Source organism: Microbacterium sp. ZW T2_14 (assembly GCF_044987405.1).
In the GTDB taxonomy this organism is placed as follows: Bacteria; Actinomycetota; Actinomycetes; order Actinomycetales; family Microbacteriaceae; genus Microbacterium.
This window is the reverse complement of the sequence record NZ_JBJDRK010000009.1, coordinates 1-99,072: the sequence shown is the minus strand read 5'-3', so window position 1 is coordinate 99,072 and position 99,072 is coordinate 1. Positions and strand designations below refer to the sequence as shown.

The window sequence follows — 99,072 nt, the reverse complement described above, 5'->3', positions numbered from 1 at the left end:
ACCGGCTGCGCGGCCAGGACCGTTGATCGCTGCCGCCGCGTGACAGGCCGCGGAGGGCAGCGGCAGCGATCAACGGTCCTGGCCGCGCAGCCGGTCGATCTCGCGGCGCTCCCGCTTGGTCGGCCGGCCCGCGCCGCGGTCTCGCTGTGCCATGATCGGCGTCGGATCGCGCGGAGGCGTGCGGTCCTCCATGGCGGTCGCGACGAGGGGAGCGCCGACGCGCTTCGAGATCGGCTGACGCACCACGAGCATCCGGTCGAACCCGTCGATGCGCACGCGCACCTCGTCACCGATGCGCAGCTGCTGGGCCGCCTTCGCGCGCTCGCCGCCGACCCGGACGTGCCCTGCACGGCACGCCGTCGTCGCCGCCGAGCGGGTCTTGTAGATCCGCACGGCCCAGAGCCAGGCATCCACACGCACCGTCTTGCCGGGGGTGAAGGGGTCTGTCATGCCGTCACCGCCGGGGTGGGGAGCGGTCGGCGCGCCCGGACGCCGGCGAGCACGCCGGCGGCGATGAGTCCCTGGCCGAGGCAGTAGGTCAGCATGACGAGGGGGCTCGTCCAGTCCGGCATGGCGTCGGGCAGGAACAGCCGGAACGCGAGCACCGAATCGGAGGTGAGGAAGAACACGCCGCCCCATACGACCAGAGGATGGCAGCGGGATGCCGCGACCGCCGTGCCGCCCAGCACCAGGCCGTAGAGCGCGACCGCGACGGTGAGGCCGCCGAGATGGGGCCACAGCACCGCCAGGAGCACGATCCACCACACAGCGAAGACGGCCGCCCACGGCGGCACGCGCCGGACGGCGAGCATGCGCCAGAACAGCCAGATGTAGCAGAGGTGTGCGAGTCCGAAGAAGAGCAGCATGGCGGGCACGGTGGGCAGCCACGGGAAGAACGCGCCCGCACCGTCACCGAGCCACGACAGCCCGAGCGCGACGACGAGCAGCGTCTGAGCGGTCGTCCAGGCGGAGCCGCGCGAGCCCCAGACGACGGCGACGGCGAGCAGCGGCATCAGCGCCAGCTTGGTGGGCGCAGCGACGGCGGTCGCGTCCGCGGCGAGAGCCGCGACGTGCGCGAGCGACACCGCGATATACGGCACGAAGCCGATCCACAGCCGACGCATGGTCCTCCTCGAGATGCAGGCCGACCCTCATCGTCGCATGCCCGAGGCGACCCCGAGTCTCCACGCCAGCGGTCGTCAGCCGGCCAGGTCGAGCGAGACGATCGCGAGGTGGGGCTGCGGGCGAGCGACCTCACGGAAGCCGGCAGCTTCGAAGGTCGACACCACGCCGTGGTAGAGGTCGTTGACCGGGATCTTCTTGCCTGCGTCGGGGTCGAACGGGTAGGCCTCGATGACGCGTGCCCCGCTCGCGCGGGCGTAGTCGATCGCGGCGTCGAGCAGTCGCGCGTTGAGACCTTGGCCGCGATGCTGCTTGCGCACGACGAAGCAGCTGACGGTCCAGACCGACTCGTCGTCCCACGGTTCTTGCGAGTTCGGCGCCAGCTTGCGCGTGCGCCCGAGCCGCACCTGCCGGTGGCGGGGTCCGACCCGCACCCAGCCTGCGGCTTCGCCGTCGACGTATGCGATGAGAGCCGGCGGTGGCCCGACGTCGAACTCGGCGCGCAGCATGCCCTCGCGCTGCTCTCTCGTCGTCCGATCCCACTCGCTGTTGGGCATCATCCACCACTGGCACTGGCAGCCGTACCCGTCGCCGCCGCCGCTCAGCGCGTGCTCGGCGTCGTCGAAGCGATCCGCGGTGGCCGGTTCGATGGTGATGTGCGCCATGCGGTGAACCTAGTGCGCGCCGCCGACACCGGCAAGGCGCAGATCGATGCCGCGCCCGGGCGCATGCCGGTTCGCGAGGCCTCCGCGGAGCGGGTAGGATGGGGGAGTTGTCCGCGCGGAAGCGGGGCCGACGGGATGTGGCGCAGCTTGGTAGCGCACTTGACTGGGGGTCAAGGGGTCGCAGGTTCAAATCCTGTCATCCCGACAGAGAGTCCCGGGAACCTCAGGGTTCCCGGGACTTCGTCGTTGGTGCGATGTGACCACGTCATCGAAGAGCTGCCGGGTCGACTCGCAGCACGGTGATTCGCCTCGATGGTCACTGCTCGTCAGGTTTGCCTGTGGACCAGAGCCGGCCCTCGGGCGGTGCTGAGTATCGAGCGGGTCGCCGAACTCGGACTCTGAGTCAGTCGCGCGGCGGGAAGGCACCATCGATCGCGATGCACCAGTTCAACACCAGGTACGGCTGCATGTTGTCGTGTGGCTGGGCGTCTCCGCCGCCCCCGATCATCGCTGGATCCATGATCAGGTCGTCTGTGGTGCCGTAGGAAGCTCCGGCGCCGGTGACGGCCGGCGTTGCGCCCGACGGGTTCTTGGTCGAAGCGCTGGATGATGCAGCGACGGTGTGGCTATGCGGCGGCAGTGCCGGAGCGGTGAGGGTCACCACCTCAGCTCCACCGGCGTCGCCCTCGTTCCGGGGGGTGAGGCCCGGTGCTGCCCCGGCCCCGAGCGAGGCGCGCCCCCGCAGGTCGGGGAGGGCGAAGGTGGTGGCCCCATCGCCCCCATACATGGTGCCGAGCAGCGAGAAAAGGGCGCTGTTCTGCGAGATCGACATCAGCTGGCCCTCGCAAGCCAGCCACCCCCGAGGGGCGAAGTTGAAGCCGAAGCAGCGAATCTCGCCGATATAGGGATCCACGGGTGCTCCTCGGAAGACGCCGAATAGCCCCGGGGTCCAGAACGGGGCGAGGTCTGTACAAGGACCCTCCGCAGTCATAGTGTGCCGTCAGACAACAGAGTCCGCCAGCCCCTCGCCCGCCGGCAGCACAGCGACGCGGATCCCGACAGGGAGTGGCGATTTCCATGGCCAGATCCGACGCCCACCGCTCCGCTGCTGCACCCGGGCGTCTGCCAAGACGCGGAGTCGCGGCATCCATCGCCCTCCTCCTCGCTCTCTTCGGCACCATGGTCGCCTCGCCCGCTCGCGCCGACGGGCCCACGACCTTCACGAATGCCGCGTCCATCGCCATCCCCGCCACCGGGTCGGCCGACCAGGTGGGTGCGGCGAGCCCGTATCCGTCGCCGATCACGGTCTCGGGCTTGGCGGGAACCGTGTCGTCGGTGCGCGTCGTCTTCAACGGCCTGACACACTCGGCTCTCAACGACCTCGACGCCATGGTCGTCGCGCCGAGCGGCGAGAACCTCGTTCTGCTCTCCGACATCGGGGATCCGACGAGCACTCTCGCATTCGCCACCGGCGCCACGCTCACCTTCGACGATGCGGCCGCCGGTGGAGTTCCGACTGGGAATGTCCCCACCGGCACGTACCGCCCCACCAACAACGTCGCGGGAGACTCCTTCCTCGCGCCGGCACCGGCTCCCTCGGCGCAGACGACCCTCGCCGGCGCCTTCACCGGCATCGATGCGAACGGCACATGGCAGCTGTTCATCGTGGATGACACCACCGGAGATCTGGGGCAGATGGCCGGGGGCTGGAGCCTCGTCATCACCACGCAGGTCACTGCCGCACCCACCGTCACCACTGTCACCACGTCCGGAACTCCCTCGGTCACCGGCGCCCCGGTGACGATCACCGCGTCGGTGAATGCGGCAGGCGTCCCCGTGACCGTCGGCACCGTGTCCTTCACCCTGGACGGCGCGCCGGTCGCCCCCGTCTTCCTGTCCGCCTCCGGCACAGCATCCATCACGCTGGGTTCCCCCTCCGAAGGCACGCATGCCATAACGGCGACCTACTCCGGAGCACCCGGCTTCCTGACGAGCAACGGCTCCGTATCGCAACGGGTCGACAACGCGACGGTGGTCACGGGCACGACCTACTGCAACCCCGGCGCATTCGCCATCCCCTCGAACGGCACGGCATCGCCGTACCCGTCGAACATCACCGTCTCCGGACTCACGGCGCCCGTCTCCAAGGTCACCGCGACACTCAACGGCGTCTCGCACGCAGTGCCCGTCGATCTCGACGTGCTCCTGTCCGGTCCGGTCCCGACCACCAATGTGCTGCTGATGAGCGACGTCGGGGGCACCTCCCCGGTCAACGGGGCGACGATCGTGTTGGACGATGCCGCCGCGGGGCCGGTGCCCACGCCGCTTGTGACGGGAACCTTCCGGCCGACGGATGACGACGCCGATGCGGCGGATACGGCCTTCCCCGCACCGGCGCCGGCACCCAGCGGGGCCACCGCACTGGCGGCCTTCAACGGCGTGAACGGCAACGGGGTGTGGAGTCTCTGGGTGCTGGATGACGCCACCGGCGACGCCGGATCCATCAGCGGCGGCTGGTGCCTCACCTTCACCACCGCGAGTCCCACCACGACGCTTCTCACCTCGAGCCCGAGCCCCTCGTCCGTCGGCCAGCCGGTGACGTTCACGGCCATCGTCACCTCCGGTCCCACACCGGTCAGCACGGGCTCGGTGTCGTTCTCGGAGGGAGGCATCCCCCTCGCGTCGGGCGTCGTGGTCGATGCAAGCGGCAGGGCGACACTCGTGACGAGCGATCTCGGCGCCGGCAGCCACGTGATCACGGCCACCTATTCGGGTGCTCCGGCCTACGCAGGCAGCGGGGGCAACCTGCTGCAGGTCGTGCAACAGCCCGCACCGGTCGCGGTTGCGGGGGGACCATATTCCGTGGCGGAGGGCGGCAGCCTGTCGCTCGACGGGTCAGGATCGACCCCAGGAGCCACGTACCAGTGGGATGTCGACGGTGACGGCGCCTTCACGGACGCATCGGGGCCATCGCCCACGCTGACTTGGGCGCAGCTGGAGGCGCTCGGTATCACCGACGGCCCTTCGGTGCACACGGTCGCCATCCGCGTCGATCTGGGGAACCAGGCCGTCACCGACACCGCCGAGCTGGCGGTGACCAATGCGTCACCGACCGCCGTCGTGACGGGCGCCGCCGCGGCGACCGCCGACGTTCCCTTCACGATGAAGGTCGGCGCAGAGGACCCGTCGTCTGCCGACATGGCGTCGCTCTTCACGTACACAATCGACTGGGGCGACGGCACACCCGTCGTCAGTCTCTCCGGCCCCGCGGATCCACCGGTCACCCACGTCTACGCCGCCGCCGGCGTCTACACCGCGTCAGTCACGGCCACCGACAAGGACGGCGCGACAAGCGCGCAGTTCGGCGTGGCAGTGTTCGTCGCCGCGGCACCGGCCCCGACGACGCCACCACCCCCACCGGGCGCGGCGGCCCTGCCCGCGACCGGCGCGGACCCGATGTCAGCCGCTGTCGTCGCCGGCGTCCTGCTTCTCCTCGGCGGGTCCCTTGTCGCGACCCGGAGGAACGGCACATCGCGTCGCCATATCCAGCGGGCCGCAGCACCTCGCTGATTCCTCACCCGGCGGCTCGGCGCGTCGTGCGTCGGGTCTGCGCGATGTCATCGGCGAGCAGGTCGAGGTTGATCGAACCTCCCACGAGCGTTCCGAGGCCCAGCGAGACGGAGACGTTCGAACGCGGATTGACCACGTTGCCGACGGCGTACACGCCTCGCACGCTGGTCTGGCCGTCGTCGTCGACCGTGATCCAACTCCCGGTCTCGTCCTCGGTGGCGGTCGCACCGACGGCGCGCAGCAGAGAGTCATGGGGTCTCAGCCGGGTGCCGACGAAGATCACACCGACCGAGACCACGCGGTCGCCGAGATCAACGCCGGTCACTTGATCTCCATCGATACGGAGTCCTGCGACGTCTCCGAGTTCGATTCGGATGCCCCGATCGGCGAGCGCAGCCGCGTCCTCGGAGTCTGGTTCGCCGAAGGCGCCCGGGAAGTAGACGACGCGTTCGGACCACTGGCGCAGCAGCTGTGCCTGCTCGACGCTGCGCGGAGAGGTCGCGATCACGCCGACCACATCGAGGCGGTGCTCCCAGCCGTCGCAGTACGGACAGACGACGACTCCGCGTCCCCACTGATCGCGGAGGCCCGGGATGTCGGGCAGCTCATCGGTCAGGCCGGTCGCCACCAGCACGCGACGTGCACGCAAGCGCGTCTCCGTCGTGGTCATCGACACCTCGACCGCATCGTCCCGCACGGTCAGCGCCGACGCGGTGCCCTGTTCGAATCGGCCGCCGTATCCGCTGATCTCCTGACTGCCGAGCTCGAGCAGTCGCCGCGGGGGGAGGCCGTCGTGCCCGAGGACGCCGTGCATGTGTGCGGCATACGCGTTGCGCGGCCGGCCGTCGTCGATGACGACGACCCGGCGCCGCGCTCGACTCAGCAGAAGGGCTGCGCTGAGGCCCGCCGGCCCACCGCCCACCACGATGACGTCGACAGCGTCCGTTGAATGCTCCATGCCTGCGACGGTCGCAGTCGTGTGGGTAGAGTCGCAACCAGATTTGCCAAGTTGACAACAAACCGCGCAGAGACGACCACGACGGACTCCGATGCGGGAGCGAGGACGAGGAGGGACCCGGCCGTGGAGCGAGACGCCGCCTTCGCAGGACTCGGTGCGCGCCTCCGCTCAATCAGGGAGTCGCGGCGTCTCACCCTCGCCACCGTGAGCGAGGCGAGCGGCATCTCGATCAGCACTCTGTCGCGACTCGAGTCCGGCTCGAGGCGACCGCATCTCAATCTTCTGCTTCCCCTTGCGCGCGTCTACCGATTGACGCTCGATGACCTGGTCGATGCTCCCGCTCTGGGCGACCCGCGCATTCGTCCACGGCCACGGGTGCGCGAGGGAATCGTGACGGTGCCCCTGTCCGGCGGAGACGGCCCGTGGGAAGCCTTCAAACAGGTCCACCCGCCCGCTCCGGATGCCGACATCCGCCAGTGGGTGCATCCCGGCTGGGATTGGATCTATGTGATCTCCGGGCGCATGCGCCTGCTGCTGGCAGACGATGACCTGATCGTGGAGGCGGGTGCCGCGGTGGAGTTCGACACCCGCGTTCCGCACGGGTTCAGCAATCCCGGTCCGGGCGTGCTCGAGGTGCTGTGCCTGTTCAACGCCGCCGGTGCGCGTCTTCACACGCGGGCTGTAGGGGACGACGACCGCCGGGTCAGCGATTGAGGCGTAGGGCGCCGCCTCGCCGTGGCTGGGTCTCCCGCCTCGCGGGGTCAGAGCACGCTGACCAGCTGGTCGAGATCGTCGTTCGGCAGTTCGTCGGCCACGGCGGTGACAGAGACGCTCTGGAGTTCCGCCCGCCCCGACAGGACGTTGAGGAACGCCGTGTCGGCGGCATCCCTTCCCGTGGCGATCCGCACCAGCGTCGAACGTGGGGCGAGTGTGGTCGCGTCGACCGCCCGCCAGGCGCCATCCACCCACGCCTCGGCGACCGCGTGGAAGTCCATCGGGTCGAGCCCGGGCGCGTACACGGCGACCGAGCGGGCCGGGACTCCCCGGGCGCGCAGCAGCGCGACGCAGAGGTGCGAGTAGTCGCGGCAGACGCCGCTGCGGGCGAGCAGGGTGCGCACCGCCCCGTCGGTCGGGAGGGAGGAGCCCGGGATGTAGCTCAGCCGTGTGCCGACCCACGACGAGACCGCCGTGAGGAGCTCGGCTCCACCCTGGATGCCGCGGAACTCGGCGGCAGACGTCTCGGCGAGCGCGTCCGACTCGGCATACCTGCTGGGGCGCAGGTACGTCAGGAGCTCCACGTCGTCGCGTGCCGTCGGCGTCGCCGTGCCCTCAATGGTGGCGGTGTAGCTCATCACGAGCTCGCCGATGCCGCTCTGAACCCGATGGAGCCGCGTGGAGTGGACGTCGGTCAGCTCGGCGATCGAGACCGGCGCGCCGTCCAGAGTCGCGGTGACATACTCGGTGCTCATGTCGTAGACGCCGGCCGCCGCGATCGAGAAGACCAGGTCGGCGGGCTCGGTGACGGTGAGGACGATGGTGCTGCTGACCGTGCGCTGCATTGCCCAAGCCTGCCCTGAACGCGCCGATAAAGCGAAAGCCGGGCCGAAAGCGGTCAGGTCCAGGCGGTCTCGATGGGGATGTCGTGCCCCAGCACGCGCGATGCTGCGCGGTGGCCGGAGCACATCGCCGCCGTGACGGTGGCAGGGTCGTCCGTCCAGGTCGCCTCGCCGGCGAGATGGAGGACGCCCCCGATCGGCGTCGCGAGGTCGTCGTGGTCGGACGTCGCCGACCCCACCGTCATGTAGGCGTAGGAGCCGTGCGACCACGGGTCGTCCTGCCAGTCGGTGACGTGCACCGCCGTCGGCTTCTCCACGCGATCGCCGTACAGGCGCCGCAGCTGCACGAGGATCGAATCGACGATCTCCTCCTCGGTCCAGTCGCGCGTCTCGACGGCTGCGGGTCCGGCGGCGAACGTCAGCAGGGTGGGCGTGTCGTGGAGCGCGGTGAGGTCGTACCACGAGTGCCACCAGCGGCTCTCCGGTCCCTGCTGCCGGATCGCGTAGACCCCGTCGTCCCAGAAACGGGTTCGGAACCGCAGGAACACCTTCTCGAAGGCGTTCATGCTCACCCTGCTCAGCGCACCGGCGACCGGGTCGGGAAGCGCCGGCTCGATGACGAACTCCTCGGACTGCAGCACCCCGACCGGGACGGTGACGACGGCCGTGTCGGCCGAGAAGGCGCCGTGGTCGGTCGTGACGACGACCCCCTGCTCTGACCACTGCACCCGGGAGACGACATGGATCAGTCGGATGTCGAGGCCCTCCGCCAGCCGTCGCGGAAGGCGGTCGTAGCCGTCGGGGAACACGACCTCGTCGCCCTCGATCGCGTCGTCGTCGAGGCCGTGGGCCGCGAGGTCCTCGATCCAGGCACCGTACTGCTCCTCGGAGCGGTGCTCCAGAAACTCGCGCACCCGCGCCGTGCGCTCGGCGTCCCATCCCTGGGCAGCCAGCGCCGCGTCGGTGACGTCGCGGTATGACGCGTCGGGCGCGGAGGTCGCGATCACCTCGAGCAGGGCGGCGTCCACGGAGTGGATGTCCTCGACGAACGCCTGGGCCGCGGCATCCGTCAATCGACGACCATCGGGGCCGTAGTACGCGATCGGACGGCTGTCGGGCTGGTACCCGCCGACGGTGAACTCGACCATGCGCATGCCGAACGCCTCCGCGGCGGCGGCCACGGGGGAGTCGGTGATGCCGTGGATCCACGACGCGCCCATGTCGGTGACCAGCCCGAAACGGCGGTCGGTGGAGATGCGGCCGCCGACGCGGTCGCGGCCCTCCAGCACGACGACGTCTCGTCCGGCCTCGACGAGCAGTCGCGCCGCGGTGAGCCCCGCGACCCCCGCGCCCACGACGATGGTGTCGAAATGATCCATGTGCACCGTCCTCCTGCGCGCAGCACCGCGCGCTCCGACGCTATCGCAGGCGGTGCGGGGCGAAGCGAGATCGGCCGGACCGACGCTCTTTCGTCCAGCGAAGGCGAGTGGGACGATGAGCCATGGCGACTGGGGTCGACGAGGGGGCGGGCGCGTCCGAGCGCGCCGGTGAGAACGCCCATGCCGCCGACGTGCTCAGCGATGCGGCACTCGCCCGCCGGCTGCAGATCCTCGCGACCGAGCACTGGGGGCTGCTCGCGGCGCGCAGCACGGCCCAGAGCGAAGTGCTCACGCGGATCACGATCTACCTCACGCTCGTCTCCGCGGGCCTCGTCACCATCGGACTCCTCGGGCAGGCGACGAGGTTCGGATCCTGGTTTCCCACCGCGGCGCTGGCGATCCTCGGCTTTCTGACCGTGGTCGGCCTCCTCACGCTGATCCGCATGCTGACGATCTCCGAAGAGGACATGATGTTCGTGCTGGCGATGAATCGCATCCGCGGTGGATACGCGGACGTCGATCCGACGGCGACCGAGTACTTCCTCGCTTCTCCCCATGACGACGACATCGGCATGACGGTCACCTACTCGTTCCTGCGCTATCGCGGGGGTCTCGAGCAGGTGCTCGGGTCGTCGCTGATCATGAGCGCCCTCGTCACGGGATCGGTGGGTGGGATGTTCGCCGGCGGTCTCTGCACGGCACTCGGTATGCCGGGCGGCGGGCCGGTCGCCGTAGGCGTGGTCGTGGGGCTCGCGATCGTCGCGACCACCGCGGGGTACGGCGGATTCCGATTCACCCAGGTGTGGAAGACGTACACCCCGCGACGCCCCAGCGCGGGGCCGCCGGCGCAGTGGGGGCCGCGGTAACGCCGCGCTCGCCGCGCTCGCCGCGGCCTGAGGGGTACGGCGCCGCTGAGGCGGTGTGGCACGGGGATGTATCACCGCGCCGTCGGCGTGCTCTGAAGTGACATCGCTCCGACGACTCTGGGGGAATCATGCGTCTCGCATACCGCATCATCTCGTTCACCATCTGCGCGCTCGTCGCGCTGCAGGCGGCGTCCCACGCGTGGGCGTCCGCCGGGCTCGGCCTCTATATCGCGGAGGGGGGCGTGGTCGACGCGTCGGCCCAGGAGGGACCGCCGCCGTTCCCCGAGGCGCTGGGCTTCATGATCCACGGCATGAACGGCATGATGGTCATCCCGGTCCTCGCGCTGGCCCTCGTGATCGTGTCGTTCTTCGCCAAGGTCCCGCGCGGCATCGCCTTCGCAGTCGGCGTGCTCGCGCTGGTCGTGCTCCAGGTGACCCTCGGCCTGCTGGGCCACGGCATCCCGATGCTGGGCTTCCTGCACGGCGTCAACGCGCTGCTGCTGTTCGCGACCGCCCTGATCGCGGGGCTGCGCGCGTCGAAGACCCGGGTGCCGTCGGCCGCGGCGTCGACAGCCACCACAGCCGGTGCCGCGGTCTGAGGCCGCGCGGGCCGAGAGCACGCCGTCGAGAACGGCTCCGGCGGCGAGCCGGTGGGCGTGGTTCGCCCGCCGGCTCGCGCTGGTGGTCGTCGCGACCGCGTTGGTGGCATTCGGATGGGCGTGGTGGGCCAGCGTCCTTCCGGGGACCTACTTCGCCATGGACATGGGCGTGCCCGACTACGGCGGCGGACCCGGCGGCGGCTCAGGCTCCGCTGCGGCGCATGCAGCGGTGCACGACGACACGTCGGTCGGGGCCACGGCAGCGATCGGCTCGGGCACGACGAGTGTGACCGATCTTGTGGCCGATCCCGACCGGCCCGCGGACGTCCACGTGGAGCTCGTCGCACGCGCCGAGCGCATCACGCCGGACGGCGGCGAGCCGTTCGACGGATTCACGCTCAACGGCCAGTCGCCCGGTCCCGCCATCCGGGCCAGGCAGGGCGAACTCGTCGAGGTGGTTGTGCGCAACGATGATGTGGCCGACGGCGTCACGCTCCACTGGCACGGGGTCGATGTCCCGGCGGCGATGGACGGCGTCGCGGGCGTCACGCAGGATGCGGTGCGGCCCGGCGAGAGCTTCACATACCGGTTCGTCGCCGAGCAGGCGGGCACGTTCTGGTATCACTCGCATCAGGCGTCGCACCCGCAGGTGGTCGGAGGTCTGTTCGGCGCGCTCGTCCTCGAGCCCGCAGAAGAGGGAACGGATGCCGCAGCCGACGCGCTCGCGGCGATCCACACGTATCCGGGCGGTCAGCGGACGATCAACGGCGCCGTCGGCGACGCGCACCGTCGTGCGGCGCCGGGTGAGACGGTGCGGGTGCGGCTGATCAACACGGACAGCACGCCCACATCGGCGTGGGTCACCGGCTCGGACTTCCGCGTGCTCGCGATCGACGGACAGGATCTCAATCGTCCCGGTCAGGTGGAGGGGCAGGCGGTCGAGCTCACCGCAGGTGCCCGCGCCGACCTCGAGGTGCAGGTGCCGGCACAGGGCGCGGTGCGGGTGCAGGTGCCGGGGGCGTCGCTCGTCGTCGGACCCGACGGTGCGGAAGCCGACACATCGTCGGCGCCGCGGGAATCCGTCGACCTGCTCACGTACGGGGAGCCGGCCGCCGTCGGGCTGGACCCCGCCGCCGCCGATCGCACCTTCGCGTACGACATCGGCCGGTGGCCGGGCTTCCTCGACGGGCGCCCGGGCTACTGGTGGACGATCAACGGCGGCATCCTGCCCGCCGTACCGATGTACATGGTGGACGAGGGCGACATCGTCGTGATGCGCATCGCGAACAACAGCGGCGAGGTGCATCCGATGCATCTCCACGGTCACCATCTGCTCGTGCTGTCCCGGGACGGGCAGCCGTCGTCGGGCAGTCCGTGGTGGGTCGATTCCCTGGACGTCGAGCACGGCGAGTCGTACGAGGTGGCCTTCGTCGCCGATAACCCCGGCATCTGGATGGACCACTGCCACAATCTGCCTCACGCGTCGGAGGGTCTCATGACCCATGTCGCGTACTCCGGCGTCACGACCCCGTTCCGGCTCGGCCGCGACTCGGGCAACGACCCGGAGTGAGGGCACCGCGCGCGTGGCGCGGGCAGGAGAGCCCGGCGGTCAGCCTCCCGTGGACCCCAGCGGCTGCGGGATGCCGCCTCCCGCAGGCCGGAGCGTGCGCGCGTAGTCCTCCTTGAGGACGGCGAGGTGGAACCAGGCTTCGACGTTCGCCACGCCGGGGATCGCCCGGATGCGCTCGAGGCTGGCATACAGGGCCCCGGCCGACGGCTCGACCAGCGTGGTGACGACGTCGAACCGCCCCAGTGTGCGCGCCGCGAAGTCCACGCCACGCCAGGTGCGCAGAGCCTCGGTCACGGGCACGTCCGCGCCGGCGAGGTTGAGGCCGACGCCCATGGAGAGCTGTCGATGTGCGAGGCCCCGCGCCTCGACGGCGCTGATCTTGATCACCCCGCCATCGACGAGTCGCTGCACCCGGGTCGTCACGGCGGAGGGCGACAGGCGCACGGCCTCGCCGAGGGCGCGGTAGCTCCTGCGGCCGTCGCGCTGCAGCTCCTCGATGAGCGCGGTGTCGATGGCGTCGATGGTGATGTCGCCGTGATACTCCGAGACGAAGAAGCCCTTGACCACGTCCGTGTAGATGAGCGTGTTGATGTCGGCCACCCCGGGAAGCGCGCGGATCTCGGCGAGCAGGTCGTGCAGGGCCGGCATCGACCCGAGCCGGACCTCGGTGACGAGGTCGTGGGCGCCGCCGACGGCCGACACCAGCACCGTCTCGCTGAGTCCGCGCAGGTGCTGCGCGACGGGCTCGACGCCGCCGCGTGTGCGGATCGAGACATGCGCGAGCACGTGCTGGCCGAGGAACACGGGATCGACGGCGGCGACGACCCGTACCGTACCGTCGGACAGCATCGCGTTCAGGCGCGATGAGACCGCGGCGCGCGACTGACCCAAGCGGCCCGCCAGGGAGTGGATGCTGGCGCGGCCGTCGATCTGCAGCTCGCGGATGAGTTCGGCGTCGAAATCCATCCCGATCCTCGATTCGTCGATTTTCCCGAGATCGCCGGTGGCGGCGTACAGAAATCAAGTGTATGCCGAGCATCGCCGGACGGGACGCGTTGAGAATGCGCGCAAAAGCATTCACAACGCCAGCGGGGCGGCATCGAGGCTGGAGTTCTGCCCTTGCCCACGGCATCCGTCGTCCCTAGCATCGCTCCCATCCCGACACATCCGCAAAGGAGCGGTCATGACAACCACCACCAGCAGGGCGCGGCGCGCCGGCATCGCCGCCTTCGTGGGGACCACCATCGAGTGGTACGACTTCTACGTCTACGCGACCGCCGCCGCGCTCGTGTTCGGACCTCTGTTCTTCCCCAGCGGCGACCCGCTCGCCGAGACGGCTGCGGCGTTCGCGACCTTCGCGGTCGCGTTCCTCGTCCGCCCGCTCGGCGGCATCATCTTCGGGCACATCGGCGACAAGCTCGGCCGCCGCGTCTCGCTCGTGATCACGCTCCTGCTGATGGGCATCTCGACGGTGCTCGTGGGCTGCCTGCCGACGTACGAGACGATCGGCATCGTCGCTCCGATCCTGCTGATCCTGTTGCGGGCGATGCAGGGCCTCGCCGTCGGCGGCGAGTGGGGCGGTGCGGTGCTGATGAGCGTCGAGCACGCGCCCGAGGGCAAGAAGACCTTCTACGGCGGCTTCACGCAGCTCGGCAACCCCGCCGGCGCGCTGCTGGCGTCGGGCATGTTCGCCATCATGTCGCGCTGGGGCGAGGACTTCATCATGAACGGCGGCTGGCGCATCCCGTTCCTGCTGTCGATCGTGCTCGTCGCCGTCGGGTTCTGGGTGCGCTACCGCGTCGAGGAGTCGCCGGTGTTCGAGCAGAAGGTGGAAGGCCGCAAGCAGAGCATGCCGCTCGCCTTCGCACTGCGCGTCAACTGGAAGCCGATCCTGCTCGGCATCGGCCTGCTGCCGATCTCGACCGGCGGCTACTACCTGGCGACGACGTTCGCGACCGCCTATGCGACGGGCGAGCCGATCAGCATGAGCCCGCAGCTGATCCTCGACGCCATGACGATCGCGTCGTTCATCGAGTTCGTGGTGACGCTGCCGGTCGCATGGCTCGGCGACAAGTGGGGCCGCAAGAACGTCATGTACATCGGTCTGGTGACCTCGGTGCTCACCTTCGTGCCGTTCATGCTGGTGCTGCCCGGCAAGGTCGAGCCGGTCATCTTCCTGCTCGCCTCGCTCGTGCGCATCGCGATGAGCTTCACGTACGCGCCGATCGCCGCGATCCTGGCGCAGATGTTCCGCCCGCAGGCCCGCTACACGTCGATCGCGCTCTCCTACGGCGTGGGTGCAGCCATCTGGGCCGGCTTCTCGCCCTGGTTCGCGACGCAGCTGATCGCGTGGACGGGCAGCGTCTGGTCGGTGCTCGCGATGTTCACCGGCATGGCGCTGATCGCCGGCCTCTGCACGTGGCTCGCGCCACAGCACTCCGACGAGGCGCCGGTGACGGACACCTTCACCCCGCGCACCGACACGACGACCGCGCGCACGGCCTGACCCCCCGCGTCGCCCGGCACGACCCCGATCACCGAGGAAGACATGCGAAAGCTCGCCCCGTTCGACCGTCCCGCGCAGCAGACCCCGCGTCTGCTGACGGCGGCCGCCATCCACACCGTCGACGCGCTCGACCGCACGGCCACCGCGATGCTGATCGATCGCGGGCGGATCGTCGCGGTCGGCACGGCGGACGAGGTGCGGGATGCCGCGGCCGCCGCGGGCCTCGCCCCGGAGCTGGTCGACCTCGGCGATGCGGTGGTCGTGCCGGGGTTCGTCGACGCGCACGCCCACCCGCTGATGTACGGGCAGCTGATGACCTGGGTCGACTGCGGACCGGAGAAGGCGGCCAGCATCCCCGAGATCGTGGCGCTGCTGCAAGCCGCCGCCGCGGACCTGCCGGCAGGGCGCCCGGTGCGCGGGTACGGCTACGAGCACCGCAATCTGGCCGAGCAGCGGCATCCCACCCGGTTCGAGCTCGACGAGGTCGCGAGCGATCGCGAGGTCTACCTCATGAATGCGTCGGGCCACGGCGGGGTGGTGAACTCGTACACGTTCGCGCAGAGCGGCGTCGACCGCGACACCCCGAACCCCGACGGCGGCGAGTACTTCCGAGACGCGGACGGCGAGCTCACCGGCGAGATCTCGGATGCCGCGTGCAACATGCTCACGGGCGTGCACGGCGTGAAGATCGGCCACCATGGACCGAACTTCCACCTCGCCGACGAGCCGGAGGAGCACCTGCGGCAGCTGGATGCCGCGACGCAGCGCTTCCTCGCCGGGGGAGTGACGACGCTCGGCGATGCGCAGGTCTCGCGGCGCGAGTTCGACATGTACCTGCGGCTCGCCGAAGCCGGGCGGCTCGAACTGCGGGTGTCGATGTACCTGCTCTCGCATCTGCTCGACGAGGCGCTCGAGATGGGGCTCGTCGGCCAGTTCGGCAACGCGCACCTCAGCTTCGCCGGCATCAAGCTGTACGCGGACGGCACGCTCGGCGGCTGGACGGCGTACTTCCCCGACGGGTACGTCGGCGACCCCTGCCGCACCGGTCAGCTGTACCACGAGCCCGCCGAATACGCCGAGCTCATCCGCAAGGCGCACAGCGCAGGCCTGCAGACGGCGACGCACGCGCAGTCGCCGACGGCGATCGAGATGGTGGTGTCGGCGATCGAGGCGGCGCTCGCGGAGAGGCCGGACGACGATGCGCGACACCGCATCGAGCACTGCGGGCTGCCGACACCCGAGCAGATCCGCCGCATGGCGGCAGCCGGCATCCGTCCGGTCAACCAGACGCAGCACTACTTCAACTGGGGCGAGGGTGTGGAACAGGCCATCGGGACGCCGGGGGAGCGGTTCAACCCGCTCGGCGAGTTCGCGGCCGCCGGCGTGCCGTTCACGATCTCGTCGGACGCGCCGGTCGCCGAGCCGATCCCGCTGGAGGCGATCCAGACCGCTGTCACGCGCGTCACGCGCCGCGGCCACAGGCTCGGGCCGGACGACCTGCGCGTGTCGGCACGCGCCGCGCTGCGCGCGCACACGTACGAGGGCGCCGTGTCGCTCGGCCGCGAGGACGACCTCGGCTCGCTCGAGCCGGGCAAGTACGCCGACTTCGCGGTGCTCGGCGGCGACCCCCTCGGGGTCGAGGCAGCGGCCATCTCGCAGATCCCGGTGCTCGAGACGTGGGTCGGCGGCGTACGCCGGTTCGCGGCATCCTGAGGCGAGGGGGAGACATGGACACGAACGACACCGGGGCCGCGCCGTACGCCGACACGACCGGCCGGGCGGTGCTCGAGACGGTGCGCAACTACGGCGTGACGGCCGTCTTCGGCATTCCCGGCACGCACAACCTCGAGCTGTACCGGCCGCTCGCCGACCTCGGCATCCGCGCCGTCACCAACCGGCATGAGCAGGGATCGGGGTACGGCGCCGACGGGTGGGCACAGCAGACGGGTCTGCCGGGCGTCGTGATCACCACCTCCGGGCCGGGGCTGCAGAACGCGATGAGCGCGATCGGCACGGCGTTCTGCGAGTCGCGGCCGCTGGTGGTGATCTCGCCGGGTGTGGCGCTCGGCGCGGAGTTCCGCGACGTCGGCACCCTCCACGAGACGAAGGACGCCACCGCGATGGTCGGGGCGATCGCGGAGTGGTCGCGCCGCGTGACGAGCGGGGCGGATGCCGTCGACGCGGTGCACGACGCGTTCGCGCTGTTCCGCACCGGCCGTCCGCGACCGGTGCACATCGAGATCCCGCTGGACGTTCTCGAGTCCGCGGCGGACGTGCCCGCCGCCGCCCGCGCGGCCCGGCCCGAGCCGGCTCCCGCGCGCGGCGATGCGGCGGCGGTGGAGGCAGCGGTTGCGCTCCTCTCCCGCGCCGAGCGCCCCGTGATCGTCGCGGGGGGTGGTGCGACTGGGGCCGGCCGCGTTCTCACCGCGCTCGCCGAACGTCTCGGTGCGCCCGTGCTCACGACGCTCAACGGCAAGGCGGCCGTCGACGAGAATCATCCGCTGTCGCTGGGGTCGAACCTGCGCCTCGCGGCCGCCCGGGCGGTCGCCGAGGACGCCGATGTGCTGCTCGTGCTCGGATCGAAGCTGGGCGAGGCCGAGCTGTGGGCGCCCGCGCTCGACGCACGCGGGGCCGTCGTACGCGTCGACATCTCTGCCGCGCAGCTGCACAAGAACCTCGACGCGACGGTGGGGATCGCGGGGGACTGTGCCGCCGTGGTGGAGGATCTGCTGGCCGCGCTGCCCACCGCGGCGCCCCCGGTGCGCGACCGCGCGGCGGACCTCGACGCCGCCCGGGCAGCGATCGCCGACGAGACCCGGGCGATCCTCCCCGAGACCGTGGCGCTCGCCGAGACGATCGCTGCGGCGCTGCCGCGCGATGCGATCGTGGCCGGCGACTCCTCGCAGATCGTCTACATGGCGCTGGCGAACGTGCTGCGTCAGTCGCGTCCGCACTCGCTGCTGTACACGCCGACGTACGCGACCCTCGGCTACGGCCTTCCCGCCGCGATCGGCGCCCGCGTCGCACAGCCGGCCGACGACGGCCGCCATGTCGTCGCGGTGGTCGGCGACGGTGCGCTCATGTTCTGCGTCAACGAGCTGGCGACGGCGGTCGAGCAGCGCCTCGATCTCACCGTCGTGTGCGTCGACAACGGCGGATACGCCGAGATCAAGCAGAACGAGGTGGACCGCGGCATCCGTCCCATCGGCGTCGATCTCGTACAGCCCGACTGGGTCGCGCTCGCGAACGCGTTCGGGGCGACAGGCCGACGCGCCGAGACACCGGACGAGGTCGAGCCCGCGCTCGTCGCGGCGATCGCGGCCGGGGGCGTGCAGCTGGTGCACCTCCCTCAGACCATCGGCGCGCAGAGCGCCGGCCCCGCCACTCCGAGAGATGAGTCATGACTGCGCAAGACGACAACACACAGCCCCACGAGCCGGTCGGTCCGGTCGACGCCTCGGTGAACCCCCGCTACGCGGGCATCGCGACGTTCGCACGGCTGCCGCGCATCGAAGACGTGCCGCGTGCCGACATCGCGATCGTGGGCATCCCGTTCGACACCGGCGTCAGCTACCGCCCCGGCGCGCGCTTCGGCCCGTCGCACGTGCGCGAGTCGTCGCGGCTGCTGCGTCCGTACAATCCCGCACAGGACGTGTCGCCGTTCGCCGAGGCGCAGGTCGTCGACGCCGGCGACATCCCGGCGAATCCGTTCGACATCGGTGCTGCCGTCGCCGAGATCGAGCAGGCCGCCGTCGACCTGGGCTCGCGGGTCGAGCGGATCGTCACCGTCGGCGGCGATCACACGATCGCGCTGCCGCTGCTGCGTGCGGTGAACCAGAAGCACGGACCCGTCGCCGTGCTGCACTTCGACGCGCACCTCGACACGTGGGACACGTACTTCGGCGCGCCCATCACCCACGGCACGCCGTTCCGGCGCGCGAGCGAGGAGGGCCTGATCGACCTCACCGCGAGTTGCCATGTCGGCACGCGCGGGCCGCTCTACTCGAAGCAGGATCTCGACGACGATGAGCGCCTGGGGTTCTCGATCGTCTCGAGCGTCGACATCGAGGAGCGCGGCATCGAGGCGGCGATCGAGCGGGTGCGGCGGCGCGTCAGCGACCGGCCGCTGTACATCTCCATCGACATCGACGTGCTCGACCCCGCGCACGCCCCCGGCACCGGAACGCCCGAGGCCGGCGGCATGACGAGCCGGGAACTGCTCCGGATGCTGCGTGCCCTGAGCGACCTCGATGTCGTGGGCGCGGACGTGGTCGAGGTGTCGCCCGCGTACGATCACGCGCAGCTGACGGGCATCGCCGCGAGTCATGTCGTCTACGAGCTCGTCACGCTCATGGCCGCCCGGATCGGAGCGGCCCGGAGCGGCGGAGAGCGGGGCTAGCGCGGTCCACTCTCGTCTGCAACCCCCTGCACGCGCCGCTGTGCGCGCCCCAGGGTGGGAGGACATGCAGAGGAGGACGCCATGAGCGGCTATGCAGAGGATCCGCGGAACCCGGGGCAGACGACCGCCGGGGACGCGATGACCGGCGCGGGCACGGGTGCGACGCGAGATGCGACGAGCGGTGTCACGCCCGGTGAGACGCCGACGGCGATGTCTGGCGCGATGTCGGGCGCGACGACGGAGGCGCACGAGTACACCGCCACGACGGATCACGACGTGATCCGCAGATGGGCCGAAGACCGCCACGCGACCCCGGCGACCGTCGGCGGCGAGGACGGCGACGGCATCGTCGGCGAGCTGCGTCTGGACTTCGACTTCGGAAACGACCTGGAAGACCTGCGGGCCGTGACCTGGGACGAGTGGTTCGCGGCGTTCGACGAGCGCGGAGACCAGTTCGTCTACCAGGAGACCACGCGCCCCGACGGGTCGCGCTCGAACGACTTCCACCTGGAGGAACGGGGAGCGCGCTGATCAGAATCGGCCGGCAGCGCGGTGCGCGAGACTGGACGCATGGGTTTCACGCGCGCCGAGCTGCAGTCGTACCGCGGCCGGAGCATCCCCGATCTGATGCCGCCGCATCCGCGGCTCGTGTTCGTGGGGATCAACCCTGGGCTGTGGACGGCGGCGACGGGTGTGCCGTTCGCGCATCCGGGTAATCGCTTCTATCCGGCGCTCGTCGCGGCCGGCATCATTCCGCGGACGCCGCAGATCGACGCCGACGGCATGGCAGAGGCCGACCGGCGGATGATCCTGGACGCCGGCATCGGCATCTCGAGCGTCGTCCGCCGGGCCACCGCCCGCGCGGACGAACTCAGCCGCGCCGAACTCCGCGAGGGTGCGGAGCGGCTGGCACGGGATGTCGGGGACTGGCACGCCCGCGTCGTCGCCGTTGCCGGCCTCACCGCCTACCGGCAGGGTTTCGAGCGCCCCCGCGCGGTCGCCGGCCGTCAGCCGGAGCGCCTCGGCGGTGCCGAGCTGTGGGTGGTGCCCAACCCGAGCGGCCTCAACGCGCACGCCACGGTCGCCACCCTCGCGGCGGCGTATGCAGAGCCCGCCCGGGCGGCGGGGGTCATCGCGTGAGCGCGCAGGAGCAGATCGGCACGCGCGCGCCGTCGAGCGTTCCCCGCAGGGTGACAGCGGGCGTGCTGCTGATCCTCACGGTCGCGGCCGGTCTGCTCGTGCATGGCGCGCTGCCGGATTCGGCTGCCACCGACATCGCCGGCGACGCTCTTTACGCCGTCGCCGCTTATCTGGCCGTGGTGCTGATCGCGCCGCGGCTGCCGCCCATCACTGCGGGAGTGATCGCTGCGGTGTGGTGCACGGCCGTCGAGCTCTTCCAGGTGACCGGCCTGCCGCTCGCGTGGGGCGCGCGGTTCCCGCCGGTCATGCTCGTGCTCGGCACGGTCTTCGATATGCGGGATCTCGCCGTGTATCTCGCCACCATCGCGCTCGCCGCGGCCCTGGACGCCGGCATCCGCGCGATCCTGCACCGCCGCTGAGGCTCAGGATGCGGCATCCGTCTTCGCTGCGGCCGCACGGGCTCGGGCGACGACGATTCCGCGCTGCGACGTGGGGAAGCGGTCGAGCATGGCGCGCAGCTCTTCCGCATCGACGTCGGCGCCGAAGGCTTCGGCCCCCGGTTCCAGCATGATGCCCGCCGCCAGGGGACCGGCGTGCACCGCATCGAAGCCGAGATCGTCGACGAGACTCATAGCGGCGGCCACGCCGGCCGCGTCGTCGCCCGCCACGGCGATGGCCTTGCGCCCGGGGGAGCCCGCGGGGCGCGCCTCTTCGTCGAGATCGCGGTAGCCCATGTGGTTGAAGGCCTTCACCACTCGCGCCCGCGGCAGGAATCGCTGCACCGTCTCGCTCGTCGAGGTGCGCAGGTCGCCGAGGTCGGCGCGCAGTCCGTCGACCTCCCACCAGTAGTTCATCGCGTCGATCACGAGCTTTCCGTTGAGCGCCTCGACGGGCAGCGTGCGGTGCTGCGGCAGCGGCAGCGCGAGCACGACGGCATCGGCGTCACGTGCGACGACGGATGCCTCGGCCGCGACGGCCCCCGGAGCCACCGCCCCGATCGTCGCGGCCACGCGGGCGGGATCTCCCGAACCGGCGATGAGTACCCGGTATCCGGCGGCGGTCGCCAGGCGCGCCAGCACCTGGCCGACGCGACCGGCGCCGATGATGCCGAGCACCCGGATCGGGGGACGGGTCTCCTCATCGGTGCTCACCGCCTCAGGCTAACGACCGGCGTGCGGTTGCGGCATCCGCCCTCGACACCGACGATGGGGGAATGGGGGATGCCGAGACAGACGGCTCTGGTGCGGTCGAGCCCGACGCGCCGCAGCCGCAGGCGCAGTCGCGTCGTCCGCGGCGCGCGTGGCTGTTCGGGGTGATCGCCGCTGTCCTGATCGCGGGCGGTCTCGCGGCGGTGTGGCTGCTGCAGCCGCCGGTGACCGAGGCATCCGCTCCTTCGCCGTCGCCGACCCGCTCGGTGACGGCGGCACCCAGCGCCACGCCCACCCCGACGCCCACGCCGACCCCCACGCCGACCGGGTTCGCCGCGAACACCACCGCCTACGACGTGGCGACGCTGCCGCAGGTGAACGTGTTCGCGGTGGTTCCCGGCCTGCCGGTCGACGATGCCGCGTTCACGACGCCGCTGCCCGAGCAGGCTGTCGCGCTCGGTATCGGAGCGCCGATCTGGGCCGACCCGACCGGGCAGCCGGTGGCGTACCTCCCGCACGAGTTCCCGTACGACGGCACCGCGGTGCCGGTCGTCGAGGAGCAGGAGCACTGGGTGAGGGTGCTCCTCACCGGCCGCCAGGCGGTGCCGTCGCAGGGAAACCCCGCCCAGGTCACCGGCTGGCTGCGCAAGGGCGATGTGCAGCTCGCACCGAGTGACGCGAGCGTCGTGGTGAGCATCTCCGCCCGCACGATCGACATCGTCCGCGCGGGCGTGGCTGAGCGGATCGCGACCGACTTCGGGTGGGGTCAGGAGGGCACGCCGACGCCGCTCGGGCGCTCGTTCATCATGACGACGCGGGTGGTGCCCGAGTACGGGTACACGCGGGGGCACCCCATCGTCTATCTGTCGGTGCAGTCGCCGACCCTCGACGGCTTCGGGGGAGCGGATGCCGCGGTCGTGGCCTTCCACTATCACGACGCCCGTTCGGGGCCGATCTCGAACGGGTGCCTCCGGGTCGACCCGACGGCCATCACGAAGCTCTCGGAGCTGCCGCTCGGAACGCCCGTGATCGTCAACCCCTGAGAACTGCGAGCCCGCAGATCGCGGGCGTGTGGTGACCCCGACGTCGATCCCGCTCAGACGAACGGTCGAGTGACGTCGATGATGCGGCGCAGGCACAGCTCGACCGCTGCGCCCGCCGCCAGCTCGGTACGGCTGCCGGCCGCGGGGGTGCCCAGCGCGGTCTGGTACTCGGCGAGGGCCTCACTCGCGCCGCGGAAGCGGTCCGATGCTCCCGGGTCGCCGAGCGGAGTGGCGATGAGGTCGGCGGACTCCCGGATCGCGTGGGCGAGGCGGTCGCGCACGGTATCGGTCAACGTGACGTCGTCGGAGGCCTGCAGCTCGACCAGCAGGTCGATGAGCTCACGGGTGAGGAAAGCCGTGCGCTCGAGAGCGGCCATGCGGCGCGCGTTCTCCTCCCGCTCCTCCTGGTGGCGCCGGCGGCGAGGATTCGCGCGAGCGCTCTCGTCGGCTTCGTCGACCACCTCGGTCACCGCCGATCGCGTGCGGCCGAGATCGTCTAGCGCGGCACGGAAGCGGTCGGGATCCAGCCGGTCGTCGGCCACCGCCTCGGCGGCGTCCCGCAGCAGCGTCGTGACGGCGTCGCGCAGCGCCGAGAGCCGCTCGCTCGCGCGGCGGAGGTACAGGGGAGGCACGACGATGAGGTTCACCGCGATGCCCACCACGACGCCGAACGCCGTCGTGCCGAGGTACGAGATCGAGAACCCCTCGGGATCGCCCCCGGCCGCGAGCAGCACGAACAGTGCCGCCAGCGCCACCCAGTCGGCGCCGGCGCCGAGCACCCGCCAGCCGCCGAGCAGCACGCCGACGCCGATCACGACACCGAGCACGACGCCGCCCGGAACCCCCAGTCGGAGCGCCGCGATGCCGCACAGGCTGAGCGCGATGCCCAGGGCGAGTCCCGCCAGGACCTGCACGCCCACCTGCGCGGAGCGGGCGATCGTCGGGTGCATCGTGACGAGAGCGCCGAGGGGTGCGTAGTAGGAGTACTGGTCCTCGGTGAACGGGATGAGCGGCGCCAGATACCACGCCAGCACCGCCGCCAGAGAGGTCTTGATGGCCAGCAGCAGGCGCGGCTGATCGGCGAGTCGCGCGGTGTACGAGACGGCGCGGCGCAGCCGCGGAGTGTGCTCGGCGATGGCGGCCTCCAGAGGTGGGTCGCAGGCAAAAGTACCCGCTGCCCTGACGGTGCGTACCGGACTTGCGCGGACCGGCGCCTGCCGGTAGCCGGTAGAGCTCGTCGCCGGGCTCATCGCCGGCAGCGTCGGCGTCGGCGTGCCGTGGGATGCTGGAATCACCCTCGCTCCGCACTCGAAGGATCCTCATGCAGCAGCGCGCACTCGGCCGTACCGGACGCTCGGTCTCGGCCATCGGCCTCGGCACCTGGCAGCTCGGCGCCGACTGGGGCGCGGTGTCGGAGGAGGACGCGACCGCGGTGCTCGCGGCATCCGTCGACAACGGCGTCACCCTGTTCGACACCGCCGATGTCTACGGCGACGGGCGGAGCGAGTCGATCATCGGCCGGTTCCTCGCCGCACGTCCGGATCACGGCATCACCGTCGCGACCAAGATGGGCCGGCGCCTGGCGCAGGAGCCCGAGAACTACACGCCCGAGAACTTCCGCGCGTGGACCGACCGCTCGCGCACCAACCTGGGCGTCGACACGCTCGATCTCGTGCAGCTGCACTGCCCGCCGACCGCGGTGATCGAGGCCGACGCGACGTACGACGCCCTCGACGCCCTCGTCGCCTCCGGAGCCATCGCCGCGTACGGCGTGTCGGTCGAGACCTGCGCGCAGGCGCTCGCCGCGATCGCCCGGCCGAACGTCACGAACGTGCAGATCATCTTCAACCCGTTCCGCCTCAAGCCGCTCGATGAGGTGCTGCCGGCAGCCGAAGCGGCGGGCGTCGCCATCTTCGCTCGGGTGCCGCTCGCGTCGGGGCTGCTCTCCGGCAAGTACACGGCGCAGACGACGTTCGCCGCCGACGACCACCGCACGTACAACCGTCACGGCGAGGCGTTCGACCGCGGCGAGACCTTCTCGGGCGTCGACTTCGAGACCGGTGTCGCCGCGGCGGCCGAGCTCGCGGCTGCGCTGCCCGACGGAGTTCCGCTGCCCGCCGCCACCCTCGCCTGGATCGCGGCGCAGCCCGGCGTGACGAGCGTCATCCCCGGCGCGCGCAACGTGCGCCAGGCCGCGGCGAACGCCGACGCCGCCGCGCTGCTCGACGATTCCCTTGCGGAGACGGGCTTCGACCTCGCCGCGTTCGACCGCCTCGTGCGCGCTGTCTACGACCGCGACCTGCGTGAGGCCATCCACCCGCTCTGGTGATCCTGCTCGGATGACGGATGCCCCGGCTCGGCGTGACTCGCCGGGCCGAGGCATCCGTGCGCCATCCGGCCCTTCCTGAGCGTCAGGTGCGCTTCATCTCCCGCCCGTGGACGATGAGCGCGAAGATCACGATGATGTCCAGCAGGATCATGATGAGGGACCACAGCGGCTGCACCGCGAGGAGGCCCAGCTGGCTGATCGCGTTGATCGAGACCAGCACGACGCCGACGATGCGCGCCCAGGTGGCGCCCCGCAGCACGAAGATGCCGACCAGGACGATGGCGGCGCCGATGATCAGGTGCCACCAGCCCCAGCCGGCTGCGTCGAGCAGGATCACTGCTTCATCCGTGACGAACAGGTACTCGTTCGAAGGCAGCAGGATCGCGGTCAATCCCAGGAGGGCGTCGAACGCGCCCGCGATGATCATGACGATCCCGCCGAACATCACCCATCCGGTCCAGCTCTGCTCTTCCACAGCGGCCATGGCGTTCTCCGTTCCCGAAGGCCCGCGCGACGCTGCGTGGGCGTTGCTCGAATGGTAGATCCGATCCGCCGCGCCGCACAGGATGACGGATGCCCCGACCCCGCGTGTCGCGTGGGCCGAGGCATCCGTTGTCCACGCACTAGGGCAGCGGGTAGTCCACGACGAACTGCGGCGTGCCGGTGTTGCCGCTGTCGGCCTGACCGCCGACCCCGTTCACGACGTGCTCGATCGTGCCGGCCGACAGGTTCACCGTCATGATGTGATGAAGCTGCACGCCCGGCGTCTCCGGCACCTCGAACCCGTTGGCCGTGAGGATCGACGGGTTGTTCTGGTTGAAGACGTACACGCCGGCGCCGTCGAGCCGGTGCGTCGTGACGTCGTCGGCGACCTTGTAGCCGGGGTAGCCCAGCGTGCCGTTCGGCTGCGTCCAGTCGGCCTGTGTCGGCGGGTCGTACGGCAGCTCGTTCTGGTAGAGCACGACGCGGCCGTTCTCGCCGTTCCAGAGCGTGTTGTACGTCTGGAAGTGCTCGACGAACAGACCGGTCGCCGTGACGTCGTCGCCGTTGACGATGACGCCGTTCGTGCCGGTGTTGGTCTGCCACCGGTCGGTGTCGCCGTTGACGCCGTTCGTGAACCCCTCGACGCCGTGGTCGCCGCGCCACACCCACGTATGGTCGATCAGCACGTCGTCGGCGTTCACCTCGAGCGCCGTCGTGGCCTTGCCGATGTGCGGCCCGCCGACGCGGAAGTACACGTCGCTGAGCGTGATCGGGTTCGCCGGGTCGAGCACCTTGTCGCTGTCGGCGGCGCCGACGCGCAGCAGCGCCGGAGACAGCTCGGTGCCGGCGTCGATCGTGACGCCCGCGACCACGATGCCGTCGGCATCCTTCACCTCCAGCGGCACCGCACCGCCCACGGCGGTGAGGGTCGCGTGCCCGAGTCCGAGCACCACGGTGTTCGCGCGCTTGACCTTGATGGTCTGGGCGATGTCGTACACGCCGGGCGTCAGGATCAGGTGCTGGCCGCGCGCGAGGGCGTTGTTGATGTCCTTCACCGAGTCGGCCGGGGTGGCGATGTAGAAGTCCGTGATCGGGATGCTGCGACCCGCCGTCTCGCCATCGGCCCAGCTGACGCCGCGTGAGTCGTGCTGCGCGGCCGGCACGCGGACGTTGTAGCGCCCGTCGTCGTCGACGTACAGGAACGGCTTCTCGCGGCTGACCGGCGTCGTGTCGAGCGTCGTGTACGGCGGGTCGGGGAACGCCGCGTCGTCGGGGGCGCCGACGACACCGGCGAACACCTGGTTCCAGACCGCGTTCGTCCAGTTCGCGACCTCGCTGTTGCGGATGAGCCACTGCTGCTGCGAGCCGTTGATCACGGTGGGCAGCCGCGAGCCCGCGATGAACCCGCCGCTCGCGTACTGGGGGCCGGCGGTGCAGTAGTCCATCAGCGACAGGTTGCCGCCCGAGACGTCGAGGCGCCGCATGGAGACGGCCTGCGACACGGCCCAGAAGTCGGCGCCGCTGCGGCAGCCGCGGTCTGCGGCCTGGATGTCGATCGACAGGTTCGCGATCGTGCGCCAGAAGTTGACGAGCGCGAGGCAGTTGCCGGTACCGCCGTCGGCGAGGCACCGGTTGTACACCTCGACGGCGCCGTGGACGGTGACGTCTTCGGGCGAGGCGCCGAGGCCCGCGATCTCGGTGTAGTAGCCGACCTTCACCTGCAGGGGATCGGCCGCCGAGCCGTAGTCGCCAGGCAGGAAGTAGACCGCCTGGCGCTCCGTGCTCATCTCGGCGTCGACCTGCTGCGCGTGCAGGGCGTCGAGATCGGCTCGGATGTCGGCGACCGGGGTGTCGGGGGAGTAGATGGTGACGTTCGGACCGAAGTCCGGGTGGAACGCGTCGACCGCGCGGGGCGGGGCCGCTTCGGCGGGGGCGGCGAGCAGTGCGGTCGCGATGAGCGCCGTGCCGGTGGCGAGGGCGGCCATGCGCGCGGTGCGGCGGCGAGGGGAGGAACCGGAGGGCCCGGAGCGCCCGGAACGGGCGCCGGGCACGAGGAGGCGGGGAACGGGGGCGGGCATGGGAGAGTCCTCTCCGTTGAGGGATGACCGCGGCGGCTGCCGCTCACTTACCGGACTGTAACCAAACGTGGGAGCGGTCTCAAGCCTCAATGTCAGGAGAGCGGTTGCCGGGTCGTCAGAAGTCGAGCCGCACCACGAGTCGCCGCTTCGTCGGATGCGACACCTCGCGGAAGCCGGCCGCCAGGAACGGTCCGACGGGTCCGACGTTGAGTTCGTCCCAGCTGACATTGCCGCCGCCGGTCAGCAGCGGGTAGCCCTCGACGGCCGATGCGCCGCGGGAGCGCGCGTGCTCCGCCGCCGCGGCCACGAGCGGATACGTGAGGCCCTGATGGCGGTAGCCCCTGCGCACGATCATGCAGGGGATGGCCCAGACAGTGTCATCGTCGGGGTCTTCCTCACGTCCCTGCCACGGAACCGGCGACCCCCGGACGCGTCCGTAGACGCCGCGCCGGTCCACCGCGCACCAGGCGACCGGCTCGTCGTCCTGATAGGCGACGATGCCGATCGTCTCCGTCGACCGCGGGTCGTCGCAGTGGGTCTCCGCGCGCAGGATGGCGCCGCGTTCCGATTCGGGCATGTACCACCAGTCGCGATCACCCAGGCGCTGACGCTGGCATTGGCAGCGCCCGGCGACGCCCGTGAGGACGGCCTGCAGGTCGTCCCACGACGCCTCATTGGCGGGTACGACGCGCAGTCCGTCCATGTCGGCAGGCTAGCGCCGCCCGCCGACAGCGCGGGAGTAGGGTGACGATGTGCCCCTCGCCCCTCGCGTCGCCGTGGTCATCCCGTGCCGGAATGATGCGGAGTATCTCGAAGCGTGCCTGGCTGCGCTCGCCGCGCAGACGCACCCGGCCGACGTCGTGATCGTCGTGGACAACGCCAGCACGGATGCCTCCGCCGCCGTCGCCGGCTCTCACGACGCGGTCGTCCTGCACGAGTCGTCGGTCGGCATCTGGCCGGCAGCCGCGCGCGGCTACGACGAGGCCCTCGAGCGAGCCGACATCATCGCGCGTCTCGACGCGGACTCGCGCCCGCACCCCGACTGGATCGCGCGGCTGGTGCGCGCGTTCGTCTCCGACCCGACGCTGGGCGTCCTCACCGGCGGCGCCGAGTTCTACGGCGGCACGCCGCTGCAGAACTACCTCGGCGAGCGCTGGTACATCGGCGGCGGGCACTACTGGATCAAGAAGTGGCTCGGCATCCCGCTGGTGTTCGGATCGAACTTCGCCATGCGGGCACGCGTATGGGAGCGGGTGCGCGAGCACGTCGACCGGCAGAACGCCCGCATCCACGACGACCTCGATCTGACCATCCGCCTGCGGCCGTCCGACGGTGTGCGCTACGATCCGCAGTTGCGGATGCCGGTATCGGCTCGCCCGGTGCAGACCCTGTCGGGCCTGTCGCGCCGGGTGTTCAAGGTCGCCTCGACCTTCGCGGTGAGCTGGCCGGAGGGCGCCAAGTGGCGCCGTGCAGAGCCGTCGGCGGGTACGGCATCCTCGGCCGAGTGGGTTCCCGACGGCGACGACTGGGCGGCCGGGTACGGCCGTTGACCTGACGGCGGAGTGCGGGCACTGACGCAGCGGGTGCGGGTCGGGCTGACGCCGCGGGTGCGGGCCGGGCTGACGCCGCGGCTGCGGGCCGGCGCGGACGCAGCGGGTGCGGGCCGGGCTGACGCCGCAGCTGCGGGCCGGCGTGGACGCAGCGGGTGCGGACCGGGGCTGACGCCGCGGCTGCCGGCCGGCGCTGACATGGCGGCAGGGCTCGCGGGTTGATGCCGTCGCAACAGTCTGCTCCCCGCGCTATGCCCAGCGCGGTCGGCGCACGTTTGTCAACCCCCGGCCGTCGCCGCTCGGTACGGCCTTAGCCTCCGGGTGGGAGGGGTTTTCGGCGATGACGAATCCACCCCGACGCGAGAAGGAACGGCGACCCGAGGGTGGAGTAACCCGAATACCCCGCCCCCGGGTCGCTTCTCGCGACGGCGCGGAGAAATCGCCGGCGGGTGGTGTCAGAACAGGGGCGGGCCGGCGACGACGTACACGGCCGCGGCGAGCACGAGGATGTTCACTGCGACCGTGCCCCAGAACGCCCGGCGGAACGAGCGCTTGCGCGTCTTGTGTCGGAAGAGCTGCTGCGCGACGAGCCCTCCGGGCCAGCCGCCGATGAGTCCGAGCAGCAGCAGGGTCTGCTCCGGGACGCGCCCTGCACTGCGGCGGGCGGCGGACTTGTCGATCCCGTACGCGGCGAACGTCACGAGGCTCATGGCGCCATAGAGTGCCGGCACCCACCACGCGAGCCCGAACACGAAGCAGGTGACCGCGAACGCTGCGGCGAAGACGAGGAGCGTGATCCAGCTGAGCGCCGGCGGAAGCGGCTTCGACAGGTCGCGGCCGGGGCGGTCCGGCGTAGCGAGGGGTGGCCGGGGGCGCGCGTTCGACATGCGCTTGATCCTATGGGGGAGCCTCGGCGTACGGTGTCAGCATGCACGAGCTCACCGAAGAGGCGCTGGTCGCGGCATCCGTCGATGTCGTGTGGCGGGAGTTCACGCTCGCCGACCTGCTCGCCGAATGGTTCTGGCCACCCCGCTTCGAGACCACCGCCGTCGTCGAGCTGCGCGAGCTGGGCCGCTGGGAGGTGAGGTCGGTGCCTGCCGACCTCGCCGTCGAGGCGACGGTGCTCACGTTCGAAGCGCCGCGCAGCTTGCGGCTGGCCTGGCGATGGGCAGGGGAGGAGCACGCGACCGACGTCGAGATCGACCTGCAGCCGGCAGCGGATGCCGCGACCCGCGTGATCGTGCGGCACTCCGGCTTCGCGAGCGGCGAGGAGCGCGACCAGCACGTCGACGGCTGGTCGAGCTGCCTGCAGCGCCTTGTGGATCGGCACGGCGGGCCGCCGGGGGAGCATCTGTGAGGGGTGTCGCAGACGGAGGGTAGCGTCGCAGGGTGATCATCGAGTTCGACAGCGACGTGTTCCGCTGGGCGGCGCGGGCAGACTCCTCATGGTTCTTCACCGCCGTCCCGCCCGAACTGGGCGCGGAGATCCGCGAGATCCCGCGCCCGTATCGCGGATTCGGGTCGGTGCGCGTCCGCGCGCGCATCGGCGGCAGCGAGTGGAGCACGTCGATCTTCCCGCTGGCGGAGACGGAGTCGTACGTGCTACCCCTCAAGAAGGCCGTGCGGGATGCCGAGCAGCTCGTCGACGGCGGCCCGGTGACTGTCCGGCTCGAGGTGCTGGACGGCTGAGTCCGGTCAGCAGGCGCGGGTGCCGTTGCGTGCCGCTCAGAAGGCGGGGTTCGACGACGATCTCGAACGGCTGCTCGGAAGGGCAGGTTCGACGACGACCCGAACGGCCGCTCAGAGCGGCGGGCTCGACGACGACCCTGAACGGCCTCTCCGAAGGGGCGGCTCGACGACGACCCTGAACGACCGCTCAGAAGGGGCGGCTCGACGACGACCCTGAACGGCCGCGCGGAAGGACCGGAGTCGACGACGGCTGGTTCGAGTGACAGCTCAGAACGGCGCAGGTTCGACGGCGACCTCGAGTCCGGTGGGGGTCATCCACCATTTGGCGCCGGTCTTCTCGTCGCGGTAGAGCCTCATCCTGCTCTTGGTCTTGATCACGTGGTGTGGTCTGCAGAGCGGATCGTTGTTGGCGTCGGAGGTGGTGCCGCCATACTGCCAATCCAGCCGATGATCGATGTCGCATTCCGGGGCGAGCCGCGTGCAACCGGGTGCGATGCACACCGGTTGTCGCACTCCGAGCCACCGCCTCAGCGCTTTCGGAACCCGGTAGGTGGTGCGGTCGACGTCGAGAACGGTCCCGGTGATCGGGTGGGTGAGGATCCGGACCCAGCTGGACGCCTCGCCCGCGAATCGCCTGGCCGTGTCGGTGTCGATCGGACCGTAGCCGTGGAGGGTGGCGGGCTCGTCGCTCTGGCCGAGGAGCGTCAGGACAGGGACGGTGACCGCGACCGAAGCGCGGCCGCGCGGGCCGGTCCCGGCAGTGAGGGCCGTCTCGCCGTTGATCAGGAGCTCGACCGCGACGTCGGCGCGCAGCTGCGCGAGGGTGCGCTCTTCGCCGGATTGTGCGCGCAGGTGCCGGGCGTGTGCGTCGATGCGGCGATCGACCGAGTGGAGGTCTGCGGCGCGACCGTAGATCGTGTAGGTCGCCATGCCGTCTGGATCGTTGGTCAGCCAGGTGGTGCGGTCGTCGGCTGCGCGCTGATGGCGCTCGTCGATGTGCTCGGGGTGCACACGCTCACGCACCACGCGGGCACGGAGGCGGAACTTGCCCGGCGTGAGCGTCTGCGCCGCGGTGGCGAGCATCTCGTCGAACCGCGCCCAGCTGTCGGGGCTGCGGTCGGGGAGCGTCGCCGCCTGCTGTGCCGCGGTGACCGCGTTCTGCTCGGATACGCCTCCGGCGCGGAATGCCGCCCACAGCCGGGGGCAACGGTCGCGAAGGGTGTCGGCATAGGCGGCGCGATTGCGGATCATCTGCTCCGACAGACCGAGCCGGATCGAGAGGTCGAGCGCCGCGGAGCGCACAGCGATCTCGGAGCGCTCGGCACGGACTGCTGAGATCGAACGATCCTGGGGGTCACGCCACGCGGGATCCAGGGTGGGATCGGCCCCGACCCACGGGTCGGGGCAGGCCGCGGCATCCGTCAACACCATCGAGATGGCGTGATACTGATCGGCGATCAGCATGCGCGTGCGCACCGTCAACGCCTCGAGCTCGGCGACTGCGACCGTGTGAGCCTCGCCACTCGCCGCGAGGGCTGCCAGAGCGATCTGAGGGTCGGTTTCGGCGAAGTCCCGGGGATCTGGTGCGAAGCGCCAGTCGTCGGAGTGTTCGGCGCGCCACTCCAGATCGGGATCGACATCCGAAGAAACATTCACAAGTCGAGCTTACCGGATCCGGCCCGAATATAGAACATAAATACGAGAAACGGTCGCGAACTCCGCTGGCCGCACCCGATGACTTCGAGCCGGCATGACGGATGCCGTCGCCCATGGTGGTGCCTTGACCAACCGCCCGATCGCGATCAGTCAAGGACGTCGGGCAGGTCGTAGTGCCGATGCAAGCCGTCGTCCAGGAATCGCATGATCGACGCGATCGCCGTGCCATCGGCGGATGGCGTGATCACGAGCAGACCTCGCGCTCGTTTCTGCAGGTAGCAGACGAAGGCCGGCCGTCCGGCCGCGGAGGTTTCCACGAGTTCGTATCGGCCGCCCGGTCGTCCCGCCGCACTGGCGCGCAGGAACGCACCGATGGCCGCCCGCCCGACGTAGCATTCCGTCGCCGGCGGCATCGCCAGCCAGCTCTCGTCGGTGAGCAGGCTGATGACCCCGTCCACGTCGTCCTGGGCGTAGGCCACGGCGAACCTCCGAGCGACATCCCGGTCCGCAGCCGTGGCATCCCTCGATTCGAACGGGGCCGCGGACGCGCGCGCACGCTGCAGCAGACCCTTCGCGGCAGTGGGGCTGGTGGTCAGGATGCCGGCCGCCTCGCGGAGGGGAAAATCCAGGACATCGCAGAGGATGAGCGCAGCCGTCTGGCGAGGTGGCATGCGCTGAAGAGCGGTCACGAACGCGAGCTCGATGCTCTCGCGAGCCGCTGCCCGGTGGGACGGATCGAGCTCGTCGATCAGCGCGTCAGGATAGGGCTGCAGGTGCGGCACGTCGAACGCCTTCGACGGCGTGGGCGGGTCGAAGGGCGGGACGGGCTCGAGTCGCGGACGACGGGCATGGCCCCGAACCGTGTTGAGGCAGCGCGTGGTGGCGATCCGGTACAGCCACGTTCGCACCGAGGAGCGCCCCTCGAAGCCGGGCAGGCCTTTCCATGCGGCGAGCAGCACCTCCTGCATCGCGTCGTCGGCGTCGTCCAGCGACCCGAGGATGCGATAGCAGTGCAGGTGCAGCTCTCGTCGATACGGCTCGACGAGGGCGGCGAAGGCTTCCCCGTCGCCCGCCTGGGCGGCGATCAACGTCGCCGAAGTCACGCGGCCCATCTTGGCAGGATCGACGCCGTGCGTTCCGATCCGGTGCAGCGCGGTGTCTATATCCATGACGCCGGCTGTGGCGTCCCCGTCGAAAGGAAAGTCTCATGACCGAGACCAGCCACTCCGCCGTCGACACGGCGCTCGACTACCACCGCGCCTGGACCGCCGGCGACCTCGAGGCAGCTATGTCTCGCGTGGCCGAGGACGTGATGTGCCATGCGCCCGCCGGCGCGATGTGCGGCGTCGAAGCCCTGCGCGCCTTCATGGGGCCGTTCGCCGGTTCGCTCACAGGGTCGCAGGTGCTCGCGTGCTACGGAACAGACGTCGAGGCGCTCCTTATGTACGACACCTCCACCGCGACGATTGCGAGCGCCCCGGGCGCGGAGCTCTACCGGGTGGAGCAGGGCAGGATCGTCGAGCTCCGCATCGTCTTCGACCGGTTGCCGTTCGCCCTGGCCCGGCGCGATGTCGTTCCGGCGGCACCGTGATTTTTCCCGTCCGCAAGTCGTCGACCGGACCCGCGGCGGACACCTGGCCACCGGGAGCGAGACCTACTCGCAGGCCAGGCCGTCGCCCTCACCGTCGCCGTTGTTGCCGGTGCGATTCGCGAACCAGTCGTACGCCTCCGCCTGGGCGGGGTCGTCGCGATTGAATGGGCCGATCGGGTCGCCGAGCCCGTTGTTCTTGAGCTTCGTGCACGACGTGTACTTCTCCCACCACCGGTTGTCGGCCGGCGGTGCCACCGCCGAGGGCGGCGCGACAGCTGCTGGTGGTGCGACAAGGGGTGCGGCCGCAACGTCGCAGCCCAGCGCGATGACGGTGCCGTCCGGCCCGAGCGAGGCGAGCTGCGCCGCGTGATAGTCGGCCTCCTGCGGATGCGCGGGGTATCCGTCGGACGAGTCGTACCTCGCGACGGCGTTGCCCGCCTGCACCTGCATCAATCCGAGGTCGACGCCGGCGTCAGTGCTCACATACCGCAGCAGCCGCCCGTGCTGGTCCTGATCGTTCTCGCCCTCAGGAAGCTGCAGCGTGATCGAGGCGCCGTTGGAGAGCAGCGTCCCGATGGCGACGGATGCCTCGTCATGACCGCATTCGCCCCGCTCCGGCGCGTCGATCCCGATGATGCGCACGGTGCCCGCACTGGTCTCGATCGTGTCGCCATCGACGACGGACACGAAGGTGACGCCGGCGGCCTCGGTCGTGTCCGCCGGCGGGTTCGGCGGAACGCCGGAACCCTCGGGCGACGATGCGAGTTGTGGCGCGCACGCGGAGAGTGCGACGAACGCGAGCAGCGCGAGAGCTGCCGCGGGTAGGCGGAGGCGCAACATCGTCATCCTGATTCCCCGTTTCTCGTTGCGGCGCGGCTACATCTGGAGCTCACGCACCGCTGCCCCGGCGGACTCCGCCGCGAAGCCGGTTCCCTGCAACAGGAGCGCCTGTACACCGAGACGAATCACCCGACCACCCCCGGCACTGGGATTCGCCCATGTCTGGCGATAGCTTTCCCGAGGAACGCCGACGCGGACACCCGAACGGGGCGCTGGTGTGTTGTCCTGAGGCTTTCTTAGGGGAACGCTGCATGCGCGCGCATTGACGTCGCAGGTCGGCGCGGTCATGCTCGAGAGCGGGAGGGGATTCGTGCTTGGGCGCGTGTCTCGAACCCAGCTCTGACGGAGTCTGGGAGTTCGTTACTGGGGTTACATGTGAACCGGTACTTGCTGTGCCGGCCGGTCGGAGCTGACCTTTCATTTCACACACTGGGGAGACACTGCGCCATGCGTGCATTCATCAAGAACTACATCGAGGCTGAGAAGGCCCGCCGCGAGGAGGAGGGCCGCGAGGCCGGCTTCTCGCTCATCGAGCTCATCGTCGTCGTCGTCATCCTCGGCGTCCTGGTTGCCATCGCCATTCCGGTCTTTGGCAGCATTCAGGCCACGGCCGAGGAGAACGCGACCAAGGCGGTTGCAGCATCCGCCGCGACGCAGTGGACTGCCCAGCTGGCCAACAACGAGCCTGTGACTCCGTACAAGACTGGCGACGCAAAGATCACGCTGACGGGTCAGCCTGCGACCGGAGCCGCCATCAGTTCCGTCTGCGCAGTGGCAACGTTCGATCGCGCGACCGACTACTCAGCAAGCTCCGGGCCGGCCTGCTAATCAGCCGCAGCCATGACAGGGCCGGGACGACAGCCCCGGCCCTGTCATGGCATCATTGCATGCGGGGTTCTGCCACTTGGGGAGGTGAGCGGATGAGGGGTCGTAGCGCGGACGCTTCGGGGTTCAGTCTCGTCGAAGTGGTTATCGCGATGTTCCTATTGGGCATCATTGCGGTAGCGATTCTTCCCGCCCTCTGGCAGGGAGTCGTCTTGTCGTCGCAGCAGGCGTCGACTGCGACAGCCACGCGGTACATGAACTCGATCATCGACGACGCCCGAGCGACTCCAACTTGTCCATATCTCGGAGCGATCGCCTCGCGCCCCGCGGCGACCGATGGCCGGGGAGTATCAATCTCCGCGTCTACAAGCACGGTTACCGGCTGCAATCCCGGTGCAACCGCCAGACTCACCGTCAACATCGTCGGCGAGGGTCGCACTCTCGCTACGAGCACCGCGCTCATCTACATCCCATGACTCCACGCGCCCGCACGAACGACGACGGACTCGGTCTGATCGAGCTGATCGTCGCCTTTGTTGTAAGCGGCATTGTCGTCATCGCGATCGCGACCATCTTCGTAAACTCGTGGCGAACGCAGGAGCAAGTGACCAGCGTGACCCAGGCCACGAATCGCGGCCAATTGGTCTCGTCGACGATCGAGCGCGCAATGCGGAACGCGCTCTACTTCGAGGTGACCGAGAGCGGCACGGTGCTGCGGGTGAGCACCTCGCTCGGAGGCAACCTGAAATGCCAGGGCTTTCGCCTCACCGACCCCGGAGCGCAGTTCACCACAGCTCCCGGGATCCTCACGTCCCCGAATACCGCGTGGCCAAGTTGGCAGACGGGGATCACGAAGCAGGGGTCCACGCCCTATTTCGTGCGCACGGCGGCCAACTCACTGACGTACACGTTCACGATCACGACCGATGCGGCGCCGGTTAGTTTTGCTGCCGACATCGCGCCAAGGTCGATCCAAGACACAGGGAGCGCCGGATGCTGGTGAATGACCGGCTGCGCAGGACTCAGCAGCGCAAGGGTGCACGCCCCGAGGACGACGGCGCGGTGCTCGTCACCGTAGTGGTCGTCATGTTCATCGGCTTCATCGTCGCTGCGACCATCGCCGCCTCCGTCGTCTTCACGATCGGTGCGAACGCCGACAACAAGGACCGCACCCAGGCCTTCATCGCCGCGGAGTCTGGACGAGACGTCGCCGTCGCCTCCCTGAAGGGTGCGATCTCGACCACTGGGCTGAACTGTGGCGCCGTCGCGATGTCGGCAAGCACCCCCCCTGGCTCCAGCCCGAAGTACTCCTACTCCATCCGCTCCACGGACCTCGCCGTTCGACCGGCTGCCTGGGACTCGGCGGGCGTCACCGCCACGTGCCCCAGTGCAACGACGAAATGGGTCTTCATCCGGTCCACGGGCACCGGGACCGACGACGCTGAAGCAACCATCGACGCCGTCTACCCGTGGTACCACGGGCCTGCCACAACTCCGTCCGGCACCGTTGCATTCTTCGAGGGTGCGTTCAAGGCCACAAAGTCGACCTACACCGGTGACCTCGTCATTCGCGAAGGCGACTACCAGTGCAACAACGGGGCGACAGGGGCCATCGACGGCGATCTGTGGGTGCTGCGCGGAGGCCTGACGATCACCGACGATTGCACCGTGACGGGCAGCGTGTACACGCGCGACACGATCGAGATCAAGAACAAGAAGTTCACGGTCGGCGGTGACGTCATCTCGGTGACGGGTCAGATCAAGCTCAACGTCAACGGCATCACGGTCGGCGGCGACGTCTACGCGGCCGGCAACATCGACACCAAGAACGGCAAGGGCACCGTGAACGGGTCCTTCCGCACCCATCTCGCAATGGTGGACCACGTTCCGGCCGATTGGCGAAGGCTCGACGGCGTCACGGCGGTGCCCGTTATCACCGGAGAGCCGACGCCGGTGATCTCGCCGACACTCGCTCAGGTCTTCGATGCAACGGCGTGGATCGAGTTGACCGCAGGTACGTCATGGAGTTCTACGGCGCTCCCTGTGGTTGCGCCCCCCGCGGGGACGGTGTGCACAACCACGCAACTCCAGGCTGTTCTCAGCGTTAGCGGGACCCGTGCGGTCATCGACATGACGGGCTGCCCTGCAGGGGGAAGCGGCATCAAGGTGGCGCCCGGTAACGTCACGCTGGCGCGCGACGTGGTCATCCTCGTTCCCGCCAGCGAGAAGATGGACCTGGAGCTCACCGATACGATCTCGCGGCCCGTCACTACGACGATGGCCACGGGACCGCAACTGATGGTCGTGCACCTCGACCCGAATGGCAGTGACGGAAGGCCGCCGGCCTGCTCGTCATCGTCGCTGGACAAGTTCACCGCGGGGACGACGATCAACGTGCGGACGCTCATATACAGCGCGTGCGGAATCGGGACCACCATGTCGCTGACCATGTCGGGTCAGTTGTACATGGGCAGCGACGGACTCCACCTCAATGGCGGCACCTTCACGTGCATGCCGATGTCGTGGGCGCCGACGCTCCCGACGATCAGCTGCGGAATCAAGGGCACGGGCGGCATCTTCGACCCTTCGAACACCGTGACACGTCTCGACAACCTCTTCTTCCAGACAGAGCGCTAGCGGATGACGTCACTCGCCCTCTTCCTCGCCGTCGTCGCTGGGATCTTCGGCCTCCTCATCGGGTCGTTCCTCAACGTCGTGGCCTACCGCGTGCCGGCGCGCATCTCGCTGATGCGCGAGAGCCGCTGCCCGCACTGCGACGCGGCCATCAAGCCCTGGCACAACGTGCCGGTGTTCGGATGGATCGCCCTGCGCGGCAAGTGCGCGAACTGCAAGGCGCCCATCTCGCCGCGGTATCCGATCGTCGAGGCTCTCACCGGCCTCGCGTTCGCGGTCGTCACTTGGTGGGGCGTCGCGGTGTACCGCGGCCCCGGGGGCGAGACGCTGGTGACGCACCTCGCCTCACCGCAGTGGGACGGCGTCGTCGAACCCGCCCGCGTGTGGGCGTATGCGCTCGTCATCGTCGCGTTCCTGTACTTCGCGGCCATCTCGATCGTGCTCACACTGATCGACCTCGACACGCATCGGCTGCCGAACAGCATCGTGCTGCCGAGCTACCTGGTGGCCGGCATCCTGTTCACCATCGTCGCGTGGCTCACCGACGAATGGGATCTGCTGCTGCGCGCCGGCATCGGCATGGCCGTGCTGTACGTGTTCTACTTCCTGCTGCGATCGGTGCGACGCGGCGGGATGGGTGGGGGAGACGTCAAGCTCGCCGGTGTCATCGGCATCTATCTGGGGTGGCTGGGCTGGGGAGCCCTGGCCGTGGGCGCGTTCGCCGCGTTCCTGTATGGGGGAGTGTTCGGCATCGCACTGCTGCTCCTGCGGCGCGCCGGACGCAAGACCGCCATCCCGTTCGGCCCGTGGATGATCCTCGGCGCCTGGACGGGAGTGTTCGCCGGCGAAGCCGTCGGCCGGTGGTACGTGAATCTTTTCGTCGGCGCCTGAGCGCCGACGCTCTTGGGGAAGGGAACATCATGGCGAAGACGATCGTGGGGCTGGAGGTGACCGAAGAGAGCGTGCGCGCTGCAGAGCTCTCACTCGGTCGCAAACCCCAGCTCATCGCATACGGCGAGGTGCCGCTGCCACCCGACGCGGCGAAAGACTCCGAGGTGCTCGACCCGGGCGCCGTCGCCGTCGCACTGCGGCAGCTGTGGACCGGCGCGAAATTCCGAAGCAAGGATGCCGTGCTCGGCGTCGCCAGCCGCCGCATCCTGGTGCGCGAATACACGACGCAGGCGATGCGACCCGACCTCCTGCGCGAAGCGCTGCCCTACCAGGTGCAGGACCTGCTGCCGGTGCCCGCCAGTCAGGCCGTGCTCGACTTCTTCCCGCTCTCGCAGCAGGGCGACCAGGTCTCGGGACTGCTCGTGGCCGCCGTGTCGGAGAGCATCGAGCAGATCATCTCAACCCTCGCCAAGGTAAAGGTCCGCGCGCAGGGCGTCGACCTCGCCGCCTTCGGACTCGCCCGCGCCACCGCGTCGCTCGCGGCGCCCGACGAGCTCGTGGCGACCGTCAACATCGGCGACCACACGACGCAGGTCGTCATCTCGCGCGGCGGCGTGCCGCTCTTCGTGCGCCTCCTGCCGATCGACGTCGCGACGGCCGCGACCCGCCGCCACAACGCCGAGCTCGTCGAACCCGAGCTCGAACTCGCGGCTGCCGCTACCGCCGCCACGGCGGGCAACGGCCTCGGCTCCCTGGACGCAGGAGCCGCGACACCGCCCGGCAGCGCAGGCACCGGCATCGCCGCCCCCGGCCGCACCCGTGGCGCGATGCGCGCAGCGACGCCGCCCGGAGCCACCGACCTCGCCGCCCGCGTCCGCAGCACGCTGGCGTTCTTCGGCAGCCGCGCGGGCGCCGCGCCGCTGACCCGCCTGTTCGTCACCGGCGCCGGCGCCGCCGTGGAAGGCGTGATGTCGGCGCTCACCGCCGCCATCGACACGCCGATGACCATCGTGTCCGCCGGCGACGTCGTGTCGATGGTGACGCCGCCGCCCGCCGGCGACGTCTCGCTGAACCTCGTCGGCACCATCGGCATCGCACTCGGGGAGGCCGGCCGATGACCGCCATCCCGGCCCCGTTCGCGGGAGTGCCCCGTGTCAATCTCATGCCGCGCACCGAGGTCGTACGCCGCGAGCGCGACAAGCTCGTGCGCCGCTGGGTGTGGATCGTGCTCGGCGCCATCGTCGTCGCCTTCCTCATCATCGCCGGCGCGTTCGCGTTCAAGTTCCTCGCCGACCAGCGCCTCGCCGCCGAGCAGACCCAGACCAGTGTCCTCCTCACGGAGATCGCCTCGCTCTCAGAGGTGAGTCAGGCGCTCGCGACCGAGTCGGAACTCACCGACTACCGCACCGAGGCCATGGCCGCCGACCTCGCCTGGACGCCCGTGATCGCCAAGATCTCCGGCATCCTGCCCGCAGAGACGACCCTCACCGGCTTCGACCTCACCGTCGGCGGCGCCGCTCAGGGCGACGACCCGACGGCCGAGCAGGGCATCGTGGGCACGGTCACCATCGACAGCCCGACGCCGCTCGACATCGTGGCGATCATCCGGTCGCTGCGCGCCGTCGAAGGCGTGCTCTACGCCGACGGCCAGTCGGTGACCTCGAGCCAGGTCTCGGCCGACCGCTTCTCGTACCTGCTGAACGTCGAGTTCGACCAGACCGTCTACTCGAATGAGTACGCGGCCGAAGAAGGGAGCGAGTGATGCCCAAGCAGCTCGTCACCGCGCTCGGACTCATCGTCTCGCTCGGCGTCATCGCGCTCGGCGTGTTCCTGGTCGCCATGCCGCTGTACTTCCAGGCGGTGGGCGTCGACGCGCAGACCGCGACCGTCGCGAACACCAACGCGATCTACCAGGCGCAGGTCGACCACCTCACCGAGGAGCAGGAGAACCTCGACCAGATCAACGCCGACGTCGCCGAACTCCGCTCGCAGCTGCCTGCCACGGGTCAGCTGGACGACGTCTTCGAGGTCGTCGCACAGGCGGCCGAGGCATCCGGAGTCTCCCTCACCGCCGTCACCGCCGGCGAGCAGGTCGCGTTCGTTCCCCGCACCGGCGTGACCGACGGCGACGCCGCTGCCGTGGCCCCGGCGCCCGCCCCGACGCCGGAGGCGACGGAAGGTGCGACCGACACCACGACAGGAACGACGACGGATGCCGCAGCCGCCGGTCCCGCAGTCGGAGACGCTGCCGCCGCCGCGGGTCGCCAGCAGGTCGACTTCGTGATCAGCGCCACCGCCGGCGACATGGCGCAGGTGACCGCCTTCCTCGACGCCCTCCGCTCCGGACCGCGCCTGCTCAACAGCATCACGGCGACCACGACGCAGTCGGGTGAGGGCACGTTCGACGTGCAGATCTCGGCGCTGACCTTCGTGGACGCGGAAGGGTGACGGCCATGGACGACCTGGACTTCGAGACGCTCCTCGCACGAGGCGCGCGCCACCGGGCATCGGACGTGCACATCACCGCCGGTGCGCCGCCGCTGCTGCGCGTCGACGGCGACCTGGTGCCGGTGCCTGGCTACCCCGACGCGCTGTCGGAGGAGTGGGTGGAGCGCACCGCGTTCGCGCTCATGGGCGACGGGCAGCGGGAGGAGTTCCTCCAGCACGGCGAGGTCGACCTCGCTCACGCCACCGCCGGGATCGGGCGCTTCCGCACGAACGTCTACCGTCAGCTCGGGTCGATCGCGATCGCCCTCCGCTACATCCCCGACCGCGTCTACACGCTCGAGGAGCTCGGCGCTCCCGCCATCGCGCGCGACCTCGCGCTGCGGCCCCGCGGGCTCGTGCTGCTGACGGGCCCGACCGGATCCGGCAAGTCGACCACGCTGACGGCGATGGTCGACATCGTCAATCAGCTGGTCGCCGCGCACATCATCACGATCGAAGACCCGATCGAGTTCCACCACCAGTCAAAGCGCGCGCTCATCCACCAGCGCGAGGTCGGCCGCGACACCAACTCGTTCGCCGAGGCGCTCCGCCGCGTGCTGCGCCAGGACCCCGATGTGATCCTCATCGGCGAGCTGCGCGACCCCGAGTCGATCTCGACCGCCCTGTCGGCGGCCGAGACCGGCCACCTCGTGCTCTCGACCCTGCACACGCAGGGCGCGGCCAAGAGCATCAACCGCATCATCGACGTGTTCCCCGCCGACCAGCAGCACCAGATCCGCACGCAGTTGGGCGACACCCTGCAGGGCATCATCAGCCAGACGCTGCTGCCGCTCGCGCAGACCAACGGCCGCACGATCGCCACCGAGGTGCTCATCAACACCCCGGCGGTGGCGAACATGATCCGCGAGGGTCAGGTCGCGCAGATCTACTCGGCCATGCAGGCCGGCTCGGAGGTCGGCATGCACACGCTCGACCAGGATCTCCGCCGCCTCGTGTCCGACGGGACCATCGCGCGCAACGTGGCGATGGACTTCGCGGTCGATCCGAAGAGCCTCGACGGCGTGTACGTCAAGCCGCGCGATCTCGATGCCGAGGAGTGGGCGCACCACGCCGGCGAATGGCGGCAGGCGGATGCCGCGGCATCCGTTCCCGCGAATGCCGCCGCCGGAACGGGCATCGGCATGGGCTCGCGCTTCGGGTCACCGACCGTCGGCGGCCGGGTCGACCCGACCGCGCGGGACGTGGACTGGGGCGGCGTCGACGACCTCGAAGCGTGGACCACCGCGAACGAGGAGGCCTGACATGGCCGTTGTGCAGGAGTTCGTCTACCGGGCCGTCGATCCGCGCGGCGGATCGGTCGTCAAGGGCACGATCGAGGCCGCCAGCGAGTCGGCGGTCACCGGCAAGCTCAAGGCGCAGGGGCTCACGCCCCTCGAGGTCACGCTCAAGTCCAACACCGGACTGAACCGCGACATCAAGCTGCCCGGCGCCACCAAGACCGTGTCGGCGCGCACCCTCGCGGTGTTCTCGCGGCAGATGGCCGGTCTCATCAACGCCGGCCTGCCGCTCATGCGCACGCTCGCCATCCTCATCGAGCAGACCGACGACAAGCGCCTGCAGCCGGCGCTCGTGCAGGTGCAGGCCGATGTGGAATCGGGCTCGTCGTTCTCGGCGGCGCTCGCGCGGCATCCGCAGACCTTCCCGCCGCTCATGCTCAGCATCGTGAAGGTGGGCGAGGCGGGCGGCTTCCTCGGCAGCGCCCTCGGCTCGATCGCCGACAACTACCAGCGCGACGCCGAACTGCAGAACAAGATCCGCGCCGCCGTCACCTACCCGGCGATCGTGCTCGTGATCGCGATCCTCGGCGTGCTGGTGATGGTGACGTTCGTCGTGCCGGTCTTCGAGCGCATGTTCAAAGGACTTGGAAGTGCGCTCCCCCTGCCGACCCAGATCCTCGTCACGATCTCGAACAACATGTGGTGGATGCTGCCGGCCATCGTGCTCGTCGTCATCGTCGCCGTCATCTGGTGGCGCGCCAACCGCCACACGCTGCAGTACCGCAAGGTCGTCGACCCCATCAAGCTGAAGATGCCCGTCTTCGGCAAGCTGACCACCAAGATGGCGGTCGCCCGCTTCGCGCGCAACCTCTCGATGATGCTCAACGCCGGCGTGCCGATCATCCAGGCACTCTCGATCGTCGGACAGGCGTCGAACAACTGGAAGATCGAAGAGGCCGTGCGCGACGTGCAGGAGTCGATCCGCCAGGGCCGCTCGTTCGCCGCACCGCTCGCGAAAGCCCAGGTGTTCCCGGCGATGGTGCCGCAGATGGTTTCGGTCGGCGAGGAGTCGGGCACGCTCGTCGACATGCTGTCGTCCATCGCGGACTTCTATGAAGACGAGGTAGAAACGGCCACGGCGCAACTCTCATCGACGATCGAGCCCATTCTCATCGTGGGTATCGGCATCCTGATCGGCGGGATGGTGATCTCCCTGTACCTGCCGATCTTTAGCCTGTACGGGGAGCTCGCGAAGCAGTAAGGGAAGGAAGCGCTCAGGGCGTTCCGTCTCGCTCGTTCCTCGCTCGCTCAACGACCGGCAAGAGGCACGCTCGTTCCTCGCTCGCTCAACGACCGGCAAAAGGTCCGCTCGTTGAGCGAGGGAGCGCCAGCGACCGGCAAGAGGTCCGGTCGTTGAGCGAGGGAGCGCCAGCGACCGGCAAGAGGTCCGCTCGTTGGGCGAGGGAGCGCCAGCGACCGGCAAGAGGTCCGCTCGTTGAGCGAGGGAGCTCCAGCGACCGGCAAGAGGTCCGGTCGTTGAGCGAGGGAGCGCCAGCGACCGGCAAGAGGTCCGGTCGTTGAGCGAGGGAGCGCCAGCGACCGAGACGAAACGCGGTGAGCCGCTGCGGCGCTGAGTGCGGGCCGGATGCTGCGGGTCAGACGGTGACCCGCAGCACCTCCTCGATCGTGGTGAGGCCCTGTGCCACCTTCGACCAGCCGTCCTGCCGCAGCGACACCATGCCCTGCTCCAGCGCGACCTGGCGGATCTCGCTGCCCGTCGCACGGGTCACGACGAGCGTCTCGATCTCGTCGCTCAGCGTCATGATCTCGTGGAGCGCGACGCGCCCGCGGTATCCGGTGCTCGAGCAGGCGGGGCATCCCGCCGCCTTGTAGAGCTGGGGCGGATCGGCCGGGTCGTGCGGGAAGCCGAGAGTGGTCAGCACCTCGGTCGTCTCGACGAGCGGCTCGCGGCAGCGCATGCACAGCCGCCGCGAGAGGCGCTGGGCGATGACCGCCGACAGCGCCGTCGCGACGAGGAACGGCTCGCAGCCGATCTCGGTCAGACGGGTCAGCGCCGACGGCGCGTCGTTGGTGTGGAGCGTCGACAGCACGAGGTGACCGGTGAGCGCCGCCTCGATCGAGATGTTCGCCGTCTCGAAGTCGCGGATCTCGCCGACGAGCACGACGTCGGGATCGGAGCGGAGGATCGATCGCAGCGCCGTCGAGAACGTCAGCCCGGCGCGGTTGTTCACCTGCACCTGGTTGATGCCCGGAATGCGGTACTCGACCGGGTCTTCCACCGTGATGACATTGATCGTCGGGTTCGCGATGGCGCGCAGCGCCGTGTAGAGACTGGTCGACTTGCCCGAACCGGTCGGGCCCGTCGCAAGGATCATGCCGTGGGGCTTCGTGATCGCTTCGCGGAACCGCTGCTCGTTGACGCCCGAGAAGAGCAGGTCGCGCATCGTCATGACCTGACCGGTGTTGTCGAGGATGCGCATCACGATCTTCTCGCCCCACACCGTCGGCAGGGTCGCGACGCGAAGGTCGACGGGCCGGTTCTCGTGGGTGACCGAGAGGCGGCCGTCCTGCGGCTTGCGCTTCTCGGCGATGTCGATCGACGACATGATCTTCAGGCGCGAGATGATGCCGTCCTGGATGGCGCGGTCGGCCTTCTGCATCTCGTGCAGCACGCCGTCGATGCGGAACCGCACCGTGAGTTGCTTCTCGCCCGGCTCGACGTGGATGTCGCTCGCGCGGTCGTTGATGGCCTGCGCGATGAGCAGGTTCACGAAGCGGACGATCGGGGCGTCGTTGTCCTGCTCCTCGAGGGTCTCGGTGAACGCGGCCTGGTTCGACTCGCTGGACTCCTCGATCGTCATCGACAGTTCGCTGAGCTCTTCGTCGGAGCGGAGGAACCGCTCGAACATCTGCGTCAGCGCGTCTTCGGCGACGACGACGGGTTCGACGAACAGGTCGGTGATGCTGGCCACGTCGTCCAGCGCGACGATGTCGGTCGGGTCGAGAACGCCCACGGTGAGCCGCTCGCCGCGACGGTCGACCGGGATGAGGCCGTACTTGCGGCAGAGGTTGCCCGGCACCAGCGCGACGACGTTCGGATCGAGCGGCATGCTCGCCAGGTCGACGTATCGGTGACCGGTGTGCAGCGCGATCGCCTCGGCGACCTGCCCCTCGGTGACGAGCTTCGAGCTCACCAGCAGCCGCTGCAGCTCCGGCCCGTCGGCGCCGCCCGCCTGCGCGATGGCGGCGGACATGTCGGCGGCTCGAACGGCTCCGGTGAGCACGAGCGTCTGTGCAAGACCTCTCACGGCAATTCCCCAATCCCCACTCGACATACTATGCGCCGCGCGTCAAGCCTGGCGAGATGGCCGCGGGCGCTCGATAGGGTGACGGCATGGCGGACCTCATCGCGAAGCTGACAGCCTGGGCACTGTCGCTGCGGCCGGTGCGGATGTGGCTGCACTACGCCGAACGTCGCGGGCCGATGCTGTCGGACAGCATCACCTATCGGTCCCTGTTCTCGGTGTTCGCCGGCGTGCTTCTCGGCTTCTCGTTCGCTGCGATCTGGCTGAGGGACAATCCCGCGGCCTGGGCATCCCTGGTGGACGCCGTGGATGCCGCGATCCCGGGTCTCGTCGGCAAGGGCGGGCTCGTCGACGTCTCCGACATCGAAGCGCCCGCGGGACTGACCGTCGCGGGGATCATCGCGCTCGTGGCGCTGGTCGGAGCGGCGATCGGCGCGATCGGCTCGCTGCGGGTGGCGATCCGCACGCTGGCGGACCGGGTGCACGACGACGTGTTCTTCGTCTGGGTGCTGCTGCGCAACCTGCTGCTGGCCATCGCCATCGGCGGCGGCTTCGTGCTCTCCGCCGGCGCGACATTCGTGGGCACCTCGCTCATCGGCGCGGTGCTCGACTGGATGGGGATCGCGCAGGGTGACTTCGCCACGATCGCCACGCGCAGCGTGTCGGTGCTCGTCGTCTTCCTGCTCGACATGGCGGTCGTGGCCCTGGCCTTCGTCACGCTGAGCGGCGTGCGCGCACGTCCCCGTGCGCTGTGGTCGGGCGCCTTCCTCGGCGCCGTCGGACTCACGGTGCTGCAGCAGCTGTCGGGGATCTTCGTGGCAGGCGCCGGGTCGAACCCGCTCCTCGCCACCTTCGCCAGCCTCATCGCATTGCTGCTGTGGTTGAACCTCTCCGCCCAGGTGATCCTGCTGGCGTCGACGTGGATCATCGTGAGCGAGCGCGAGGATGTCGATCGCGTGCGCGAGCGGTTCGGCTCGCCGACGTTCGCCCTGCGGCGGGTGCGGCAGGCGGAGGATGCCGTGCGGGTCGCCACCGAGGAGCTCCAGCACGCGCGTGCCGACGCCGACAAGGAACGCCTCGCCGCGCAGAAGAAGGCGGCAGAGCAGGCCGGGGACAAGCCGCAGGAGAGCGAGCGTCCTGCGGAGCAGGCGCTGGAGAAGGACCGCACTGCCGAGCAGCTCGAACAGCGACCGTGAGAGAGTCGCTGTCATGACGGAGTGGGTCCCTGTCCGAACGACCGCGCAGATCCGCGCGGCGGAGCGGGTGCTGCTCGACCAGGGCGTGCCGCTGATGCTGTGGGCGGCGCAGTGCCTCGCGTCGATCACCGCTGACGAGCTGGTCGAGGCCGGCGTGACCCGCGACGGGGGCGGTCGGCGTCTTCCCGGCACCGACGGCGGCCCGATCGTCGGCCGTGTCCTCGTGCTGGCCGGAGCGGGCGACAACGGCGGCGACGCGCTGTACGCGGCAGCGGCGCTTCTGCAATGGATGCCGCAGCGCGCGGCGAGCGCGCACCCGCCGGCCGACGACCTGCGCATCGACGTGTTCTGCACGTCGGAGCGCGTGCACGAGCAGGCGCTGGCGACGGCGCTCGCCGGCGGCGCCCGGCGCATCGATCTCGCGCAGGTCGCAGCGGATGCCGCGGAGTACGACATCGTCATCGACGGCATCCTCGGAATCGGCGTCTCGACCGATCCCGCGCTCCGCGGCGCCGCGCGCGATGTCGTCTCGGTGCTCCTTCCGCACGTCAGGGCAGGGCGTCCGCGCGTCATCGCCGCCGACGTGCCGAGCGGCCTGCACCCCGACCTCGGGGCGACCTCGGACGACGTCGTGCTGCCGGCATCCGTGACCGTGACCTTCGGTGGACTGAAACCAGGCCTGGTGACCCGACGCGGGCGCGCGCTGAGCGGCGCCATCGTCTTCGTCGACTTCGACCTGCCCTTCGACGAGCCGCCGGCCACCTCGGACTGGGTGGCGTACGCGGTCGCCGGGAGGCCCGCCAGCTGACGGGAGTGCCGTCACCGGGCGGTGATGGCGGGCGGGAACGCCTAGTCGTCGTCGGAGTCGTCGTGCCCGCGGCCGTTGTGGCCGGGGAAGTCGGGGGAGTCCTTGTCGTGCCCGAAGCCATTGCCGCGACCGTGATTGCCGGGCCCGTCATCGCCGGGCGCGTCGTCGGAGTCGTTGCCCCCGCCGTTGTTGCCGGGGAAGTCGGGCGAGTCCTTGTCGTGGCCGAAGGCGTTGCCGCGGCCGTGGTTGCCCGGCCCGTCATCGCCGGGCGCGTCGTCGTTGCCCCCGCCGTTGTTGCCGGGGAAGCCGGGGGAGTCCTTGTCGTGGCCGAAGGCGTTGCCCCGGCCGTGGTTCCCGGGCCCGTCATCGGGCGCGAGCGCCGCGTACACCGGCAGGACCTGGGGCAGCGGCACGCCTGCTGCGACGCTCGGTACGACGATCGCGGCCGCCGCGACGACGGCGATGGCGGCTCCGGCGATGAGCAGCTTCTTCGAACCCATGACGCACCTCGGTTTCGGGCGGCGGAGGCAGCCGGTGCCCGGAGCGTACCACCGGGCGGGCGCGCTGCGAAGAGCCGGATCAGCGCGCGTAGCGGGTGACGAACGTGCGCAGCATCCGGCTGGGGTGCGAGACCGCCGCCCGCCGCACCGCCGCGAGGGTGAGCTCGAGTTCGTCGGCGGCGAAATACCCGTAGTCGGCGTACGCATGAATGCGCGTCGTGATGCCCTCGACGTCGAGCTCGGGATGGAACTGCGTCGCGTACACGTTCGCGCCGACGCGGAACATCTGCACCGGACACCCGGGCGACGACGCCAGCAGCGTCGCCGAGGCGGGCAGCTGTGAGATCGCCTCCTTATGGCCGACGAACGCGTCGAAGGTGGTCGGCATGCCCTCGAGGAGGGGATCGGATGCCCCGGCCGCCGTCACCGTGACCGGCACGACGCTGATCGGCTCGCTGTGGCTGCGATCGATCACCGCGCCCTGGTGCGCTCCCAGTGTGCCGATGCCGTAGCAGGCGCCGAGGAACGGGAAGTCGCGCGCCACCACCTCGTCGAGCAGACGCCCGAACTCCGCTTCGACCCGCCGCTGCGCCGCCGACTTCTTCTCGAGCGGATCGGAGGCGTTGAACGGACCCCCGCCCACGAAGATGCCCGACAGCTCATCGAGATCGAACCTCGGCATCGGCTCTGCCTCGAGCCGCACCCGCACGAGCTCCTCGGGGTTGAGGCCGGTGTAGCGCAGGAACAGCGCGTACTCCTCGTCGGCGGGCACGTCCTCGGCTCGGGTCGCGAGGAGGACGAACGGCTTCACCGCACCAGCCTACGTGGGCCCCGGGCGCGTTTCGTCTCGCTGCGCTCGCTCAACGACGGGTCCTCCGACCCGGTCGTTGAGCGAGGGAGCGCCAGCGACCGAGACGAAACGTCGCGGCCTCGCACCCGGTCGTCGAGCGAGGGAGCGCCAGCGACCGAGACGAAACGCCGCGGGCTCGCACCCGGTCGTTGAGCGAGGGAGCGCCAGCGACCGAGACGAAACGTCGCGGCCTCGCACCCGGTCGTTGAGCGAGGGAGCGCCAGCGACCGAGACGAAACGCCTCGGGCCGATGGTCTGCGCCGGATGCGGGGCGTTTCGTCTCGCTCGTTCCTCGCTCGCTCAACGACCGGGGAGGCGTCAAGACGGATGCCCCGGACCCGCGCATCTGCGCTGGGCCGGGGCATCCGTCTTCCGTCTGTCAGTCGTTCGTCTCGAACCGGTGGGTCCAGGTCGACACCGCGCCGGCGTCGACGGCGAAGCCCGCCTTCGGCACCGCCGTGACGCGCACCTCGGAACCCGCGGGAACCTTGACCAGCGGCTTCTCCGCCTTCACGCCGTTCACGTAGTAGTCGAACGCCGGGTCGGGCGCGACGATCACGTGGTCGGAGCCCGATCCGCGCGGATCGACGAATCTCGGCTCGCGCGGCGTCGCGGCGGTCGTCCGCACCGGCACGTTCGCGAAGTCCATGTCGCTCGCGAAGTAGTAGCTCGTGTACGACGGCTGGTTGTAGGCGGTGTTCTGCCGGGCCGCCTCGGCGCGGTACTGCACGTCGTGCATGAGGGTCGGGAGCTTGTGGTTCGTCACCTCGGTGCTCGTGTAGATCCTCAGTGCGCTCGAGTCGACCGTGCGCACCAGCAGTTCCTCGCGCCAGTCGCCGAGCACGTCGGCCACGAGGGACGGGTTGCCCTTCGTGCTGTTGTTCGTTCGCGTTCCGTCGGCGGTCAGCAGCGTTCCGCGCGTCCAGTCCTTGATCGTGGGCGTCACATCCTGCGCACCATCTACGATCTGGGTCGTCAGGTCGGCGGCCCAGCGGATCGACTGGTTCGTTCCGGGAGTGGCCGTCGCCAGCTGCGTGCCCGACGCGCTCAACAGGCCCGACCCTTCGCTGCCGTTCGGCATGCTCGCCCACACCTCGATGCCCGCCACGTCCGGCCGCACGTCACCGATCATGCTGCGGCCGGTGTCGCGGCCCGAGTACGCACCGAAGAGCACCTCGCCGGTCGCGGCATCCCGCATCGCCGACCCGTAGGGGGCGTACGTGGCACCTTCGTGGGCCGTCCAGATCTCGAGACCGGGGCGGTTCGGGTCGATGTCGGTGACGTGCATCGCATCGCCGTGGCCGAGGCGCACGACCTCGCCCGGAGCGGCGTTGCCCTCGGGCAGCGTGTCGAACGAGCTGTACAGCAGTCCGCCGTCGTCGTCGATCGTGGCCGACCCGTAGACGATCTCCTGCTTGCCGTCGCCGTCCACGTCGGCCGCGCTCAGCGAGTGGAAGCCCTGCGTCGTGATCGTGCCGTAGACCGGGTCGGTGCCGTCGCGGCCGTGCGGGCCGTCGTTGAACGGGTTCGTCATCGGCACGTGGCCGCTGTCGACGGCCCAGCGGGTGGTGAGGTGCTCGCCGTCCCAGTCGTACGCGTGGATCGTCGTGCGCGTGTAGTAGCCGCGCGCGAAGACCGCCGAGGGATGGGAGCCGTCGAGGTAGGCGACTCCCGCGAGGAAACGATCCACGCGGTTGCCCGGCTCGATGCGGGCCATCGCGTAGTCGCCCCAGAGCAGGCCGTCGTCGCCGCGACCGGGTTCGTAGCGAACCGTCTCGAGCTCTTCGCCGGTCGCCGAGTCGAACACCGTCAGGTACTCGGGCCCGTCGACGATGAAGCCCTCGAACGTGGTGAGGTCGTTGCGAGCGCTGCGCGACGGCGCGTAGGTGGTGATGAAGTAGTCGACGAGCTCCGTTGCCGACGCCTCCGACAGCGGGTACTCGTGCGTCACGGGGATGCCGAACGCCTCCTCGAGCGTGGCCGGCCAGCGACCGGCGACGACCTCGGGGTGCTCCGACCAGCCCTCGAACACGTCGATGAGGTGCCGGCGATAGTCCGCGGCGCTCATGCGGTAGTCGTCGGTCGCCTGGTAGCCGGCCGCGAGGTCGTCGGCGAGCATCGTGATGTCCGTCGACGCCGCGACGGTGCCGTCGGCGTTGTAGCGGATGGACTTCGTGCCGGGAGCGGTCTTGAGCATCGTCTCGGAGCGGCCGTCGCCGTCGAAGTCGTAGACCATGAACTGCGTGTAGTGCGCGCCGGCGCGGATGTTCACGCCCAGGTCGATGCGGTTCAGCAGGGTGCCGTCGAGCTCGTAGGTGTCGACGTAGACCGTGCCGGTGTAGCCCTTCTGCGACACGTCCTTGGAGTTCGACGGATCCCACTTCACGACGAACTCGTAGGCGCCGTCGCCGTCCACGTCGGCCACCGACGCGTCGTTCGCCGAGTAGGTGAACGCCTCGCCGGCGGGAGTCACCCCGTCGGCAGGCTTCTGCAGCGGCAGGTCGTAGAACCCGTCGCCCCACACCGACACGGGACCGGACTGCGCGCCGGTGACATCGTGCCAGGCGGGCGCGACAGTGTAGACGGACGCCGCAGAGCCGTCCGGGTCGGCGTAGTTGGTGCTGTCGTCGACCGTGGCGATGCGCTCGCCGTCGCGGAACACCGCGAAGGACGGGCCGCTCACGCCCGTCTCGGTCGCCGGTCCCGCTTCGGTCGCGAGCAGACGCCAGCTGAGGAAGACGCCCTCGCCGGTCGAGACCGCGACGAGGCCGCGATCGAGGGCTTCGAGCTGGGCACCCGCCGACGCGTCGCCGGAGGGCGCCGTCTCCTGCGCCAGCGCGGTGGAGGTGAGGCCGAGGGTCAGGGCGCAGGCGGCCGTGCCGGCCACTATCGCGCGTACGGAGGTTCTCTGGAGATTCATCGTCGAATCGCTCTCCCGAAGTTGTGGCCGGCGTGGGGCACGGACCGTTGGATCGTTTCATATTGAGGGAATACGTTTTCCCGAGCGACCCTAGCCGCGGCGTCTCGAAGAGGTCAAGACCGCCGAGGCCAACATGGGAACGATTTAACGCACGCCGCCGGCCGCATCCCGATCCTCAGATGAGGATCAGGGCCGAGCTGCGGGCCATCGCGCGGCGTGTCGTCCCTCATCTCGGCGCAGGTCCTCAAATGAGGAACGCGTCCACCCTCGAGGACACGACCAGGAACGAAACGGATGCCTCGACCCGGCGCAGCACGCCGGGTCGAGGCATCCGTGATCGACGTCTACGAGGCGTAGGTGACGAGCCCGAGCTCCACCGGTGACACGAGCTGCGGATGCGTCGGGCGCACGCGGACGGTGTACCCGAACGTGCCCGTGACCGTGAGCGGGAGGATGCCGGTGAACGTGCGCACACCGTCGACCCCGTCGCCGGTGGGGGAGAGGCGGTACACCGAGTGCTCGCGCGCCAGCGCGTCGTCCTCGTCGGTGCGGCCGTACAGCAGCTCCACCGCGACATCGTCGGGCGACAGGCCGTCGAGGCGGACGTCGGCGTGCACCTCGAGCGCGTCGCCGGCCTGCGCCTGCGACGGGATGCCCGAGCTGTCGACGCTCGCGATCGAGATCCGGCCCCAGGCGCCCTTGACGCGTCCGACGAACGCCGCGAGCTCACGCGCCTCGGCGAACCCGTTCGCGCGCAGCGCCACGTCGTGGGCGGCAGCCGGCACATACAGCCGCCGGACGTAGTCCTGCACCATGCGGTCGCTCGTCGCCTTCTTGCCGAGGTCGGTCATGGTGTGGCGCACCATGCCCAGCCAGGCGGTGGGGATGCCGCCCTCCCGCTCGTAGAACTTCGGCACCAGCTGGTGCTCGATGAGGTCGTACAGGGCAGCGGCCTCGACGTCGTCGCGCTCCTCGTCGTTCGCCGCGGTGTCGGCCGTCGGGATCGCCCAGCCGTTCTCGCCGTCGTACCACTCGTCCCACCAGCCGTCGAGGATCGAGAGGTTGAGCGCCCCGTTGAGCGCGGCCTTCATGCCGCTCGTGCCGCAGGCTTCGAGCGGACGCAGCGGGTTGTTGAGCCACACGTCGCAGCCCGGGTACAGCTCCTTGGCCAGGGTGATGTCGTAGTCCGGCAGGAACACGATCCGCCCGCGCACCTTCGGATCGCGGCTGAAGCGCACGAGCTGCTGGATGAGGATCTTGCCCGAGTCGTCGGCCGGGTGCGACTTGCCGCCGATCAAGATCTGCACCGGTCGTTCCGGGTCGGTCAGGAGTCGCGTGAGACGCTCCGGGTCCCGCAGCATCAGCGTGAGGCGCTTGTAGGTCGGCACCCGCCGCGCGAAGCCGATCGTCAGCACCTCGGGGTCGAGCAGGTCATCCACCCACGCCGGCGTGCGGCTGCCGCCGTTGGAGGTGCCGTGGGAGAGGGATGCCGCGACCCGCCGTCGCGCCTCGGCGACGAGCCCGCCCTTCATCTGCTGACGAACACCCCAGAGCTCGGCATCCGTCACGGCTGCGTGGTCGGTCCAGTCGTGCGTATCGGTGCGCGCATCGCCCCACGCGCGCTCGCTCACGGCCTTGAGGGCGGGGTGCACCCAGGTGGGAGCGTGCACGCCGTTGGTGATCGACGTGATCGGCACCTCGTCGGTGTCGACACCCGGCCACAGCATGCCGAACATCCCGCGGCTCACCTCGCCGTGCAGCACCGAGACGCCGTTCGCGTGCTGGCCGAGGTGCAGGCCGAGCACCGCCATGTTGAAGACGCCCTGGTCGCCGCCCTCCCACGTCTCCAGGCCGAGCGCGATCGCGCGGCCTGCGTCGAGGCCCTGGAAGAGGCCACCCGCGAGCACGTTCGCGATCAGCTCGCGCGAGAAGCGGTCGATGCCGGCCGGCACGGGGGTGTGCGTCGTGAAGACGGTGCCCGCGCGCACCTGGGCCAGAGCCGCGTCGAAGTCGAGGCCGTCGTGCGTGATGAGCTCCGACATCCGCTCGAGTCCCTGGAAGCCGGCGTGGCCCTCGTTGGTGTGGTAGACATCGGGGCTCGGGCGGCCCGTCAGATCGGAGAAGGCCCGCACCGCGCGGACGCCGCCGACACCGAGCAGCAGCTCCTGCAGCAGGCGGTGCTCGCCGCCGCCGCCGTACAGGCGATCGGTGACGCGGCGCATCTCGTCGGTGTTCGACGGCGTCTCGGAATCGAGGAGCAGCAGGGGCACGCGGCCGATGTCAGCCACCCAGACCCGCGCGTGCAGGCGGCGGTCGCCCGGAAGGTCGAGCGCGATCTCGACGGGAGCACCCGCCCGGTCGCGCAGCAGCGTCAGGCCGAGACCGTAGGGATCCAGCAGGGGATACGCCTCGCGCTGCCAGCCGTCGTCGCCGATCGACTGGCGGAAGTAGCCGGCCCGGTAGAACAGCCCGACGCCGGTCAGCGGCACGCCGAGGTCGGAGGCGCTCTTGAGGTGGTCGCCGGCGAGGATGCCGAGCCCGCCGGAGTACTGCGGCAGCGAGCCGTCGACTCCGAACTCGGGGGAGAAGTACGCGATGTGAACCGGCTTCGGGCCCTCGAGGCGCTGGAACCAGCGGTCGCCGTCGAGGTAGGCGGTGAGGCGCTCGTCCTCGTCGCGGACGCGAGCCACGAACTCCTCATCGCGGGCGAGCTCGTCAAGCCTCTCCTGACCGAGGGCACCGAGCATGCGTGCGGGGTTGGCGCCGATGTCGTCCCACAGCGCAGGATCCATCGAGGCGAAGAGGGCGTGCGTCGCGCGGCTCCACGACCAGCGCCAGTTCGACGCGAGGCGATCGAGCGGGGCGAGGGGTTCGGCGAGGACGGGGCGGACCGTGAACGTTCGGATGGCCTTCACGCTCGCGATTCTAGGGGGAGAAGCTGGAAGCGCTTGCACGGATGTCACTGGTCCGCTGCCGGCGCCCGGTGTCGTCGCAGCCCCTCAGAGGGCTGGCATGTCTCGCGGCGATCCGCAAGGTGCGGGTGCCTGTCCTCCCGCGGGGCTACGCTGGGGCGCATGGCCATCGCACGACTGCATGGAGGCCCGCTCGACGGGCAGCTCCTCCCGCTGGAAGACCCCGAACTCGACCGACTGATCGTCCCGTACAGCGAGACGCAGGTCGTCTACGAACGCAAGGGATCGCCCGAGAACACCGGCGAGGGCGATGGACCGACCGAGGCCGAGTTCTGGTTCATCGAATCCGAGGACGACATCGATCCCTACAGCGACACCGCACGTGAGCGCCGCTGAAGAAGACTCTCACCAGCAGGCTGCTGACCCGACGGGGCCGAGCCATTCGGTCGAGGTGGAGCTGAAGTTCGACGTCGACGACGACACTCCGCTGCCCGACTGGTCGGGTCTGCCCGGGGTGGCGTCCGTCGGCGCGGCTGAGCTGCGCGACCTCGACGCCGTCTATTTCGACAGCGACGACCTCGCGCTCGCGCACGCCGGGTACGCGGTGCGCCGCCGCACGGGCGGCCCCGATGAGGGCTGGCACATCAAGGGTCCGCGCAACGCCGAGGGCGGCCGTGTCGAACAGCACTGGCCGCTCGAGAGCGACGTGTCGGAGCAGGGAATCCCGGATGCCGTCGCCGACGCGCTTCCGGCGGTGGCTGGGAACTCGTCCCTGGGACCGATCGCGCGCATCCGCAACCAGCGTCATGCGTACGCGCTGCGCGGCGCCGACGGGGGACTGGTGGCGGAGTTCGTGGACGACCATGTCATCGCCACCGACGAGCGTGACGGCACGCAGCGCACCTGGCGGGAGTGGGAGTTCGAGCTCGGGCATGCGGCCCCGGCTTCGGCGGACCAGCGCGCGGCGCTCTTCGCCGCTGCCGAAGAAGCCGTGCACGCCGTCGGTGGCCGGGAAGCGGCATCCGATTCCAAGCTCGCCCGCACGCTCGGCGCCTGACGAGTCGGCGCGCGTTTCGTCTCGCTTCGCTCGCTCAACGACCGGGGGTGGTGCGTTTCGTCTCGCTTCCGCGCGACGAACGGGGGTGGCGCGTTTCGTCTCGCTTCCGCTCGGCGCAGCCGAGAACCGGTCGTTGAGCGAGGAGCGCCGGCGACGAGACGAAACGCCCCGGACCTTCGAGAAGGTCCGGGGCGTTCGACGTCGCGGTGATCAGAGGTTGATCATGTGGCCGGCGAGGCCGTGGAAGGCCTCCTGCACGGCCTCCGACAGCGTCGGGTGCGTGTGGACGTTGCGGGCGGCCTCGAGAGCGGTGAGGTCCCACTTCTGCGCCAGCGTCAGCTCGGGCAGGAGCTCCGAGACGTCGGGGCCGATGAGGTGGCCACCGAGGAGCTCGAGGTGCTCGCCGTCGGCGATGAGCTTGACGAAGCCGATCGGCTCGCCCAGGCCGTTCGCCTTGCCGTTCGCCGAGAACGGGAACTTCGCGACCTTGACGTCGTAGCCGGCGTCGCGCGCCTGCTGCTCGGTGAGACCGAACGACGCCACCTGCGGCGAGCAGAACGTCGCGCGCGGCATCATGCGGTAGTCGCCGAGGGTCATCGTCTCGGCCTTGCCGATCGTCTCGGCCGCCACGACACCCTGCGCCTCGGCCACGTGCGCCAGCTGCAGCTTGGCGGTCACGTCGCCGATCGCGTAGATGTGCGGCACGTTGGTGCGCATGTGGTCGTCGATGTCGATGGCGCCGCGGTCGGTGAGCTTCACACCGGTGTTCTCGAGCCCGAAGCCCTCGACGTTGGCAGCGAAGCCGATTGACATCATGACCTTGTCGGCGTCGATGGAGCCGGTGGTGCCGTCCTTGGCGGTGTAGGTCACGGTGACCTTGTCGCCCTGGTCGTTGACCGTCTCGACCTTGGTCGAGGTGAGGATGTCGACGCCGTAGCCCTTGTACTGGCGCGCGATCTCCTTGGACACGTCGGCGTCCTCGTTGGGCAGTGCACGGTCGAGGAACTCGATGATCGTGACCTTGACGCCGTAGTTCACCATGACGAAGGCGAACTCCATGCCGATGGCGCCGGCGCCCACGATGACGATCGACTGCGGCAGGTCGCGCGCGAGGATCTGCTCCTCGTACGTCACGATGTTGCCGCCGATCTGCACGCCCGGGAGCAGGCGGACCTTCGAGCCGGTCGAGATGATCGCGTTGTCGAAGGTGACGTCCTCGGTGGAGCCGTCGGCCTTGGTCACGCGGATCGCGTTCGGACCGGTGAACGATCCGCGCCCCTCGTACTCGTCGACCTTGTTCTTCTTCATCAGGTAGTGGATGCCCTTGACGTGGGTGTCGGCCACCTTGCGGCTGCGATCCCACGCGACTCCGAAGTCGAAGTGCACGTCGCCCGAGATGCCGAACAGGTCGGCCTTGTGATGGAACTGGTGCGCGAGGTCGGCGTTCTTGAGCAGAGCCTTCGAGGGGATGCAGCCGACGTTGAGGCAGACACCGCCCCAGTACTTCTCTTCGATGATCGCGACCTTGAGGCCGAGCTGAGAAGCACGGACGGCCGCGACGTACCCGCCGGGCCCCGCGCCGAGGATGGCGACGTCGTAGTGAGGCATGCTTCCAGCCTAGTGGTCGGCCGGAGGCTCGGATCCGGGCTGCGGGGCGGCGCCGGCGGTGCCCTGGGCACCTTCGGCGAGTGCCTTCTCGCGTCGCGAACGCGACACCAGCAGGTAGACGACCGCGCCGATCAGGGCGAGCGCCAGCACGCCGGCGATGATCCACGGGAGCGCGCTCGAGCCCTCGGACGCGGTCGGCTCGCCGGTCACGGTCGGGGACGGCTCGACGGTCTCGCTCGGCGCCGTGGTCGCACTCTGGGTGGGAGCGGCCGTCTCCGTCGGCGTCGGCGCCTGCGTCGGTGCAGGTGCGCCCGCAACGGTGAACGAGAGCTCGCCCGAGATGGGGTGCCCGTCGCTCGAGACGACCTTCCACAGCACCGTCACGGCACCGGATGCCTCGCCCGCCAGCGGCTGCGTCAGCACGTTGTCGTGCACGGTCGGTGCGCCGTCGACGAGCGTCGTGCCCGCGGCATCCGTCACCTCGACGACCGAGGCGCCCTCGTCATCGGCGATCTCGGCGCTGAAGGTGAGCGTGAGCTGCGCGGGAAGCGCGTCGACGCTGCTGTCGGCGGCGGGGTCGCTGCCGAGCAGCTCGTCGTGCGCGTGGGCGGGGGTCGCCCCGGCGAGCACGACGGCGAACGCGAGGATCAGGCCGGCGGCGAGCGCAGAGACGCGTGCCCAGACGGATGCCGAGACCGATGCCGAGATGGAGGCTGAGAGCGGTGTGTGAACTCTGTGTGACATCACGCGATCGAGCCTATCCGGCCCTTCGATCCGCACGCCCCGAGGTCTAGCATGGCCGCAGGCGGGGGATCTGCCCGCTGACCGGTGACGGAAGGATGGCGGCGATGGACTCCATGATGATGGACGCCATGTCGAAGGACATGATGTCGATGCCCGGCATGGACACCATGGACATGTCGGTGATGCAGGCCTGTATGGATGCCTGCTCGGCCTGCGAGCAGGCATGCACGGTGTGCTCCACGCAGATGATGTCGTGCGCGCCCGCGTGCATGAACTGCGCGGACATGTGCAACACGATGATGCGGTCGATGCTGCGCATGCAGGGCATGAACCCGGCCACGATGATGTCGATGCTCGACGCCTGCATCGCGATGTGCCAGCTCTGCATGGACGAGTGCATGGAGCACGCGGACCACAGCGAGGTCTGCAAGATGTGCGCTCAGGCCTGCCAGGCGTGCATGGACGCCTGCATGGCTATGAAGAACTCGATGATGGCGATGGGCTGAAGCCCGTCGCCTTTCTCAGTCCTGCGCGATCCCTCGCGCAGGACGTCGCGGGATCGCGGCTGCGTCCCGATGAGCGAAGCGCCGGCGAGTGCTCAGGCCCCGATCGCTCGGGCCTGATGACTCAGGCGCCGACGAGCTCGGCGCGCAGGACGTTGTAGCGCGCGCCGCCGACGGCGAGCACGTGGTAGCGCTCGTGCAGCGCGACCGGCGTGCCGGGCGTCGCCGTCGCGGCCGCGCCGACGCCGTTCCACAGCACGAGCGAGGTGCCGTCTGCCAGCGTGCGCACCACCACGAATCCGGACCGCTCGTCGGACTCCTCGACGATCGCGTCGGCCCACTCCGCCGGGGTGGCCGCGGCCAGCCGCGCCTGGATGAGGTGCAGCGCGTGGCCGGGAGCGAAGGAGGAGCAGCTGCCACCGTGGTCGCACATGCACGCCGCACGCTCACGCACCTGGAGGGGCGGGATGTGGCTGTGCGGGGTGGACACGATGGTCTCCTTCATGTGACGGATCGTCTGCGTCCTGCCAGGCTAGAGGGGCGGGTCGGTCGAGGCATCTCGGTCGACACGGGACGAAACATTGCGGCACGTGGGCTTTCGGGCGTGACGGAGTGGCCCCGTGCTTCCGCCGCACCGGGGGGATCCGGGGCGCCGACGCGGGGCAGCCCTCCGCGGCGAACCGCAAAAACGGCCTCTTCCGAGCCAGGGTGATCGGATAGGCTGGCCGAACAGAGGAGGAAACCGTGGAGCACGACCGCCGACCCGATGAGGGCGACATCCGCCGGGCTGCCGGGGCCGACGCACGCGATTCCGATCGCGGCGCCGACACCACGCAGACGTTCGGCCACGATTCCGACCTCTCGTTCGTGCCGTTCGGCAGCGAGCTGGGCGACGCAGAGCTCGACGCCATCGAGGCGCTCCCTTCGGGCGCAGCCCTGCTGCTCGTGCGTTCCGGACCCACCGCCGGCGCCCGCTACCTGCTGGACTCCGATGTGACGACGGTGGGGCGGCATCCCGAAGCCGACATCTTCTTCGACGACGTCACGGTCTCGCGCCGCCATGCCGAGATCACGCGCTCGGGCACGAGCTTCGAGCTCGTCGACCAGCGCTCCCTCAACGGCACCTATGTCAACGGCGAGCGGGTCGACAGGGCCGCGCTCACCAACGGCGCCGAGGTGCGCGTCGGAAAGTTCCGCCTCAACTTCTTCGTCTCGCCGGCCGACCTCGCCCGGGCGGCGGACGCCTGATGCCCGCGGCTTCCGCCCGTGAAAGGGCGTCGTCCGCGGGTCTTCTCAGCATCGGGCAGGTTCTGGCGCGTCTGTCGCCGGAGTTCCCGTCCCTCACCTCGAGCAAGCTGCGTTTCCTCGAGGTGCAGGGGATCGTCACCCCGCTGCGCACCGAGTCGGGCTACCGCAAGTTCTCGCAGGACGATCTGGAGCGGCTGCGGCTCGCGCTGACACTCCAGCGCGACCACTACCTGCCGCTGTCCGTCATCCGCGACTATCTCGAAGACGTCGACGCCGGACGCGATCCGGCCACCCCTTCGGCCGTGCCGCCGCCGTCGATCGTGCCGGCGCCGCGCCGCTACCGGCGCGACGAGATGCTCGCCGCCGCAGGAGCCGCCCCGCAGCTGCTCAACGACGCGATCAGCACGGGCATCCTCACCGGTGCCGAGTCGTACACCGAGCAGTCCGTCACACTGTTGCGCGCGCTCGTCGCCCTCGACCGGCACGGCATCGAGCCGCGTCATGTGCGGGCGCTCCGACAGAGCGCCGAACGAGACGTCGCCCTGGTGGAGTCGGCGCTGGCCCCGCTGCTGCGGCGGACGGATGCCTCGTCCCGCGGTCGTGCCGGCGAGCTCGCGCCCGAGCTGACGCGGCGCCTCGATGACGTCCGCGCGATCTTCGTGCGTGCCGCGCTCGACCGCATGCTGAGCTGACCAGGGATTTCCATGGCGCGGCGGCCAGAACCGGCCGCTTCGTCCAGACGGGTCGCGACACCGGAACCGGTCGTCGAAACCCGTCGAGGCGTGCGACACGCCGACCTCCGAACAGCGGATGTCATTGCCGCGAGGGGGAGGCTGATCTAGCGTTGAGGTATCCGATTCCGGAGGGGGGAACGAGCATGACCGGAGACGGTTCAGCGGGCGAGCCATTCGGCGCCGAGCTCCTCTTCACCGATGGACTTCCCGCCATGGACGACGAAGTCGGCTATCGCGGTGCCGTCGCGGCGAAGGCCGCCGGCATCACCTATCGCCAGCTGGACTACTGGGCGCGCACCGAGCTCGTCGAGCCGACGGTGCGAGGCGCCAGCGGGTCGGGATCACAGCGGCTCTACGGTTTCCGCGACATCCTCGTCCTGAAGCTCGTCAAGCGACTGCTCGACACCGGCATCTCGCTGCAGCAGATCCGCACCGCCGTGGATCAGCTCCGGGCCTCCGGCATCCGGGATCTCGCCGGCACGACGCTCATGAGCGACGGCGCATCGGTCTACCTCTGCACGTCGAACGACGAGGTCATCGACCTCGTGAGCCGCGGTCAGGGCGTCTTCGGCATCGCCGTCGGCAAGGTCCTGCGCGAGGTCGAGTCGGAGCTCGTGGAGTTCGAGTTCGAGCGGCCCGACCCGATGGACGAGCTCGCGGTGCGCCGCGCCGCCCGCTCCGCCTGAGTCACGCGAGCCTTGACCCGGGCGAGCGTCCTGCGTCACGCGGGCCGCTGAGTCACGCGAGTCCCTGGGCCCGCGCGAGTGTTCTGCGTCACGCGGGCCGGTGAGTCACGCGAGCGCCGTCTCGGCGCTCTCCCGCGCGTCCGCCGTCGCGGTGAGCGCCTGAGCCAGGTCGGCGATGAGATCGGCCGGATCTTCGAGGCCGATCGACAGCCGCACGAGGGCGTCCGACGGCTTCGCCTCCGATGCGACCGGGCGGTGGGTGAGCGCCGCGGGATGCTGGATGAGCGAGTCGACACTGCCCAGCGACACCGCGTGCGTGAAGAGCTCGACCGATGACGTCAGCGAGGATGCCGCGGCGACCCCGCCGGTAAGCTCGATCGCGATCATGGCGCCCGGGCCGGACTGCTGGGTGCCCACGAGCCCGCGCGGGTCACTCGCCGCGAAGCCGGGGAAGTGCACGCGAGCGACCTCGGGTCGCGTCGTGAGCCAGTCGGCGACGATCCGGGCGCCCACCTGCTGCGCCCGCATTCGCACGGGGAGCGTCGCAAGCCCGCGGTGCAGCAGGTAGGCGGCGAGCGGATGCATGATCGCGCCGGTGATCGCACGTGTGCGACGCAGCGCCGCGGCGAAGCGGGCGTCGCAGGCGACCACGCCGCCGACCACATCGCCATGGCCGCCCAGGTACTTCGTGGCGCTGTGCAGCGACAGTGCGGCACCCAGATCGAGCGGATGCTGCAGCACGGGCGTGGCGAAGGTGTTGTCGACGAGCACCGGCACATCGCCGGCCGCCGCCACGACCGCGCGGATGTCGACCAGCTCGAGCGTGGGGTTGGCCGGCGTCTCGAGCACGACGAGCGCGGTGTCGTCTCGAACGGCCGACGCGACGGCGTCGGGAGCGCAGAAGGTGGTCTCCACGCCGAGCAGCCCCGACGCCAGCAGGTGGTCGGTTCCGCCGTACAGCGGGCGCACGGCGACCACGTGCCGGCGCTGGGACTCGTGGGTCATCGCCAGCAGCACGGCGGTCATCGCCGCCATGCCGGAGGAGAACGCGACCGACTCCTCGGCGTGCTCCAGGCGCGCGAGGGCCTCCTCGAATCGGGCCACGGTCGGGTTCCAGAGGCGCGCGTAGACGTTCGAGCCTCCCTCGAAGGGGTGGCCGCCGGTTGCCAGCACCTCGTACGACATGCCGCCGAGGTCGATGTCGGGCAGCGGATTGGTCGACGAGAGATCGAGGGGGAGAGCGTGTACGCCCAGCGCTGCGAGATCGTCGCGGCCGGCGTGCACGGCGAGGCTGTCAGGGTGCAGCGTCATCGGTGCCATGGCGATATGTTCACCCACTTCGTTGCCGATCGCAATTCGTGTTCAGCGAACCACGCACAACGCAAGCAATATGGTCATCCCTGACGCAGAGTGCTTACCCGCGCGGGCCCCGGCCCCCGGACCCAGGCCCCGGCATCCTCTCGATCCTCTTCCCCCGGCGTTCATCCGTCGTATATGCACGCGATTCCGGCCGTCACCCGTACATATACGACGGATGAACCCCGGGAATGGGGCGGGAGGGGGCGCCGGGGCGCGGCATCCGTCCGCTGTCAGGAACGGGTGTCTTCGGCGACCGGGATGCGGCCGGTGCGCATGACGCGGTCGAGCAGCGAGTCGAAGTCGGCCGCGAGCTCCTGAGCCGAGTCGCCGGGCCAGATGTGCAGGGGCTTCGCGGCGCCCTGCGCCTGCTGCAGCGACGTGCGCTCGGGCAGCTGCGGGCTCAGCACGAGCGGGCCGAACATGTCGCGCAGCTCTTTGATGCGGAACTGGTGCTCGATCGACTGCGGGCGCACGCGGTTGACCACGATGCCCAGCGGCTGCAGGCGGGGGGAGAGGCCGCGGCGGATCTCCTCGATCGCGCGCAGCGCCCGGTCGGCCGCTGCCACCGAGAAAAGGCCCGGCTCGGTGACGACGATCACGCGGTCGGAGGCCGCCCACGCGGTGCGCGTCAGCGCGTTGAGCGACGGGGCGCAGTCGATGAGGACGAGGTCGTAGTCGGCCTCGATGGTCGCCAGCGCCTCCTCCATCTTCCAGACGTCGCGGACGCTCGGGTGCGGGCCGTCGAAGTTGATCGCCGACGGACTGCCGATCATGACGTCGATGGTGCCCGGATGCACCTTCGCCCAGCCGCTGGAGGTGATGGCCTGTCGGACCGTCTTCTCCTTGGGATTGGCGAGGACATCGGCGACATTCAGTCGACCGGCGACTTGGATGTCCATGCCCGTCGAGACGTCGGACTGCGGGTCGAGATCGACGACGAGCGTGCGGACACCGCGGGCGAAAGCCGCCGACGCGAGTCCGAGAGTCACGGTTGTCTTGCCGACCCCACCCTTGAGCGAGCTGACGGATAGGACGTGCACAAGGCACCACGTTACCGTCCCCTAGGCTGAGAGCACACTCAGCCTGTTCCCTGGGCCCGCCTGCGCCGCCGCACACGGAGGTCGAATGTTCCGCAAGATCCTGGTCGCGAACCGAGGCGAGATCGCCATCCGGGCCTTCCGCGCCGCATACGAACTGGGTGCTCGCACGGTCGCCGTGTTCCCCTACGAGGACCGCGGCTCGCTGCATCGGCAGAAGGCCGATGAGTCCTACGAGATCGGCGAGAAGGGGCATCCCGTCCGCGCCTACCTCGATGTCGACGAGATCGTGCGCGTCGCGAAGGATGCCGGCGCGGATGCGATCTACCCCGGCTACGGCTTCCTCTCGGAGAACCCGGAGCTCGCCGAGAAGGCCGCCGCGAACGGCATCGCGTTCATCGGGCCCCCCGCGAAGGTGCTCGAGATGGCCGGCAACAAGGTCACGGCCAAGCACCACGCGGTGGCCGCGGGCGTGCCGGTGCTGCGCTCGACCGAGGCGTCCGACGACGTCGACGCGCTGCTCGGCCAGGCCGACGACATCGGCTTCCCGATCTTCGTGAAAGCCGTCGCGGGCGGCGGCGGACGCGGCATGCGTCGCGTCGAGCGCAAGGAAGAGCTCGCCCCGGCCGTGGCCGAGGCGATGCGCGAGGCCGGGAGCGCCTTCGGCGACGCCCGGGTCTTCCTCGAACAGGCCGTGCAGCGACCCCGGCACGTCGAGGTGCAGATCCTCGCCGACGCGACGGGCGAGACCGTGCACCTCTTCGAGCGCGACTGCTCGGTGCAGCGTCGTCACCAGAAGGTGATCGAGATCGCGCCCGCGCCCAACCTCGACCCGGCCGTCCGGGACGCACTCCACGGGTACGCCGTCGCCTTCGCACGGTCGATCGGCTACGAGAACGCCGGGACAGTGGAGTTCCTCCTCGAGACAGCGGGCCCTCGCACGGGTGAAGTCGTGTTCATCGAGATGAACCCGCGGATCCAGGTCGAGCACACCGTGACCGAAGAGGTCACCGACGTCGACCTCGTGCAGTCGCAGATGCGCATCGCCGCCGGCCAGACGATCGCCGAGCTCGGCCTGACGCAGGACCGCATCCAGCTGCGCGGCGCCGCCCTCCAGTGCCGCATCACGACCGAGGACCCCTCGCAGGGGTTCCGCCCCGACACCGGGCGCATCACGACCTACCGCTCGCCCGGCGGCGCGGGCATCCGCCTCGACGGCGGCACCACGGCGGCCGGCTCGCAGATCAGCCCGCACTTCGACTCGATGCTCGCGAAGCTCACGTGCCGCGGCCGCGACTTCCCGGCCGCCGTGGCCCGCGCCCGCCGGGCACTCGCGGAGTTCCGCATCCGCGGCGTCTCGACCAACGTCCCGTTCCTTCGGGCGGTCTTGGACGACCCGGCGTTCGTCGCCGGCGACGTCAGCACCTCGTTCATCGACGAGCGCCCCGAGCTGCTCACCAGCAACCCGTCCCGCGACCGGGCGACGAAGCTGCTGAACTGGCTGGGCGACGTGACGGTCAACCGGCCGTACGGCGACAAGCCGCTCTCGGTCTCGCCCGGCAGCAAGCTGCCCGACATCGACCTCACCGCCGCACCGCCGAGCGGCAGCCTCACGCGGCTGCGAGAGCTGGGTCCCGAGGGCTTCGCGCGCGCACTGCGCGCCCAGAGCGCGCTTGCCGTCACCGAGACGACCTTCCGTGATGCGCATCAATCGCTGCTGGCCACGCGCGTGCGCACCCGTGATCTGGTCCGGGTCGGCCCGCACGTGTCGCGCATGACTCCCGAGCTGCTGTCGGTCGAGGCGTGGGGCGGTGCCACCTACGACGTCGCGCTGCGCTTCCTCGCGGAGGACCCGTGGGAGCGCCTGGAGGCGCTTCGCGAGGCGATGCCGAACATCCCGACCCAGATGCTGCTGCGTGGCCGCAACACGGTGGGGTACACCCCGCGCCCCGTGGAGGTCACCGACGCCTTCGTACGCGAAGCGGCGGTGACCGGCGTCGACATCTTCCGCATCTTCGATGCGCTCAACGATGTGTCGCAGATGCGACCGGCGATCGACGCCGTCCGCTCGACGGGCACCGCGATCGCGGAGGTGGCGCTCTGCTACACCGCCGATCTGCTGAATCCTGCGGAGCAGCTCTACACGCTCGACTACTACCTGGGCCTCGCCGAGCAGATCGTCGAGTCGGGCGCCCACATCATCGCGATCAAGGACATGGCGGGACTCCTCCGGCCTGCCGCCGCGGCCAAGCTCGTCACGGCGCTGCGCGAGAACTTCGACTTGCCGGTGCATCTGCACACCCACGACACCGCCGGCGGTCAGCTGGCGACCCTGCTGGCTGCCAGTGCGGCGGGCGTCGACGCGGTGGATGCCGCGGCAGCGCCGATGTCGGGAACCACGAGCCAGCCCTCGCTCTCGGCCCTGGTCGCTGCACTCGCGCACACCGACCGCGACACCGGTCTGGATCTGCAGGCGGTCAGCGACCTGGAACCGTACTGGGAGGCTGTGCGCCACCTCTACCGTCCGTTCGAGTCCGGACTGGCCTCGCCGACCGGCCGCGTCTACCACCATGAGATCCCGGGCGGGCAGCTCTCGAACCTGCGTCAGCAGGCGATCGCCCTGGGCCTGGCCGACGACTTCGAGCTCATCGAGGACATGTATGCCGCCGCGGACCGCATCCTCGGCCGCATCCCGAAGGTCACGCCCTCGTCCAAGGTCGTCGGCGACCTCGCGCTCGCGCTGGTCGCCGTGCGCGCCGACCCCGCCGACTTCGAGGCGAACCCGCAGAATTACGACATCCCCGACTCGGTCGTCGGGTTCATGGCGGGGGAGCTGGGAGACCTGCCCGGCGGCTGGCCCGAGCCGTTCCGCACCAAGGTGCTCGAGGGACGCACGATCTCGATCGACGTGCCGGCGCTCACGGCCGACGAGCAGGAAGGCCTCGCCGGCGACACGGCGATCCGCCGCCGCACCCTCAACCGGCTGCTCTTCCCCGGTCCGGCCCGGGAGTTCGAAAGCAACCGCGAGGCGTACGGCGACCTGACGGCGCTCGGCACGCCGGACTACCTCTACGGCTTGAAGCCGGGGGAGGAGCACGTCGCCGAGATCGACCCCGGGGTGCAGCTGTACGTCGGACTCGAGGCGATCGGCGAGGCCGACGACAAGGGCTTCCGCACGGTGATGACGACGCTCAACGGCCAGCTGCGTCCCGTGTTCGTCCGCGACCGCAGCATCAAGGTCGAGGCCCGTCCGGTGGAGAAGGCCGACACGTCGAAGCCGGGGCAGGTGGCGGCGCCCTTCTCGGGCGTCGTGACCCTCAAGTCGGCCGTCGGCGACACCGTGACGGCCGGTCAGCCCGTGGCGTCGATCGAGGCGATGAAGATGGAGGCCGCCATCACGGCACCCGTCGACGGCGTCATCGAACGGCTCGCCATCGCTGCGACCGCACAGGTCGATGCCGGCGACCTTTTGGTCGTCATCCGTCCCGCCCAGTAGCCTGGAGGGCGGCATACGCCCCGATATGCGCCCGCGGCACCTTCCGGCGCCGCCTTCCCAGGAGAACTTTCGCAGTGACGCCCGATCGCACCGAACACACGCCCGACGAGCCCGAGAACGGAGTGCTCTCCGAGACGGGAAGCATCGACACCACGGGTCTCGGCATTCTGGGCGGTGCGACGGCGCAGGTGAACGTCGAACTGCCCACCGAATCGGAGGATGACCTCGCGGATGACGACGTCATCGACGACGAGGTGCCCTTCATCATCGAGATCCCGGCCGACGCCGACCTTCCGGTGATCGAGCGCGCACCCAGCGAGACGTTCTCCACCGACACGGCTGAGGCCGAGATCGTCGAGACCGCCGCCGACTTCGAGGAGTGGACGGTGGAGGGGGAGGGCTTCGCGCCGTCACCGCCCGTCGAGGACATCACCGACGCCGACGAGGTTCTCGAGGTGCTCGAAGCCGATGACCCGTCGGGCGCCGATGATGCCGACGTGCCGGTGGAGTCCGAGGCGGCCATCGACCGGCAGCCCGAGCCCGAAGCGGATCTCGACGGCGACACCGCGTGGTCGGCGACGCACGAACCCGTCGTCAGCGAAGACCTTCCGGTCGGCATGCCCGTGGTCGATTCCGACGCCGCCGACTCCCGCGGAACCGATGCCCCCGCATTCGATTCGATCGCGCCTGGCGATGCGAATCCCGCGGCGACCGGCACCGACGAGTTCGGCATCGTGGACTTCGAGGCCGTCGAGTTCGAGGATGGCGAGTTCGACGGAGAATTCGACGCCGCTGCGTTCGACATCGTGCTCGCCGAGGCCGAGGCCGAGGCTGAGGCCGAGGCCGAGGCTGAAGCCGAAGCCGATGCGGAGGCTGCCGGGGACGATGCGGATGCCGTCGGCCAGGGCCGTGACAACGACGAGGTCGAAGCCGCTCTGGCGGAGAACGCCGCAACGGGAGACGATGTCATCGCGACCGATGACACCTCGGAGGAGCCCATGATCGCGAAGACCCCGGCCGGCGACGGCGCGGACGCCGGCAAGACGGACGCCTCGAAGACGGATGCCGCGGCCGCGGCATCCGCTCCCCAGAAGTCGCCCGCACCGCCGTCCGTCTCGGCTGCCGCAGCCGCGGCCAAGACCGCCACCGGACCGACCCCGGCGACGCGCCGCGCGGCGAACCACACCGGCGCCCACCCCGTGGTCGAGCGTTCCGCCGTGGAGCGCGCGGCATTCGCCCGCTCCGACGTCGCGCTGACGTCGAAGCGCCTCGGCGAGTTCGAGGCCGACCGCGAGACCGCTGACCTGCTGACCGCCGACCGGCTGCTCGACCCGCACCAGGTGGTGCGCCCCGAGCCGGAGGGCGCCTGGCAGCACTTCGTCTACTCGATCTCGGGCCGGCGCATCAACCTCGGCGACAGCAAGCGTGCGAAGGCCCGCAAGGAGCTCGACCGCCGCATCGCCGCGCCGCTCACGGGCGGAGCGCGGTTCGTACCGGTGCTGTCCCGCAAGGGCGGCGTCGGCAAGACCACCGTCACGGCACTGCTGGGCCAGGCGCTGGCGGATGCGCGCGACGACCGCGTCATCGCGGTGGACGCCAATCCGGACCGGGGCACGCTCGCCGAGCGGATCTCGAGGGACAGCGGCAAGACCGTGCGCGACCTGGTGCGCATCAGTCCCGAGGTGGTCGGCTTCAACGACCTCTCGAACATCGTCGCGCGCGACGAGACCCGGCTCGACGTCGTCGCGTCCGACACCGATCCCCGCGTGTCCGAGGCGTTCAACGATGCCGACTATCGCGACGTCGCCGCCCTCGCCGCGCACTACTACTCGGTCGTCCTCACCGACACCGGCACGGGCATCGTGCACTCGGTCATGGGTGCGACCCTCGACCTGGCCGACCAGCTCGTGATCGTCGCCGGCCTGAGCGTCGACGAGGCGCGCCTGGCGTCGGAGACGCTGACATGGCTCGAGACGAACGGCTACTCCGACAAGGTGCGCAGCGCGGTCGTGGTGCTGAACAACGCTCGTCCGGGCCAGCCGCTCGTGCAGCTCGACGAGCTCGAGTCCCACTTCCGCACGCGCGTGCGGGCCGTGGTGCGCGTGCCGTACGACCCGCATATCGCGGCCGGCAGTGCCATCGTGTTCCGCGAACTGCAGCCCGCGACGCGGGAGGCCGCGCGCGACCTCGCCGCGACGGTGGTCGAGGGCCTTCGCTCGCTCGCTCCGGCGGCCTGAGGCATCCGATGGCTGTTCGTCCCATCCGTGTCTTCGGCGACCCCGTTCTCACCTCGGTCAGCACCCCCATCGAGACCGTCGACGAGGGTGTGCGCGCGCTCGTCCGCGACCTCATCGACACGGTCGAGCTGCCCGGACGCGCCGGCGTCGCGGCGCCGCAGATCGGCGTCGGCCTCCGGGCCTTCAGCTACAACATCGACGGCGACATCGGCTACGTGCTGAATCCCGTCCTCGTCGAGGTGTCGGGCGAGCCCGAGGCGATCGGCGAGGGATGCCTGTCGGTGCCGGGCCTCTGGCACGACGCCGTCCGCTATCCCCGGGCCAAGGTCGTCGGGATGGATCTCGACGGCAACGAGCTCGTGCTCGAGGGCGAGGGGCTCTTGGCCCAGGCACTGCAGCACGAGACCGACCACCTCGACGGAATGCTCTATCTGAAGCGGCTCACGCCCGAAGAGCGCCGCATCGCGATGCGCGAGATCCGCGAGTCCGACTGGTTCTGAATCCGGCGGCGTCCAGCCCGGCCACAGGTCCCCGGCTGCGGCGAAAAGTCGGGCCGGTCACCGGGACACGCCGGCAACGGATGCCGCGCCCCGGCGTGTTCCGTCACCGGCCAGGCTTTTCGCGCATCGTGGCGGAGACATATCGCGGCGGGGATGTGGACGGCTTCGGCCGCGGGGGAGACCGAGACGACGAAGCCCCGGACCCTGAAGGGCCTGGGGCTTCGGCATCCGTCCTCCGTTACGAGAGCGAGACGTTCGTCGTGCTGACGGGGACGGCGTAGAGCTCGGCGATGTCGTCGGCGAAGTCGGCGAGGATCACGTTGCGCTTGATGCTCATCTTGGGCGTCAGGTGGCCGCTGCCCTCGGTCCACTCCGTCGAGAGGATCGTGAACTTGCGGATCGATTCGGCGCGCGACACCGACGTGTTGGCGCGGTCGATCGCACGCTGCACCTCGGCGCGCACAGCATCGTTCTTGGCCGCCTCGGCGATCGGCATATCGGCCGGCAGGCTGTTGTTGGCCAGCCACGTCGGCAGCATCTCGGGGTCGAGCGTCACGAGCGCCGCGATGAACGGCTTCTGGTCGCCCACGACCACGACCTGGCTGACGATCGGGTTGGCGCGGATCGGGTCCTCCAGCGCGGCGGGCGAGACGTTCTTGCCGCCGGCGGTGACGATGATCTCCTTCTTGCGGCCGGTGATCGTGAGGAAGCCCTCGTCGTCGAACGAGCCGATGTCGCCGGTCTTGAACCAGTCGCCGTCGAACGCGTCGGCCGTGGCCTCGGGATTGCGCCAGTACTCCTTAAACACGTTGACGCCGCGGACCTGGATCTCGCCGTCGTCGCCGAGACGGACGCCGACACCGGGGATGACCGGTCCGACCGTGCCGATCTTCGACTTACGGGCCTGGTTGACCGTCGCGGGCGCGGTGGTCTCGGTGAGGCCGTAACCCTCGAGGATGGTCACCCCGAGGCTGTGGAAGAAGTGCCCGAGGCGGGGTCCGAGCGGTGCGGAGCCCGAGACGGCGTACGCGATGTTCCCGCCCATGGCCGTGCGGAGCTTGCTGTACACGAGCCGATCGAACAGGGCGAACTTGAGCTTCGTGCCCAGCGGGATCTTCTTGCCCTCCTGCTGCAGTCGCGAGTGCTCGACGGCGGTGTGGGCGGCGGCGCGGAAGATCTTGCCCTTGCCGCCCGCCTCGGCCTTCTGCTCGGCGGAGTTGTAGACCTTCTCGAAGACGCGCGGCACCGCGAGGAGGAAGGTCGGCTTGAACGAGCCGAGCGCGGGCAGCAGCTGCTTCGTGTCGGGCTGGTGCCCCGTCTTCACTCCCGCGTGGATGTCGAGGATCGAGATGAAGCGCGCGAACACGTGGGCGGTCGTGATGAACAGCAGCGTCGAGGCGCCCGGAGTCGCGAAGACCTCCTGGTTCGACAGCGTGGCGTTGCGGGTGAGTTCGACGAAGTTGCTGTGGGTGAGGACGCACCCCTTGGGCCGGCCGGTGGAGCCCGACGTGTAGATGAGGGTGGCGATGTCGGCGCCGTTGGCGATGTTGCGTCGCCGTTCGACCTCGTCGTCGGAGACGCTCGCGCCCTCGGTGATGAGCCGGTCGAGGTCGCCGCTGTGCATCTCCCAGGCGGAGCGGATGAGGGGCAGTTCGTCGCGCGCCTCCGCGAAGCGGGCGGTGTGCTCCGGCAGCTCGGTGATGAGCGCGATCGCCCCGGAGTCGGTGAGGTTCCACGCGATCTGCCCGGTCGAGCTGGTCTCGTAGATCGGCACCATCACGGCGCCGGCGTAGAACAGCGCGAAATCGACCAGCGTCCAGTCGTACGTGGTGCGGGCGATGAAGCCCACCTTGTCGCCGGGCGCGATGCCGCCGGCGACGAACCCTTTCGCGAGCGCGATGACCTGCTTCTGGAACTCCGCGGCGGTGATGTCCCGCCAGCCATCACCATCGGGCACGGCGAACAATGCGCGGTCAGGGGTCGCCTTGACGCGCTCGACCAGCAGGTCGGTGATGTTCGCCTGCGGATCAGCGGGGACGATGGCGGGGACTTCGAACTGGACCACGGCAGCTCCTTCGGTACCGGACGACTGAATCTCGGGTGGATCTCACCCGAGTCTAATCGGCCGTCACACGCCCGCCGGTGGCGGCTGTGGACAGGGACCGCCTCGATAGACTTCACGGGCTGTCGTACGTGCGGCGGCCGGAGAGGGAGATCGTGCTCAAGGTCGGTATCGACATCGGCGGAACCAAGATCGCGGGAGGCGTCGTCGATCAAGACGGTCACATCGTCGAGCAGCTCCGCGTCGACACCCCGAGCGACACCGACGCCCTCGCGCAGGCCGTCGTCGACATGGCCCGCTACTTTCGGGCGGCGCACCGCGTCGCCGCCGTGGGTGTGGCGGCAGCCGGATTCATCGACCGCGACCGCGCCACGGTCATCCACGCGCCGAACATCGACTGGCACAACGAGCCGCTGAAGGCGACGCTCGAAGACGGCATCGGCCTTCCGGTCACCATCGAGAACGATGCGAACGCCGCCGGATGGGCCGAGTTCCGCTTCGGGGCCGGACGCGGCGTCGAGCACATGATCATGCTCACGATGGGCACGGGGGTCGGCGGCGCGATCGTCCTCGACGGCCAGCTCTTCCGCGGCGGACACGGCATCGCCGCCGAGCTCGGTCACACCCGCTTCATCCGCGACGGCCTTCTGTGCGGCTGCGGACAGCGGGGATGCCTCGAGCAGTATGCGTCCGGTCGCGCGCTGCAGCGCGAGGCCGGTGAGATCGCCGACGCGGGCGGCATCGGCGCGGCACTGGCGGCTCATCGCAACGAGCACGGCTCGATCAGCGGACCCGCCGTGTCACGACTCGTCCTCGCGGGCGACGCCGGCGCCGCCGAGGCGCTGCGTCGCGTCGCGACCGCCCTCGGCGAAGCGTGCGGCGGGTTCCAGGCCGTGCTCGACCCCGAGCTGTTCGTCATCGGCGGCGGCGTCGCCCAGCTCGGCGACGCGCTGCTGGAGCCGATGCGCGTGGCGTACGAGCGATCGCTGCCCGGTTACGGCGACCGGCCCATCGCGACGTTCGCGATCGCGAAGCTCGTGAACGACGCGGGCCTCATCGGCGCGGCCGACCTGGCGGGCACCGAGGCATAGCGATGTTCTACTGGCTGATGAAGTACGTGGTGATCGGGCCGATCGTCAAGGCGATCTGGCGCCCGTGGATCGTCGGCCGCCGCAACGTCCCCGCCGAGGGGGCCGCGATCCTGGCGAGCAACCACCTGTCGTTCGTCGACTCGGTCTTCCTGCCGCTGATGCTCGACCGGCGAGTGGCGTTCCTGGCCAAGAGCGACTACTTCACGGGCAAGGGGCTCAAGGGCACCGCCACCCGCATCTTCATGAAGGGCACCGGCCAGCTCCCGATCGACCGCTCCGGGGGCAAGGCCTCAGAGGCCTCGCTCAACACCGGGCTGCAGGTGCTGGGCAGCGGCGAGCTGCTCGGAATCTATCCCGAGGGCACGCGCAGCCCCGACGGCAAGCTGTACCGCGGCCGCACCGGCATCGCGCGCATGGCGCTCGAGGCGCACGTGCCCGTGGTGCCGGTGCTCATGGTCGACACCGACACGATGATGCCGATCGGCACCACCGTGCCGCGCATCGTGCGAGTCGGCATCGTCATCGGCGAGCCGCTCGACTTCTCGCGGTTCGCCGGCATGGAGGGCGACCGCTACATCCTGCGCTCGATCACCGACGAGATCATGGTCGCGCTGCAGCGGCTGGGCGAGCAGGAGTACGAGGACGTCTACGCCTCGACGGTGAAGGATCGCCTGAAGAAGAAGCGCTCCTGACGGCCGGGCGAACGAGCGTCACGCGGCGCCGGCCGTCGGCCCGCCACGGCTAGACTCGAGGGATGCTTCAGCAGCTCGACGCACTCGACCACTGGCGGACCCTGCCCATCAAGCAGCAGCCGCAGTGGTATGACGCCGAGCTGGTGGCGGCCACATCCGCAGAGCTCGCCACGCTGCCCCCGCTGGTCTTCGCGGGCGAGGTCGACAACCTGCGCGACCGCCTCGCCCGGGCGGCCTCGGGACGCGCGTTCCTGCTGCAGGGCGGCGACTGCGCAGAGACCTTCGCGGGTGCGACCGCCGAGCAGATCCGCAACCGCATCAAGACGGTGCTGCAGATGGCCGTCGTTCTCACGTACGGCGCATCCATGCCCATCGTCAAGATGGGCCGCATGGCCGGCCAGTTCGCCAAGCCGCGTTCCAGCGACACCGAGACCCGCGGAGACGTCACCCTCCCCGCGTACCGCGGCGACATCGTGAACGGCTACGACTTCACCGAGGGCTCGCGTCAGGCCGACCCGCAGCGTCTGCTGAAGGGGTACCACACGGCGGCTTCGACCATCAACCTCATCCGTGCGTTCACGCAGGGCGGCTTCGCCGACCTCCGCGAGGTGCACTCCTGGAACAAGGGCTTCGCACAGAACCCGGCGAACCAGCAGTACGAGCGCCTGGCGACCGAGATCGACCGCGCCATCCGGTTCATGGAGGCCGCCGGCGCCGACTTCGACGAGCTCAAGCGCGTCGAGTTCTACACCGGTCACGAGGGCCTGCTGATGGACTACGAGCGGCCCATGACGCGGATCGACTCGCGCACCGGCACGCCGTACAACACCTCGGCGCACTTCCTCTGGATCGGCGAGCGCACGCGCGACCTCGACGGCGCGCACGTCGACTACTTCTCGAAGATCCGCAACCCCATCGGCGTGAAGCTCGGACCGACGACCACGCCCGAGACGGCCCTGGCGCTCATCGACAAGCTGGATCCGAATCGCGAGCCCGGCCGCCTCACGTTCATCACCCGGATGGGCGCGGGCAAGATCCGCGACGCACTGCCCCCGCTGCTGGAGGCCGTGCGCGACTCGGGCGCCACGCCGCTCTGGGTCACCGACCCGATGCACGGCAACGGCATCACCACGCCGACCGGCTACAAGACGCGTCGCTTCGACGACGTCGTGGACGAGGTGCGCGGCTTCTTCGAGGCGCACCGCGCGGTCGGCACCTTCCCGGGCGGCATCCACGTCGAGCTCACCGGCGACGACGTCACCGAATGCCTCGGCGGGTCCGAAGAGATCGACGAGGCCGCACTGGCGACGCGCTACGAGTCGCTGTGCGATCCGCGCCTGAACCACATGCAGTCGCTCGAGCTGGCGTTCCTCGTCGCGGAAGAGCTCGAGAAGCTCACCGCCCGCTCCTGACCACGCAGAAGATCCCGGATGCCGCGGCCCGCGGCATCCGGGATCTTCTTCGTTCTGCGGTCAGAGTGCGGCGGCGATCCGCAGGGAGATCACGGTGCCCCGCGGCTCCAGGTCGTCGGCGTCGGGCTTCTGGGATTCGACCTGTGTGAACGGGTCGGGGAAGGCGTCCCAGCGGTCGTCGTAGTCGATGGTGAAGCCGGCATCGGTCGCCGCCTGGCGAGCCTCGGCGAGCGTCATGCCGACGAGATCGGGGATCGCGAACAGCGGGGGACCGGTCGACACGACAAGGGTCACCGTGTCGCCGGGGGCGAGCCAGCCGCCGTCGTCCTTGCCGATCACGCGGATGACGCGTCCCTCGTCCACCGAGTCGCTCGCCTCGGTCTGGCTGGGATCCGCGACGGTGAGCCCGATACCCTCGAGGGTGCTGCGCGCCTTGCCTTCGCTCTCGCCCGCCACGTCGGGCAGCGGGCCGAGCGACACCTGGAGCCACGCGCTGTCGCCTTGATGCACCGTGCAGCCGTCGATGCACGGGACGTCCTGCGACCCGTCGTCGGGAGCCCCCGCCGGCCGGACGAAGGCGCCGACGACCGTGCCGGCGGCCGCATCCGTGAAGAATGTGGCGCTGTCATCAGCGACCGAGACGGACTGCGCGGTGAAGGTCGCGCGCGCGTCGTCCTCGGTCATGCCCGCGAACGCGGCGAACGTCGCCTCAGCGGGGCCGAGCGAGACGAACACGTTGATCTCGGAGGACTTCTCGACGCGCGTGCCCTGCGGCGGATTGGTGCGGATGACCTGCCCGGCGGCCACCTCGAGGCTGTTCTCGCCCTGCTGCACGGCGGTCAGGGAGTCCTCTTCGAGGATCGCGGCGGCCTCCTCGAAGGTCTTACCCGTGACGTCGGCGACGGCGACGAGGGAGCCGGGTCCGGAGCCGAACCACCAGCCGAGCCCGCCTGCGAGCGCTGCGAGCAGCAGCACGAGGACGATGAGCCATGCGCCACGGGAGCGGCGGCGCTGGGTGGCACGGCGGAGGCGGCCCGCGTTGTCGACCTCGTCCATCGCGGCGGTGGGCCCGGTCGCGACGCTCGGCAGCACCGCGGTGAGCTCGCCCGTGGGCGTGACCTCGTTGCGCACGACGCCGATCGGGCCGGTCCGGGTGACAGTGGGCGAGATGCCGAGCTCGCGCTCGATGTCGCGCAGACGCTGCAGCATCTCGCGGGCGTCGATGGGCCGCTCGTCGGGCGACTTCTCGGTCGCCCACAGCACGAGCTCGTCGAGCTGCTCGGGCACGCCGGGGTTCTTCACGCTCGGCCGGGGCACCGAGTCGGTCGCATGCTGGAAAGCGATCTGCATCGGCTGCTCGCCCTTGTAGGGCTGCTCGCCCGTGAGCATCTCGTAGAGCATGATGCCGATGGCGTAGATGTCGCTGCGGGCATCGGCGGTGCCGCGGGTGACGAGCTCGGGAGCGAGGTAGGCGATCGTGCCGAGCAGCTGGGCGCCCGACGCGGTGTTCGCGGTGGTGGCACGCGCGAGCCCGAAGTCGCCGATCTTGATGCGGCCGTCTTCGGCGAGGAGCACGTTCTCGGGCTTGACGTCGCGGTGGACGATGCCCGCCTTGTGCGCGGCCGCAAGGCCCGAGAGCACCGCGTCGAGGATCGAGATCGCCTGCGGCACGGTGAGCCGGCGCTGCTCGCGGAGCAGCTCACGCAGCGTGATGCCGGGGAGGTACTCCATGACGAGGTACGCCATGTCGCCGTCCTGGCCCTGGTCGAACACGTTGACCACGTTCGGATCGGCCAGGCGGGCGGCGGCGCGAGCCTCCTGGATGAACCGGCTCTGGAACACCGTGTCGTCGCTCAGGTGGCCGTGCATGACCTTGAGCGCGATGCGACGCTCGAGGCGCAGATCAGTGGCGACGTAGACCGTCGCCATGCCGCCGCGCGCGATGCGAGCACGCACCCGGTACCGGCCGTCGACCAGACGGCCGATCAGCGGGTCCGTCTGCTGACTCGTGCTCACGCTGAGAGTCTACGGACGCGGGCCTGCGAGCACGCGGAGCGCCTCACCCGGCGAGATCGTAATGTGACGGTTCCTCCGCGCGATCAGCGGAGTGCCGCGAGCCATGCGTGCGCCGAGGTCTCCCACTGCGCATAGGCGTCGGGGTACGCCGAGATCTGCACCGCCTGGGCCGCCTGCGTGAAGGTCAGCCCCTCCCAGCCGGGGATGTCGAGGAGACCGCGCGTGCGCGAGCCGTTCGGATCCCCCGAACCGCCGAAGAAGGCGCGGGTCGCACGTGCGGCGTCCTGCACCTCCGCCTCGGTGCCCCAGCCGTGGCTCGGCCGCTGCTGGAACAGTCCGAGCGAATCCCTGTCTCCCCACGTCACGTTGCGCAGCGACGACTCCTGCATCGCGGTGCCGAGTGCGATCGCGATGCCGCGGTCGGACACCCCGAGTTCGCGGCCGATGCGCACGATCAGCTGCGCGTTGGCGACCTGTTCGGCGGTCAGTCCGGGAACGGACGGCGCGGATGCCGGGATCCTGAGCGTCTGGCCGGGGTAGATGATCGAGGACCGGGCCAGGCCGTTGGCGGACAGCACCGCATCGATCGTCACGCCGTAGCGATGGGCGATCGCGCTGATGGTGTCGCCCGCGACGATCGTGTGGCTGCCGGCGGCCGGCGCACTGGGCGCGGGAGCCGGTGCGGGCGCCGGCGCGGGCGCGGGAGCGGATGCTGCGGGCGCGGCCGCGCCCGGGATCGTGAGGGTCTGGCCGGGGTAGATGATCGACGACCAGCCCAGCCCGTTGGCGGCCAGCACGGCATTGGTCGTGAGTCCGTGGCGCTTCGCTATGGCGCCGACGGTGTCGCCCTGCTGCACCGTGTAGGCGCCACCTGTGGGCGCGGGCGCCGGCACCGCCGGCGCGGCGGCGCCCCCGGCGAGCTTCAGCACCTGGCCGGGGTAGATCGGCGAGGACCATCCGAGTCCGTTGAGCGCGAGCACATCGGTGGTGCGCAGCCCGAAGCGCGCGGCGATGCGGCTCACGGTGTCGCCGGGTTGCACGGTGTAGGTGGCCGGCGCCGTCTGCGCGGGCACGCGGGCAGCGGCGGGCGCGGCGATCGTCGCAGCGGGCGCGGCCATCGCCGCCCTGGGGCCGGAGACGGTCGGCACACCGGCTGCCCCGGGCCGCACGCCGGGGAACACGGTGTGGGCCTCGCGGTCGGCGCTTCGTCCGGCGGCATCCACTGTGCTCGGATGCCCTGTCGCCGCGTGGGCGGGGACGGCCGACAGCGTCAGCGCGAGAGAGCCCGCGAGAGCGACTGGGACGCCGGCGAGAAGCGTCCGCGATGAGGCGGCGCTCCGATGGACGATGTTTCTGGTACTCCGGACCTGTCGCACGAGTTTTCCCCCCTCAGCCGACTCCGAAAACCGTGTCACGGAAGTCGATTGGTGTCAACGGGTGCTATAAGAAGTGACTGATGTGACTGGTGTGGCCAGAGTGGACGCGCCGCGGCCGCGATGCGATCTGAGATAGTTGGTGTCGTGACCTCTGACGACGCCTCCCGCTTCGAGACCGACTGGCTCACCCTTCCCGATCTGGTGGAAGTGCTGGGCGAACCGCTGGGCCGCGTGCGCCGGATGCTCGACGAGTTCCAGCTCGTCGGCTCCAAGCGGGACGGCGTCCTGAAGGTGCCGTCCGTCTTCATCGTCGACGGGCACCCGCTGCCGTCGCTTCGTGGCACCGTCTTCGTGCTTCACGACGCCGGGTTCTCCGACGACGAGGCGATCGACTGGCTGCTCGCCCCTGAGGAGTCCATCGGGATGCCGCCGATCGAGGCGCTCCTCGCCGGCCGCAAGAGCGAGGTGCGCCGGGTCGCACGCACGGTGCTCTGACCGCAGCGTCAGGTGGTTCGCCGGTGATTCAGGTCGTTCGCACCGTCGCGGCGCGAGCCAGGTCCCGGAGTTCGCCCACTGCCGCGTTGCCCAGGCGAGCGCCCGACAGTGCACGGTCGGCCTCGCGGGCGTAGTCGGCGATGAGCCGTTCGACGCGGTCGAGCGCGCCGGTGTCGACGATGGTCCGTTGCAGCGCCGCGATCTGTTCCGGGTCGAGGTCGGGCTGTCCGATCAGCTCATCGACGAGGCGCCGCGCGCCCGGCGCGAGCGCCTCGCGGGCGTACGCGACCAGGACCGTGCGTTTGCCCTCGCGCAGGTCGTCGCCGGACGGCTTCCCGGTGGCGGCCTCATCGCCGAAGACACCCAGCACGTCGTCGCGCAGCTGGAACGCCATGCCGAGCGGATGCCCGAACGCGGCCAGCGCGGCAGCCTGGGCGGCGTCGGCTCCTGCGAGCGCCGCGCCGATGGCGAGGGGTTGCTGCACGCTGTAGCGCGCCGACTTGAAGGACGCCACGCGCAATGCCCGCTCGGCGTGCCGTTCGTCGGGCGCGGTGACGAAGGCCGACTCCTCGGCGATGTCGAGGAACTGTCCGAGCGTGACTTCCCGGCGCATCAGCGCGTACTCGCGGCGGGCGGCGGCCGCACGGTCGGGCGAGGTCTCGCCGAGCCCCTCCTCGAGGAGGTCGTCGCTCCACGCGACGAGGAGGTCGCCGAGCAGGATCGCCCCCGACCGGCCGAAGGCGTCGGCATCGCCGCGCCATCCGGACTCACGGTGCCCCGCCTCCAGGGCTCGGTGCGCCGAAGGGCGGCCGCGGCGCGTGTCGGAGTTGTCGATGAGGTCGTCGTGGACGAGAGCCGCGGCATGGAAGACCTCGAGCGCCGCCGCGGCGGCCACGACGGGTTCTGCGATCCTTCCGCTCGCCGTCGACACCTCCTCCACAGCCCTCCACCCGGCGATGCAGAAGCGTCCGCGAAGGCGTTTGCCGCCCGTCGCCGCGTCCGCGGCGGCGGCGATGAACCTCGCTGCCTCGGCTCCGGCATCCGTCACGCTCTCGCGCTGTGCCGAGATGAACATGTCCACTCGCTGAGAAATGGCTTCGATCGGCTCTGCGAGTGCTGACACGGGCCTAGCCTAGTGACGAACGGCACGCGTACAATCGAGCCACCGAAGTACAGAGGGGGATGCATGCCACTCTCCGAACAGGAGCAGCGCCTGCTGGACGAGATGGAACGCCATCTCATGCGCAACGACGCGGATGTCGTCAGCGCGCCCCGCGACGGACGCACTCTGAGCTATCGAAACATCGTCTACGGCACGATCCTCGTGCTGCTGGGGCTCGGCGGTCTGATCGTCGGGGTCTCGCAGCAGTTGATCGTCGTCGGCGTGATCGGCTTCGTCGTGATGCTGGGCGGAGTCCTTCTCGCCGTCACGCCGGGTCGCGGCCCGGGCAAGATTCCGACCGAGCCCGACCGGCCGGCGAAACCACAGAATGCCTCTTCGTTCATGGACCGCATGAACGACCGATGGGACAAGCGGCAAGGCGAGCGCTGAGCGCCGCCGGCTGAGTCCGAGCGAGAAGCACCGACCTCCGGGTCGGTGCTTTTTTGTTGCCCCAAGATCCCCTCCGATCCCACGCACGACTCCGCGCCGGGGCGGAATGTCACCGAATTGATAGCGAAGTGGAGGAGAGTGGAGTAAAGTGGCGTACGACCCGGGGGGGCCGGACGAAGGGGGTGTGATGTACCGATGCTGTTGGGCACGCACACACCCAAGCTCGATGACAAAGGTCGCGTCATCCTCCCGGCGAAGTTCCGCGACGATCTCGGTGGGGGTGTCGTCGTGACGCGCGGACAGGATCGCTGCCTGTACGTGTTCAGCGAGAAGGAGTTCGAACGGGTGCACGACCGCATCCGCGAGGCCCCGCTCGCCAACAAGCAGGCACGCGACTTCCTGCGCATGTTCCTCTCGGGCGCCAGTGCCGAGAACCCCGACAGTCAGAACCGCATCACGATCCCCCCTCCGCTGCGCGCATACGCCGGCCTGGAGCGCGACCTCGTCGTCACCGGCGTAGGCGCTCATGCCGAGATCTGGGACGCCACGGCATGGAACACCTATGCCGAGGCCAACGAAGAGACATACGCCGAGCTGGAGCAGGAGGTGATTCCGGGCCTGTTCTGAGGCTCCTGTCGCCTGAGTCCTGACTCCCAGCCGCTCCCGCCCTGTCGCCACTTCCCCGGTGCCAGGTCAGAGCGGATGGGGATCAGGACCCAGGGGACAAGACCTCGGAGGCCCTGCCCGTCATGAACCTGCGCGACATCCACACCCCGGTCATGCTCGAGCGCTGCATCGAGCTGCTCGCTCCCGCGCTCGAGCGCGAGGGTGCCGTCTTCGTCGATGCGACGCTCGGCATGGGCGGCCACTCCGAGGCGTTCCTCGAGCGCTTCCCGCACCTTCACCTCGTCGGCCTCGACCGCGACACCGACGCGCTGCGCATCGCGGGGGAGCGCCTCGCGCGCTTCAGCGACCGCATCACCCTCGTCCACACCGTCTACGACGGAATCGCGGATGCCGTCACCTCGAGCGGTTTCGCCGCGGCAGACGGCATCCTCTTCGATCTCGGGGTCTCGTCGCTGCAGCTCGACGTCGCCGACCGCGGCTTCGCCTACGCGCAGGATGCTCCTCTCGACATGCGCATGGACCAGTCGGCGGGCACGACGGCGGCCGACATCCTGGCGAGCTACGGCGAGGGCGACCTGCGGCGCATCTTCGAGCGGTACGGCGAGGAGAAGCTGGCGGGCCGGTATGCCCGCGCGATCATCGCAGCCCGGGCTCAGGAGCCGATCGAGCGCTCGGGGCGGCTCGTCGAGATCCTGCAGGCGGCGACGCCGGCGGCGGTGCAGCGCACCGGCCACCCCGCCAAGCGCGTGTTCCAGGCGCTGCGCATCGAGGTCAATCGCGAGCTCTCGGTGCTCGAACGCGCGATTCCCGCCGCTCTCGGCATCCTGCCGGTCGGCGGGCGCATGGTCGTGCTGTCGTACCAGTCGCTCGAGGACCGGCTCATCAAGCGCGCGCTCGCCGAGGCATCCGCGTCGACCGCGCCCGCGGGGCTCCCGGTCGAGCTGCCGCAGCACGCCCCCAGATTCCGACTGCTCGTCAAGGGTGCCGAGCTCGCCACCGACGAAGAGCGCGCGGTCAACCCGCGTGCGACGCCGGTGCGCCTGCGCGCCGCCGAGCGCATCAGGCCCGAGCACGCGGAGGGTGCGGCATGAGCACGATCGCCAACGCCACGACAGCGGCCCGTCTCTCAGGGCCGGCTGCACGCCGCCCGATCGGCGGTGCCGCACCGGATCGAGCAGATGCCCCGCACCGGCGCCTGCAGGTCGTCGACGCGCCCGCCCGCCGCCGTCGCCCCAAGCTCTTCTACGGGATCGTGGCCGTGCTCGGCGCCTTCCTCATCGCCGGCGCGCAGATGTCGCTGTCGATCATGACGACGCAGAGCACGTACGAGCTCGCCGCGCTCTCGAAGGAGCAGCGCGACCTCACGTACCAGAAGCAGATCCTGTACGACGACGTCGCAGGACTGAGCTCGCCGCAGTATCTCGCCGCGAACGCCGCCGCACTCGGCATGGTGATCAACGAGGCGCCGAGCTACCTCCGGCTGAGCGACGGCGCGATCCTGGGTCCGTCCGAGGTGGCCATGGGGTCGTCATCGGTCGACGCCATCGGTCGCGGCGCGGTCGCGAACGCCCTCATCACCGACACGCCGCTCGTCACCGTCCCCGACGCCACCATCGACGGCGTCCCCGTCCCGGTGGCCGAGACGCCGGACGGCGGAGTCGGCAACACTCCGCCGCCGCTCACCGACGGACTGCCCACTCCGAGCACACACTGAACCGACGGCACCGCCGGCGGTCGACACGAGAACGCGAGACCAGAGCACGAGACGCACATGACGACACGAAGCACGAGAAGTCCCCGCCGCCGCACCGTCGTCGCCCTCGCCGTCGTCCTCGCCGTCCTCGCCGGCTTCATCGTGCGCCTCGTCGACATCCAGGTCGTGAACGCCGATGACCACGTGAAGGACTCGCTCGACACCGCCTTCGCCAGCGAGCAGACGCTCTACGGCACGCGCGGCGCCATCGTCGACGAGAACGGCCAGGTGCTGGCCGGCAGCATCCTGCAGTACGACTGTCAGCTCTCGCCGCTGCTGATCAGGCAGACCGACGCGTCAGTGCTCGAGGGCAAGTCGAAGTCGAGGCTCTGGGCGGACGTCTCGGATGACGTCGCCCGGATCACCGGGCAGACGCCGGAGGAGGTGCGCGGCATCGTCGCCACCGCGCTCGCGGAGAATCCGGACTCGGAGTTCGCCTACCTGAAGAAGAGCGTGTCGACGGAGACGTTCCGCGAGCTCGCCGACCTCAAGGCCCCCTACATCACCTGCATGCCGCATCCGGCGCGGGCGTACCCCGACGGCGCCGTCGCCGGCAACCTCGTCGGATTCGTCGGCACGGATGGAAAGCCGCAGGAGAGCCTCGAGCGCTCGCAGAACGACTGCCTCGCCGCCACGAACGGCACCCGCACCTACGAGAAGGGGAAGGACGGGGTCGTGATCCCCGGCACCGAGGTGGAGAGCCCCGCGACCGACGGCGGCACGCTGGAGCTGACCATCAACCGGGACCTGCAGTGGTATCTGCAGCAGCTCATCGCCGAGCAGACCCAGAACATGGTCGCCCAGCACGGCTCGATCCTCGTGTACGAGGTCAAGACCGGGAAGGTGCGGGCCGCCGCCGAGTACCCGACCGTCGACCCGAACAACGTCGACGCCACCGACGTCAAGGACCGCACCAGCCAGATCTTCCTCGGCACATTCGAGCCCGGATCGACGTTCAAGGGCCTCACCGCGGCGACCGTCATCGACGCCGGAGGGCAGACTCCCACCTCGACGGTCGTCGCCTCCAGCGAGGAGCACTTCGCCGACGGTGCGCGGGTGCGGGACTCGTTCAAGCACCCCGCGAACACCTACACGCTGACCGGCGTGCTCATCGACTCGTCCAACGCGGGAATCTCGAAGTTCAGCGAGAAGGTCGACAAGCAGACGCGCTACGACTACTTCCAGCGCTTCGGCATCGGCCAGGGGACCGCGTCCGGGTACCCGGGCGAGGAGAACGGCCTGGTCTATCCCGCCGACCAGTGGGGTGCGCAGACGACGTACAACACCTCGTTCGGGCAGGGTGTGACCACGACGATGCCCGAGCTCGCCCGCGCGTACGGCGCGATCGTCAACGGCGGCGTCCGCATGCCGCTGCAGATCATCGAGTCCTGCACGAAGGCGGACGGCACGGTGGTCGAACCGGAGGTCGCCGAGCCCGAGCGCGTCCTCAGCGAAAGCACTTCGGCTGAGATGCGCCAGATGCTCGAGAACGTCTTCCTGCAGGCGCCCTACGCCAAGACCGTCGCGATTCCCGGATACCGGATCGGCGGAAAGACCGGCACCGGCGAGAAGAGCGACGGCCACGGCGGCTACAAGCAGGGCGTCTACTACACGACGATGGTCGGTTTCGCCCCCGCCGACGACCCCCAGTACGTGGTCGTCGTCACGCTCGACGAGCCGACGAAGGTAACATCGTCTGCGGCCAACGCGACCGCGTTCCAGAAGGCCATGACCCAGGTTCTCAAGACCTACCGCGTCATGCCCTCGACGACGTCGCCGGAGCTGCTGCCCAAGTTCGGGTAGCCTCCCCACCCGACGGAGAGTCCCCCAGATGATCGCGCTCACCATCGCCCAGATCGCCCATGCCATCGCGGGCGAGACGCACCTCGCCGACGGCGACACGCCCGACACGCTGATCTCGGGGGCCGTCGACACCGATTCCCGGCTCATCCGCCCGGGCGGGGTGTTCGTCGCCAAGCCCGGCGAAGAGACCGACGGACACCTGTTCGTCGACGCCGCCGTCGCGAACGGCGCCGCCCTGGCGCTCGTGGAGCGCCGGGTCGACGCCGCAGTGACGCAGATCGTCGTGCCCGACGTCGTCGCGGCACTCGCCGCGCTCGCCCGCGAGGTCGTGCAGCGCGTCCGGACGGGCGGAGAGCTGCGCGTCGTCGGCATCACCGGCTCCAACGGCAAGACCACCACCAAGAACCTGCTCGCACGCATCCTCGAGGGCGAGGGCGAGACCGTCTCGCCGAAGGCATCCTTCAACAACGAGGTCGGCGCGCCGCTCACGATGCTGCGCGTCACCGACACCACGAAGTTCCTCGTGAGCGAGTTCGGCGCGAGCGCGCCCGGCGAGATCGCCCGACTGGCGGGGCTCGTCGACCCCGACGTCGGCGTCGTGCTCATGGTCGGCATGGCGCACGCCGGCGGGTTCGGCGGCATCGAGGCCACGTTCCACGCCAAGTCCGAGCTGGTGCGCGCGCTGGGCGACAGGGGAGTGGCCGTGCTCAACGCGGATGACGCCCGCGTCGCCGCGATGGCGCCGATCGCCGCGGAGCAGGGCGCGAGCGTTCGGTGGTTCGGCCGCGGCCCGGCCGCCGAGGTGCGCGCCGACGACGTCGTGGTGACGGCATCCGGAACATCCTTCACGGTGACCGCCGACGGCGCCTCGCTGCCGCTGCGACTGCGTGTGCTGGGCGAGCACCACGTCATGAACGCCCTCGCCGCCATCGCCGCCGCGACCACGCTCGGGGTGTCGCTGGCGGACGCCGTGGCTCGCCTGGAGACGGTTGAGATCGCCGAACGGTGGCGTATGCAGCCGCTCGGATCGGATCGCGTGCGCATCATCAACGACGCGTACAACGCCAGCCCCGACTCGATGTCGGCCGCGCTGCGCACCCTCGCCCAGATCACCGGCCCGGGGGAGCGTACCGTCGCCGTGCTGGGGGCGATGAGCGAGCTCGGCGAGTACGCCGAGGACGAGCACGACCGCGTGGGCCTGCTGGCGGTGCGGCTGGGCATCCAGCGCATCGTCGTCGTCGGCGACGCTGCGCGCCGGATGTACCTCGAAGCTGTCGCACAGGGCTCGTGGGACAACGAGGCCGTCTTCTTCGCCACCGCCGACCAGGCGTTCGACTACCTGCAGGGCGAGCTGCGAGACGGTGACCGCGTGCTCGTGAAGTCGTCGAACTCGGCAGGACTGCGGTTCCTGGGTGATCGTCTGGGAGAATCGTTCTCGTGAGATCTCTCCTGACGGCGGCGGCGATCTCGCTGGCATTCACCCTCTTCCTCACCCCCGTCTTCCTGCGGCTCTTCCGCAAGTGGGGCTGGGGACAGGTGATCCGCACCCCGGAGGACATCCGCAACCCCAACCACAAGGCGAAGCGCGGCATCCCCACGATGGGCGGCACGATCTTCATCGTCGGCACGATCGTCGGCTACCTGGTCGGCTGCTACGTCGGCAACAACCCGCCGACCGTCTCGGGTCTGCTGGTGATCTGGATGATGGTCGGACTGGGCGCGGTCGGCTTCATCGACGACTACATGAAGGTGCGCCAGCAGAAGTTCATGGGGCTGAGCGGCTGGCGCAAGATCCTGGGGCAGGTCATCGTGACGGTGCCGTTCGGCATCGTGGCCCTGAACTTCCCGAACGAGTTCGACCAGACGCCGGCCTCGCCGTACATCTCCGTGTTCCGCGACGTGCCGGTGCTCGGCTTCATGACGCTCGGGCTCATCGTCGGATGGATCCTCTATCTCGCCTGGGTGACGTTCATCGGCGTGGCCTTCTCCAACAGCACCAACGTGACCGACGGCCTCGACGGCATGGCCGCCGGCGCCGGCATCTTCGTGATCGGCGCGTACAGCCTGATCGCCTTCTGGCAGTTCAACCAGGCGTGCTGGGGCGGGGAGGCGCTGTCGGCAGCCGCCAAGGCCGCCTGCTATCCGACCCGCGACCCGTTCGACCTGGCGATCGTCTCGGCGTCGTTCGTCGGCGCTCTGATCGGGTTCCTGTGGTGGAACGCGCCGAAGGCCAAGGTCTTCATGGGTGACGTCGGATCGATGGCCATCGGCGGCGTGATCGCCGCGATGGCGATCCTCACCCGCACCGAGCTGCTCGCCGTGCTGGTCGCCGGCGTCTTCATCATCGGGCCGGGTTCTGTGATCCTGCAGCGTCTCTACTTCAAGATCACGCGCGGCAAACGCCTGTTCCTGATGAGCCCGTTCCACCACCACCTCGAACTGCGCGGCTGGTCGGAGGTCACGATCGTGGTGCGCATGTGGATCATCGCCGGTCTCCTCGCGGTGTCGGGGGTCGGATTCTTCTACGTCGAATGGCTCTCCCGCACATGACCTCGGAACGACTGTCCGCCCTCACCAGCTGGAACGCCGATTGGAAGGGCCTCCGCGTCGCGGTGCTCGGGATGTCGGTCACCGGCTTCTCGGTCGCCGACACCCTGGCCGAGCTCGGCGCCGACGTCCTCGTCGCCACGGAGCAGGCCGATGAGGAGTACGCGCGGCTGCTTCCGGTCATCGGGGCGCGCCTGTGGACAGGGTCGCTCGCGTCCGTGCCCGCGGAGCTCGCCGACTTCTCGCCCGAGGTCGTCGTGGCGTCGCCCGGCTTCTCGCCGCGGCATCCCGTCATCGCGTGGGCGCTGCAGAACGACATCGCGCTCTGGGGCGACGTCGAGCTCGCCTGGCGCGTGCGCGACAAGGTCCTGCGCGCGGACGGCACGCCGGCGGAGTGGCTTCTCATCACCGGCACCAACGGCAAGACCACGACCACGCGCCTCGCCGCGAACATGCTCGTGGCGGGCGGACTGCGGGCAGCGCCGGTGGGCAACATCGGCACGCCGGTGCTCGACGCCGTGCGCGACCCGTCCGGCTTCGACGCCCTCGTGGTCGAGCTGTCGAGCCACCAGCTCTGGTACCTGGGGCTGCAGGACTCGCCCGACCCGCTGTCGCCGTGGGCGGCCGTCTGCCTGAATCTCGCCGACGACCACCTCGAGTGGCACGGCTCCTTCGACGAGTACCGCGTGGCCAAGGCGCACGTGTACGACAACACGCGTGTCGCGTGCGTCTACAACAAAGCGGATGCCGCGACCCAGCGCATGGTCGAAGACGCCGAGGTGGTCGAGGGCGCGCGCGCCATCGGCTTCGACCTCGGCGTGCCGGGGCCGAGCGACCTCGGTCTCGTCGACGGCATCGTCGTCGACCGCGCCTTCCTCGACGACCGCCGCACCAGCGCGCTGGAGCTCACCACGGTCGACGAGCTCGCCTCGCTGGGCCTCGCCGCTCCGCACATCGTCTCCAACGTCCTGGCGGCTGCCGCGCTGGCGCGCTCGCTGGACGTCGCGCCTGCGGCGATCCGGGATGCCCTGCGCGCCTTCCGGCTGGACCCGCACCGCATCGAGGTCATCGCGCGCCACGGCGGCATCACCTGGGTCGACGACTCCAAGGCCACCAACCCGCACGCGGCAGCCTCGTCGCTCGCCGCCTACCCGGGCGCCGTGTGGGTCGTCGGCGGTCTGCTCAAAGGCGTCGACGTCTCCGAGCTCGTGTCGGGTCGCGGTGCCGGCGCGAAAGCGGCCATCGTGATCGGCGTCGACCGGACAGCGGTGGTCGCCGCGTTCGAGCGACACGCGCCGGCGGTGCCGGTATTCGAGGTCGACGCCGCTGAGACTGAAGAGGTCATGGCGCAGGTCGTGGAGCTGGCGGCAGGGGTGGCGCGTGACGGGGACGTGGTTCTGCTCGCTCCCGCCGCGGCATCCTTCGACCAGTTCGCGTCGTATGCGGACCGCGGTCGCAGATTCGCTGCGGCGGTGAGGGAACGGATCGGAACGGGGGAGCCGGATGACCACGACGCAGCCGCCCCGAACCCGGGAGACCCCGACTCCGCCTGAGCCTCCCGCGCGACGCGGGCTCGCCGCCCGCGTCTCGCTCGGCCGCGTCTTCGCGCCGGTGCCCAGCGAGTTCCTGCTCATCGCCTCCACGGCGCTCCTGCTGACGGTCTTCGGCCTCGTCATGGTGCTGTCGGCGACGTCGGCGACCGCCACCGCCCAGGGCGAGGCCCCCTGGGAGATGGTGCTGAAGCAGGTGATGTTCGCCGCGGTGAGCATCCCCCTCATGTTCATCGCCAGCCGTCTGCCGATCAGCTTCTACAAGAAGATCGCGTGGCCCGCGCTCATCGTCGGCGTGGCGGTCCAGATGCTCGTGTTCACGCCGCTGGGCATCGACAACGACGGCAACCGCAACTGGATCAACATCGGCGGCGTGCAGGCACAGCCGTCCGAGTTCCTCAAGCTCGGTCTGGCGCTCTGGCTGGCGTTCGTGCTGTTCCGCAAACAGACCCTGCTGAGCAAGTGGCAGCACGTGTTCATCCCGGTCGTGCCGGTATCGATCGCCGTCTTCGCCACCGTCCTCGCCGGACACGATCTCGGCACGGTGATCATCCTGGTGCTCGTCCTCCTGGGCGCCCTGTTCTTCTCCAACGTCAAGCTGCGGCTGTTCGTGATCCCGCTGCTGGTCGCTGCGGCGGGGCTCGCGGTGTTCGCGATCACCAGCCCGAACCGCATGAAGCGCATCATGAGCTTCCTGGATCAGGACTGCCTCGCCGACTACCTCAACTCCTGCTACCAGCCGCTGCACGGCATCTGGGGTCTCGCCAGCGGCGGCGTCTTCGGGCTGGGCCTCGGCAATTCGCGCGAGAAGTACGACTGGCTGCCGGCCGCGGCGAACGACTACATCTTCGCGATCGTCGGTGAGGAGCTCGGTCTCATCGGCTGCGCTGTGGTGCTGACGCTCTTCGCCCTGTTCGCCGTCGGCGCTTTCCACGTCATCCGCAAGACCGACGATCCGTTCGTGCGCATCGCCGCAGGCGGCATCACCGTGTGGATCATCGGGCAGGCGCTCATCAACATCGGCGTCGTGCTGCGCGTGCTCCCCGTCCTCGGTGTGCCGCTGCCGTTCATGTCGCAGGGCGGCACGTCGCTGCTGTCGGTGCTGCTCGCATCCGGGGTGCTGCTCGCGTTCGCGCGCTCCCTCCCGGCCTCCGTCGCCCGGCGTGAGGCCGCCATCGCCGCCGCGCGGGCCGCGCGCGAGCGCGCGAAGCTCCGCGCCGTCCGCTGAGCCTGGGCATCCGTCCCGACCGTCGTCGTGCCGTCACCTTCGGTGTGCCCGCGGGGTTTGGGGCGCGGCGCGACCGTTCGGGGCGGGTGACGTGCGCCCCGAACGGGCGCCGTGCGCCCCGAACCCCGTCGGCGCGGCCAGGTAGGCTCGGGGAGTGACGACGTACCTCCTGGCCGGCGGCGGTACCGCCGGACACGTCAACCCGCTCCTCGCTGTCGCCGATGCGCTGCGCGCACGGGATCCCGAGGCCGAGGTGCTCGTGCTCGGCACCCGCGAAGGACTCGAGGCGCGGCTCGTGCCCGAACGCGGCTACGAGCTGCTGTTCGTCGACAAGGTGCCGTTCCCGCGGCGCCCGAACACGGCAGCGGCCGCGTTCCCGGCGCGGTTCCCGCGGGCGATCGCTCAGGTGCGCCGTCACATCGCCGAGCGCGGGGTCGATGTCCTCGTGGGGTTCGGCGGCTACGCATCGGCGCCCGCCTACGTCGCGGCCCGCCGCGCGCGCGTGCCGTTCGTCGTGCACGAGGCGAACGCGCGCCCCGGTCTGGCGAACGTGCTCGGCGCGCGCCGAGCCGCGGGTGTCGGTGTCGCCTTCGAGGGCACGCCGCTGAAGCGTTCGCGGGTCGTGGGGATGCCGCTGCGCCGCGAGATCGTGAGCCTCGACCGCGGGGCGCTCCGGGCGGAGGCGGCCGAGTACTTCGGGCTCGACCCGGCGAAGCCTGTCGTGCTGGTCTTCGGCGGCTCTCTCGGCGCCCAGCGGCTCAACGAGGCGTTCGGCGAGGGGCACGGAGCCGCCTGGCGCGACGTGCTGGACGCCGGCTGGCAGCTGCTGCACGCGACGGGGGAGCGTTCGACGCTGACCGACCCGGGCGTGCCGGGATACGCGGTGCGCCGCTACCTCGACCGCATGGACCTCGCCTTCGCGCTGGCGGACGTCGTCGTGTCGCGCGCCGGTGCCGCGACGGTCAGCGAGATCAGCGCGCTCGGCATCCCGACCGTCTACGTCCCGTACGCCGTCGGCAACGGCGAGCAGGCTCTCAACGCCGCGTCCGCCGTCCGCGCCGGAGCCGCGATGCTGATTCCGGATGCCGGGTTCACGGGTGACCGCGTGCGCTCCGAGGTCATCCCGCTCCTCACCGACGAAACCCGGCGTGCCGCGATGGCGGCGGCGGCGGCATCCGTCGGCACCCGCACCGGAACCGAGAACGTCGTCGCGATGATCGACGAGGCCCTCCAGCATTCAGGACGCGGGTGACGCCTCACCGCCCCGCAGCGCGGCGGTGACGATCGCGAGCGCCTCGTCGGCGTCGAGGCGCAACTCCCGCACCTGCTCGGCGAAGGCGGCGGCGGCGCGCTGGAGCTGCTGACGAGCCGGATCGGCGTCGAACGCGACGAACGTGCCGTTGCGGCCACGGGTCTCGATGATGCCGGATGCCTCGAGCTCGCGGTACGCGCGTGCCACCGTGCCGGGTGCGATGCCCAGGTCTTCGGCAAGGCGGCGGACCGTGGGAAGCCGTGCGCCGGCGGCAAGCTCACCGGACGCGACGGCGTCGACCAGGCCGGCGCGGAGCTGCTCGAACGGGGGGACAGGCGAGGACGGGTCGATGACGATCATGCGGCAGTCCCTTCCGCGGCGACGGGTCGGCGGAGCCATTCCGGGTAGAGCCCGGCGCGAAGACGGCGTCCCGTGCTCGGGTAGAGGAACGTGAGGGCGATGACGCCCCACGTGGGCACCTGGCTCGCGAATGTGCTGAACAGTCCGTCTGCCCCCAGCCAGAGGGCGGCCAGCGCGAGCGCACATGCCAACCAGGCGGGCAGCGCCGCGGAAAGTCGCAGCGCGCTGAGCGTCGTCGTGCGGAACGCGTCGTCCCATGCGAGTTCCAGGGTGTCCGTGGCCGGCTGCGGCTGCGCCAGCACCAGTCGCTCCACGGGTGGCAGCGCGACGAGCACGACTGCGGTGAGGACCAGTGCGAAGACCGCAGCTGCTGCGTAGGCGTCGTCCACGCGGGACGGCTGGCGGACCCACTGCAGGGCGAGCATTGTGAACGCGAGGACAGCAGCTACGGCGAGAGTCCACGGCAGCACGAGCCGGAATCGATCGAGATAATCCACCGCGCCCAGTGCACGGGCTCGGGCCACTCGCGGTGCGTCGGGTGCAGGCCGGAAAAGTCGCTCCCGGACGCTGACGACGGCCGAGGCGAACCCTGTCGCGACGAGCACTGGGATGACCACGATGATCGGAAATGCCGGGTTGACCGCAACGGGAGCGAGTAGGAGCGGTGAAAGGGCCACCGTCATCACCAGCATCGTGACGGCTGTCGTGAGGCTGCTGACACGACCCCGCCGAACGACCGATTCCCGGGTCGTCGTGGTTCCGTATGGAAGGCGCACGCGCACCGAGAATCGGTCTGCGCGGGCGTACGCGGACGTCTTCGAAGACATCGCGATGACAAGCCCGACGCACAGCAGCAGCAGGACGAGGAGGAATGCGGCGTTCAAGGCCTTCACGACCTCGTCATCGATGTTCACGCCTCCTTTGTACGCGTTCTGTACCAATGTGTCAACACAAACTCGAGGCGCACACCACCTGCCTCAGCGCGCCGGGGCCGTGGTCACCGCCGCCCAACTTAGGATTGACGGGCCATGATCAGACCCGATCTCAGTCTTCCCATCCCCGACGACATCACCGCCGCCCACTTCATCGGAATCGGCGGATCCGGCATGTCGGGGCTCGCCCGCATGTTCCTGGAGCGCGGCATCCGCGTGTCCGGGTCCGACCGCGCCGACAGCAAGGGGCTGCGCGAACTCGCCGAGCTCGGGGCGACGGTCTACGTCGGTCACGACGCGGCGAACCTCGCCGACGACGTCGACACCGTCGTGCACACCGGTGCGATCTGGCCCGAGAACCCCGAGTTCCTGCTCGCCAAGGAGCGCGGCCTGCACGTGATCCACCGTTCGCAGGCGCTGCACTGGCTCATCGGCGGACGCCGGCTCGTGTCGGTCGCCGGTGCGCACGGCAAGACGACGTCGACGGGCATGATCGTGACGGCGCTGCGCGACCTGGACGTGGACCCCACGTTCGTCAACGGCGGTGTGATCGCACAGCTCGGCGTGTCGAGCGGCAGCGGGCGCGACGGCCTCTTCGTCATCGAGGCGGACGAGTCGGACGGGACGTTCCTCCTGTACGACACGTCGATCGCCCTCATCACCAACGTCGACCCCGACCACCTCGATCACTGGGGCACGCGAGAGGCGTTCTACGGCGCGTTCGCCCGGTTCGCGAACGAGGCGCGAGAAGCCGTCGTCATCTCGTCCGACGATGCCGGCGCCCGGCTGGTGGCCGCGCAGCTCACCCATCCGCATGTCGTCACCTTCGGTGAGTCCGAGGATGCGACGGTGCGCGTGAGCGACATCATCACGGACGGACCCGTCTCCTTCCGCATCACGCACGCCGGGACCACCGTCGACGCCCGGCTGCCGATCCCCGGTGCGCACAATGCGATCAACGCCGCAGGAGCCGTCGCGGTGCTCCTGACACTCGGCCACGAGCTCCAGCCCGCAGTGCGCGCGGTCGAAGGCTTCTCAGGCACGGTGCGGCGCTTCGAGCTGCACGGGGTCGAACGCGGCGTCAGCGTCTTCGACGACTACGCCCACCACCCGACCGAGGTCGCGGCGGCCCTGGCAGCCGCTCGCACCGTCGTGGGCGAGGGGCGCATCATCGCGATCCAGCAGCCCCACACGTACTCCCGGACGAAGGACATGTACCAGGAGTTCGCCGATGTGCTCGAGCGCTATGCCGACCACACCGTCATGCTGGATGTGTACGGTGCCCGGGAGGATCCCGTGCCGGGCGTGACCGGCGAGCTCGTGAGCGACGCCTTCGCCGACCCGTCGCACGTGCACTTCGTGCCGGACTGGCAGGAGGCCGCCGACTACACCGCCTCGGTCGCCCGAGACGGCGACTACGTGATCACCCTCGGCTGCGGCAACGTGAACCTGATCATCCCGCAGGTGCTCGAGGCGCTGGGTCGCGCGACCGCCGGCGCGTCTCACCCGGCCGAGACCACGAGCCCGACGGAGTAGGACCGCATGCGCCGCCCGTCGCCGTTGCCGCAGCCGCCGGTCGCCTCGCGCGGCGCGGCGAGTGCTGCCGCGCCGACGCGGCCGGTCTCGGACGAACGATCCCGCGAGCCCCGACCCACCGATGTCCCGGAGCCGGAGCACACGGAGGGGCTGCCCCTCGACGAGAACGAAACGGCGCCCGTCATCCCGTTGGCGCCGCCGACGGCTCGGCCGGAGACGGCCTCTGCGGCGGACCCCGGGCGGGTGCCGGATGGTGAGAAGACCCCCCGCGAGAAGACCTCGCGCGGAAAGACTCCGGATGCCGGCGACGTCGGCTTCCGCGAGGTCTGGAAGGCCTCGCGGGCGCGGCGCAAGGCGCTGCGCGCCGAGATCCGCCGCTTCACCGTGCGTCAGCGACGCCGGCGCGCGATCTGGCTCGGAGTCGCGGCATCCGTGGTCCTCCTCGCTCTCGGCACCATCGGCGCCGCGTACAGCCCGCTGTTCGGAGTCGAGAAGATCACGGTGGTGGGCGCGCAGCAGCTTGCAGCCGACGACGTCGCCGACGCGCTGTCCGGACAGCTCGGCACGCCTCTGCCTCTTGTGGACGAGAGCGCCGTGAAGGCCGAGCTCGTCGCGTTCCCGTTGATCGAGACCTACGCGCTCGAGGCGCGTCCGCCCCACGAGCTGGTGGTGCGCATCGTCGAGCGCACGCCGATCGGACTCATCGAGACCCGCGCGGGGTACACGCTCGTCGATGCGGCCGGCGTCGCGCTGTCGACCACGGCGTCGGGCGAGCCGAGTCCCGGCACACCCCTGCTCACGGTCACCGGCGGTGTGGATTCGGACGCCTTCGCCGCGGCGGGACAGGTGATGCGGTCGCTGCCCGACGACATCCGCGCGCAGGTGACGGAAGTGACGGCCTCCACGCCCGACGACGTCACCCTCACACTGGGCGGTTCGAACGCGCAGGTCGTGTGGGGGAGTGCCGAGCAGTCCGCGCGCAAGGCGGTGGTGCTGGCCACCGCCATGGCGGCCCGGCCGCCGGCCGATGTCTCCAGCTATGACGTGTCGTCGCCCGACGCGATCGTCATCCGCTGACGCCGACGTCACGACTTCCGCGACGGGATGCCGCGACACGCCGATGCGTTGCGGGCGCGAGCGCAGTGTCCGCTTACTTTCGAGTCAAGGAATTGCATACCGGGCAATTCTTTATACCTCTACTAGAGGTTGAAGGTTTAGAAGGTCCAGGGCTACGGAGGCCGGCATGAGCCAGAACCAGAACTACCTCGCCGTCATCAAGGTCGTCGGCGTCGGCGGCGGCGGCGTCAACGCGGTCAACCGCATGATCGAGCTCGGCCTGCGGGGCGTCGAGTTCATCGCCATCAACACCGACGCCCAGGCGCTGCTGATGAGCGACGCCGACGTCAAGCTCGATGTGGGGCGCGAGCTGACCCGCGGGCTCGGCGCAGGCGCCGACCCGGAGGTGGGTCGCCGCGCGGCCGAAGACCATGCGGAAGAGATCGAAGAAGCGCTGCGCGGCGCCGACATGGTCTTCGTGACCGCGGGCGAAGGCGGCGGCACGGGCACCGGCGGCGCGCCGGTGGTCGCGAAGATCGCCAAGTCGATCGGCGCGCTCACCATCGGTGTCGTGACCAAGCCCTTCTCGTTCGAGGGCCGCCGACGCCAGCAGCAGGCCGAGACCGGCGTCGCGAAGCTCAAGGAAGAGGTCGACACCCTCATCGTGGTGCCGAACGACCGCCTCCTCGAGATCAGCGACCGCGGCATCTCGATGATCGAGGCGTTCGCGACGGCCGACCAGGTGCTCCTCGCCGGTGTGCAGGGCATCACCGATCTCATCACCACGCCGGGTCTCATCAACCTCGACTTCGCCGACGTGAAGTCGGTCATGCAGGGAGCAGGTTCGGCCCTCATGGGCATCGGCTCCGCACGCGGCGCCGATCGTGCCATCAAGGCCGCCGAGCTCGCGGTCGAGTCGCCGCTGCTCGAAGCGTCGATCGAGGGCGCGCACGGTGTGCTCCTGTCGATCCAGGGCGGATCGAACCTCGGCATCTTCGAGATCAACGACGCCGCGCAGCTCGTCAAGGAGGCCGCGCATCCGGAGGCCAACATCATCTTCGGAACGGTCATCGACGACACGCTCGGCGACGAGGTGCGCGTCACCGTCATCGCGGCCGGCTTCGACGGCGGCGAGCCCGAGAAGCGCATCGAGCCGATCACGGCGTCGCGCATCGTCTCGACGCCCGCTGTGCCGGTGACGCCCGCCGACGAGGCCGCCAAGGACCGCGACGTCGTCGAGCAGTCGGCCGTGCCGGTGCCCGTCGGCGCGGTCACCGAGTCGTCGTACGACGCGGCGTTCGGCGATGACGATCTCGACATCCCCGACTTCCTCAAGTAAACGGTCGGCTCGCTCGGCCGTGGGAGAACTGCGCGCGCGTCTCGCGACGATCGATGAGCGGATTGCGGATGCCGCGCGCGCGGCCGGTCGCGATCCGTCGTCGCTCACGCGCATCGTCGTGACCAAGTTCCACCCCGCGTCGCTCGTCGGCGAGCTCTACGAGCTCGGCGTCCGCGACGTGGGGGAGAACCGGCAGCAGGAGTTCAGCCGCAAGGTCGTCGAGGTCGGCGATCTCCCCGGCCTGCGCTGGCATTTCATCGGGCAGGCGCAGACCAACAAGGCGCGCGCGATCCGTGGCGCGGCATCCGTCGTCCATTCGCTCGACCGCGCGCGCCTCGCCGATGCGCTGGACGCGGCCGGCGAGCCCGACGAGCCGGCGCTGGACGTGCTGCTGCAGGTCAACCTCACCGACGACCCCGGTCGCGGTGGAGTCGACCCCGGCGATCTCGAGGCGCTCGCCTCGCACGTCGCCGCGCTCGCGTCGCTGCGCGTGCGCGGCGTCATGGCCGTCGCGCCGCTCGACGAGCCGCCGGCGGCCGCATTCGCGCGGCTGAACACCCTCTCGGGCGCCGTGCGCACGGTCGTGCCCGACGCGGACTGGATCTCCGCCGGCATGACGGCCGACTTCGCGGAAGCGATCGCCGCCGGCGCGACACACCTTCGGATCGGTTCGGCAATCACCGGCCCCAGACCACAACACGGTTAACCTCGGAACAGATGAGCACTACGGAGGATCAGATGTCGAACCCGCTCAAGAAGACCATGGTGTACCTCGGCCTCGCCGACGAGGAAGAGGTCTACGAAGAGCCGGCGCCCCAGCCGCGTGCTCGGAAGTCGGAGCAGGTGGTCGACAAGCCCGCAGCGCCGATCACCCCGATCCACCGCCCCGCGGTCGTGCGTCAGCCGGCTCCCGCGACGATCAACGAGATCCTCACGGTGCACCCCAAGCAGTACCGGGACGCCCAGATCATCGCCGAGAACTTCCGTGACGGCATCCCCGTCATCATCAACCTCTCGCAGATGAGCGACGCCGACGCGCGCCGTCTGATCGACTTCGCCAGCGGGCTCTCCCTGGGCCTGTACGGCCGCATCGAGCGTGTCACGAGCAAGGTGTTCCTGCTCTCGCCCGAGAACGTCGCCGTGTCGGGCGACGGAGCCGTCGCCCAGGCGGACCCGGACTCGGTCCCCTTCACGCAGCCGTAGTCTGGCTTCGTGGCCGTCGTACAACTCATCGCAGCGATCCTCAACCTCGCGCTGCTGCTCTATGTCTTCGTATTGCTGGCGCGGCTGATCCTCGATTGGATTCCGTTCTTCAACCGCGAATGGCGCCCGCGGGGCGCCGGGCTCGTCGTCGCGGAGCTGATCTACACCGTCACCGACCCGCCCATCAGGCTGTTCCGGCGCTTCATTCCGCCGCTGCGCGTGGGTGCCGTCGCGATCGACTTCGGGTTCGCGCTGACGATGCTGGGCTGCTTCATCCTGCTCAGCATCACGCGCACCCTCGCGGGCTGAACCGACGACGCGCGCCGACCGTCGCGTCGTCTTCGACACTCCCAGAACCGATGACTATGCTTTGCTGATACGAACGGCCGCCAGCCGGCGGTCGCCCCGACATCGGCCAGCGACCAGACGCTCGAAAGAGGAATCACCATGGCATTGACCCCCGATGACGTCGTCACCAAGCAGTTCCAGCACGTCCGCTTCAAGGAGGGTTTCGACCCCGATGAGGTGGACGATTTCCTCGACGAGATCGTCGTGGAGTGGCGCAAGTCCATCGCCGAGGCCGAGGAACTGCGGGCCAAGCTGGCGGCGTACGAATCGGGTGCTGCTCCCGCACGCGCGGCCGAGCCGGCCCCCGCC

The 99,072-nt window shown here is 70.0% G+C and carries 94 protein-coding genes and 1 tRNA gene; 61 read left to right on the top strand and 34 right to left on the bottom strand.

The window, feature by feature from the left end; genetic code table 11:
* Positions 1-69: 69 nt before the first annotated feature.
* The 3 genes from ACI3KY_RS05250 to ACI3KY_RS05240 all read right to left on the bottom strand — a co-directional run bounded on the left by ACI3KY_RS05250 (position 70) and on the right by ACI3KY_RS05240 (position 1,787).
* Entirely contained in the window at positions 70-450 is a 381-nt protein-coding gene (locus ACI3KY_RS05250) for an RNA-binding S4 domain-containing protein (protein WP_404929150.1), read from the bottom strand.
* On the bottom strand, positions 447-1,124 hold the full coding sequence (locus ACI3KY_RS05245; RefSeq protein WP_404929149.1) for a lysoplasmalogenase: 678 nt from the start codon (positions 1,122-1,124) through the stop codon (positions 447-449). The genes ACI3KY_RS05250 and ACI3KY_RS05245 overlap by 4 nt, the downstream gene beginning before the upstream one ends.
* 75 nt (positions 1,125-1,199) lie before the next feature.
* Positions 1,200-1,787: a GNAT family N-acetyltransferase gene (locus ACI3KY_RS05240; RefSeq protein WP_404929148.1), complete on the bottom strand. Its 588-nt coding sequence runs from the start codon at positions 1,785-1,787 to the stop codon at positions 1,200-1,202.
* Positions 1,788-1,918: 131 nt separating this feature from the next.
* On the opposite strand from ACI3KY_RS05240, the gene ACI3KY_RS05235 reads away from it, so the two are divergent.
* Positions 1,919-1,992, top strand: a tRNA-Pro gene (locus ACI3KY_RS05235).
* Positions 1,993-2,190: 198 nt separating this feature from the next.
* Here ACI3KY_RS05235 and ACI3KY_RS05230 read toward each other — a convergent pair.
* Positions 2,191-2,700, bottom strand: coding sequence for a phage tail protein (locus ACI3KY_RS05230; protein WP_404929147.1), 510 nt, complete (start codon positions 2,698-2,700; stop codon positions 2,191-2,193).
* 164 nt (positions 2,701-2,864) lie between these two features.
* On the opposite strand from ACI3KY_RS05230, the gene ACI3KY_RS05225 reads away from it, so the two are divergent.
* The gene (locus ACI3KY_RS05225) at positions 2,865-5,357 is read left to right on the top strand and encodes an Ig-like domain repeat protein (protein WP_404929146.1); all 2,493 of its coding nucleotides are present in this window, start codon (positions 2,865-2,867) and stop codon (positions 5,355-5,357) included.
* Positions 5,358-5,361: 4 nt separating this feature from the next.
* On the opposite strand, the gene ACI3KY_RS05220 is transcribed toward ACI3KY_RS05225, so the two are convergent.
* The gene (locus tag ACI3KY_RS05220) at positions 5,362-6,315 is read right to left on the bottom strand and encodes an NAD(P)/FAD-dependent oxidoreductase (RefSeq protein ID WP_404929145.1); all 954 of its coding nucleotides are present in this window, start codon (positions 6,313-6,315) and stop codon (positions 5,362-5,364) included.
* Between the two features lie 123 nt (positions 6,316-6,438).
* Between ACI3KY_RS05220 and ACI3KY_RS05215 the strand changes: the two genes are divergently transcribed.
* Positions 6,439-7,029, top strand: coding sequence for an XRE family transcriptional regulator (locus ACI3KY_RS05215; RefSeq protein ID WP_404929144.1), 591 nt, complete (start codon positions 6,439-6,441; stop codon positions 7,027-7,029).
* Between the two features lie 47 nt (positions 7,030-7,076).
* On the opposite strand, the gene ACI3KY_RS05210 is transcribed toward ACI3KY_RS05215, so the two are convergent.
* Both ACI3KY_RS05210 and ACI3KY_RS05205 read right to left on the bottom strand, forming a co-directional pair.
* On the bottom strand, positions 7,077-7,874 hold the full coding sequence (locus tag ACI3KY_RS05210) for a transglutaminase family protein (RefSeq protein WP_404929143.1): 798 nt from the start codon (positions 7,872-7,874) through the stop codon (positions 7,077-7,079).
* A 53-nt stretch (positions 7,875-7,927) separates the two neighbouring features.
* Positions 7,928-9,250, bottom strand: a complete 1,323-nt coding sequence (locus tag ACI3KY_RS05205) for a flavin monoamine oxidase family protein (protein ID WP_404929142.1) — start codon at positions 9,248-9,250, stop codon at positions 7,928-7,930.
* Between the two features lie 122 nt (positions 9,251-9,372).
* On the opposite strand from ACI3KY_RS05205, the gene ACI3KY_RS05200 reads away from it, so the two are divergent.
* From ACI3KY_RS05200 to ACI3KY_RS05190, 3 genes are all read left to right on the top strand, one after another.
* Positions 9,373-10,116, top strand: a complete 744-nt coding sequence (locus ACI3KY_RS05200) for a hypothetical protein (RefSeq protein ID WP_404929141.1) — start codon at positions 9,373-9,375, stop codon at positions 10,114-10,116.
* Positions 10,117-10,244: 128 nt separating this feature from the next.
* Positions 10,245-10,715, top strand: a complete 471-nt coding sequence (locus ACI3KY_RS05195) for a hypothetical protein (protein ID WP_404929140.1) — start codon at positions 10,245-10,247, stop codon at positions 10,713-10,715.
* A complete protein-coding gene (locus ACI3KY_RS05190) occupies positions 10,702-12,285 on the top strand; it encodes a multicopper oxidase family protein (protein ID WP_404929139.1) in 1,584 nt (527 codons plus the stop codon). Before ACI3KY_RS05195 ends, ACI3KY_RS05190 begins: the two co-directional genes overlap by 14 nt.
* Positions 12,286-12,324: 39 nt before the next feature.
* Here ACI3KY_RS05190 and ACI3KY_RS05185 read toward each other — a convergent pair whose 3' ends face one another.
* Entirely contained in the window at positions 12,325-13,251 is a 927-nt protein-coding gene (locus ACI3KY_RS05185; RefSeq protein WP_404929138.1) for an Lrp/AsnC family transcriptional regulator, read from the bottom strand.
* A 217-nt stretch (positions 13,252-13,468) separates the two neighbouring features.
* On the opposite strand from ACI3KY_RS05185, the gene ACI3KY_RS05180 reads away from it, so the two are divergent.
* The 7 genes from ACI3KY_RS05180 (at position 13,469) to ACI3KY_RS05150 (ending at position 20,749) form a co-directional block, all read left to right on the top strand.
* Complete coding sequence (locus ACI3KY_RS05180; RefSeq protein WP_404929137.1) at positions 13,469-14,791, top strand: MFS transporter; 1,323 nt, start codon at positions 13,469-13,471, stop codon at positions 14,789-14,791.
* 42 nt (positions 14,792-14,833) lie between these two features.
* Positions 14,834-16,504, top strand: a complete 1,671-nt coding sequence (locus ACI3KY_RS05175) for an amidohydrolase (RefSeq protein ID WP_404929136.1) — start codon at positions 14,834-14,836, stop codon at positions 16,502-16,504.
* 14 nt (positions 16,505-16,518) lie between these two features.
* Positions 16,519-18,195, top strand: coding sequence for a thiamine pyrophosphate-binding protein (locus ACI3KY_RS05170; RefSeq protein WP_404929135.1), 1,677 nt, complete (start codon positions 16,519-16,521; stop codon positions 18,193-18,195).
* Positions 18,192-19,190 carry an agmatinase gene (gene speB, locus ACI3KY_RS05165; RefSeq protein ID WP_404929134.1) on the top strand — a complete coding sequence of 333 codons (999 nt, stop codon included), beginning with the start codon at positions 18,192-18,194 and terminating at the stop codon, positions 19,188-19,190. The genes ACI3KY_RS05170 and speB overlap by 4 nt, the downstream gene beginning before the upstream one ends.
* Positions 19,191-19,271: 81 nt before the next feature.
* On the top strand, positions 19,272-19,721 hold the full coding sequence (locus ACI3KY_RS05160; RefSeq protein ID WP_404929133.1) for a hypothetical protein: 450 nt from the start codon (positions 19,272-19,274) through the stop codon (positions 19,719-19,721).
* A 39-nt stretch (positions 19,722-19,760) separates the two neighbouring features.
* Positions 19,761-20,330, top strand: a complete 570-nt coding sequence (locus tag ACI3KY_RS05155) for a mismatch-specific DNA-glycosylase (RefSeq protein WP_404929132.1) — start codon at positions 19,761-19,763, stop codon at positions 20,328-20,330.
* Complete coding sequence (locus ACI3KY_RS05150) at positions 20,327-20,749, top strand: DUF2809 domain-containing protein (protein WP_404929131.1); 423 nt, start codon at positions 20,327-20,329, stop codon at positions 20,747-20,749. The genes ACI3KY_RS05155 and ACI3KY_RS05150 overlap by 4 nt, the downstream gene beginning before the upstream one ends.
* Positions 20,750-20,752: 3 nt before the next feature.
* On the opposite strand, the gene ACI3KY_RS05145 is transcribed toward ACI3KY_RS05150, so the two are convergent.
* Entirely contained in the window at positions 20,753-21,481 is a 729-nt protein-coding gene (locus ACI3KY_RS05145; protein ID WP_404929130.1) for an NADPH-dependent F420 reductase, read from the bottom strand.
* A 62-nt stretch (positions 21,482-21,543) separates the two neighbouring features.
* Between ACI3KY_RS05145 and ACI3KY_RS05140 the strand changes: the two genes are divergently transcribed.
* Positions 21,544-22,521 carry a L,D-transpeptidase family protein gene (locus ACI3KY_RS05140; RefSeq protein ID WP_404929129.1) on the top strand — a complete coding sequence of 326 codons (978 nt, stop codon included), beginning with the start codon at positions 21,544-21,546 and terminating at the stop codon, positions 22,519-22,521.
* A gap of 53 nt (positions 22,522-22,574) precedes the next feature.
* Here ACI3KY_RS05140 and ACI3KY_RS05135 read toward each other — a convergent pair whose 3' ends face one another.
* On the bottom strand, positions 22,575-23,816 hold the full coding sequence (locus ACI3KY_RS05135; RefSeq protein ID WP_404929128.1) for an FUSC family protein: 1,242 nt from the start codon (positions 23,814-23,816) through the stop codon (positions 22,575-22,577).
* 26 nt (positions 23,817-23,842) lie between these two features.
* Here ACI3KY_RS05135 and ACI3KY_RS05130 point away from each other — a divergent pair, with 26 nt between their 5' ends.
* Complete coding sequence (locus ACI3KY_RS05130; protein ID WP_404929127.1) at positions 23,843-24,850, top strand: aldo/keto reductase; 1,008 nt, start codon at positions 23,843-23,845, stop codon at positions 24,848-24,850.
* An 82-nt stretch (positions 24,851-24,932) separates the two neighbouring features.
* Here ACI3KY_RS05130 and ACI3KY_RS05125 read toward each other — a convergent pair whose 3' ends face one another.
* The 3 genes from ACI3KY_RS05125 to ACI3KY_RS05115 form a co-directional block, all read right to left on the bottom strand.
* Positions 24,933-25,334, bottom strand: a complete 402-nt coding sequence (locus ACI3KY_RS05125; RefSeq protein ID WP_404929126.1) for a hypothetical protein — start codon at positions 25,332-25,334, stop codon at positions 24,933-24,935.
* A gap of 139 nt (positions 25,335-25,473) precedes the next feature.
* Positions 25,474-27,411, bottom strand: a complete 1,938-nt coding sequence (locus ACI3KY_RS05120) for an adenylyl cyclase (protein WP_404929125.1) — start codon at positions 27,409-27,411, stop codon at positions 25,474-25,476.
* Positions 27,412-27,526: 115 nt separating this feature from the next.
* Positions 27,527-28,114, bottom strand: coding sequence for a GNAT family N-acetyltransferase (locus tag ACI3KY_RS05115; protein ID WP_404929124.1), 588 nt, complete (start codon positions 28,112-28,114; stop codon positions 27,527-27,529).
* Between the two features lie 49 nt (positions 28,115-28,163).
* On the opposite strand from ACI3KY_RS05115, the gene ACI3KY_RS05110 reads away from it, so the two are divergent.
* Complete coding sequence (locus ACI3KY_RS05110) at positions 28,164-28,961, top strand: glycosyltransferase family 2 protein (RefSeq protein ID WP_404929123.1); 798 nt, start codon at positions 28,164-28,166, stop codon at positions 28,959-28,961.
* Between the two features lie 455 nt (positions 28,962-29,416).
* Here the strand turns inward: ACI3KY_RS05110 and ACI3KY_RS05105 are convergent, their stop codons facing one another.
* Positions 29,417-29,848 (bottom strand): DUF1294 domain-containing protein, encoded by a 432-nt coding sequence (locus tag ACI3KY_RS05105; protein ID WP_404929122.1) that lies wholly within the window; start codon positions 29,846-29,848, stop codon positions 29,417-29,419.
* A gap of 41 nt (positions 29,849-29,889) precedes the next feature.
* Here ACI3KY_RS05105 and ACI3KY_RS05100 point away from each other — a divergent pair, with 41 nt between their 5' ends.
* Both ACI3KY_RS05100 and ACI3KY_RS05095 read left to right on the top strand, forming a co-directional pair.
* Positions 29,890-30,318, top strand: a complete 429-nt coding sequence (locus ACI3KY_RS05100) for an SRPBCC domain-containing protein (protein ID WP_404929121.1) — start codon at positions 29,890-29,892, stop codon at positions 30,316-30,318.
* Positions 30,319-30,350: 32 nt separating this feature from the next.
* Positions 30,351-30,650, top strand: coding sequence for a DUF1905 domain-containing protein (locus tag ACI3KY_RS05095; protein WP_404929120.1), 300 nt, complete (start codon positions 30,351-30,353; stop codon positions 30,648-30,650).
* A 267-nt stretch (positions 30,651-30,917) separates the two neighbouring features.
* On the opposite strand, the gene ACI3KY_RS05090 is transcribed toward ACI3KY_RS05095, so the two are convergent.
* Together ACI3KY_RS05090 and ACI3KY_RS05085 are read right to left on the bottom strand one after the other, a co-directional pair.
* Complete coding sequence (locus ACI3KY_RS05090; protein ID WP_404929119.1) at positions 30,918-32,306, bottom strand: DUF222 domain-containing protein; 1,389 nt, start codon at positions 32,304-32,306, stop codon at positions 30,918-30,920.
* Positions 32,307-32,452: 146 nt separating this feature from the next.
* Complete coding sequence (locus ACI3KY_RS05085; protein ID WP_404929118.1) at positions 32,453-33,418, bottom strand: RNA polymerase subunit sigma-70; 966 nt, start codon at positions 33,416-33,418, stop codon at positions 32,453-32,455.
* Between the two features lie 95 nt (positions 33,419-33,513).
* On the opposite strand from ACI3KY_RS05085, the gene ACI3KY_RS05080 reads away from it, so the two are divergent.
* Positions 33,514-33,897 (top strand): nuclear transport factor 2 family protein, encoded by a 384-nt coding sequence (locus ACI3KY_RS05080; protein ID WP_404929117.1) that lies wholly within the window; start codon positions 33,514-33,516, stop codon positions 33,895-33,897.
* A 63-nt stretch (positions 33,898-33,960) separates the two neighbouring features.
* On the opposite strand, the gene ACI3KY_RS05075 is transcribed toward ACI3KY_RS05080, so the two are convergent.
* The gene (locus ACI3KY_RS05075) at positions 33,961-34,743 is read right to left on the bottom strand and encodes a thermonuclease family protein (protein WP_404929116.1); all 783 of its coding nucleotides are present in this window, start codon (positions 34,741-34,743) and stop codon (positions 33,961-33,963) included.
* 441 nt (positions 34,744-35,184) lie between these two features.
* On the opposite strand from ACI3KY_RS05075, the gene ACI3KY_RS05070 reads away from it, so the two are divergent.
* Genes ACI3KY_RS05070 through ACI3KY_RS05025 form a run of 10 tightly spaced genes read left to right on the top strand, consistent with a single transcriptional unit; the run spans position 35,185 to position 44,073 of the window.
* Complete coding sequence (locus ACI3KY_RS05070) at positions 35,185-35,565, top strand: prepilin-type N-terminal cleavage/methylation domain-containing protein (protein WP_404929115.1); 381 nt, start codon at positions 35,185-35,187, stop codon at positions 35,563-35,565.
* Positions 35,566-35,624: 59 nt separating this feature from the next.
* The gene (locus ACI3KY_RS05065) at positions 35,625-36,038 is read left to right on the top strand and encodes a prepilin-type N-terminal cleavage/methylation domain-containing protein (protein ID WP_404929114.1); all 414 of its coding nucleotides are present in this window, start codon (positions 35,625-35,627) and stop codon (positions 36,036-36,038) included.
* Positions 36,035-36,565, top strand: coding sequence for a hypothetical protein (locus tag ACI3KY_RS05060; protein ID WP_404929113.1), 531 nt, complete (start codon positions 36,035-36,037; stop codon positions 36,563-36,565). The genes ACI3KY_RS05065 and ACI3KY_RS05060 overlap by 4 nt, the downstream gene beginning before the upstream one ends.
* On the top strand, positions 36,556-38,199 hold the full coding sequence (locus ACI3KY_RS05055) for a hypothetical protein (protein ID WP_404929112.1): 1,644 nt from the start codon (positions 36,556-36,558) through the stop codon (positions 38,197-38,199). Before ACI3KY_RS05060 ends, ACI3KY_RS05055 begins: the two co-directional genes overlap by 10 nt.
* Positions 38,200-38,202: 3 nt before the next feature.
* Positions 38,203-39,087 (top strand): prepilin peptidase, encoded by an 885-nt coding sequence (locus tag ACI3KY_RS05050; RefSeq protein ID WP_404929111.1) that lies wholly within the window; start codon positions 38,203-38,205, stop codon positions 39,085-39,087.
* A gap of 29 nt (positions 39,088-39,116) precedes the next feature.
* Complete coding sequence (gene pilM, locus ACI3KY_RS05045; protein WP_404929110.1) at positions 39,117-40,205, top strand: type IV pilus biogenesis protein PilM; 1,089 nt, start codon at positions 39,117-39,119, stop codon at positions 40,203-40,205.
* Positions 40,202-40,849, top strand: a complete 648-nt coding sequence (locus ACI3KY_RS05040; protein ID WP_404929109.1) for a hypothetical protein — start codon at positions 40,202-40,204, stop codon at positions 40,847-40,849. Before pilM ends, ACI3KY_RS05040 begins: the two co-directional genes overlap by 4 nt.
* Positions 40,849-41,535: a type 4a pilus biogenesis protein PilO gene (pilO, locus tag ACI3KY_RS05035; protein ID WP_404929108.1), complete on the top strand. Its 687-nt coding sequence runs from the start codon at positions 40,849-40,851 to the stop codon at positions 41,533-41,535. The genes ACI3KY_RS05040 and pilO overlap by 1 nt, the downstream gene beginning before the upstream one ends.
* 5 nt (positions 41,536-41,540) lie before the next feature.
* Positions 41,541-42,836 (top strand): type IV pilus twitching motility protein PilT, encoded by a 1,296-nt coding sequence (locus ACI3KY_RS05030; RefSeq protein ID WP_404929107.1) that lies wholly within the window; start codon positions 41,541-41,543, stop codon positions 42,834-42,836.
* Between the two features lies 1 nt (position 42,837).
* Positions 42,838-44,073, top strand: a complete 1,236-nt coding sequence (locus tag ACI3KY_RS05025) for a type II secretion system F family protein (RefSeq protein WP_404929106.1) — start codon at positions 42,838-42,840, stop codon at positions 44,071-44,073.
* Positions 44,074-44,467: 394 nt separating this feature from the next.
* On the opposite strand, the gene ACI3KY_RS05020 is transcribed toward ACI3KY_RS05025, so the two are convergent.
* Positions 44,468-46,141 carry a GspE/PulE family protein gene (locus tag ACI3KY_RS05020; protein ID WP_404929105.1) on the bottom strand — a complete coding sequence of 558 codons (1,674 nt, stop codon included), beginning with the start codon at positions 46,139-46,141 and terminating at the stop codon, positions 44,468-44,470.
* Between the two features lie 86 nt (positions 46,142-46,227).
* Between ACI3KY_RS05020 and ACI3KY_RS05015 the strand changes: the two genes are divergently transcribed.
* Together ACI3KY_RS05015 and ACI3KY_RS05010 are read left to right on the top strand one after the other, a co-directional pair.
* Positions 46,228-47,334, top strand: coding sequence for a YihY/virulence factor BrkB family protein (locus tag ACI3KY_RS05015; protein ID WP_404929104.1), 1,107 nt, complete (start codon positions 46,228-46,230; stop codon positions 47,332-47,334).
* Between the two features lie 13 nt (positions 47,335-47,347).
* Complete coding sequence (locus tag ACI3KY_RS05010; RefSeq protein WP_404929103.1) at positions 47,348-48,142, top strand: NAD(P)H-hydrate epimerase; 795 nt, start codon at positions 47,348-47,350, stop codon at positions 48,140-48,142.
* A gap of 41 nt (positions 48,143-48,183) precedes the next feature.
* Here ACI3KY_RS05010 and ACI3KY_RS05005 read toward each other — a convergent pair whose 3' ends face one another.
* The 4 genes from ACI3KY_RS05005 to glgP all read right to left on the bottom strand — a co-directional run bounded on the left by ACI3KY_RS05005 (position 48,184) and on the right by glgP (position 55,327).
* A complete protein-coding gene (locus ACI3KY_RS05005; RefSeq protein ID WP_404929102.1) occupies positions 48,184-48,642 on the bottom strand; it encodes a hypothetical protein in 459 nt (152 codons plus the stop codon).
* Positions 48,643-48,721: 79 nt separating this feature from the next.
* Entirely contained in the window at positions 48,722-49,453 is a 732-nt protein-coding gene (locus ACI3KY_RS05000; protein ID WP_404929101.1) for a glutamine amidotransferase, read from the bottom strand.
* A gap of 418 nt (positions 49,454-49,871) precedes the next feature.
* A complete protein-coding gene (locus ACI3KY_RS04995; RefSeq protein ID WP_404929100.1) occupies positions 49,872-52,412 on the bottom strand; it encodes a rhamnogalacturonan lyase in 2,541 nt (846 codons plus the stop codon).
* Positions 52,413-52,756: 344 nt separating this feature from the next.
* Positions 52,757-55,327 (bottom strand): alpha-glucan family phosphorylase, encoded by a 2,571-nt coding sequence (gene glgP / locus ACI3KY_RS04990; protein ID WP_404929099.1) that lies wholly within the window; start codon positions 55,325-55,327, stop codon positions 52,757-52,759.
* 159 nt (positions 55,328-55,486) lie between these two features.
* Here glgP and ACI3KY_RS04985 point away from each other — a divergent pair, with 159 nt between their 5' ends.
* Both ACI3KY_RS04985 and ACI3KY_RS04980 read left to right on the top strand, forming a co-directional pair.
* Positions 55,487-55,720: a response regulator gene (locus tag ACI3KY_RS04985; protein ID WP_404929098.1), complete on the top strand. Its 234-nt coding sequence runs from the start codon at positions 55,487-55,489 to the stop codon at positions 55,718-55,720.
* Positions 55,707-56,381, top strand: coding sequence for a CYTH domain-containing protein (locus ACI3KY_RS04980; RefSeq protein ID WP_404929097.1), 675 nt, complete (start codon positions 55,707-55,709; stop codon positions 56,379-56,381). The genes ACI3KY_RS04985 and ACI3KY_RS04980 overlap by 14 nt, the downstream gene beginning before the upstream one ends.
* 210 nt (positions 56,382-56,591) lie before the next feature.
* Here the strand turns inward: ACI3KY_RS04980 and lpdA are convergent, their stop codons facing one another.
* Genes lpdA through ACI3KY_RS04965 form a run of 3 tightly spaced genes read right to left on the bottom strand, consistent with a single transcriptional unit; the run spans position 56,592 to position 59,052 of the window.
* Positions 56,592-57,989 carry a dihydrolipoyl dehydrogenase gene (gene lpdA / locus ACI3KY_RS04975; RefSeq protein WP_404929096.1) on the bottom strand — a complete coding sequence of 466 codons (1,398 nt, stop codon included), beginning with the start codon at positions 57,987-57,989 and terminating at the stop codon, positions 56,592-56,594.
* Between the two features lie 9 nt (positions 57,990-57,998).
* The gene (locus ACI3KY_RS04970) at positions 57,999-58,733 is read right to left on the bottom strand and encodes a copper resistance protein CopC (RefSeq protein ID WP_404929095.1); all 735 of its coding nucleotides are present in this window, start codon (positions 58,731-58,733) and stop codon (positions 57,999-58,001) included.
* Between the two features lie 46 nt (positions 58,734-58,779).
* On the bottom strand, positions 58,780-59,052 hold the full coding sequence (locus ACI3KY_RS04965) for a hypothetical protein (protein WP_404929094.1): 273 nt from the start codon (positions 59,050-59,052) through the stop codon (positions 58,780-58,782).
* Here ACI3KY_RS04965 and ACI3KY_RS04960 point away from each other — a divergent pair.
* A complete protein-coding gene (locus ACI3KY_RS04960) occupies positions 59,042-59,239 on the top strand; it encodes a hypothetical protein (RefSeq protein ID WP_404929093.1) in 198 nt (65 codons plus the stop codon). The genes ACI3KY_RS04965 and ACI3KY_RS04960 overlap by 11 nt on opposite strands.
* Before the next feature lie 121 nt (positions 59,240-59,360).
* Here the strand turns inward: ACI3KY_RS04960 and ACI3KY_RS04955 are convergent, their stop codons facing one another.
* The gene (locus ACI3KY_RS04955; RefSeq protein ID WP_404929092.1) at positions 59,361-59,741 is read right to left on the bottom strand and encodes a hypothetical protein; all 381 of its coding nucleotides are present in this window, start codon (positions 59,739-59,741) and stop codon (positions 59,361-59,363) included.
* A gap of 239 nt (positions 59,742-59,980) precedes the next feature.
* Between ACI3KY_RS04955 and ACI3KY_RS04950 the strand changes: the two genes are divergently transcribed.
* The 3 genes from ACI3KY_RS04950 to ACI3KY_RS04940 all read left to right on the top strand — a co-directional run bounded on the left by ACI3KY_RS04950 (position 59,981) and on the right by ACI3KY_RS04940 (position 61,904).
* Entirely contained in the window at positions 59,981-60,484 is a 504-nt protein-coding gene (locus ACI3KY_RS04950) for an FHA domain-containing protein (RefSeq protein ID WP_404929091.1), read from the top strand.
* Positions 60,484-61,176 carry a MerR family transcriptional regulator gene (locus tag ACI3KY_RS04945; protein ID WP_194415857.1) on the top strand — a complete coding sequence of 231 codons (693 nt, stop codon included), beginning with the start codon at positions 60,484-60,486 and terminating at the stop codon, positions 61,174-61,176. The genes ACI3KY_RS04950 and ACI3KY_RS04945 overlap by 1 nt, the downstream gene beginning before the upstream one ends.
* Before the next feature lie 185 nt (positions 61,177-61,361).
* A complete protein-coding gene (locus ACI3KY_RS04940) occupies positions 61,362-61,904 on the top strand; it encodes a MerR family transcriptional regulator (protein ID WP_404929090.1) in 543 nt (180 codons plus the stop codon).
* 105 nt (positions 61,905-62,009) lie between these two features.
* Here ACI3KY_RS04940 and ACI3KY_RS04935 read toward each other — a convergent pair whose 3' ends face one another.
* Both ACI3KY_RS04935 and ACI3KY_RS04930 read right to left on the bottom strand, forming a co-directional pair.
* Entirely contained in the window at positions 62,010-63,224 is a 1,215-nt protein-coding gene (locus ACI3KY_RS04935; RefSeq protein WP_404929089.1) for a trans-sulfuration enzyme family protein, read from the bottom strand.
* Between the two features lie 269 nt (positions 63,225-63,493).
* Entirely contained in the window at positions 63,494-64,303 is an 810-nt protein-coding gene (locus ACI3KY_RS04930; protein WP_194415853.1) for a ParA family protein, read from the bottom strand.
* A gap of 85 nt (positions 64,304-64,388) precedes the next feature.
* Here ACI3KY_RS04930 and ACI3KY_RS04925 point away from each other — a divergent pair, with 85 nt between their 5' ends.
* From ACI3KY_RS04925 to ACI3KY_RS04915, 3 genes are all read left to right on the top strand, one after another.
* Positions 64,389-67,796 carry a pyruvate carboxylase gene (locus tag ACI3KY_RS04925; RefSeq protein ID WP_404929088.1) on the top strand — a complete coding sequence of 1,136 codons (3,408 nt, stop codon included), beginning with the start codon at positions 64,389-64,391 and terminating at the stop codon, positions 67,794-67,796.
* 74 nt (positions 67,797-67,870) lie between these two features.
* Complete coding sequence (locus tag ACI3KY_RS04920; protein ID WP_404929087.1) at positions 67,871-70,033, top strand: AAA family ATPase; 2,163 nt, start codon at positions 67,871-67,873, stop codon at positions 70,031-70,033.
* A gap of 8 nt (positions 70,034-70,041) precedes the next feature.
* The gene (locus ACI3KY_RS04915; RefSeq protein WP_404929086.1) at positions 70,042-70,533 is read left to right on the top strand and encodes a peptide deformylase; all 492 of its coding nucleotides are present in this window, start codon (positions 70,042-70,044) and stop codon (positions 70,531-70,533) included.
* Positions 70,534-70,771: 238 nt separating this feature from the next.
* On the opposite strand, the gene ACI3KY_RS04910 is transcribed toward ACI3KY_RS04915, so the two are convergent.
* Positions 70,772-72,598: an AMP-dependent synthetase/ligase gene (locus ACI3KY_RS04910; RefSeq protein WP_404929085.1), complete on the bottom strand. Its 1,827-nt coding sequence runs from the start codon at positions 72,596-72,598 to the stop codon at positions 70,772-70,774.
* 152 nt (positions 72,599-72,750) lie between these two features.
* Here ACI3KY_RS04910 and ACI3KY_RS04905 point away from each other — a divergent pair, with 152 nt between their 5' ends.
* The 3 genes from ACI3KY_RS04905 (at position 72,751) to ACI3KY_RS04895 (ending at position 75,790) form a co-directional block, all read left to right on the top strand.
* Positions 72,751-73,686 carry an ROK family glucokinase gene (locus ACI3KY_RS04905; RefSeq protein ID WP_404929084.1) on the top strand — a complete coding sequence of 312 codons (936 nt, stop codon included), beginning with the start codon at positions 72,751-72,753 and terminating at the stop codon, positions 73,684-73,686.
* A 2-nt stretch (positions 73,687-73,688) separates the two neighbouring features.
* Complete coding sequence (locus ACI3KY_RS04900) at positions 73,689-74,378, top strand: lysophospholipid acyltransferase family protein (RefSeq protein WP_404929083.1); 690 nt, start codon at positions 73,689-73,691, stop codon at positions 74,376-74,378.
* Positions 74,379-74,440: 62 nt separating this feature from the next.
* Positions 74,441-75,790: a class II 3-deoxy-7-phosphoheptulonate synthase gene (locus ACI3KY_RS04895; RefSeq protein WP_194415838.1), complete on the top strand. Its 1,350-nt coding sequence runs from the start codon at positions 74,441-74,443 to the stop codon at positions 75,788-75,790.
* A 60-nt stretch (positions 75,791-75,850) separates the two neighbouring features.
* On the opposite strand, the gene pknB is transcribed toward ACI3KY_RS04895, so the two are convergent.
* A complete protein-coding gene (gene pknB / locus ACI3KY_RS04890; RefSeq protein ID WP_404929082.1) occupies positions 75,851-77,806 on the bottom strand; it encodes a Stk1 family PASTA domain-containing Ser/Thr kinase in 1,956 nt (651 codons plus the stop codon).
* 83 nt (positions 77,807-77,889) lie between these two features.
* Positions 77,890-79,029 carry a LysM peptidoglycan-binding domain-containing protein gene (locus ACI3KY_RS04885; RefSeq protein ID WP_404929081.1) on the bottom strand — a complete coding sequence of 380 codons (1,140 nt, stop codon included), beginning with the start codon at positions 79,027-79,029 and terminating at the stop codon, positions 77,890-77,892.
* Between the two features lie 297 nt (positions 79,030-79,326).
* On the opposite strand from ACI3KY_RS04885, the gene ACI3KY_RS04880 reads away from it, so the two are divergent.
* Positions 79,327-79,677, top strand: a complete 351-nt coding sequence (locus ACI3KY_RS04880) for an Rv2175c family DNA-binding protein (protein WP_404929080.1) — start codon at positions 79,327-79,329, stop codon at positions 79,675-79,677.
* Positions 79,678-79,705: 28 nt separating this feature from the next.
* On the opposite strand, the gene ACI3KY_RS04875 is transcribed toward ACI3KY_RS04880, so the two are convergent.
* Positions 79,706-80,800 carry a polyprenyl synthetase family protein gene (locus ACI3KY_RS04875; protein WP_404929079.1) on the bottom strand — a complete coding sequence of 365 codons (1,095 nt, stop codon included), beginning with the start codon at positions 80,798-80,800 and terminating at the stop codon, positions 79,706-79,708.
* A 63-nt stretch (positions 80,801-80,863) separates the two neighbouring features.
* Between ACI3KY_RS04875 and ACI3KY_RS04870 the strand changes: the two genes are divergently transcribed.
* The 10 genes from ACI3KY_RS04870 (at position 80,864) to ACI3KY_RS04825 (ending at position 91,989) form a co-directional block, all read left to right on the top strand.
* On the top strand, positions 80,864-81,229 hold the full coding sequence (locus ACI3KY_RS04870) for a DUF3040 domain-containing protein (protein ID WP_194415830.1): 366 nt from the start codon (positions 80,864-80,866) through the stop codon (positions 81,227-81,229).
* Positions 81,230-81,424: 195 nt separating this feature from the next.
* Complete coding sequence (gene mraZ / locus ACI3KY_RS04865) at positions 81,425-81,856, top strand: division/cell wall cluster transcriptional repressor MraZ (protein WP_404929078.1); 432 nt, start codon at positions 81,425-81,427, stop codon at positions 81,854-81,856.
* 122 nt (positions 81,857-81,978) lie between these two features.
* On the top strand, positions 81,979-82,947 hold the full coding sequence (gene rsmH / locus ACI3KY_RS04860) for a 16S rRNA (cytosine(1402)-N(4))-methyltransferase RsmH (protein ID WP_404929077.1): 969 nt from the start codon (positions 81,979-81,981) through the stop codon (positions 82,945-82,947).
* The gene (locus ACI3KY_RS04855) at positions 82,944-83,570 is read left to right on the top strand and encodes a hypothetical protein (RefSeq protein ID WP_404929076.1); all 627 of its coding nucleotides are present in this window, start codon (positions 82,944-82,946) and stop codon (positions 83,568-83,570) included. Before rsmH ends, ACI3KY_RS04855 begins: the two co-directional genes overlap by 4 nt.
* A gap of 57 nt (positions 83,571-83,627) precedes the next feature.
* The gene (locus ACI3KY_RS04850) at positions 83,628-85,412 is read left to right on the top strand and encodes a peptidoglycan D,D-transpeptidase FtsI family protein (protein ID WP_404929075.1); all 1,785 of its coding nucleotides are present in this window, start codon (positions 83,628-83,630) and stop codon (positions 85,410-85,412) included.
* Positions 85,413-85,440: 28 nt separating this feature from the next.
* Complete coding sequence (murF, locus tag ACI3KY_RS04845) at positions 85,441-86,853, top strand: UDP-N-acetylmuramoyl-tripeptide--D-alanyl-D-alanine ligase (protein WP_404929074.1); 1,413 nt, start codon at positions 85,441-85,443, stop codon at positions 86,851-86,853.
* Positions 86,850-87,962 (top strand): phospho-N-acetylmuramoyl-pentapeptide-transferase, encoded by a 1,113-nt coding sequence (gene mraY / locus ACI3KY_RS04840; RefSeq protein ID WP_404929073.1) that lies wholly within the window; start codon positions 86,850-86,852, stop codon positions 87,960-87,962. Before murF ends, mraY begins: the two co-directional genes overlap by 4 nt.
* Positions 87,959-89,512: a UDP-N-acetylmuramoyl-L-alanine--D-glutamate ligase gene (murD, locus tag ACI3KY_RS04835; RefSeq protein WP_404929072.1), complete on the top strand. Its 1,554-nt coding sequence runs from the start codon at positions 87,959-87,961 to the stop codon at positions 89,510-89,512. The genes mraY and murD overlap by 4 nt, the downstream gene beginning before the upstream one ends.
* Positions 89,463-90,737: a putative lipid II flippase FtsW gene (ftsW, locus tag ACI3KY_RS04830; RefSeq protein ID WP_404929071.1), complete on the top strand. Its 1,275-nt coding sequence runs from the start codon at positions 89,463-89,465 to the stop codon at positions 90,735-90,737. Before murD ends, ftsW begins: the two co-directional genes overlap by 50 nt.
* 154 nt (positions 90,738-90,891) lie before the next feature.
* A complete protein-coding gene (locus tag ACI3KY_RS04825; RefSeq protein WP_404929070.1) occupies positions 90,892-91,989 on the top strand; it encodes a UDP-N-acetylglucosamine--N-acetylmuramyl-(pentapeptide) pyrophosphoryl-undecaprenol N-acetylglucosamine transferase in 1,098 nt (365 codons plus the stop codon).
* Here ACI3KY_RS04825 and ACI3KY_RS04820 read toward each other — a convergent pair.
* Complete coding sequence (locus ACI3KY_RS04820; protein WP_404929069.1) at positions 91,975-92,349, bottom strand: GntR family transcriptional regulator; 375 nt, start codon at positions 92,347-92,349, stop codon at positions 91,975-91,977. The genes ACI3KY_RS04825 and ACI3KY_RS04820 overlap by 15 nt on opposite strands.
* Complete coding sequence (locus ACI3KY_RS04815) at positions 92,346-93,263, bottom strand: hypothetical protein (RefSeq protein WP_404929068.1); 918 nt, start codon at positions 93,261-93,263, stop codon at positions 92,346-92,348. Before ACI3KY_RS04815 ends, ACI3KY_RS04820 begins: the two co-directional genes overlap by 4 nt.
* A 114-nt stretch (positions 93,264-93,377) precedes the next feature.
* Between ACI3KY_RS04815 and murC the strand changes: the two genes are divergently transcribed.
* The 7 genes from murC to ACI3KY_RS04780 form a co-directional block, all read left to right on the top strand.
* Positions 93,378-94,817, top strand: a complete 1,440-nt coding sequence (murC, locus tag ACI3KY_RS04810) for a UDP-N-acetylmuramate--L-alanine ligase (protein ID WP_404929067.1) — start codon at positions 93,378-93,380, stop codon at positions 94,815-94,817.
* Between the two features lie 243 nt (positions 94,818-95,060).
* Positions 95,061-95,894 carry an FtsQ-type POTRA domain-containing protein gene (locus ACI3KY_RS04805; RefSeq protein WP_404929066.1) on the top strand — a complete coding sequence of 278 codons (834 nt, stop codon included), beginning with the start codon at positions 95,061-95,063 and terminating at the stop codon, positions 95,892-95,894.
* Between the two features lie 166 nt (positions 95,895-96,060).
* Positions 96,061-97,212, top strand: coding sequence for a cell division protein FtsZ (ftsZ, locus tag ACI3KY_RS04800; protein WP_404929065.1), 1,152 nt, complete (start codon positions 96,061-96,063; stop codon positions 97,210-97,212).
* 19 nt (positions 97,213-97,231) lie between these two features.
* Positions 97,232-97,918, top strand: a complete 687-nt coding sequence (locus tag ACI3KY_RS04795; protein WP_404929064.1) for a YggS family pyridoxal phosphate-dependent enzyme — start codon at positions 97,232-97,234, stop codon at positions 97,916-97,918.
* A gap of 32 nt (positions 97,919-97,950) precedes the next feature.
* Positions 97,951-98,415, top strand: a complete 465-nt coding sequence (locus ACI3KY_RS04790) for a cell division protein SepF (RefSeq protein ID WP_404929151.1) — start codon at positions 97,951-97,953, stop codon at positions 98,413-98,415.
* A 9-nt stretch (positions 98,416-98,424) separates the two neighbouring features.
* Positions 98,425-98,724 (top strand): YggT family protein, encoded by a 300-nt coding sequence (locus ACI3KY_RS04785; RefSeq protein ID WP_404929063.1) that lies wholly within the window; start codon positions 98,425-98,427, stop codon positions 98,722-98,724.
* A gap of 138 nt (positions 98,725-98,862) precedes the next feature.
* A partial coding sequence (locus tag ACI3KY_RS04780) for a DivIVA domain-containing protein (RefSeq protein ID WP_404929062.1) occupies positions 98,863-99,072 on the top strand: 210 nt, incomplete at its 3' end.

Coding starts and splice junctions, on each gene's coding strand:
- ACI3KY_RS05250 (WP_404929150.1), bottom strand. CDS start 450: ATGACAGACCCCTTCACCCCCGGCAAGACGGTGCGTGTGGATGCCTGG.
- ACI3KY_RS05245 (WP_404929149.1), bottom strand. CDS start 1,124: ATGCGTCGGCTGTGGATCGGCTTCGTGCCGTATATCGCGGTGTCGCTC.
- ACI3KY_RS05240 (WP_404929148.1), bottom strand. CDS start 1,787: ATGGCGCACATCACCATCGAACCGGCCACCGCGGATCGCTTCGACGAC.
- ACI3KY_RS05225 (WP_404929146.1), top strand. CDS start 2,865: ATGGCCAGATCCGACGCCCACCGCTCCGCTGCTGCACCCGGGCGTCTG.
- ACI3KY_RS05220 (WP_404929145.1), bottom strand. CDS start 6,315: ATGGAGCATTCAACGGACGCTGTCGACGTCATCGTGGTGGGCGGTGGG.
- ACI3KY_RS05210 (WP_404929143.1), bottom strand. CDS start 7,874: ATGCAGCGCACGGTCAGCAGCACCATCGTCCTCACCGTCACCGAGCCC.
- ACI3KY_RS05205 (WP_404929142.1), bottom strand. CDS start 9,250: ATGGATCATTTCGACACCATCGTCGTGGGCGCGGGGGTCGCGGGGCTC.
- ACI3KY_RS05200 (WP_404929141.1), top strand. CDS start 9,373: ATGGCGACTGGGGTCGACGAGGGGGCGGGCGCGTCCGAGCGCGCCGGT.
- ACI3KY_RS05195 (WP_404929140.1), top strand. CDS start 10,245: ATGCGTCTCGCATACCGCATCATCTCGTTCACCATCTGCGCGCTCGTC.
- ACI3KY_RS05185 (WP_404929138.1), bottom strand. CDS start 13,251: ATGGATTTCGACGCCGAACTCATCCGCGAGCTGCAGATCGACGGCCGC.
- ACI3KY_RS05180 (WP_404929137.1), top strand. CDS start 13,469: ATGACAACCACCACCAGCAGGGCGCGGCGCGCCGGCATCGCCGCCTTC.
- ACI3KY_RS05175 (WP_404929136.1), top strand. CDS start 14,834: ATGCGAAAGCTCGCCCCGTTCGACCGTCCCGCGCAGCAGACCCCGCGT.
- ACI3KY_RS05170 (WP_404929135.1), top strand. CDS start 16,519: ATGGACACGAACGACACCGGGGCCGCGCCGTACGCCGACACGACCGGC.
- speB (WP_404929134.1), top strand. CDS start 18,192: ATGACTGCGCAAGACGACAACACACAGCCCCACGAGCCGGTCGGTCCG.
- ACI3KY_RS05160 (WP_404929133.1), top strand. CDS start 19,272: ATGAGCGGCTATGCAGAGGATCCGCGGAACCCGGGGCAGACGACCGCC.
- ACI3KY_RS05155 (WP_404929132.1), top strand. CDS start 19,761: ATGGGTTTCACGCGCGCCGAGCTGCAGTCGTACCGCGGCCGGAGCATC.
- ACI3KY_RS05140 (WP_404929129.1), top strand. CDS start 21,544: ATGGGGGATGCCGAGACAGACGGCTCTGGTGCGGTCGAGCCCGACGCG.
- ACI3KY_RS05130 (WP_404929127.1), top strand. CDS start 23,843: ATGCAGCAGCGCGCACTCGGCCGTACCGGACGCTCGGTCTCGGCCATC.
- ACI3KY_RS05125 (WP_404929126.1), bottom strand. CDS start 25,334: ATGGCCGCTGTGGAAGAGCAGAGCTGGACCGGATGGGTGATGTTCGGC.
- ACI3KY_RS05120 (WP_404929125.1), bottom strand. CDS start 27,411: ATGCCCGCCCCCGTTCCCCGCCTCCTCGTGCCCGGCGCCCGTTCCGGG.
- ACI3KY_RS05115 (WP_404929124.1), bottom strand. CDS start 28,114: ATGGACGGACTGCGCGTCGTACCCGCCAATGAGGCGTCGTGGGACGAC.
- ACI3KY_RS05105 (WP_404929122.1), bottom strand. CDS start 29,848: ATGTCGAACGCGCGCCCCCGGCCACCCCTCGCTACGCCGGACCGCCCC.
- ACI3KY_RS05100 (WP_404929121.1), top strand. CDS start 29,890: ATGCACGAGCTCACCGAAGAGGCGCTGGTCGCGGCATCCGTCGATGTC.
- ACI3KY_RS05085 (WP_404929118.1), bottom strand. CDS start 33,418: ATGGGCCGCGTGACTTCGGCGACGTTGATCGCCGCCCAGGCGGGCGAC.
- ACI3KY_RS05080 (WP_404929117.1), top strand. CDS start 33,514: ATGACCGAGACCAGCCACTCCGCCGTCGACACGGCGCTCGACTACCAC.
- ACI3KY_RS05075 (WP_404929116.1), bottom strand. CDS start 34,743: ATGACGATGTTGCGCCTCCGCCTACCCGCGGCAGCTCTCGCGCTGCTC.
- ACI3KY_RS05070 (WP_404929115.1), top strand. CDS start 35,185: ATGCGTGCATTCATCAAGAACTACATCGAGGCTGAGAAGGCCCGCCGC.
- ACI3KY_RS05065 (WP_404929114.1), top strand. CDS start 35,625: ATGCGGGGTTCTGCCACTTGGGGAGGTGAGCGGATGAGGGGTCGTAGC.
- ACI3KY_RS05060 (WP_404929113.1), top strand. CDS start 36,035: ATGACTCCACGCGCCCGCACGAACGACGACGGACTCGGTCTGATCGAG.
- ACI3KY_RS05055 (WP_404929112.1), top strand. CDS start 36,556: ATGCTGGTGAATGACCGGCTGCGCAGGACTCAGCAGCGCAAGGGTGCA.
- ACI3KY_RS05050 (WP_404929111.1), top strand. CDS start 38,203: ATGACGTCACTCGCCCTCTTCCTCGCCGTCGTCGCTGGGATCTTCGGC.
- pilM (WP_404929110.1), top strand. CDS start 39,117: ATGGCGAAGACGATCGTGGGGCTGGAGGTGACCGAAGAGAGCGTGCGC.
- ACI3KY_RS05040 (WP_404929109.1), top strand. CDS start 40,202: ATGACCGCCATCCCGGCCCCGTTCGCGGGAGTGCCCCGTGTCAATCTC.
- pilO (WP_404929108.1), top strand. CDS start 40,849: ATGCCCAAGCAGCTCGTCACCGCGCTCGGACTCATCGTCTCGCTCGGC.
- ACI3KY_RS05030 (WP_404929107.1), top strand. CDS start 41,541: ATGGACGACCTGGACTTCGAGACGCTCCTCGCACGAGGCGCGCGCCAC.
- ACI3KY_RS05025 (WP_404929106.1), top strand. CDS start 42,838: ATGGCCGTTGTGCAGGAGTTCGTCTACCGGGCCGTCGATCCGCGCGGC.
- ACI3KY_RS05015 (WP_404929104.1), top strand. CDS start 46,228: ATGGCGGACCTCATCGCGAAGCTGACAGCCTGGGCACTGTCGCTGCGG.
- ACI3KY_RS05010 (WP_404929103.1), top strand. CDS start 47,348: ATGACGGAGTGGGTCCCTGTCCGAACGACCGCGCAGATCCGCGCGGCG.
- ACI3KY_RS05005 (WP_404929102.1), bottom strand. CDS start 48,642: ATGGGTTCGAAGAAGCTGCTCATCGCCGGAGCCGCCATCGCCGTCGTC.
- ACI3KY_RS04995 (WP_404929100.1), bottom strand. CDS start 52,412: ATGAATCTCCAGAGAACCTCCGTACGCGCGATAGTGGCCGGCACGGCC.
- ACI3KY_RS04985 (WP_404929098.1), top strand. CDS start 55,487: ATGGCCATCGCACGACTGCATGGAGGCCCGCTCGACGGGCAGCTCCTC.
- lpdA (WP_404929096.1), bottom strand. CDS start 57,989: ATGCCTCACTACGACGTCGCCATCCTCGGCGCGGGGCCCGGCGGGTAC.
- ACI3KY_RS04970 (WP_404929095.1), bottom strand. CDS start 58,733: ATGTCACACAGAGTTCACACACCGCTCTCAGCCTCCATCTCGGCATCG.
- ACI3KY_RS04960 (WP_404929093.1), top strand. CDS start 59,042: ATGCTGCGCATGCAGGGCATGAACCCGGCCACGATGATGTCGATGCTC.
- ACI3KY_RS04965 (WP_404929094.1), bottom strand. CDS start 59,052: ATGCGCAGCATCGACCGCATCATCGTGTTGCACATGTCCGCGCAGTTC.
- ACI3KY_RS04955 (WP_404929092.1), bottom strand. CDS start 59,741: ATGAAGGAGACCATCGTGTCCACCCCGCACAGCCACATCCCGCCCCTC.
- ACI3KY_RS04945 (WP_194415857.1), top strand. CDS start 60,484: ATGCCCGCGGCTTCCGCCCGTGAAAGGGCGTCGTCCGCGGGTCTTCTC.
- ACI3KY_RS04940 (WP_404929090.1), top strand. CDS start 61,362: ATGACCGGAGACGGTTCAGCGGGCGAGCCATTCGGCGCCGAGCTCCTC.
- ACI3KY_RS04935 (WP_404929089.1), bottom strand. CDS start 63,224: ATGGCACCGATGACGCTGCACCCTGACAGCCTCGCCGTGCACGCCGGC.
- ACI3KY_RS04925 (WP_404929088.1), top strand. CDS start 64,389: ATGTTCCGCAAGATCCTGGTCGCGAACCGAGGCGAGATCGCCATCCGG.
- ACI3KY_RS04915 (WP_404929086.1), top strand. CDS start 70,042: ATGGCTGTTCGTCCCATCCGTGTCTTCGGCGACCCCGTTCTCACCTCG.
- ACI3KY_RS04900 (WP_404929083.1), top strand. CDS start 73,689: ATGTTCTACTGGCTGATGAAGTACGTGGTGATCGGGCCGATCGTCAAG.
- ACI3KY_RS04895 (WP_194415838.1), top strand. CDS start 74,441: ATGCTTCAGCAGCTCGACGCACTCGACCACTGGCGGACCCTGCCCATC.
- ACI3KY_RS04870 (WP_194415830.1), top strand. CDS start 80,864: ATGCCACTCTCCGAACAGGAGCAGCGCCTGCTGGACGAGATGGAACGC.
- mraZ (WP_404929078.1), top strand. CDS start 81,425: ATGCTGTTGGGCACGCACACACCCAAGCTCGATGACAAAGGTCGCGTC.
- rsmH (WP_404929077.1), top strand. CDS start 81,979: ATGAACCTGCGCGACATCCACACCCCGGTCATGCTCGAGCGCTGCATC.
- ACI3KY_RS04855 (WP_404929076.1), top strand. CDS start 82,944: ATGAGCACGATCGCCAACGCCACGACAGCGGCCCGTCTCTCAGGGCCG.
- ACI3KY_RS04850 (WP_404929075.1), top strand. CDS start 83,628: ATGACGACACGAAGCACGAGAAGTCCCCGCCGCCGCACCGTCGTCGCC.
- murF (WP_404929074.1), top strand. CDS start 85,441: ATGATCGCGCTCACCATCGCCCAGATCGCCCATGCCATCGCGGGCGAG.
- murD (WP_404929072.1), top strand. CDS start 87,959: ATGACCTCGGAACGACTGTCCGCCCTCACCAGCTGGAACGCCGATTGG.
- ftsW (WP_404929071.1), top strand. CDS start 89,463: ATGACCACGACGCAGCCGCCCCGAACCCGGGAGACCCCGACTCCGCCT.
- ACI3KY_RS04820 (WP_404929069.1), bottom strand. CDS start 92,349: ATGATCGTCATCGACCCGTCCTCGCCTGTCCCCCCGTTCGAGCAGCTC.
- murC (WP_404929067.1), top strand. CDS start 93,378: ATGATCAGACCCGATCTCAGTCTTCCCATCCCCGACGACATCACCGCC.
- ftsZ (WP_404929065.1), top strand. CDS start 96,061: ATGAGCCAGAACCAGAACTACCTCGCCGTCATCAAGGTCGTCGGCGTC.
- ACI3KY_RS04790 (WP_404929151.1), top strand. CDS start 97,951: ATGTCGAACCCGCTCAAGAAGACCATGGTGTACCTCGGCCTCGCCGAC.